The following is a 111,457-nucleotide window of genomic DNA, read 5'->3' as shown; positions in this document are numbered from 1 at the left end:
TCTGCCGAGGCCCCCCGGATCGAAGACCTCGATATCCTCGTCGACGAGCTGGCCCGCATCCCCGGTGTGCTGCGTACCAACACCAGCGTTGTTTTTGGCCGCAGAATCGATCGGAGCTGAGGTGCGCTAACCCTCTGTAAACCGAAGACGGACTAGCTTGGCCGGGATTGATCAGAATCTCGGACCGGCAGAATGCCCCATCGTGAAACCCTGTTTGCGCTAAGTCTGGCGCTTATTGCACTGGCAAAGCCCGGCCATTCTGCGCCGGGTGTTGAGACGGCAGCTTTGTGCGATCAGGCCGCGCAGCGGGCCGCACGGGCGGAGGGTGTGCCGCTGAAGGTGCTTAGGGCCATTGCGCGGGTTGAAACGGGCCGCACGGTCGACGGTGCATTGCACCCCTGGCCCTGGACCGTCAATCGTGAAGGGCAGGGATATTGGTTCGCCTCCGCAACCGAAGCGAAATCCTATGTCTTCAACATCTTCAAATCCGGCGCCCGCAGCTTTGACGTCGGCTGTTTCCAGATCAACTATCGCTGGCATGGCAGCGCCTTCCGCTCGATCGAGGCGATGTTCGACCCGGACGAGAACGCCACCTATGCCGCACGCTTCCTGAACGAGCTATATGCTGAGCTCGGCTCATGGCCCGCTGCTGCCGGGGCCTATCATTCGCGCACTGAACATCTCGCTGCATCCTATTCCAACCGCTTTCAGACGATTCTCGCACAGCTGGAAGGTGCCCGCGTGGACGGCGACCCGTTCACCGCATCGGCATCCCCGTTGATCTCACGCCCATCCTCACCTGTCGCACGCACTACATTGGGGTCCCTCGTGCCTCAATCCACCGGCGCGACGGCGTTCATCCCTTTCAACTAAGAGGTCCCTGTGCCCCGGATCGATATCCGCACCCTGTTCTCTCCGACCGTCCTGCTGGCGCTGGCGCTGATGACCGTCATTGTGATGATGATCCTGCCGATGCCCGCTTGGGTGCTGGACGTTGGCCTTGCAGCTTCATTCGCGCTGGCGATCCTGATCTTTACCCTGACCCTGTTCATTGAACGGCCATTGGATTTCTCTTCCTTCCCGACCATCCTACTGGCCTCGCTGATGCTGCGGCTGTCGCTGAACGTGTCATCGACCAAACTGATCATTGGACAGGGGCATACCGGTACAAACGCCGCTGGCGATGTGATCGAGGGGTTCGCGCAATTCGTCATGAGCGGCAGCATCTTTCTGGGCCTCGTTGTGTTCGGTGTCCTGCTGATCGTGAACTTCATGGTCATCACCAAAGGCGCTGCCCGCATGGCCGAGGTCGGGGCGCGCTTTGCATTAGACGGCATGCCCGGCAAGCAGCTGGCCATCGACAGCGATATGTCCGCCGGTGCCATTGACCACCAACAGGCTAAAGAACGGCGTGAACGCGAGCAACAGGAGACCACTTTTTTCGGCTCGCTCGACGGTGCATCGAAGTTCGTCAAAGGTGATGCCATCGCTGGGCTGCTGATCACTTTGCTGAACCTCGTGATGGGTCTGGTCATGGGCGTGATCGTACATGGGATGCCAGTTTCCTCGGCGTTTGAGACATACGCGATCCTGACTGTTGGCGATGGACTGGTGTCGCAGATTCCAGCGGTGATCATCTCGATTGCTTCGGCCTTGCTGCTGGCACGCGGCGGTACGCAGGGCGCCACTGACAGCGCGATTTTCTCGCAACTCGGGCGACACCCCGCAGCCCTGGCAACCGTTGCGGTTCTGATGGTTCTTTTTGCGCTGGTGCCCGGTCTGCCGTTCCTTCCCTTCATTCTTGGCGCGGCGGCGCTGGGTTATGCCGCCTATTCCGGCCTGAAGAAACGAAAAGCTGAAGAGACCCGAGCCGAGGTTGCAACAACCGAGACCGACACCCCTGTCTCACAAGCCATCGGCGATGTGCTGGACCTGGATGACGTACATCTGGAATTCGCCCCCGATCTGGTCAGCATGGTGCTGAATCCCGGTACCGGGCTGGATGCGAGGATTGCCAATATGCGCACGTATGTGGCGTCAAGCTTCGGCCTGATCTTGCCCGAAATTCGCCTGACCGACCGCGCCGACCTACCCACCGGAACTTATGTCATCAAGGTACAAGGCGTCGAACAGGCGCGCGGTGTCCTGAACTCGGAACTGGTGTTGGCGCTGGTGCAGGAAGGCCAGGATCTGCTGCCCGACGGCACCGATGTGACTGAACCGGTTTATGGAGCACCTGCACGCTGGATCCTGCCCAAAGATCAAGAAGCCGCAGCCATGAACGGGGCCACCATCGTGACCCCGCCCGAGATTTTGGCCACCCACCTGCTTGAGATCATCAAACAGAATTTCTCGCGCCTGCTGACGCTGAAATCCCTGCGCCGCCTGCTGTCCGAGATGACCCGCCTCAGCGATCCCACGCGCGCCGAAGCCAATCGCAAGCTTCTAGACGAATTAATCCCCGACAAGGTGCCGATCGATATCCTGCACGCCGTGTTGCGTCTATTGCTCGACGAGAGGGTCTCGATCCGCAACATGGCGCTTATTCTGGAAAGCGTGGCCGAGGCGCGGATGACCACAACTCAGCCCGAGGGGATTTGCGAACTGGTTCGCCAGCGGCTGGGCTTTCAATTGGTGGCCGACATGAAACGCGAAGATGGCTCAATCCCGCTGATCCAACTGGCACCGGAATGGGAAGACACTTTCGCCAGCTATCAGATCGACGCCCCAAATACCGGCCTGGATGTCGCACTGCCGCCAAACCTGTTCAACAAGCTCGCTGATGGGGTGCATGACAGTGTTGCCAAATCCGCCGATCACGGGCTGTTTCCGGCCGTCGTCACCTCGACCCGGCGTCGGCGATTGCTGCGTACGATCATGCATGCCCGCGGCATTGCCAACCCGGTTCTGTCCTTCGAGGAAATCGGACTGGAAGCGCGCCCAGCGCTGGTTGGAACGGTGCCTGCGTGATCGCTCTGCCACCCGAGCTTTTGCCGTATCTCGGGCAGACTCTTTGGCACCTCTTTGCCATCTTGCTGCGCATCTCGACCATGGTGTCCCTGCTGCCCGCTTTTGGTGAACGCAGTATTCCCGTGCGCGTCAAGCTGGGACTCTCCGTCGCGTTTTCCCTGATTGTGGCACCTGCGGTACCAAGCGCTGACACACCGCCCGGCTTCGGTAACATGATCGGCCTGATCGGGACAGAAATCGCGACTGGTCTGGCACTTGGAATTGGCCTTCGCCTGTTTGTGTTGGCATTGCAAACAGCCGGATCCATCGCAGCACAAGCCACATCGCTGTCACAGCTTCTGGGCGGAGCGGCAGCCGAACCCGTGCCCGCGATGGGATATTTGCTGACGCTGGCGGGACTGACGCTGGCGGCCTTGCTGGGTCTTCATATCCGGGCCGCGCAATTCATGATCCACAGCTATATGCTGTTCCCCATGGGCACCCTGCCACTTGCCCCAGATCTGGCGCAATGGGGCGTAACGCAGATATCATGCAGTTTCAGATTGGCTTTTGCGCTGGCGATGCCCTTCGTCATCGCCTCGCTGATCTACAACCTGGCCCTCGGTGTCATCAATCGCGCCATGCCGCAGCTGATGGTTGCTTTCGTCGGTGCCCCCGCGATCACGTTTGCAGGTCTCTTTCTGCTGTTTGCCGGTACACCGTTGATCCTGTCTGTCTGGTCAGACGCTCTGTTCGCCTTCCTCGAAAACCCGCTCGGAGGGCCAAGATGAGCGCACAGGACGATGACAGCGACAAATCATTTGAGGCGACCCCTCAAAAGCTGGAAAAGGCGCGCAAGAAGGGTGAGGTCGCCAAATCCAATGATCTGTCGGCTGTGGCTGCGTATGCCGGACTACTCATCGCGGTTGTGTTGGCGGGGCAATACACGGCGCAACACCTCGGAACCCTGTTTATGGTTCTGATAGATCAATCTGAACGCTTGGGCGAATTGCTGACAACCGGTCCCGCCACCGCGCCGGTAACTGGGATCCTGCAATCCGCACTCGTGCCGGTGGCAGCCTTGTTCACCGTGCCCGCTGCCGCGGTGATCCTTGGCCTGATTGCACAGCGTGGTTTGGTCTTTGCACCTGAGAAACTGAAACCCAAGCCCTCGCGCGTCTCGCTTGTCACCAATGCGAAAAACAAATTTGGACGCGGCGGTTTGTTTGAGTTTGCAAAGAGCTTTGTGAAGCTACTGATCTATGGCACTTGTTTGACCCTATTTCTGCACGCAAACCTGCCAGAAATCCTGTCATCCAGCGCGGCACCCGCACGATCTTCCGTGGTGTTGATGATGAACCTGCTATTCCGCTTTATGTTCATCGTTATCACCATTGCTCTGGCAATCGGCATTATCGACTACCTCTGGCAGCACGCCGAGCATCTGCGCAAGAACCGGATGTCGCGCAAGGAAATCCAGGATGAGACAAAGGACGCTGAAGGAGACCCGCATGTCAAACAACAGCGCCGCCAGCGCGCGCAAGACATCGCCACCAATCAGATGATGGCGGACGTGCCCAAGGCCGATGTGGTGATCGTCAACCCGACGCATTACGCCGTCGCCCTTAAATGGTCGCGCGCCAGCGGAACCGCCCCGGTCTGCATTGCCAAAGGGGTAGACGAAATCGCCGCCACGATCCGGGCCACGGCAAATCAGGCCAGAGTACCCATCCACTCAGATCCGCCCACCGCGCGCGCACTGCACGCCACGGTCGAAATCGGCCATGAGATCAGCGAAGACTATTACCGTCCGGTCGCGGCCGCCATTCGCTTTGCCGAAACCATGCGCAAACGCGCAAAAGAGCAAGTGACGTGATGCGTAGACGGATGACGGACCTGCTGACAGTCACCGAAGCTGGCTACCAGCGCGAACACCAAAAGCTGCATCCATTGTTGCAGCAGGAGGCTAGAATTCTCGGTCGGCTGTCGCAGCTGGATAAACAGTTGGCAGAGGTGAATATGCAGTGCACGCAAACCGAAGGATACCGTGTCACGGGCACCGATCTACTGTGGCACAGCTGGGAATCTGCCGCACGGCGGGAGCTGAACACAGAGCTAGCACGCCTTAGGTCGCAGAAGCTTTCGGCCATGGATGATCTGCGCCAGGCATTCGGCCGCAAACAGGCCGTGACAGAACTGGCGCAACGCCTGCAACAGGGCAAGCGCCGCGCATAAGAACATTAAAACCAGCTCAGGTATCCTGCCGGCTGACGCTCATGATCAAAACCTGAGACACGTCCTGCCCCAAATCCTTCTGCGCGACCTCAAGCAGTGCTTTCCGCAGGGCAGCCAGGTTATCCGACCGCGTGAACGTCCCATTAAATCCACCGCTATTGGCGTGATCAAATAGCACCTGCAAGAATCTGTCTCTGAGCTTGGGTTCGATCTCGTAAAAGACATCCTCGATACCCGGACTTACCTCAAGGCTGAGCGACATTGTGACCAGCGCAGAAATTTCATCCTCTGCAACAACCGGAACCACAAATTGCTTGGTAAGCTTCAGATATTCCTGTGTCTTCTCGTTATCTTCCTTACTAGACTTGGAGTTCTTCTGTTTCCCTTGGTCAGCTTTGACTGGTTTGGCATCGGTCTTATCCTCGGCTTTTTCCACCTTTCCAGCGGGAGCCAGAATAACGCCAACCCCGACACCCGCTGCGAGGCCCGCCATCAGGCAGATGATTGGCAACAGTTTTCCCATCACATCACCACCTCAGAACGGCAAAACCGTATCAAGAACCTGTTGCCCATATCGCGGCTGTTGTACATCCGTGATCTGGCCGCGGCCTCCATAGGACACGCGCGCCGAGGCAATCTTGTCGTAGGTGATCTCGTTCTGGCGTGAGATGTCTTCGGGGCGAACATATCCCGCAACCAGTAACTCACGCAGTTCGAAATTCACGCGCAACTCCTGCGAACCAGTGATCGACAACACACCATTGGGCAGCACGTCGACAACCGTTGCGGCCACACGTAGTGTCAGTTTCTCTTTGCGCTTGACCGATCCTTTGCCCTTGCTGACAGAGGCCGAGTCGATCGATACAGCCTCATCCAGAGAGGCTCCTTCAGGTAAACGTTCCGCCGCGCGTTGCGGCAACCCGAAGAGGCCGGGTACAGACAGACTTTCCGAACCCGCGCGTGAGCGGTTTGTGTCGTTCGAAATTTCAGCTTTTTCATCCAGCTCAATCACGACTGTCAGAATATCACCCTTCTTCATCGCCCGTTGATCCCCGAGCAACGAATGCTGACCACCGCTCCATAGCGAGGCGCGATCGACTGTGCGCTGCGGCTGACTGTGCAATGGCAAACCAGGCCACAGCATTGCGACATGTTCGGGCGATTCAGTATTGGGTGTCAGGCTTGGAGGTTTACCCAGATGATCCAGCCGTCCACAGGCCGTAATGCCCATCACTGTGCAGAGCATGAGTTTCGATAGATTTGACATCACTTGACCTCGATTTGACCATCGGCGCGGATCACGCCCGTTACCGTTGTGCGCGATGATAAGTTCATCACCCGGATACGCTCACCCACTGCGCCACGCCCCAAGGCACGACCCTCGGCGGTAATCGAAAGCGCGACACGATCGAACACCAACGTCACCAGATCGTTCCGATCCACGATCGCGGGCGGGCCGATATCCGACAAACTGATCGGCCTGCCGGGGTAGAGCGCCACGCGCGCCTCCTGCCCGACAAGGCTGGAAATCTGTTGGGCCGCACCGGCGATCTCGATGGTTTTGATCTCCAGATCCGAGGCGACGATAATCTCTTTCGCGCGGATCGTTCGTGTCGGCACGACAATTTCTGCGAAAACCGCGAAAGGGCACAGCGCTAGGATACAAACCAGAATTCGCATCAGCGGACCTGCGTTGTGGCACCCATCATCTGGTCCACTGCCGAGATGACCTTGGCATTCATCTCATACCCGCGCTGTGCCTCGATCAGCTCGGTCACCTCGCGCACCGCGTCGACCGAGCTGTCCTCAAGATACCCCTGCCGCAACGTGCCCAGACCATCCTCGCCCGGAGTACCGACGACAGGTGCACCCGAGGCTTCAGTCTCTTTGAACAGGTTGCTGCCCACAGCCTCAAGCCCTTTGGCATTGGAGAAACTGGCCAGCGTGAACTCCCCTAATAATTGCCCTTCGGCGGTATCGTCAAAATAGGCATAAACTTCGCCCGCGGCGTTGATCGAGATGGATCTGGCGTCGTCCGGGATGGTGATTTCCGGTGCGACGGCAAAGCCGTCCGAAGTGACGATAAGACCTTCTGCGGACCGCTTCAGGCTGCCGTCTCGCGTGAAGGCAGATTGTCCGTTAGGCAGGGTCACCTCAAGATAACCGTGGCCTTCAATCGCGACGTCCAGGTCACTTCCGGTTGCCGACAATCCGCCCTGTTCCAACTGCACAGTCACGGCGGCCGGACGCACACCCAGACCCAATTGGATACCCGTTGGCAGCACCGTTCCGTCCGAGGCATTCACCGCCCCTGCCCGCGCCATTTGCTGATAGTGAAGATCGGCAAACTCAGCCCGGCGTGCGTTATAGCCTGTGGTATTCATATTCGCGAGGTTGTTCGAGATGGTCTCGACCCGCATCTGCTGCGCGGTCATACCGGTCGCGGCGATTTTCAAAGCCCGCATGTAAGTATCTCCTCTCTCAGATCAGCGCATCAGCGCCTTGAGGGCGCCGCGCACCCGTTCATCCTCGGCATCCATAAAACTCTGGCCCAACTCATAAGCACGCTGGATCTCGATCATCCGCGTGACCTGTCCAATGGCATTCACGTTCGAACTTTCGAGGAACCTGTGCAGCACAACCGGTTCGTCCACCGGATTGATCTGCCCACCGGGACGGAAATAGGTGCTGCCTTCGCGCACAAGGTTTTCCGGCTCAGCGACGGAATAGACACCAATCTGCCCCAGAAGCTGGCCATTGACACTCAACGTACCATCGCTGCCAACATCAATCGTTGCAGCATCAGGTGGGATAAAAACCGGCGCGCCATTGCCGTCCAGAACGCGATGACCTTCCATGGTGACCAGATCGCCCTCGGCACTGGGTGAGAAGCTGCCCGCGCGAGTCAGACGATTGCCTGCCGACGTTTCGATCAGGAAAAAACCGTCGCCTTCAATGGCAAAATCAAACGTCCCACCGGTTTCGGTCAACACGCCTTGCTGTAACGAGGTATTACGCACCTGTGCCCGACTGAGCGACAACGACGGATCGCCTGGCATGTCCCGAACGAACTCTGAAAACACCAATCCCTGCTGGCGGTATCCGGTGGTGTTGGCGTTGGCGATGTTATTGGCGACCAGCCGCATTTCGTTCATAAGACCCGACTGACGAGACAGGGTGACATAAGCAGTGTCCATCAGCGACCTCCTGCGATAAGCGGGATCAGCGTCCCGGTGAAAAAAGTGACGAGGGTCTGGGTCATGAAACCCATCGAGATCCAGAACACGATGACGATGGCGATCAGCTTGGGAACGAAGGTCAGCGTCATCTCTTGTACCGAGGTCAGCGCCTGGAACAGACCGACGGCAAGCCCCGAGACGAGCGCCACCGCCAGGATCGGGACCGAGGTGATGACCGCAACCCACAAAGCCTGACGTACGATGTCATAGAAGAGGCCCTCGCTGAGCATCGCGTCAGACCGGCATCCGCAGGATTTCCTGATAGGCTTCAACCACCTTATTGCGAACGATCACGGCTGTTTCCACCGCCAATTCGGTCTGCGCCAGCGCCTGAACCAACGCATGCGGGTCGGCCTGACCGATCATTGAAGACTGCGCTACCTGCTCGCTGTTCTTCAGTGTTGCCGCAAAATCCCGGAACGTGGATTGCAGCCCCTGGCCAATGCCCTGGTGATCGGGATCAGCCTGTGTAGCCGGGCGCGCGCCTGCATAGTTCTGCGCGGCGGTAAGAGATCGGATATCCATTCTGGCTTTCCTTTATTTTCGAAGTAAATCCATCAGACTCGATGACATCTGCCGAGTCTGATCGAACATTTTGAGATTGGCCTCGTAACTGCGCTGTGCCTCGCGGGCGTCCGCAATCTCGATCATCAGATCGACATTCGAGCCCTGATAATGCCCCGAGTCATCCGCCATCGGATGACCCGGATCATAGATGCGGGTCAGATCACGGCGGTCGAGTTTGACGCGCCCAGCCTGCACCGTCTGCTGACTACCCTTTTCGACGGTTTCAAACGGCACAGTCTTACGCCGATAACCCGGCGTATCCGCGTTCGAAATATTCTCGGACACATGACGTAGCCGCGCTGCCTGCGCACGCAGGGCGCTGGCCGAGGCTGTCAGAGAATGGGAAAAATCGCTCATGCTGCTTCTCCCTTACGATCGGCCAAGAGAGGTACGCAGAATGCCGATCGACGAACGATAAATCGCCAACGCCCGGTCATGCTGCCGTTTGACGTCGACCGCTTTCAACATCTCTTCTTCCAGCGAGACACCGTTGCCGTTGGGGTCACCTGACGGATCGGCCACATATTCCGCCCAGTTCCAAGCACCCGAATCGCCATTCTGATGACCGGCGCGGGTGGTGGTCATCGCAACCTCGCCTCCGGTCTTATCAAACGCTGTCCCGAAGGCCTCGATATCGCGGGGCTGATAGCCGGGCGTATCCGCATTTGCCATATTGCGTGAGATGACAGTCTGCCGTTGCCCGGCATGGGTTGCCATTGCGTACGCTGTTTTAAAGACGTTCAGGTCATAGAACATCGGGGCTTCTCCCTCGATCAATTTCAATCAAGGCTTAACCCCGATTCCTTTAGAAACCGTTTTCGAGAAAGCAATTTGGAGGGCCTGCGATGGCTGATCTCGATCCGGCACGTCTGAAAGCTGTCTTCGACAGAATGTCAGCGACTCGACATATGGGTCGCGTCACCAGCGTTGCGCGCGGAGTAATCGAAATTGACGGTTTGGCCAGACATGCCCGAATCGGAGATCATCTGACGCTGCGCCGTCGCAGCGGACCGAACCTGCGCGGAGAAGTCCTGCATGTGGAATCTGATTTGATCCACATGCTGCCCGGCGCTGCCTCTGATGGTGTTTGCCTGGGGGATCCGGTGGTTCTGGAGAAAACGCCAATTTTTGCACCAGGGCGGCATTGGCTGGGCCGGGTCGTCGATCCGTTTGGAGTGCCTTTAGACGGCAAACCGCTATTGCCCGGCGTGCAGGGGCGGGATCTGATGCACGCCCCGCCAGCCGCCGTTGCCCGTAAGCCGCTGGGAGAACGGATGGAGACGGGGATGGCCATGCTCAACACCCTTCTGCCATTCGTGCAAGGCCAGCGCGTTGGGCTCTTTGCAGGCTCTGGCGTCGGCAAATCGACGCTGCTGGCCACGCTCGCCCGCTCAATGCAGGCTGATGCGGTGGTGGTCGCACTGATCGGTGAACGCGGGCGCGAAGTGAATGAATTTGTCGAAACCGCGCTGGGCGTGGAAGGAATGAAACGATCGGTCGTGGTGACAGCAACTTCGGACCAGTCCGCGGTGGCCCGCAGACGCTGCGCCTGGTCGGCAATGGCGGTGGCCGAATCTATACGCGACGAGGGGCTGAATGTCCTGTTCCTAGCCGATTCGGTTACACGTTTCGCCGAAGCCCACCGCGAGATTGCCGTCGCCATGGGCGAAGCAGCATCACTGCGAGGGTTCCCGCCTTCGGTTACTCCGATGATCGCCAATCTATGTGAACGCGCTGGCCCTGGCACCGCCGACCAAGGCGACATCACCGCCGTGTTCAGCGTGTTGGTCGCAGGTTCTGACATGGATGAGCCGGTTGCAGATATCCTGCGCGGCGTGCTTGACGGCCATATCGTGCTGAGCCGCGAAATCGCCGAGCGCGGGCGCTTTCCCGCCATTGATCTTAGCCGCTCAGTTTCACGCAGCCTGCCCCGCGCGGCAAGCGAAAGGGAAAATCAGTTGATCGCCGAAACCCGCAAACTCGTCGGCAGCTATGAACAATCCGAAGTCATGATCAAAGCAGGGCTCTATGCCGAAGGCTCTGATCCGTTGCTGGATCAGGCCGTTCGCGTGCATGAAGAGCTTGATGCGTTTTTCGGCAAATCTGAGGCTGACAGCATTTCCAACAGCTTCGACCGCCTGCAGTTAATCCTGCGTCGCGCTGGGACCAACCTGCCGCGCTAGGGATTTCGAGACAGTTTTAAGTGTTAAGCCCGCCTTAAGACCTGCCCTGCTACGCCGATAGACGGGTGATACAAAGGTGGTGGAGATGGGTGCGCAAACCAATGCGGCGCCAATCATCATCAAGAAGAAACGTGTGTCGGGTGGCGATGGCCACCACGGCGGCGCGTGGAAGGTCGCGTATGCGGACTTCGTGACGGCCATGATGGCCTTCTTCATGTTGATGTGGCTGCTGAACGCAACGACCGAGAAACAACGCAAGGGTCTGGCGGATTACTTTTCGCCGACGATCCCCGTCAATCCAGTCTCTGGCGGCGGCGACGGAGCCTTTGGCGGCGATAACATGTTCTCGGAAAAAACACTGGTCATGGACGGTTCGGGTGCCAGCAATCGCAACCCGACCCAGTCGAAACAGGCGCGCGGATCGACCGGGGTTGATGCGAAGGGTGGCGGTAAGGGTGCGTTCGACGATTTCTCGTCACTCGAAGCGCAGCTTCTGGGTCGGAGCGGAGAAAGCCTGATTTCGGACGAGATACTCAAACACATTGTGACCCGCGTCACGGATGAAGGGCTGGTGGTGGAATTGTTCGCGACTGATGAACAGCCTCTGTTCGAATCAGGCACGGACAAGCCGACACAAATGATGCGGGCTCTGGCGCTGTTGGTGGCACGCTCATCGGATCTGGTCACGAACCCCATCGCCGTCGAGGGGCATGTCCGATCCTCACCCATCGTTCTGGCCGAGAACCCTGTCTGGGATCTCTCGACTGCAAGGGCGCAGATCACCCGCCAGTTACTGCAGGACAAGGGTGTCAGGCCATTGCGCCTGGATCGGGTGACAGGTCATGCAGATCGGCATCTGGCGGCCGAAAACCCGATGTCGGTGCGCAACAATAGGATCGAGATCATCTTTCTGCGCTCTCCCCGATCTTGAAAGGAAAGTACGCATTTTAGCTGTTAGCGCGCTGTTAAGGGCCGGTACGGTACGTGTTGCATTACGGACCGATGCAACAAAAGGGCGTGCCGATGACCATTTCCTCTTCGCTGAATGCCGGTGTGGCGGCGTTAAAGGCCAACGCCAACAGGCTGGCCACCATCTCGGACAACATCGCCAACTCCTCGACATTTGGTTACAAGCGGGTCGAGACCGATTTTCATTCCATGGTCACATCGGGTCAGGGCGGCAGCTATTCGGCGGGTGGCGTCCGGACCACCAGCCAGCGGATGATCGATCAGCGTGGTTCGCTGGTGACAACCAACAACTCGACCGATCTGGCCGTGCGTGGGCGTGGCATGTTGCCGGTGCGACCCAGCTCTCAGATCGCGTCGGGTTCGAACGAGATGTTGTTAACCACGACCGGTTCATTCCGCACCAATGACGAAGGATATCTGGTCACCGAATCCGGCCTTGTGATGCTGGGCTGGCGTGCCGCGGCGGATGGTTCGATTCCCAGCGTTCCACGGGACACACCCGCCGCATTGGAACCCATCCAATTGAGCGTCAATCAGCTGTCAGGTGCGCCGACCACATCGATGAATCTGCGCATGAATTTGCCTGCTACCGCGACCGATGCTGGCGCTCCGGGTGATACGCAACCCCTTTCGGTCGAGTATTTCGATAATCTGGGCAAATCCGAAAGCGTCGATATCGAACTGATACCCACCGTCCCAGCAACAGGGTCCAGCAATGAATGGACTCTAACGCTGCGTGATTCAGCATCTGGCGGCGCTGTGATCGGGGAATACACACTGACTTTCACCGACAGCCGCGCAGCCGGAGGAACCCTGGCCAGTGTCACAGCAGTGTCTGGCGGGGCTTATGACCCGGCAACCGGCAGCTTCGTTGTCAACGTGGCAGGCGGCCCGATGGAGATCAATATCGGCGAGATCGGTGATGCAGACGGGATTACCCAGTTGTCGGATACGTTTGCCCCGGTGTCCATCACACGCGATGGTTCGGCCGTAGGTACAATGACCAGTGTTCAGGTCGATGAGAACGGATATGTCTACGCGTTCTACGACACCGGCGTCAGCCGCCGCATGTTCCAGATCCCACTGGCTGATGTGCCAAATCCGAATGGTCTTACAGCGTTGGATAGCCAAACCTACGCGCCTTCGCGCGACAGTGGAACGTTCTTCTTGTGGAACGCCGGAGAAGGCCCAACTGGCGATCTTGTGTCTTTCGCGCGCGAGGAATCGACCACCGACGTCGCAACCGAGCTGACCTCGATGATCCAGACCCAACGGGCCTATTCCTCAAGCGCGAAGGTCATTCAGACCGTGGATGAGATGCTGCAGGAAACCACCAACATCAAACGCTGAACCAACATCTAGCCGACCAAAGGGAGTCGTCCGATGAACATGTCGACAGCACTGAACAACGCCCTTGGTGGGCTGAGCGCGGCGAGCCGCGGAGCGGCGGTAATCTCGGGAAACATCGCAAATGCGCTGACACCGGGCTATTCCCGAAGGTCGCTGGAACTGACAACCAGCGCAATCTCAGGCAACGGTGTACGCGTTGCGGGGATTACACGGCATCAGGATCCGGTTCTGCTGGCCAACCGCCGCACGACCGATGCGGAACTTGCCTCTACCAGACCGCTGTCGGCGTTCCATTCAGGCTTCGAAAATCTGGTAGGCACTGCCGACGATGCCATATCGATCGCGGCCAGATTGACGGATTTCGAAAACAGCTTGACCACGGCTGCCAGCCTCCCCGGTTCGACCCAGCGCCTGGATCAGGTGGCCCGCGCCGGGCGCGCGTTGAGCACCGCGCTCAATCAGGCATCTGAAGGGGTTCGGAAGATGCGATCCGATGCAGATCGGACAATTGGCGAACAGGTCGGCACTCTCAACCAGACATTGCAGGACATCGAACAACTGAACGCGCGCATACCCGCCATCCGGAATTCTGGCGGAGATATTGGCGCGCTGTTGGATCAACGTCAGGTGCTGGTTGACCAGATCAATGAACTGGTGCCCGTGCATGTGGTCGCCCGCGACAACGAACAGGTCTCTCTCTATGCCGACGGTGGTTTGATTCTGTTGGAAGGGACCGCCGCCACATTCTCGTTTTCGACAACTGGCGATACCATGCCTCATATGACAGTCGGCAACGGGTTGTTGTCTGGGCTTGAAGTCAACGGTCAGCCCGTTCGCATCACCGGAGATTTCGCGCAGATAAGGGGCGGGGCGCTGATGGCGCAGTTCGAGATCCGCGATAGCCTGGCAATCGAGGCGCAGACCGACCTGGATACTGTTGCCCGAGATCTGATCGAACGGTTCGAGACTGCGGGCCTTGATCCAACCACGACGGCGACCGATCCCGGCCTTTTTACCGATGCAGGCAACCGGTTTGATCCTGCCACGCAGACAGGTCTTGCCTCGCGTATTGCGCTGAACACGATCGTTGATCCCGACTCGGGAGGCGACAGCTGGAGGCTGCGCGCTGGTCTGGGTGCCGTTACACCGGGCGCACCGGGTGAAGCCCGTCAGCTGCAAGCGTTCAGTACAATTCTGACCGAAGCGCGACCAATAGCGACAGGTCTTGGCACAGGCAACATGCGCGCCACCGATTTAGCTGCAGCCCTCATTTCGCAGGCCGGGGCCAGCGCACATGCTGCTGATACACGCAACACCTTTGCCACAAACGCTCAGCAAAGAATGGAGCAACTAGTAGCCGAACAAGGCGTCGACAGCGACACCGAGTTACAAAACCTGATGCAGATCGAACAGGCCTACGCCGCGAATGCCCGCATCGTGTCGGTGGTCGATGAACTGATGGACATCTTGCTGAGGCTCTGAACATGACATTGAATTCTATTGGCGATCTGGCACGCGGCCTGACCCTGCGAACCCGCAGCACTGAGATCAAATCGCAGATCGAAACCCTTTCTTATGAAATGTCATCGGGCAAAGTGCAGGATATCTCGGGCCGACTGGCGGGCGACTATTCGCATCTGCTGGCTCTGGAACGCAACCTCGAACGGTTGCAGGCCTTTTCGGTCGCCACTGCCGAAGCTGGATTGTTCACCGATGCGATGCAACTGAGCCTGAAAACCTTCGGTGAGTCCATGTCTGAAGTCTCTGCGTCGCTGCTGTCGTTCGGGACCGCCAATCAGACGGTGACTCATGAACAGGCCTCCGTTCAGGCACGAAACGAGTTGGACACGATGATGTCGGCCCTAAACAGCCGTGCAGGAGGGCGAAGCCTGTTTTCCGGTACCTCAACCGATGTTTCGCCCCTGCCATCAGCCGATGTGCTGTTGAACGCGTTGCAGACAGAGCTGAGCGGGCTGACCACGGCAAGCGATATCCGACAAGCTGCCGAGGATTGGTTCAATGACCCCGCCGGGTTTGATGCGGTGATCTACCGGGGCAGCGCGACACCGCTTTCGTCAATGCAAATCTCCGAAAACGAACGGATTGATCTGCCGATCACGGCAACTGATCCCGCTTTGAAGGCCGCAGTTCGCGATGTCGCAGTCGCCGCGCTCGCGTCCGAGGATGCATTGAACTGGTCCCCCACGCTGCGTACAGCATTGTTTACCCAAATGGGCGTTGATCTTGCCAACGCACAAGACGCCACGATCAAGATACGCGCCGAAGTTGGTGCGGCCGAGGCGCGCATAGAGCAGGCCGCGATTCGCAACGCTGCGGCAACAACCAGCACCGAAGGTGCAAGAAACAACCTGATTTCTGCTGACCCCTACGAGACTGCAGCCCGGCTGCAAACCGTACAGTTTCAGCTGGAAAGCCTCTATTCCGTCACCGTCCGCAACGCAAACCTGTCGCTGGTGAATTTCCTGAGATGAAGGTTCTTGCCCTGATACTATGTTTGCTGCCCGGCATCGTCACCGCCGGGGCGATCCGCCTCAAGGACCTGGTGGATTTTGACGGCGTGCGTGGCAACGATCTGGTGGGTTACGGCCTGGTTGTCGGATTGAACGGAACAGGCGATGGGTTGCGCAATTCGCCCTTCACTGAAGAAATCATGTCCAACATCCTCGAACGGCTGGGCGTCAACGTGAATGGTGAGGATTTTCGCCCAAAAAACGTGGCCGCCGTACTGGTTACCGCCAGCCTGCCTCCTTTCGCGCGCGTCGGAGGGCAGATTGATATCACGGTCTCCGCCATCGGAGATTCCAAGAGCTTGTTGGGCGGAACGCTGGTGATGACGCCCCTCAACGCAGCGGATGGTCAGATTTACGCAGTAGCACAGGGCACTGTGCTGGCGGGCGGCGCGGTTGTCGAAGGTGAAGCGGCCACCGTTACGCGCGGCGTGCCGACCTCGGGAGTCATTCCCTCTGGCGCTCGGGTTGAGCGCGAGATTGATTTTGAGCTGTCCGAATTAACGCAGCTCAGACTGGCCTTGCGGGAACCGGATTTCACAACAGCGGGTCGCATCGAAGCCGCCATCAATGCTGAATTCAATCGCGCAGTGGCGCTGATGCGGGATTCCGGAACGGTCGAGTTGAGCATCACCGCGACACAGGCGGTCTCAACGGCACACGCGATTGGCCGGATCGAAAACATCCTTGTCGAACCCGAGAGCAAAGCGCGTGTGGTCGTGGATCAGAGGTCAGGGACTATTGTAATGGGTCAGGACGTCAGGATTTCGCGTGTTGCTGTGTCGCAAGGGAACCTGACGCTGACAGTCGAAGAAGCCCCCATTGCAGTGCAACCCAACCCGTTTGCCCGAGGTGAAACGGTTGTCGTCCCCCGTACTTTCGCCGGAATCGAAGAAGAAGAAGGCACCGGCCTGGCCGAAATCCCCGAGGCAACCACACTCTCCGAGGTGGTTGCAGGCCTGAACGCATTGGGGGTTTCGCCACGTGACATGATCGACGTCCTGAAAACGATCAAAGCCGCAGGTGCCCTGCACGCCGAGTTCATCGTCAGATGAGCGGGCGGCCTCGGGCCGCGTCACACACGCGCTACTTTGATTTCCAACTGTCAATCCAGCGACGGAAACCTCTGCGCTTTTCGCCGATCGCATCGCCTGCGGCATAGATACCGTCTTCCATATTCTCCAATACAGGATCAATCCGTTTCTGCCGAAACCGGCGCCACCGGACCCAGATCGCCCAGAGAACGGCTGCGAGCACGGTCAGGAAGATACTGTTGAACCAAGGGATGATCCGCACATCCGGCCCATCAACATGCCGGATGAATACAGCGTTGGGAAAGATCGACATGAATTCATTGCGCCAGCCATAGTGGGTTACAACCACCCAATCCGGATTGTCTTTGGTGGATTTGGCATCGTTCGCCTCAGTATACAGGTTCGCGGTATCGAACTTGAAGTAGGGCGGCCAACCCCAGCCGGTATCCTCGTTGCGATAGACGATTGGTTTGCCATTGGCGCGGACGGCCTGAATGAACTGCACGTCGCGATTGGACAGGCTGGTCGATTGATCCTCGGGCTCGGACCAGAAAATCCGGGTCCAATCATTCAGATCCTGTCGTTCTTCATAGGTATTCACGATCCGCACGATGTCATGCTGCGGCAGCGAGTATTGCAGGATCGCGCCAACGGTGACCCAAAAGATGATAATGAATGCCCATTTCACATAGGCCATGCCGTACCTCTCACATGTAATTCACTATATAGATCAGCGCGCCGATCGCCACCCAAGGCACGATATAGATGCCCAGGATCAGCTTGCGCCGGAACGAGTTATCATAGACATGCAGCCCCCGCGCGACAAAGGCATCCTTGTCGCCGGTCTTACCCTTTGCATCCCACCAGTCCTCAAGCTTGCGGCGACGCACACCGCGCGAATACAAGGACAAAGCGACATAAGCTATCGTCTGGAGGATCAGCAGGATCACTATCAGGCGCATCGCTCCGAACATCTCAACCCTTCCTTATCGCGCCCCAAGGACCAACCCGAGCAATGACTGCATCACTGGCACGATCATTGCCGCTCATGTCCGGCTCATGCCCGAACAGTGCGGCGCGGGCGCCTGATTTGTCCACCTGATACTCGCGCGCGAGGAAGTCGGCAACATAGGCTTTCTTGCTCTCGGGCCAGGATTTGTAGGTGTTGTAGAACAGCTCTTTGTGGCAAATGAACAGCTGCCGAGGATCCAGCGGGGCCAGTTCGGAAAGGAGCATGTTGACCAGATCCCGATGCGGCGTATCGGTTGCACGCAGCGTGTAGAAATAGGCCGGATGATCCGAGGCGATGCGCGGCCATGGCCCCCCATCGGTTGCCCAGCGCAGAAGTTGAGCAAGCCCGTGATACGCCTCAGGCAGGCGATCCGCGTGGTTTCGCGCCAGACGGCGCATATCGCTGCGATCAAGTCCCGCCAAATCGACATCCGCATCCGCAGCGGCGGAAATGGTCAGAAAATCCATTTTTTGCTGAAGGATCGCCGCCGAGTTCACGCCCCGCGCTTCGATGATCGTTTCTACCAGATTATTCAATCCAAGGAACTTGGCGATCTGATTGTGCTGCGTCTTTTGAAACACGTGCTTCAAAGGCAGATCGTCCGGCGTTTCGCCCTTGCAAATCGCCGCCGGGTGATCGAGATCGGGAAACAGATAGAGCCCACCGAAATGCGCGGTCCAGAAATTCCGCTGCTCGAACGCAGTGTGGCGCAGGCGGACGGGGTTGCGGGTGACGTCGCCGGTTTCCTTGGCCGTTTCGATCATCTTGGCGATCAGAACGTCATCGAACCAGGCGTCCTCTTCGGTTTTGAACCGTTCGACCATACCCGCCAGTTGCTCAGCCTTGCGCAGAGTGCCGCCTGCGGTATCAGCCTCGATTTCGATCTTTTTGATATTGAGTAAATCGCCCGGCGTGGTGAGTTTGATGACCGAATTCACCAGCTCTCCGGCCACCGCATCGGTGGCGGTGAGGGCGAACAACTGCGCCTCGTTCATCTCGATGAATTCACGCAGGATATCGCGCGAGGTCGAGAATTTGACGTTCAGCAAAGGCGCGCGTTTCTGCTCGGTCGTCAGCAGGATGAACTGCCGGTTGACCCCATTGGGATTGAGGTAAAGCTCGTCTTCCAGCTCAATCCCCACCTCTGGCGAATAGCCCGAGATATCGACATGGAAATCCGTCAGCGCCGTGGTCTTGCCCGCCAGATGCTGCAGCGCGCGGTTATAACGCTCGACTAAGGCCGGGCTGGAGATGTGGACGAGGTTGCCGAACATCAGGCCTTTTTCGATGAGGCGGATCATGCTTCATCTCCCCAATACCGATCATTCTCTAACACTAACTGTAGGGCTATTCGAGCCGCGCTGAACTGCGTCCCTGCTAGTTCTTCACGTTTTGCTTCTGAAAGTCTTTCTTGAAGCTCCTCGATCCGATCAGCTATTCGTTTTAGCTCAAAAATGCCCTCACTTCTGTTGGGGGTCTTCTCAATTATAAAGCTCTCCCTTTTCTCAAGTCCAAGTTCATAAAACCCATGGAGCAGTTTGCGACAGGAAATTTCAAAAGAAACAATGGGTTCATTATCTGGTAAAGTGTCGAAAAGGCCAATTACCCGCCCACCTTTCTCAGAGTGGTTGAGGGTCCAAAGATGACTTTTAAGTCGTGAGAAATGTCGATTCCAATTTTTGACCAAAGCAAGAAATTCATTTTCTGCTCGAATTTCATCTCTCTGTTTTTGCTCGTCTTTTAGAACCGCAACTTGCTCAGAAAGTGCATCCGCAGTGCGCTTCGACTCCGCCCTTGCCAATCTCAGTTCTTCTCGTTGCGCAGCCAGCTCACGCCCTTGGAGCAGTACGGTTACAATAATCCAGACGAACGCTAATGAACCAAACAAGCCTGCGAAAGTGTCACCTATTTCATTGGTTGGTGCCTTCCAAAACTCACAGAACCGGTTGGCACAAGATCCACTAGTTACGGCATCGGAAAACGCAACCGCAATCCAAAACGCCAAGAAAACGCCGGTCAAGAAGTAGCCAATTATCATCGGAGCAGAGCGCCACGATGTAAGGTCGCTTTGCCTCAATGTTTTACCCCTTCCCCTCCAGATACCGCCGCTTGGCCTCTTCCATCCGGCCCATCTCGCGCACGGCGTTCTCGATAGCGACCTCGTCACTCTTGTCGGCATAGCGGAACTCGCTGTCGGCGTAGCGGTTGATCTCTTGGATCACCATTTCCACGGTGATCGACTGGCGCAGGTCCTCGATCATCGCCTTCTTGGTGTCGTAATCGCGGAACAGGAACAGATCGGGGTTCTCCATCCACTCATCCGGCAGTTCGAAGTCCATCGCGCGGACCTTGACCGCGTCGGTGATGTTCTTGATCGCGCGGCCTGTGAAACGCTCATCCGCCTGCTGGATCGCCTTGAGGTAGGTGCCCAGTTTGGCGATCGTGTCCATCTGCCCGATCTGGTCTGAGACCCGGTCATAGACCTGCAACAAGGCGTCCTCATGCGGGCGGGCATGGCTTTCGAAACTGGCGGCGACGGCCTTTTTGATCTCCTGCGCAGCGTAAGCCTCGTGCTCGCCCAGCGGGATGTCGTGGTTGCGGCCCATCAGCAGGTGCAGGATGTCGATGTAATCCTCGCGCGTCTGCGGGCCGTCCACCAGAAACCGCGCACCCGCCCGTTGGCGCAGGGCGTCATCCACATTCTCGGGGTAGTTCGAGAACATGCCAAAGGTGCAATTGCCGCGCACAACGGTGTTGGCGCCCGCAAAGCTCTCCATCAGTACAGCGGTGATTTCCAGCTGCCCGGCTGACGACTGCCGGTCGCCGCGTTTGCCTGCAAGCTGGTCGATATCGTCGATGGTGCCGAAGCCGATGACCGAGGGATCGATGATCGTGTTGATAAACGCCTTGGCGTTCTGGCCGGATTTGCCCTGATAGCTGTCGATATTGTCGGTGCTCAGGTTCTGGTAGCGGAACGGGTAGCCCGCGTTCTGGCAATAGTCATTGATCAGCCCGGCCATCATCTGGATCAGCGTGGTCTTGCCGGTGCCCGGTTTGCCATCGCCCATGAAGGTAAAGATGAACCCACCCAGTTCAGCAAACGGGTTCAGTCGGCGGTCGAAGTCATAGGCCATGACCATCTTGGCCAGCTTCATCGCCTGATACTTGGCGATGTGGTTGCCGACCACCTCGTTCGGCTTCTTGAACGTCATGGTCAGAGTGGTGGATTTGGCTTTGGAGGCCGGTTCGAACCCCCGGATCGTCAGATCATCCGCCTCGATATGCCAGGCGGCGTTCTGGAACGGGGCCAGATGGCCTGCGGATTGGGCGCGCAAGGCGGCTTTTTCCATCAGCTGTTCGGCATAAGCGCTGGTGGCAGCGATCAGGTGCGCGTCGTCGGGCGCGTATTTGGCGAGGACTTGGTCCAGCTCCCAAAGCGCGCCGTGCAGGGCGAGTTGGCCGTTGTCAGTCAAGACCTCTTCGATTTCGCCAAGATCAACAGTGGTTTCGCCAAGATGCGAGGGTATCAGATAGGCCAATGCGTTGCCGAAGGTGTGTAAAGTGATCAGCGCCTCAGCCGTCAGCAATTCTGAGAACTCTGTCTTTCGGGCGGCTGGCAAATCGCCCGCTAGGTTCGCACGTTTCAGGTCAGCCAGGGGGGTCTGCTCGGCGTACGCCTCGGCTACGGCCAGTGCGATGGCAATAGCACGACGGATGGCCTGTTGCGTGGTCGCCTGCGGCGGAGACACCAGTGTATCGCCATCATCCGAGGCTTCGATCCGTTCGACCAGATGCACTCCGTCCTTCCGCACGGTGCTCCGTGTTACCAGCCCCGGCGTTGTCGACCGAAACCTTCGACCCGTGGTCACGCCCGGAGACCGTTCAACAGCGGTCTCAACTGCCTTTGCAATCCGCGGAGCGTGCTCGAAACCGTTCAGCAAGGCGGTCGCTGCGGGATAATGCTTGCGAATATCGTCTTCGCGCAATTCCATTTGATCTGACGTCAAACTCATTTCAAAATCGCTTTCACTGTCTTCAATATCTCAAGACCTGCCCGGCCTTGCTGACGACGAACTTGCGTACGTCGACAAAACCCGGCGGGTTGCGTTCGGCCAGCACCTGAAACGGTCGCTGGGGCAGGATGATCGAGCGTTGGGTGCGCGTGGCCCCGGTCTCGGCCCCCTGCCCGCCGAACGGGTCCAGCGCAAAGACTTCGCGCTCGACGGTCGAGAACCACCCGGCGCGTTCTTCAATCACCTCTTCGCTTTCCAGTTCTTCAGTGGTCCAGGCCAGTGCCCAGTCCTGACCTTGCGGAGACTGCGCGTCCTCCAGCACTTGCCGCAGAGGGCCGGATTGCTCGGTATAGGCCGAGGAATACATCGGCCCCACATGGATGCGGCGCATGTGTTTGGGGTGCAGGTCGTCGAAATCCTGATCGAACCCTTTGGCTATGGTCACCAGTTTCAACCCGCCCAGAGACTGCGCCATCAGATGCGCCTGCACTTCGGGCCAGCGGCGTTGGTCTTTGGGAAGGGCGGTTTTGCCGCTATCCTCCAGCTGCATCAGATAGATGACCGGCAGGTTGATCTGACTGTCATAGACCGCCCAATGGATCATGAACTTGCGCCGTTCGCCCTCATTCCCGATCCAGTGGCATTCGGGATCGTTGCGGGCCCAGAACAGCTGACCTTTCAGCAATTCCTCGTAATAGAGCCTTTGGGACAGCGCGAATTGCAGTTTGGTCGGGATTTCCTGATCGCCAATGATCGTCCGCACCATGTCGGTTTTCAGGTCGTCTTCCGAGGGCATATTCGCCAGATGCACCTGCGCCTGTTGCGCATCATTGGCCATCGTCAGCAGCTCGGCCGCCACCGGAAACCCGCTGTCGCGCTTGTCCATGGCGAGGCTGCCAAAGAACCGCCCGGTATCGCGCCCGACCAGCAGGTACTTCATGCTGAGCGCTCGGAAGGTGTAGAGCAGCCCTGAGAGGTAGCGCGATACGATTCGCACCTCTTGTTTCGAGATCGCGCCTTCGGCCTCCATCGTCGCGGCCACGCGCAGGAGGTGGACGGTGATCACCTCGAATTTGCGGAAATAGCGGCGCGAGGCAAAGGTGTCGGTCAGACCGACATGGTCTTGGGTGGGGTCAGTCATTATCCACGCGCTCTTTTCTTTGTCGGCGACCGAACAACTTCTCATCAAGCTGTTCAAGCTTGATGAGACCGTTGGCGAACAGAACGCAGAGGCAGAATGTCACCAAAAGAACACCCGCTATCAGCACAAGTTTAGTCACCAAATGGTCTGGCATCCAATTAGCTGTCAGAAGAAGCAAAGTTAGGAACCCGCCAAAGACAACAAAGAGAATCCCTATTCTGAACCTGTCGCGTATACCCTTTGGCTTGCCTTTGGAACGGAACGTCACTGAAGCGCCTCACCCGCCATACAAATTCTTATCATGCTTCTCGACAATCGAGGCGAACCGGCGGGCAAAGCGTTCATCCGCCTTGGCCTTTTTCTCCAGCACGTCGCGGGCAAAGACCATGTGGTCCTCATGCGCCTCGAGCATGTCGGCCATTTTCTGGTTGGTCGCGGTGCCGATAGCGGCCATGGCGGTTTGCGCCTCTTGGTCGGTTTGCACACCGATCTCGTTGATGCGGTGGGCCACGTCCTGCTGCTGTGCAGTTTTCAGCGATTTGGTCAGGGCGTCATACAGCACCACGCGTTGTTGCGTGTCTGTCTGCAGCTTGTTGATCAGCACCATCTGCGTCGCCGCCTGATTTTGGAGTGAATCGACCCAGGTTTTGCCCTTTTCGATATAGCGCTCCAGCGTCTGAGACTTGGCCAGCTTGACCTGCTCTTCCTGAACCTTGGCGTTGTACTGCTTGTTCAACTCGGCCAGTTCAGTTTCCAGCTGGGTCCGCGCAGCGGCGTCCTGTTCGACGCTGATTTTGTTTTCCAGCGTGATGATTGTCGGGTCCATACCCTGAATCTCGGCGCGCAGTGCTTCCAACTCGGCCACCGTCGCCTCACGGTCATCCAGCGTGACAGTTAGGTTGTCTTCGACCTTGACGCGCTGTTCCTCCAGTACCGACAACTGCCCTTCCAGCAACTTTACGATCACATCGGACTTGGCGATCAGGTCCTGCAGCTTGTCATCAATATTGGCGGTGCGCATGCGTTCCTGCCGCATGGACTCGGATTTGGCCTTGGCGAAGATGCCGACGAACGACTCCCACCCGGTTTTCGAACGCATTTCGTCGAAATCCTTGGAAAACGCGTTGGTCACGTCGTCGAGCCCCATGATCAGCTCGGCGATGTTGGCGTTCATCACCTCGGTATGGGCGTGCACATCTTCCAAAGTGGCATTTTCAATGTCGATATCCGCCTCGGCGGTTCCGATCTTGGCACGAGCTGCTTCGATCCGTGAGGTCAAGCCTTCAATCTGCGATTGGCTTTCGCGGACTTTCTGTTGCGTCTCTTGAATCAATGCTTCGAATTGCTGGTTCGACATCTGCTATCCCTATTCTTCTTATCATCCAATGACATAGAGAATGTTATGGCAATTTACATCCCCTTGGGTCTCCAAATCACCAAGACTGTGACAAACTCGACGCCAAAAAGATAGACGCAGAGACAAGGCCGAGACACATTGCCTGCTGGTTTTCAGAAGGGAAAATAGAAGCGCTTGGTTTTCTTAAGTTGATGCTGCCGATGGGCAAGCTCAGTAGTTCGAATACCGGAAATTAACCACAGAATCATCTTGAATAGCGCAATGGGCTTTTATGTGGCTCCGCGCATCATTGCTGTCCTTCGAGCGCGCGACCTCCAAATCAATCAGATCGATGCCATCAGAATTCGTCGTATAGGAAAGCGTCCGCTCAAAATCGACGGCATAGTAGCCTTGATTGCTCATGGCGGTGTGGGTCCGATGCATACAAAGCCCGATCGCATTCTCCTCGGGCGAAATATGCGGGTGCTTCTGGTATTTTGATCCGTGCTTGTGATGGTGTTTGGCGATCGACGCTCCCAGCACACCCAACGCGACCCCAGCGATAAGCGCTCCGGTATCGTTGGCACGGGTTGGTGTCGCGGTCAGTGTGGTCGATGCAACAACGGCACAGACTATAGCGGCAAAAACGGATTTCATTCGCATCTATTTCGTCTCCCTCTGAAGGCAGTGAACAAAATTCAGTTCATTGAAGTGTTCCAGAAGAGACTAGCCTGACGACCTAAACTATTGCCAGATCTTAGTGAGAACGTGCTGCCCGCCATGTCCGGGGTCACGTTGGATACAACTTCGCCCCGCGCCTGGAGGAACGCGGGGCGTGTGTTGCGATAATCCAGAGAGGAAGAGATTACCGCAAGGTGATCAAATGCCTCAGTTCACGGCCTTGGCGTCAACTACGTCCTTTTCGATGGCCTTGGCCGAAGAGATCTCAATCTTGCGCGGTTTCAGGGCCTCAGGCACCTCGCGCTTGAGGTCGATGTTCAGCATGCCGTTTTCGTGGCTCGCGCCGGTGACGCGCACGTGGTCGGCCAGAGCGAAACGGCGCTCGAATGCGCGGGTGGCGATGCCACGGTGCAGATAGCTGCGCTCTTTGTCTTCAGCGGCTTTCTTGCCAGAGACGACCAGCGAGTTCTCTTTCACTTCGACCGACAGATCGTTTTCCGAGAAGCCGGCGACAGCAACAGAAATCCGGTAGGTGTCGACGTCGGTTTTCTCGATATTGTACGGTGGATAGCTGGGCTGAGCCACGTCGTTGGTCAAAACCCGGTCCATCATATCTGCAACGCGGTCAAAACCGATGGTTGCGCGGTGCAGCGGTGCAAAATCAAATGTACGCATGTGTCATATCCTCTTCATTGAGCGATTTGCGAATGTGCCCTCCGTTTTGGACGGGCGGTGATTGCACGGGCCCCTGTTCAGGCGACCCGATACAGCTCAGATGGGAAGAGAATTGGCGCGGTTCAAGACCCGCCTGCGCTGATAAACTTGGCGCCAGAACTTGATTTGTCAGTCCCCGGCTGCAGCCTGCGGATTGTCGCAGTCGGACGCGGCGCATCGCGGCGCATCATAGCCTTCAGTTCCGAGACGATGCCTGAAAGCTCCATGCCGTAGCCGATCTTGCGACGGCCGTCAGACGCACCCGCAGATACAACCGAGAGAATCTGCCAGCGTGGCCCGTTCTTGGCCAGGATCGCGGAACCGGACGATCCGAATGTGATGTCGCAATCAAAACTGATCAACCCCTGCCCGCGCTGCAAAATCTGGCACGATCGCTGACGCGTGATCGCCTCGGCCCGACCGCGCCCGTATGAGGCGACGCTGATCTCGCTGTCGGTGACTCGCCCACTGAACAAGGCGAACGGATCGGCGATGGCATAAGGAATGGGTTCTTCCAAGCGCATTAGAGCCACATCAACGCGGATTCTAGGCACGGAAACCGGGGCGTTGGCGATGAAATCTGGATGCGCGGCGATCTGGATAACCTTGCGCTCTGCAAGAGCTTCACCATCACTTAACCCCGCGCGAAAGGTCACCTCTCCGGGGGCATAAGGTTTACCGGTTGCTTTGTTCAATGCGCAATGCGCAGCCGTCAACACCATGTCCTTCGCAATCAGGGTGCCGGTGCAGAAGCCACTGCTGCCGATATCGAGCCGACCGACGGCCTCCCAACCGTACAGGTCATCGCGATCAGTCAGACGTCGCTTGCCACTGTTCTGAGCGTTCGCGGAAGTGAAAAGAACGGAAAAGATCAATGAAAAAATAAGAAAGGATCGGGTCATGGTTTCAGAAATTTCGCTCCTAGATTCTTGGAACCGTTGACCCGTGATGCGTTCAGGCCGCGCCCTTGCGACAACTCGGCTTGCAGCAGCTCAAGCGACTGATCCAATGCTGTGCCCAGCGCCACGCTTTTGCCGTGCATCTCGGCCTTGGCGGCCACGACAGAAACAATGCGCGGACGCTCACCATCGAATGAGAAGATTGGTGCCCCAGAAGACCCAAAATCGACATCGCAGGACATCACCAGAATACCGGCCTGACGCGCCATGACCGAGCAGACCTCTTGCAGTGACGGCGCCTCGGCCCGGTCATGGGCATAAGATACTACACCTACGTCCTCGCCGTTTGACGGGCGATCTCCCGTTTCAAACGGCATGACAGCGGTATTCCGGATCGGCTGCCGCAGCTCGATCAATGCAATATCGTGACGCACCCGCGTAGCCGAGGACCCGCCATCATATTCGTACTGGGGATGTACGACAGTGCGCTGTGCTGCCCGATAGGCCAACGCGTGACCCAACCGCCAGCCAGCCAGAAACTCGATCCGTGCCGGATCAATCGGTTGCTTTGTAACCTTGTCGAACAGACAATGCGCTGCCGTCAGCACCAACGTGGGCGAGATCAACGCCCCGGTGCAAAATCCGGTTCCGTCGATATCCAGACGCCCCACAGCCATCCACGCACGTCCGGCATGCGAGGTCTCAAGGCGTTCCAGCCCGGTATCCTGTGCCTGCGTGGCCATGGGGAGCAGGCTGAGTGCAAAGGCGGTGATCCAGTTGCGCACGTGGGTCTCCGGTCATTGGGTCCGGCCCCGAGTCGTACGCGCGAGGTGCGGCAAAATTAGGGCAGCACCGCCTCAGGGCTTTGACCCCCAACAATGCCGTGTTGCTCCAATGGGATCAGCGCAGGATAGGAACCTCCGACGATTCTGCGCACATGGCGCGCGGACGTGGGCCTCCGGTTGCCCAATCCAACAGTTCTACCGTATGCACCACGGGCGTCTTGGCGCCAGAACCGATCTGCATCATGCAGCCGATATTCCCTGCCGCGATCACATCCGGTTTCTTTGCCTCAAGCGTGCGCACTTTGCGCTGCTTCAGCTTGGCTGAAATCTCGGGCTGCATCAGGTTATACGTCCCGGCACTGCCACAACACAGATGGCTGTCAACAGGCTCTAACACGGTAAATCCGGCCCGCTTTAACAGATCTTTCGGATGCGATTTGATCTGCTGGCCATGTTGGAGCGAGCATGCCGCGTGATAAGCAACAACCAAATCCTGACCCATCATTTCCGGCAGATCGAGTTGCACAAGCAGCTCGCTGATATCCATGGCAATCTCTGAGACTCGCGCGGCATCCTGCGCCAACGGATCGTTGCGGAACATATGACCATAGTCTTTCACCGTCGTACCACAACCGGATGTGTTTATGACGATGGCGTCCAGCCCATCCGTATCCATCTCACGCGCCCAGGCACGAATATTGGCCGCGGCGGCACGGTGACTTTCGGCAGTCTTTCCCATGTGATGGGTCAACGCACCGCAGCAACCTGCACCTTCGGCCACGACCACCTCACATCCCAAACGCGTCAACAGGCGGATCGTGGCGTCATTGATTTCCGTATTGAGTGCCTTCTGTGCGCAGCCCGTCATCAATGCAACCCGCTTTATCGGCGTGCCTTTGGGTGTGAAACTCTGCGGATCGTCATTGCGGCTGACCGGGGGAATATGTTTCGGCGCCATGTCGAGCATCGCCCGTAATCTGGCATCTGGCATCAGGAACCTGAACGGCCTACCCAGCTTGGCCCCGATCAGCGCCCAGCGAAATCGCATCGGATAGGGCAATATCCGCGACAGAACCCAGCGCAGCATACGATCTGTCAGAGGCCGCTTGTAATTTGCCTCGATATATTCCCGTGCGTGATCAACTAGATGCATATAGTGCACGCCCGAAGGACAGGTCGTCATGCACGCCAGGCATGAGAGGCACCGGTCAATATGTTTGACCGTTTTCTCATCCGGAACACGCTCATTCTCCAGCATGTCCTTGATCAGATAGATACGGCCGCGCGGGCTGTCCAACTCATCGCCCAGTACCTGATAGGTGGGGCAAGTCGCTGTGCAAAACCCGCAATGCACACAGCTCCGCAGAATCTCGTTCGAGCGCTGGATCGCCGGGTCCTGCAGTTGCTTTTCACTAAAGGTCGTCTGCATCGCCTACCCCATTAGCCCCGGATTGAAGATACCGCGTGGGTCAAATTTAGCCTGAATTCCTCGCGTTAGAGCCGAAATAGCCGCATCCTCTGGTTGAAATCTCCCAAGTTTTGCGAAGGTCTCATGATCCGCACGCACCAGAGTCGCATGGCCAGCAAATGCACCCAACCGGGTTCTGAGATTCGTTCCAGCCGGGACGCATACCCAGATTAACCCGCCGCCCCAGTCAAGCAGCAACTGGTCGGCCTTGGCGCGAGCGACGATCTCTGATGCATCGCCGGGTTTGACAGACAAACGCCAGACGTCCCCTTGCTTGCCCTTAAACGCATGAACATCGCGAATGGCCGTCCAGATCGACGCAGGGTCAACCTCTTCTGACACAGAACCTAACTGCCCTAACACCGATGTCAGTCTATCAACCCGATACGCAACTGAATCTGCAAAACCTTCGACCCTAACAAAGGCTTTTTGTGCACCTGGATCATACGCCGCGCCGGTGACCTCAAACGGAGATTTCAACGCCGCCGACAGCGCTTGCACCGCCGTTTCGACATTTGGTACCGCAATCGTTAAGGTCGCGACCTGTTCCGGTTTGGGTAACACTTTCAGCGAGACTTCTGTCAACACACCCAAAGTGCCCCATGACCCGCCCATCAGCTTGACCAGATCATAGCCAGTGACGTTTTTCATTACCCGGCCACCATTCTTAACCACTTGGCCAAGACCATCGACGTAACGCACGCCCAACAGAAAATCCCGACAAGCCCCCGCCTGAATGCGCCGAGGGCCCGATATATTAGCCGCGACAACCCCACCAATGGTCGGTGTGCCTTCGATCCCCAGCAACCCGCGATGATCCATCGGCTCAAAAGCCAGTTGCTGCCCTTCCGCATCCAGCGTCGCTTCAATCTCAGCCAATGGCGTCCCCGCCTGTACCACAAGGGTCAACGCTCCGGGCTCATAAAGTGCAATACCGCTCAACCCTGCTGTGCTCAGCACAGGTTCCGCCCCGGTCACCCCGCGCGTTCCGCCACCGGCAATCCGCACGGGACCATTCAGCCCCGCCACCATCTCGGCCAGTTCCGCTTCTGTCTCTGGTCCCATATCACTTCTTCTGTTCAAAAATAATCAGTAGCCTTGCACCACGTAAGGCACAGATCTGGCCCGCTATTCTGCTGCCATCCGACGCCCCTCAGACGCGTCCAGAGGGAACACCTTTGCCGGGTTCAACAACCACGCTGGATCGAACACATCCTTGACCGCCATCTGCGCCTCAAGATCAGCGGATGCGTATTGATGATGCATCAGATCGCGCTTTTCGATCCCCACGCCATGCTCGCCGGTCAGGCAGCCGCCCTCATCAACGCAGAGCTTTAGGATCTCGGCCCCGAAAGCCTCGCATTTCTCAAGATCGCCAGGCTTGTTGGCATCAAACAGGATCAGAGGGTGCATATTCCCATCCCCCGCATGAAAGACATTGCCGACGGGCAGGCCGTATTCGACGCTCAACTCGCCGATCCGGCGCAACACGGCAGGCAGTGCAGAAACAGGTATTGTTCCATCAAGGCACATATAATCGTTCATCTGCCCCATCGCCCCAAAGGCCGATTTTCGACCCAGCCAGATCTTGGCGCTTTCCTCCGCCGACTGACTCTCACGCAATTCGACCGGGTTGTGCCGTTTGGCGATCTCAACAATCTTCGACAATTGATAGTCGATCTCGGCCTCCGAGCCCTCAACCTCGACAATCAACAACGCTTCGCAATCGGGATATCCAGCCTTGGCGAAATTCTCACAGGCCTGAATACACAAACGGTCCATGAACTCGATCGCGACTGGTAGGATGCCCGATTTGATAATGTCAGAGACACATTGGCCAGCGATCTCGTTGTCATCAAACCCCATCAACACAGGCCGGGCGCCCTCTGGCTTGCGCAGAATGCGCAACGTGGCCTCAGTCACCACGCCCAGCTGCCCTTCGGAGCCGCAGATAACGCCCAGCAAGTCCAGCCCACCCGCGTCCAGATACGCGCCTCCGATCTCGACCACGGTGCCGTCCATCATCACCATGGTCACGCCCATCAGGTTATTCGTGGTCACGCCGTATTTCAGACAATGCGCGCCACCTGAGTTCATCGCGATATTGCCTGCAATCGCGCAGGCCAATTGGGATGACGGATCGGGCGCGTAAAAGAAATCTTCTTCCTCGACCGCGCCGGTGACGCTCAGATTGGTGCGGCCCGACTGAACTCTGATGAAACGGTTGTCATAGTCGACCTCCAGCACATCATTCATCCGCGCCACACCCAGAATGACGCAATCCGCTGTGGGCAAAGCACCTCCGGCCAGCGAGGTGCCCGACCCGCGCGGCACCACCGGCACGCCCTCGTCGTGGCAAATGCGCAGAATATCTGAAACCTCCTGCGTGTTCGACGGCAGAACGGCCAGCATCGGTGGGCATCGGTAAGCGGTCAGCGCATCGCATTCATAAGCACGGGTCTCAGCAGGGTCGTGAATGATCGCGTCTTCAGGCAGAACCTGCGACAATCGCGCGACGACCTGGGATTTGCGGCTGAGGACCGCGGGGCTTGGCGTGGGCATTTCCATGGCTGACCTCCATTTGGTAAAATAATATTACCAATTTATCCGTCTGGCAAGTTCGCACCTGCGGTCCTACTGTCGCAGCATGACCTGGATTGATCGTGCCGCTCTGTTTTCGTCGTTGGACTACATCGCCATCACACTGCTGCTTGGTGCTTGGCTGGGCATCGGCTGGCGCATCGAAAACCCCTCGCCCAAAAAACAATCCGTGGCAATGATGATGGACGACTTTCGTCGCGGTTGGATGCGGGAAATGGTCACCCGGCAACCTCGCATGTTCGACGCACAGGTCGTGGCAGCGATGCGGCAGGGCAGTACGTTTTTTGCATCGACCACGATGATCGCGATTGGTGGCGGCTTGGCGCTGCTGGGAAATACCGAGCGTCTGGCCGGTGTCGCCAATGATTTGGCTATTGGCAGCGCGCCAGCCGTTGTGTGGGAGATCAAGATACTGATCGTGATCCTTTTTCTCGCCAACGCCTTCCTGAAATATGTCTGGGCCCATCGCCTATTCGGCTACTGCGCGATTCTGATGGCCGCGGTGCCCAACGAGCCCGAAGACCCCGCCGCTTATCCACGCGCAGCGCAAGCAGCCGAGATTTGCGTCACCGCTGCCCGCAGCTTTAACCGTGCTTTGCGGGCGACTTATTTTGCACTGGCGTCATTGGCTTGGATCCTCGGCCCCGTGGCCCTGATGGTCGGCGCGGTAATCACCTTTGGCGTGCTCTATCGGCGGGAGTTTGCATCGCAATCCCGTTCCATCCTGATGAAACAGACGGCTAACACAAAGACGTGATCCCATTTGCGGCACCGAAACCGTACATTCACACCATGCGATATGTGATTCTTGCGACCCTTCTGGCCAGCCCCGCCTTTGCCGATGATCCCGTGATTGAAAACGTCACCGCCAAGCAAAGCGGCGATACGTGGCGATTCGACGTAACCGTCTCGCATCCTGAAACCGGCTGGGATGATTATGCCGACGGTTGGCGCGTGCTGGATATGGACGGGACAGAGCTTGGGATGCGCGTACTGCATCACCCGCATGAGAACGAACAGCCCTTTACCCGGTCATTGAGTGGCGTCGCTATCCCGGTCGGTACTGCTCAGGTACAAGTTCAGGCCCGCACCAATGTGGATGGTTGGGCAAAAGATACCTTTGTGGTTCCCCTTAACTAAAACACGCCCAGCGTCAGACCCGCGCCCAGCGCCGCGCCGATTTCGCGGCATTGCTCCAGTTGATCCTGTGGAATGGTCTTTTCGGCCAGAATGGCCTCAGACGTTTGCGCGTGGGTGCAGAGGATCAGCGGTGGCTGCACCTCTTTCAGCCGCCAGCCGGTGGCAATACGGGCGATCTGGCGGGCGGCGTTTTCCCCGTCGGACCCGGCGCAGATCATCTGGGCATAGGGGCGGCCTTCGATCTTGCCCAGCACAGGATAGTAGCTACGGTCGAAGAACTCTTTCATGAGGCCCGAAATCGCCGCCAGATTCTCGGGTGCGCAAAAGATGTAACCATCAGCGGCCAGCAGGTCGTTGGGCCCGGCTTGATCGGCGAATTTCAGCACGACCTCCGCCTCGTCCCGTGCCGCTTCGGCTGCGGCTTCGGCCATTTGCCGGGCACCGCCGGTGCGCGAATGGTAAACGATCAGAAGCTGCGCCATGTCAGACCCGGTGATAGGGACCGCCCGACAAGATGGTTGCGGCCCGATAGAGTTGCTCGGCCAGCATCACACGGACCAGCATATGAGGCCAGACCATCGATCCGAATGAGATGGAAAAATCTGCTTCAGCCCGCAGGTTAGGATCTATTCCGTCCGCTCCACCGATGATCAGCGCCAGATCCTGCCGCCCGGCATCGCGCCAGCCGCCCAGCTTCTGCGCAAAATCCGGCGACGACATCACCCGCCCGCGTTCGTCCAGCGTGCAGATCACAGCGCCTTTGGGCAGCGCCTTGCGCAGCAGGGCAGCCTCGGCCCCCATGCCCGCGTTTTTCTTGTCTTCAACCTCGATCACCCGTGCGGGACCAAGGCCCAGCGCACGGCCGGTCCGGTCAAAACGGGTCAGGTAGTCGTCAAGCAGGGATTTCTCCGGTCCGGCGCGCAATCGCCCAACCGCAACTATGCTGATACGCATATCTCTCTCGCCTCCGGCCCTTCAATACAGGCCGGGATGGCGCCTCAGTTCGCCGAGGCGCTGCCGCCCTGAGGCAGCCACATCTTTTCCAGCTGATAGAATTCACGCACTTCGGGGCGGAAGATATGGACGATCACGTCGCCCGTATCGATCAACACCCAGTCGCCGGCATCCTTGCCTTCGACCTTCGAGGTGAAACCGAACTCCTGCTTGATACGATCCATCAGCTTTTCCGCCATGGCCGAAACCTGACGGGTCGACCGACCCGAGGCAATCACCATGTGATCCGCAACAGAAGACTTACCTTGCAGGTTGATCTGCACGACGTCTTCGGCCTTGTCATCGGAAAGTGAGGAAAGGATACGTTCAAGCAGCTTATCGCTGATTGACTGAGAGCGGGCCATCATGCTGGCCCCATCTTCGGCGGGCAAACCCGCCTGTGTATGTAGAGACAGGACATAGTCCTCCTTTGCAACGCGCCGCCAAATCCCCGGCGCTGGGGTACTAATAAGGTAACAAGGGGATTGCAACATTTCAATAAACGCGCTGTTTCAGTCCGTGACATCCGCTCACTCTTTGGCGAGCTGTTGCGCCTCGGCGTCGTCGGACAGCAGGCGCACTTCGCGCTGCGGGAAAGGCAGCGAGATCTCTTCGGCCTGAAATGCGTCCCACAGCGCAAGATAGACATTGCCCCGGATATTGGTCAGCCCCTTGGTCGGATCGCTGATCCAGAACCGCAGCACATAGTCCACGCTGCTGTCGCCAAAACCGGTGATGTGGCAGACAGGCTCATGTGACCCACCGCTCAGTACCCGACCGACGGTTTTCACGGCCCGGATCGCCGTGGCACGCACCTTGTGCGGGTCATCGCCATAGCTGGTGCCAAACTCAAGATCCAGCCGAACGAACTTGTCGGAATGCGACCAGTTCACAACCTGATTGGTGATCAGGTCTTCATTCGGGATCAGGTACTCCCGTCCGTCCCGCGTCACCACCGAAACATAACGTGCGCCAAGCGCGTTGATCCAACCAAACGTGTCGCCGAGCGAGATCACGTCACCGGGTTTGATCGACCGGTCCATCAGGATGATGATGCCCGAAATCAGGTTCGAGACCACCTTTTGTAATCCGAAACCGATCCCCACACCGATTGCGCCAGATAACAGAGCTATCCCCGTCAGATCGAAGCCCAACGTGCGGATCGCCGCCATGAAAACCGCGCCATACAGCAGCACCTGAATGCCCTTGGCCAGCAGGACCTGCATCGACGGCGTGATGTCATCGTTGCTCTTAAGGCCACGCTCCGCTGCCCGAGTTCCGAGCCGAGCAAGCGTCAACAGCACGCCGATCAGCAGAACCGCTTTGATGATCCCCAAAGCCGAGATGTGCAGATCACCGATAGACAGCGCCACGCCGTCGAGAAACCCTGCGACGTCATCCGTCAGGTTCAGCGCAATCAGCGTTGCATAGACCCACGTGGACCACTTGAATATCTGCCGCAACGTCCGATTGCGCACCAGCCGCGAGACCAGCGCAATCGCAAGCCAAGCTGCAGCCAGTGTCGCAAAAACGCCAATGATATAGCTGCGCGAGGGCCATGTTGCCTGCTGCATGATCCAATACAGGCCCCACGAGAGCACCACGAAATAGACCAGAGTAAGACGGCGCATCAGCTGGATCAAAATACGCAAACGCCATTTCGGCCAACCCGTGCGGGCACGGGCCCAAGTCTCCCATCGGGTCTGGGTCAACAGCTTCAGCAGAAACGCCAGCCCCCAGAGGAACAGGATGATAACCAGTTGGTATTGCCGCCAGCCCGGCGTTACGATCAGCTCGATCAGGTTTTCCAACTGTTCTGAAAAGGCCGCCGTCATGTTGGCATAAAGCTCGGACAGCGTTTCCGGTAGCAAATCCTTATTCATGTCCCCAGCTTGGACAGCGTTGATGCGCGATGCAAGCCCACAGCCGGATTGAACCTTGATTGACGACAAACCCCGTTATATCTGGTGCGCATGAGACTCAATGTGGCCCAAGAACAGAATCTGGAAGACCGCGCGCGCCTGCGTGAACGGTTCTTTGGGGCTGCCCGCACGGTCTTGGCCTGCCTATCGGCGGCCTGAGCCAACTCGCCAGCTATTTCTCATTACATACGGGAGAGGACCGATGTCCCCCAAAACACTCTATGACAAGATCTGGGATGCCCATGTCGCGCATGAAGCCGATGATGGCACCTGCCTGCTTTATATCGATCGCCACTTGGTGCACGAAGTCACTAGTCCGCAGGCCTTTGAAGGTCTGCGCATGGCCGGTCGACCAGTACGCGCACCAGAGAAAACCATCGCTGTGCCGGATCACAACGTCCCAACCACGCCGGATCGGGTGAACGGGATCGAAAACCCCGAATCGCGTATTCAAGTCGAAGCTTTGGATAAGAACGCCAAGGATTTCGGCATCCACTATTATCCAGTGAATGATATTCGTCAGGGTATCGTACACATCGTCGGCCCCGAGCAAGGCTGGACCCTGCCCGGCATGACCGTTGTCTGTGGCGACAGCCACACCGCCACTCACGGTGCATTCGGCGCGCTGGCGCATGGTATCGGCACGTCCGAGGTTGAACACGTACTGGCCACGCAGACCCTGATCCAAAAGAAATCCAAGAACATGAAGGTCGAGATCACCGGCAAACTGCAGCCGGGCGTGACCGCCAAGGACATCACTCTGGCCGTGATCGGGGAAACCGGCACCGCGGGCGGTACCGGCTATGTCATCGAATATAGCGGCGAAGCGATCCGCGATCTATCGATGGAAGGCCGCATGACCGTCTGCAATATGGCCATCGAAGGTGGCGCACGCGCGGGTCTTATTGCACCAGACGAGACCACGTTCGAATATGTCAAAGGTCGCCCTCATGCCCCGAAAGGTGCCCAGTGGGAAGCCGCGATGGACTGGTGGAAAACCCTCTATACCGACGAAGGTGCGCATTTTGACAAGGTCATCACCCTGCGCGGCGAAGACATTGCTCCGGTCGTCACATGGGGCACCAGCCCCGAGGATGTACTGCCGATCACCGCATCCGTACCGCACCCCGAAGATTTCGAAGGCGGTAAAATCGACGCGGCCCGCCGTTCGATCGAGTACATGGGTCTGGAAGCCGGTCAGAAGCTGAGCGATGTCGAAATCGATACCGTTTTCATCGGCTCATGCACCAACGGCCGCATCGAGGACCTGCGCGCCGCGGCTGAGATCCTGAAAGGTAAGAAGATCAAGGACGGGATGCGCGCCATGGTCGTGCCCGGTTCGGGTCTGGTGCGTGCTCAGGCCGAAGAAGAAGGTCTGGCGGACATCTTCAAAGAGGCCGGATTCGAATGGCGTCTGGCCGGATGCTCGATGTGTCTGGCGATGAACCCCGACCAGCTGCAACCGGGCGAGCGCTGCGCTGCGACTTCGAACCGCAACTTCGAAGGCCGTCAGGGTCGAGGTGGACGTACCCATCTGCTGAGCCCGGCGATGGCTGCCGCAGCGGCAATCACAGGACGGCTGACAGACGTCCGCGAACTGATGTAAGGTGCCCTCATATCTAGATATTTGAGGGATTGAAGACATGAGTGACTGGATCAAATGGCTTTTGCTTGGACTGCTGTCCATCGCGTTTGGCGTCTTTGTACTGGGCGCGCCGGTGGTGGCATCCGTGGCCGTAACGGTCGTGACCGGCGTGTTGCTGCTGATTGCGGGCGCATTGCAGATTGTCGGCGGCTTCACCGTTGAAGGCGCTGGCAACAAGATCCTGTCGCTCATCATGGGTGCGGTCATGCTGTTTCTGGGCTGGTCCTTCCTGGATCACCCGCTGCAGGGCACGCTGACGCTGGCGACCGTGATGCTGATCCTGTTCATGGCAGGTGGCATCGCGCGGGTCATCCTGTCGTTCCAGATGAAGGGAACGCAGTTTTTCTGGCCCACGCTGATCTCGGGCATCTTGTCGATCGTTCTGGCCGGTATCATCTGGTCTTATGCGGCGGCGGAACCCGCGGCCCTGCTGAGCTTGCTGGGTATCCTGCTGGGCATCGAGATGCTGTTCAACGGGTTTGGATTGGTCTTCATGGCGTTCTTCGTCAAGAACGCACCCAAGGACGAAACAACAAAAGCCAAAGAGGCTTAAACGCAGGGTACAGGGCGCGGCCCTCTCCTGCAGGAGTGTAGAGATGGAAAAGTTCGAAAAAGTCCACGGGGTGGCCGCCCCAATGCCACTGATCAACATCGACACCGATATGATCATCCCCAAAGTGCATCTGAAAACCATCAAGCGGTCCGGTCTGGGCGTCGTTCTGTTTGACGAGATGCGCTATCACGATGACGGGCAGGAGAATGAAGAGTTCGTTCTGAACAAACCCGCCTATCGACAGACCGAGATTCTGGTTGCTGGCGACAATTTCGGCTGCGGCTCATCGCGCGAACATGCGCCTTGGGCGATCAAGGATTTCGGCATCAAGGTCGTGATCTCGACCAGCTTCGCCGACATCTTTTTTAACAACTGCTTCAAGAACGGCATCCTGCCGATCGTGGTCGAAGAAGAGCACCACGCGATTCTGATGGACGACGCACACAAAGGCGAAAACGCCCGCATGACTGTGCATCTGGAAGATCAGAAGATCACCACATCGGATGGTGTTGAAATTGAATTCGACATCGACCCGCACCGCAAACACTGCCTGCTGAACGGTCTGGATGACATTGGTCTGACCATGGAAAAAGACCATCACATCGACAAATTCGAGGATCACGCAAGCCAGTCCCGCCCTTGGGTATGATTCTGGGGACGAATCTGTTGATACTCAACCTTACGGGGTCGCAAGCGCGGCCCCGTTCGCATTCTTGGGGCTAAAAGTCCGCAAACCACTACATCTAGGTATCATATTGAGATACACGTCGAATTTGCGTCGAAAATGATGCAATCCCGCACCAGTTGCGCCATCATTTTGCCCGAAAGTGCGTGTTTTCTGCACTCCGGCTTGAGCGAAATACCGCTTATCGTCAATCTTGGCGATACTGAGGTAACCGTCACTAAACGAACGGTCCGCACAAGTTGGAAGAGAAGTCGACATAGAATCGGCCACTCCGGTTTGGAAAAAAGGGTTCGGATTTTGATTGCACGCACAACAGGAGCGGCGATACGTGGAATATTGGTGGCGCTTATGGTGCTCACTCCCGCGTTGTACCTGCCAGCTTCGACGTCTAATGGGACAGAGATCGTTGTTTTTCTCGCCATCCTGGCGTTCCTGTTGACGTTCTCCGAATATAACTCCGCCTTTCCCAGCTTTATCGAATTTCGTGATGCCGCACCGGTGAACCGTCTGCGTTTTGTCGGGCTTGTATCGATGGTCATCTTCCTGACGATGATCTGCAAAAACGTTTATGCGCCGACGCATATGACCAGCCTGTTCTATGCGACCGGGCTGGCGGTTTCGAATGTGGCAGATTTCCCTTATTCGCCCGTGCGTCTGGTTGTACTGATGCTGCCTGACAACGCCAGCCAACCTTTGATTGAACTGGTACGCATCTCAGCAAGCATCGCTTATGTCGCCGCGTTGGCCACGATTGGTAGCTTTGCCTACGCGGTCAAGCTGCGGGGCTGGCCCATGGGCAACGGAGCCTTCAATGTCTGGACCAATCTGCCCTTGTTCGACCCTACTAAGGGTGGTGATGTGGTGACCCGGCTGCAACGGGATGGCCGTTTGAACATCGCCATCGGGGTGCTGCTGCCATTCCTGATTCCAGCCGTGGTGAAACTGATGGCTGCCTTTGCGGCTCCAATTGCCCTCAGTAATCCTCAAACCCTGATCTGGACATTGTGCGCCTGGGCTTTCCTGCCTGCCAGCATGATCATGCGGGGTATGGCGACCTTGCGCATCGCGGGACTGATTGTCGAAAAACGCCGCGCCTACTCAACCTCCGAGGCCACTCAGATCGCATGATCCGAGCCCTTATTGTACTGCTGCTGCCCCTTTCGGCGCAGGCAGACATATTGCGAGTCGCCACTTATAACACCGAACTCAGCCGCGAGGGGCCGGGGCTCTTGCTGCGGGATATCAGACGGGGCGACCCACAAGTGAGTGCGGTGGTCGAAGTGCTGACGGAGACACGTCCCGATATCGTGACACTGCAGGGGATCGATTGGGATCTGGATGGGTTGACCCTGACCGCCCTTCAGACGAAGCTGGACGAAGCGGGTCTGACTTATCCTCACAGCTTTTCGGCACAACCCAATTCAGGGCTCGAAACCCCGATAGATCTGGACGGAGACGGCAAAACCGGCGGGCCGGGCGATGCTCAGGGCTGGGGCCGGTTCACAGGGCAAGGCGGTTTGGCCGTTCTATCACGACATCCCATCGCGGAAGATCAGGTGCAGGTCTACTCCACGATGCTATGGCAGGATCTTCCGGGTGCTACGCTGCCTGTCGCTAGGAATGCTCCATTTCCGTCGCCCCAAGCGCAAGCCATTCAACGGCTTTCTTCAACTGCCCATTGGGTCATTCCGATCGATGCGCCCGGGGGTCGTCTTGAGCTGATGACGTTCCACGCCAGCCCACCGGTGTTTGACGGGCCAGAGGACCGCAACGGTCTGCGAAACAGAGATGAGATAAGGTTCTGGTCAGTGCTCATGGAGAAAGAGATTGGCCCTGCTCCATCAAATCGGTTCGTAATAGCGGGGGATGCAAATCTCGACCCGGATGGCGGTGAAGGTCGCAAGGACGCCATCCGGGACCTGCTTGCCCACCCTTTGCTGCAAGACCCAAAACCCACGAATGCGGAAGGTTCCACCGCGACGGTTCTCTGGAAGGGCGTGGGCGAGATGCGGGTCGATTATGTCCTGCCCTCGGCCGATTGGCAGATACAGGATGCAGGTGCGTATTGGCCACCTCAACCGGATCGTGACAACGCCGAGACTGCCAGCCGTCATCGACTGGTCTGGGTCGATCTGCTCGATCAGTGATCGGTGATGCTAACGCGCTTGGGATACCTCCCATGAAGCGGCGTTCAGCATAAGAGAACAGCAATGCGCGTTATGACCAAAGAGGGGCACCGCCCGATTGTCCGCGCGGTTGTACGGCAAAACCCGGAACTGCAGCTGTCAACGCTGCAGAAAGATCAGTCTGCACAAAATCAGGCAGCAGCGCTTCAAACCGCGCACCATCCAAACGATGCGGCGTGTCCCACAGGTACCGCATTTCAAGCAGATGAGGCGCCATACGCCAGAACGGACGGGCCAATTGCAACGGCCACCAAGCCATCTTCCGCAGTTCAACCTCGCGCTCAATCACCCGCGACAACGCCCGCGCAAGGTCGTTGCCGGATAGCGTATAACCTGCAAACAGAATATCGTTGTATCGTGGCAGGTCGGCGCGCATCTCGGCCAAGCGGACAGCAGCGCGGGTCAGATCAGGCAGATATGCCCAGGCATGCGGGATGTCGGGATTACCGGGATATACGAAGCGACCACGACGCAGATGCTTGATCAGCACCTGATCAAACCAGTTCCCCGATGTAGCGGTATCGATGAAATCTCCGGCCCGCAGCAAAATGGTCTGCACGGATGAATCGCGATAGGAAGCCTCCATCTCAATGCGAATACGACCGAGCGGATTGGTGGCCAAATGTGGCGTCTCAGACGACCAAGGGGCACGAGCGTCTGCGCCAAAGACATAGACATTGCCGGGCAAGATAACGGTGGCCCCGCTGCTTTCAGCAGCCGCGATCACTCTGCGATGCAACGTCGGCACATCACGCGCCCAGTCCGGATAGGGCGGGTTCCACGCATTCACGATGACATCCACATCGCAGGCCGCAGCTTTCAGATCATCCGAGGCACGGTTGAAACGGCGCACGGACCAGCCCGCATGAGAAAACGCTGCAGCTGAGTTGCGGCCAAAACGCCCTGAGGCACCAAGGATTAGCGCTGTTTGTTGCATGTATTCCTCCTGATGCTCTCAATTTACTCATTCGCATGCATTGATGAATTGCCAATAACCGCAGATCATGTATTCGTTTTTGAATGGCAAACCCTCTGCAGCTTTCCGACTGGTCCCTGATCCAGAGCTTTCTGGCCGTGGCTGAAACCGGCTCGCTTTCAGCTGCGGCGCGGCGGTTGGGGCGCAGTCAGCCGACACTGGGGCGACAAGTGCATGCGCTTGAGGAAGAACTGGGCGTGCCCCTGTTCGACCGACATGCGCGCGGCCTGACACTCAGCGAAGTTGGGCAACAGGTGTTGCCGATGGCGCAGCAGATGCACGGCGCAGTTAACGCGCTTGGGCTGACGGCGGCGGGGCAGGCTCAACAGCTTGAGGGTTCGGTCCGGATCACCGCCTCGGTCTTTGTCTCGCACCACCTGCTGCCTCCCATCCTTGCCGCGATCCGCCAGGAGGAGCCAGCCATACAGCTTGATCTGGTCGCCTCGGATACCAGCGAGAACCTACTGTATCGAGAGGCCGACATCGCCGTGCGCATGTATCGTCCCGAGCAGGTCGACATCGTGGCCAAACATATCGGAGAGCTTCCGCTCTGCTTTTGTGCTGCGCGATCCTATCTGGAACGCGCCGGGCGTCCGACGACCCCCGAGGAATTGATGCAGCATGATCTGGTGGGGTTCGACGCCAATCAAGATATCATTACCGCCATGCGCAACAAAGGCTGGCCTGCCAGCCGTGACAGCTTTGCCACCCGCTGCGACAACCAGACCGCCTATTGGGAACTGATCCGCGCAGGCTGCGGTGTCGGCTTCAGCCAACTCAGCATCGCACAGGCGGATCCGGCGGTTGAGGTGCTGGATATCGAGGCCGAAATACCCGTTCTGCCGGTCTGGCTGGCCGCCCCGCAGGCCATGCGTCAGACCCCACGCATCCGCAGGGTCTGGGATCTGCTGGCCGAGGGGCTGAAAGCCAGATTGTGATGCAGCCCTACAGCACGCCGCTATAGGTGCCGCGCGCCGGATAATTATTGGCGAGGGTGAATTTCAACCCTCCGACAATATCCGACATCGGAGGCCGAGCGAATGGCGTCGTCTGCTGCCAAACGTAATACAGGGTTTGATCCGGTTTGATATAGAAATGCCCCGGCTCAGCGAACAGCGCAGGCTCAGCACTGCCTTCGCGTGCGACCGAGATATTCAGCCCCCAGGTGTCACGCGCATCGACCATCGACAAACCATACCCCACGCGCAGTCTTGAGACCCCGGCCTTCTCGACCGTTTCAGCAGCGCGTTCGCCTGTATCCGTGGTGATCATGATCACCTCGATACCCAGTTCGGCGAAGTCATCCAGCGCTGCTTCGACCTCGCCCATCTGGCGAATACAGATCGGGCAATGCAGACCGCGATACTGAATCACCAGCGTCCCGTTTTCACCTGTGTCACGCCCAAGATCAAAGGTACCGTGGCTCACAGTTTCGATTTTCAGCGGCGGGGCGGGATTTCCGGGTGTCAGCATGTCTGTTCCTCGTGTTTTGGCGGGTTCGTCTCATTGACCCGATGCGCCGCAAACGCTAGGGCCTGTGCAACGAAACGCAAGGAGATCCTTCATGTCCAACCCCTCGCTCCTCATCCTGCCCGGAGACGGAATTGGCCCCGAAGTCATGGCCGAAGTGCGCAAAGTCATCGATTGGTTCGGCACCAATCGCGGCCTTCACTTTGACGTGAGCGAGGACCTTGTGGGCGGCGCGGCCTATGACGCGCACGGCAAGCCTTTGTCGGATGAGACCATGGCAAAAGCGCAAGAGGTTGACGCGGTGCTGCTGGGTGCCGTGGGTGGCCCGAAATACGACGACCTGGACTTCTCGGTTAAGCCCGAGCGCGGCCTGCTGCGTCTGCGCAAGGAAATGGATCTGTTCTCGAACCTGCGCCCGGCACAGTGTTTTGACGCGCTGGCCGATTTCTCGTCGCTGAAGAAGGACATCGTGGCCGGTCTGGATATCATGATCGTGCGCGAGCTGACCTCGGGTGTGTATTTCGGCGAACCGCGCGGCATTTTTGAGGAAGGCAATGAGCGTGTGGGCATCAACACCCAACGCTACACCGAATCCGAAATCGAACGCGCCGCGCGCTCGGCCTTTGAACTGGCAATGCGTCGGAACAAAAAGCTGTGCTCGATGGAAAAGGCCAACGTCATGGAATCGGGCATCCTGTGGCGCGAAGTCGTGAATCGCGTGGCCGAAGAATATCCCGAAGTCGAAGTGACCCACATGTACGCGGATAACGGTGCCATGCAGCTGGTGCGGGCACCGAAGCAATTCGATGTCATCGTCACCGACAACCTGTTTGGCGATCTGCTGTCCGACTGCGCCGCGATGCTAACCGGCTCACTGGGTATGCTGCCATCTGCATCGCTCGGTGCTCCGATGGCGAATGGTCGCCCCAAGGCGATGTACGAGCCGGTCCACGGTTCAGCCCCGGATATCGCGGGTGAAGGCAAAGCCAACCCGATCGCCTGTATCTTGAGCTTTGCCATGGCGCTGCGGTACAGCTTTGACCAAGGTGCCGAGGCGGATCGTCTGGAAGCCGCCATCGAGAAGGTTCTGGCCGATGGCGTCCGCACTGCCGATCTGCTGGCCGAGGAAGGTGTTCAGCCAGTTTCGACCTCGGAAATGGGCGACGCGATTGTCGCCGCGCTGGACGCGAGCGCCTGAAACGTCAAAGGCGGTGCCTGAAGCACCGCCTTTTTTCTTTGCATTGTTAGTTTCCGAAAATGTTGTTCAGCAGGTTGTTGATCGCATTTTCAAAACCATTGTTCTTGCGGCGCTGCTGTCTGGGTTGTGCCGTACGCACGGGCGGATCGGGCGCCAGCATCGGCAATGGTGTGGGCGTCATGCCTTCGGTGACGCGGACCATGGTCTCTTTCCAGATCTCTGCAGGCAACCCACCGCCTGTGACACCCGCCAAGGGCGTGTTGTCATCATATCCCATCCAAACACCCGCCACATAGTCGGCGGTGAAACCGATAAACCACGCATCCCTGGCGGCCTGCGTTGTGCCGGTCTTGCCCGCCACCTGCCAGCCGGGCAGTTTCGCACGCCCCCCGGTGCCTTCCGAAACGACGCGCTCCATCATCCAGGTCAGCTGTTTCGCAGCCTTGTCATTGATCACGCGCTCACCGATCCCGGTAGTCGTCACCATCACGGGTTCGGTTTCGCCCAACAACTTCAACTCGGTCAGGCCATACGGTTCGACCGACGAACCGCCATTCAGGATACCCGCATAAGCGCCCGTCATCTCGATCAACGTGCTTTCTGATGCGCCCAGCGCCAGCGCCGGACCCTGCGCCAGATCGCTCGTGATGCCAAAACCGCTGGCCACGGTTCGGACATTTTCCAGCCCCGATATCTCAGCCACTTTAACGGCGGGGATGTTCAGCGAGTTTTTCAGGGCATCCGCCAGCGTCACCCGGCCATAGAACTTGTTGGTGTAGTTCTTGGGGCACCACTGACCCGACCCGGGGATGTCGACGCAATAGGGCTCGTCCATCACCGTATCCAGAGGCGAATAGCCCAGTTCCAGCGCGGTGGCGTAAACGAAGGGCTTAAACGACGACCCGGTCTGTCGCAGCGCTTGTGTGGCCCGGTTGAACGCCCCTGATACTCGGGTCTTGCGCCCGCCCACCATGGCGCGGACCGCGCCATCCGCCGACATCACAACAATGGCGGCCTGTGCCTTTGACCCTTCGCGCACCTTTTCCTGAAAGATGAATTGCAACGCCTCTTCCGCCGATTGCTGAATGCGTTGATCCAGCGTGGTACGGATCACAACATCCTCGGTGGTGTTGCGGGTAAAGAATTCTGGTCCGCTCGCCATGACCCAATCCGCAAAATATCCACCGGCACGCGCTGCCGCCGCCTCGGACAGCTCTGCCGGACGGCTGCGGGCCTCGCTGGCCTGCGCCTGGCTCAGATAGCCCTGATCTTCCATCAGACCGACCACCAACCGCGCCCGATCCTGTGAACGCTGCAGGTTATTCGTTGGCGCATAGCGCGTGGGTGCCACCAACAGACCGGCCAGCATGGCAGCCTCTGCCGGGCTGACCTCGGCTGCGGAGATACCGAAATAGCGCTGACTGGCCGCTTCGAACCCGCGTGCGCCCGCCCCAAGGAATGCGCGATTCAGATAGATGGTCAGGATTTCGTCTTTGGAGTATTTCACCTCCATCGCGATGGCATAAACAGCCTCTTTCGCCTTGCGCCACAGCGACCCCTGCCGACAATCCGACTCATAGGCCGCCTCGGACTCCCAATCAGCTGGGTTGTATGGAACACCCAGACACAGCAACTTCGCCGTTTGCTGCGTGATGGTCGAGCCGCCATGGCCCGACAACGGCCCGCGCCCTTCGCTGAGGTTGATCCGCACCGCACTGGCGACACCACGCGGACTGACGCCGAAATGACGGTAGAACCGCTTGTCTTCGGTCGCGATCACCGCGTTCTTGAGATGAGGCGAGACCGTATCCGCCGTGATTACTCCGCCGAACTGATCCCCGCGCCAGGCAAATACCTTGCCATCGCGGTCCAGCAACGTCACCGAACCCTTTGCGCGCCCGTCCAGCAGGGCATCGACCTCGGGCAAAGAAGAGTAGACGACGCCGACCGCCAACGCCAGTAGCAGGCCCGCGACGGCACCCACCCGCCATGTGATTCCCCAGAAAAGACGCCAAATCCAACGGAACAGACGGCGGAAGATACCGCCACCCTTGCCGCCCGAACTGCGGCGCGATTTCCGGCGCGCCGTCTTGCGTGTGGCGGTTTTGCGCGCAGCCGCTTTCTTGCCCGCCGGTTTGGCAGACCGCTTGGTTGCCGCAGGCTTGCGACCCTTCGAGGGGTATCTTTTGTCCGCGACCAATGTAGGCTTGCGGCGCTTGGACTCAGTCATGCTCAAACTCTGCCCGTTTATGCTTTTGCGTCACCATACCTTGGCAAAGCAGCCATGTAGAGGTGTGAATTTCCGGTATTTCCCCTCGTAAAACTGCCTATTTTTTCATCCTGCCTCTCTGTTTGTGCAAAAATTGTGCAACTTTTCATTCTTTTTCCCCGCGTCACCCCTCCGGAATCGTTTCCTAACGCGCGATGTCACGCTCTTTTTCTGCAGGTGCAAAATACCGGTCTGTCCGGGACGATAGAGGGGAAAGACGTGAAACTGATCATTGCGACAATCAAGCCGTTCAAGCTCGAGGAGGTGCGCGAGGCACTGACCAACGCGGGCGTGCGCGGCATGATGGTGACCGAGATCAAGGGCTTCGGCTCGCAATCTGGCCACACGGAAATTTATCGGGGCGCGGAATATGCTGTGAACTTCGTGCCCAAAATCAAACTCGAGATCGTGGTGCCCGCCACCATGGCCGACCAGATCGTCGAGACCATCACCACAACAGCCAAAACCGGCAAGATCGGTGACGGCAAGATATTCGTCCTCGATGTCGAGCAGGCCATGCGCGTGCGGACCGGGGAAACCAACGAGGACGCGCTTTAAGCGCCCCGCTTCCAAAACATTCGAGGACTGACAATGAACCTGATGAAATTCATCATTCCTGCCGCCGCACTTGTTGTGCTGCCGCAGATGGGGCTGGCGCAAGAGGCTGCCGAAGGCGAGGCTGCGCTGCATACCCAATATATCTTCACCACACTGCTGTTCCTGATGGCGGGCTTTCTGGTCTTCTTCATGGCCGCTGGCTTTGCCATGCTGGAAGGCGGTCTGGTGCGTTCGAAAAACGTCGCCATGCAGATGATCAAGAACGTTGCGCTGTTTTCCTTTGCAGCGATCATGTACTGGCTGATCGGCTTTAACCTGATGTATCCCGGCGACGGCTGGACCATCGCTGGCTGGCTGGGGCCCTTCTTCTCGACCACGCAGCTTGACGCCGTTGGCGTTGCGCCCGCTGATGCAGCGCTCGACTACGCATCGATTGGCTCGGATTTCTTCTTCCAGTTGGTGTTTGTGGCTGCAACCGCCTCGATCGTCTCAGGTGCGGTGGCAGAGCGGATCAAGCTGTGGCCCTTCCTGATCTTCGTCATCGTTCTGACTGGTGTTCTGTACCCGATCTCAGGGTCCTGGCAGTGGGGTGGCGGCTGGCTGTCCGAAGCCGGTTTCTCGGACTTTGCCGGCTCGACCGTTGTACACTCGGTTGGTGGCTGGGCCGCTCTGGCAGGCGCCATCATCCTTGGCCCGCGTATCGGCAAGTATAAAGATGGCAAGGTACATCCGATGCCCGGTTCAAACCTGGCGCTGGCCACTTTGGGTACATTCATCCTGTGGCTGGGCTGGTTCGGCTTCAACGGAGGCTCACAGCTGGCAATGGGTACTGTTGGGGACGTGTCCGACGTGTCGCGCATCTTTGCCAACACCAACATGGCCGCAGCCTCTGGCGCCGTCGCCGCTTTGATCATGACACAGGTCATGTACAAAAAGCCCGACCTCACCATGGTTCTGAACGGCGCGCTGGCCGGTCTGGTCTCGATCACGGCGGAGCCGCTGGCCCCGACCCTGTTCGGTTCGCTCTGGATCGGTGCCGTCGGCGGTATCATCGTGGTCTTCGCAGTTCCGATGCTGGACAAGTTCAAGATCGACGATGTCGTGGGTGCCATCCCGGTTCACTTGTTCGCCGGTATCTGGGGCACCATTGCCGTGATCTTCTACGGTGAAGCAAGCCTGATCACTCAGCTGACCGGCATTGTCGCCTACGGTGTGTTCACCTTTGTCAGCGCGCTGATCCTGTGGGTGATCCTGAAATCCACTCTTGGCATCCGCGTCAGCGAAGAGGACGAGATCAACGGCCTCGACATGGCGGAACTGGGTATGGAAGCCTATCCGGAGTTTTCGAAGGGCTAAACTTCCCCATCAAAGCACAATCAAAACCGGGCGTCCGCGCCCGGTTTTTTTATTTATCCCCGAGAATTGTATTTCGTCGAAGTGCCGCTTTTCAAAATGGTGCCCCTATGAAACCGTCTGGGGGGAACAATTGAATGGCGACAGCAATGCACTCTTCTCGCAATCCTCGAATTAATTTACCCCGGCTACGCGACATAGGATGGTCACTTTGGGATCCTATTGGGTTACTAGCCCCCGGAGATTGCTGGCGAGATGAGCAATCCGAACCCTTCGCGGATGAGTACGATACGTATCTTATGTCAGTAGCTGGCCAACTGCGCAACGGTAGCACCCAAACTGATGTTGCCAACTATTTGATATACATTGAGGTTGAGCATATGGGCCTTTCCTATATGCCAGGAGTTGAGCAACGTGCAAAGGCAGTTGTCTCCGCCATCGCTGGTAACAAAGAAATATGGTCATAGCCGAGCGGGTAAGATGACTTTGAGAAAACCCAATACAAATCTCACTGAACGCTGAGCTAGTTTGCGCAGCGTTCAGCAAACCATTTTCGTTGGAATCAGACCCCGACGTCTACAATCGCCTGCGCCAGAATTGGCACGGTGGTCGCGTTCAGACCGGCGATGTTCAGGCGGCTGTCGCCAACCATGTAGATCCCGTGATCGTTGCGCAGTTGCTCGACCAGTTCAGGTGCCGCACCAAGGCGCGAGAACATGCCGCGGTGCTGTGCGACAAAACCGAAACGATCCGACCCGCTGAGACGTTGCAATTCGTCAGCCAGTTGCTGACGCAGACCCAGCATGGACAAGCGGACCTCTTCCAGCTCGGCGGCCCAGTCGGCGCGCAGCGCGTCATCATTCAGGATCGTCGTTACCACGCGCGCACCATGATCTGGCGGAAACGAGTAGTTCTGACGGTTCAGGAAAGCCAGTGTCGATTGGTTCAGAGCCGTTTGCGCCGCATCGTCGCTGATCGCCATCAGCAGACCGGTCCGTTCGCGGTAGACGCCGAAGTTCTTCGAGCAGGACGCCGCGATCAGGCAACGCTTGACCGATGAGGCAACCAGACGGGTCGCCTGCGCATCCTCTTCAAGGCCGTCGCCGAAGCCCTGATAGGCGATATCGATCATCGCTACGAGGCCTCGCTCGTTGATCAGGTTCACGACCTCCTGCCACTGCACCATGTTCAGGTTGGCTCCGGTCGGGTTGTGACAGCAGCCGTGCAGCAGAACCACATCGCCCGCATTGGCGGTTTTCAGGTCCTCGATCATGCCGTCGAAATCGACGCCGCGGGTTTCACCGTCGAAATAACGATACTGGACCGTCTCGATTCCCAGATAATTCAGGATCGACAGATGGTTCGGCCAAGTCGGGTTAGACACAAAAACACGGGCCGACGGATTGGCCATGCGGATCATCTCAAACGCCTGACGGCAAGCACCGGTGCCGCCCGGCGTCGCCACGGCGGCGATGTTGGCGCGCGGGACCGATGTACCCAAAATCAGACCGATCATGGCATCGGCATAGGCTGGGTCACCGGCCAAACCGGTATAGGCCTTGGTCTCCTGCTCTTCCAGAATGCGCTTTTCAGCCGCTTTCACGGCGCGCATGACCGGGGTGATGCCCTCAGCGTTTTTATAAACGCCAACCCCCAGGTCAATTTTCTGATCGCGCGGGTCATCGCGATACATCTGCATCAGCGCCAGAATCTTGTCGGCTGGCTGTGGCTTGAGGTTCTCGAACATCAGTTCTCTCCGGTTGCGACGGGCAGGGTTGGGAAGGCACCCCATTCAGCCCAGGAGCCGTCATAAAGCGAATGATCTTTTTTACCCATGCGCTCAAGCGCAAGGCTGAGGATCGCAGCCGTGACGCCCGAGCCGCAGGATGTGATTGCGGGTTTCGACAGATCTACGCCTGCGGCCTCGAATATGGCGCGGCACTCTTCGGGCGACTTCATGGTGCCATTTGCATTCAGCAGCGTACCAAAGGGCACATTGTGAGAGCCCGGAATATGACCCGAGCGCAAACCTTCGCGTGGTTCTGGCGCTGTTCCGGCAAAGCGGTCAGTTGAGCGCGCATCGATGATCTCATGATCGTTCAGCTTGGCCGCAGCTGAAACCTGCGTCACGTCACGCACCAGATGGTTTTGTACGCGAACGGTCATATGGCGATCGCGAACGACGGGCGGCAGGTCCTCGATCTCGCGACCTTCGGCCTGCCATTTCGGCAGCCCCCCATCCAGAACGGCAATATTGTCCTGACCCATCAAACGGAACAGCCACCAGACGCGTGCGGCAGACATCAGCCCAGCCCCGTCATAGACCACGACCTGATGGCCGTCGCCCACCCCCATCGCCCGCAGGCGGGACATGAATTTCTCGACCGGAGGTGCCATATGCGGCAGGTCCGAACGGTGATCGGCAATGTCATCAATGTCAAAGAACCGCGCACCGGGGATATGGCCTGCATCATACTCGGCCTTCGCATCGCGGTTCTGCGCGGGCAGATACCAGGACCCGTCCAGAATCCGCAGATCCGGGTCCTTGAGATGCGCGGCCAGCCAGTCTGTGGATACGAGAGTTTTCGGATCGTCCTGCATCAAAGCCTCCCCTGAGCGAGCTTGGATTTTCCCTATATGGGCACGGCCAAACGTTCAAGTCACGCCGCAGCTCAGAACCCGCGCGGGGAACGTTTTTTTCCAACCACATGCTTGGCGTGCTTGACAGGCAGCATTCTGTGGCAGAAATCTGTGCGACATGGTTCCCAATGGAGTTTCCCCAGAGGGATGAAAAGGGAATCCGGTGCGACAAATCCTGTCAACTCCGGAACTGCCCCCGCAACTGTAAGCGGAGTATCGCCCCATCAGGGCCACTGACCGAAATGATCGGTTGGGAAGGCCGGGATCGATCCTAATCCGCGAGTCAGGAGACCTGCCATGCACAAACCGGGCATCCGCCCAATTTCAACACGTTTCTACCGTCGGGTGTGACGGTAAGGAGAACAAACTATGCATATCGAACCGGGCGTCGTTAACGGCGCCAAACTTGTCCTGAGCTATGCCACCGCGGCCGGGGCAGGGCTTTATAGTCTGAAGCTGGCGTGGGAGAGCGTCAAAAACAGTGGTGTTGCAAGCCTTGCAGTGCGGTCTGCCCTGACAACCGGCCTTGTTTTCACATTCTTTGAAGTTCTGCCTCATTTCCCGGTGGGAGTGTCAGAGGTGCACTTTATTCTGGGCTCGACACTGTTTCTTTTGTTCGGTGCCGCCCCGGCTGCGATTGGTCTGATCCTGGGCCTCTTTGTTCAAGGGTTTTTCTTGGCACCCTTCGATCTGCCCCAGTTCGGAATGAACATGACGACGTTGCTGGTGCCTCTGTTTGCCCTGCAGGCGTTGGCAAACCGCGTCATTGCGCCGAATACGGCCTATGTTGACCTCAAGTATTCTCAGGCACTTGCGCTGTCGACCGCCTATCAGGGTGGTGTCGTACTATGGGTGGCCTTCTGGGCGTTCTACGGTCAGGGTTTCGGTGCCGAAAACATCGCCGCCGTGGCCAGCTTTGGCGGAGCTTACATGATGGTTATCCTGATTGAGCCCCTGGCCGATCTTGCCGTTCTTGCGGCTGCGAAATCCATGAAGGGTCTGAACAAGCTCGGCCTGTTCACGCCACGTCTTCTCAGCGCAGCCTAAACATCCCGCGCCGCGCACTACTTTGCGCGGCGCAACCTGAAATGCTGAATGATCCCGATCATGCTGATCAGAATCCAGAACCCCTCGATCAGCATCGACGCCAGATTGAAATTCTCGAGCAGCGAATAGACGATCAGAACCGACCCCAAGAGGTTCACCACCGGAAACGCGAGATCGTCAGAGTTCATCATCCGCATCTGTGTCGCAAAATAGGCCGCGACCACGATCAAAGCCCCAAACGAGCCAATAGCGTCGACGATGGTGAGGCTGTCGAGAACTGCAGTCATGAATGGGCCTTGCCGTTTTCAGAATACTCGTTGTGCTGGGCGTAGTGGTGCATGTTCAGGAATGCGGCACCCTCTGCACCCGCGCGGTATCCATGGGGGATATCAGCGGCAAAGCGCAAGCCCTGTCCGGCCTGCAAAGATACCCATTCCCGATCGCGTAGAATCTCGAGCGTACCTGAAAGAACAAACACCTCCTCGGTCACACCAGCGGCATGGGCGGGGGATTCGTGGCTTTGGTTCGGATGCAAGCTGACGTGAAATGTCTCGGCCCCTAGGGCGGGGTCGAAGGGAAAGACGATCTTGACCTCTATGGTCCCGGGGAAGGTCACGGTCTGGAAAACAGACGGGTCGCCCAGCGCCGTATCGATCAGCGCGCTGAGTGGTAGCTGGAAGCCTTTGGCGATTTTCCACAAGGTCGCGATGGTGGGGCTGGATTCGCCGCGCTCTATCTGGCCCAGCATGGCTTTGCTGACCCCGGTCATTTCAGCCACCTTCGACAGGCTCAGCCCGGACGCCGTCCGCACGTCCCGTAATTTCAGCGTTATGTCGTCCGGTGCCATATCATCAACTTCCGAATCCTCTTGTACGTTATAGCGCACATGTGATACGTGCGCTATAACGCACGAACCCCAAGACATGCAACCCGAGGCAAAAGGGAAACAGCATCATGCCATTGTACCGATCCAGAACCTCTACCCATGGCCGCAACATGGCCGGTGCCCGCGGTTTGTGGCGCGCCACCGGTATGGGCGACGATGATTTCGGCAAACCGATCATCGCCATCGTAAACTCGTTCACCCAGTTTGTGCCCGGTCACGTCCACTTGAAGGACCTTGGCCAGATGGTCGCGCGCGAGGTCGAGGCAGCCGGTGGTGTCGCGAAAGAGTTCAACACCATCGCGGTCGATGACGGCATCGCCATGGGCCATGACGGGATGCTGTATTCGCTGCCCTCGCGTGAGGTGATCGCGGATTCGGTGGAATACATGGTCAACGCGCATTGCGCCGACGCGATGGTCTGTATCTCGAACTGCGACAAGATCACCCCCGGTATGCTGATGGCCGCGATGCGTCTGAACATCCCGGCGATCTTTGTCTCGGGTGGCCCGATGGAGGCTGGTAAGATCGATATCGCTGATCTGGATGCCAAAAAGATCGACCTTGTGGATGCGATGGTCGCCGCTGCTGACGACCGCTTCACCGACGAACAGGTTCAGCACATCGAAGAGAATGCCTGTCCCACCTGTGGGTCATGCTCGGGCATGTTCACCGCCAACTCGATGAACTGTCTGGCCGAGGCGCTGGGTCTGGCGCTGCCGGGCAATGGCTCGACCCTTGCCACACACGCGGACCGCAAAGAGCTGTTCCTTGAGGCCGGTCGCCGGATCGTCGAGATCACCAAGCGGCACTATGACCTGGACGAAAAAGGCTTCCTGCCACGCGAGATCGCTACGTTCGAAGCCTTTGAGAACGCCATGAGCCTCGACATCGCCATGGGCGGCTCGACCAACACGGTACTGCACCTGCTGGCCATTGCGCATGAGGGCGAGGTGCATTTCACCATGTCCGATATGGACCACCTCAGCCGCAAAGTGCCTTGTTTGTGTAAGGTCGCACCCAATACCGAGAATGTGCATATGGAAGACGTGCACCGCGCCGGTGGCATCTTCTCAATCCTTGGCGAACTGAGCCGTGCGGGATTGCTGCACGAGGATTGCGCAACCGTTCACTCGGCCACGATGGGTGAAGCGATTGCCAATTGGGACATCAAGATCGCCAACAATCCCAAAGCGCAGGAACTGTTCAAGGCTGCACCAGGCGGAGTGCGCACCACGCAGGCCTTCAGCCAGTCGAACCGGTACAAGGAGCTGGATACCGACCGCCAAGGCGGCGTGATCCGCTCGAAAGAATATGCCTTTAGCCAGGATGGCGGTCTTGCGGTACTGTTCGGAAACATTGCCCGCGACGGCTGCATTGTGAAAACCGCAGGTGTTGACGAGAACATTCTGAAATTCACCGGCTCAGCCTATGTCTGCGAAAGCCAGGACCAGGCGGTGAACGACATCCTGACCGGAAAGGTCAAAGAAGGCGACGTAGTCGTGATCCGTTACGAAGGCCCGCGCGGCGGGCCGGGCATGCAAGAGATGCTCTACCCGACCTCATACCTGAAATCCAAAGGTCTGGGCAAAGCCTGCGCTTTGTTGACCGATGGCCGCTTCTCGGGCGGCACCTCGGGTCTGTCAATCGGCCACGTCTCGCCCGAGGCGGCAGAGGGGGGTGAAATCGGGCTGGTGAAAACCGGCGACACCATCGAAATCGACATCCCGAACCGCAGCATCCATCTCGCGGTGTCCGATGAAGATCTGGCTGCCCGGCGCGAAGAACAGGATGAGAAAGGCTGGCATCCCGCGGCACCGCGCAAACGCAAGGTGTCTACGGCGCTGAAGGCCTATGCCAAGCTGACCACCAGCGCGGCGAAAGGTGCTGTTCGCCAGGTCTAGGGTCTACGAAGATGGGCGCGCTCCCGCGCCCGCTACGTGCTATCGGCAAAGCCGATACCCCTTGCGGACTTGGGCCCGGCGCCGCGCAAAGCGCGGCGCCGGGCCCAACCAGAGGAGATGTCTCATCAGAGACATTAACGATGGGCGGGAGGTCTTGCTCGTTAGTTTAAGTGACTCAGTCACCCAGCTTGGCGTGAATCTCGTCCAGATCGATCTCACCTACCGGCATCTTATTGGCCGGGTTTTCGAAATCGTATTTAAACAGTTCGAAATCTTGTTTGTAGATTTCATAGACCAGGTGCATGGATAGATCGTCAAAATAATCCTCGACCGGATGCGCGCGTTTGGGTCCGTGACCTTCGGATTCATTAAAGCGCGGAATCTCGGACAAGGTCACCGGGTGTGCGGTCTTGAGGTTGTCCAGAACACCCTGCATCCCATCATTGAACTTCTCGGTCCAGAAAATCCGGTCATAGCGCCCGCCATTTGCAATCAGGGTTGAGACATGGCCGGACATGGCGGACCAGTGAATATCCGGGTCCATCGGGCGACGCCAACGGATGGTATCCCGCGCGAAAAGAAGAAATCGACGGAAACTGGCGATCTGATCGAACTCACCCTTACCGTCTTCGCCGCCCACTTCGATCCCGTAATTGTAAATCAGCGTTGGCACCAGATTACCGCGATAGCGTTTACCGTTGCGCTGAATGCCGCAGATCTTGTCGAAGAACGAGCTCAGGATGCGGGTATATGGGTTTCGCACACAGGTAAACGTATAGGATTCATGTGATCGCACGTTGCGCGAGATCGGGTCCTGGCTGGCCCCAAAAGCCCATTTGTGCATCCCGTCCTTGGCGTCATGGATATCACCACCAAAAAACCGACCGTGATCCGAATAATACATGATCTGGCCAATGGTCGAGCAGGCGCATTTCGGCACCACGCGGTACACCATGCTCTGGCTTTCGGTCATCCATGTTCCGGGAAAACCCATCTGCTGCGCCTCCTTGGCCGGATATCGGAGTGATACTTCGGCGGTATTGGCCCAAAGAACCAAAAATATTCTGTTTATTCAATCGCTCATCCTCAGTATCACGGTCGCGAACGGTAGAAACGGGGAATAGCGAAACGCAAATGGCAAAGATTGCCTATATCTTGCTATGTCACAAAGACCCTGACGCGATCATTGATCAGGCCGGGCAGCTGACGGCGGCGGGGGATTGCATGGCGATCCATTTCGACGCCCGCGCCAGTGAGGCAGCCTATACGCGCATCCGCGACGCATTGAGGGACAACCCGAACGTTACCTTCGCCCGCAAACGGATAAAGTGCGGCTGGGGGGAGTGGTCGCTTGTCCAGGCCACGCTGAATGCGCTGCAAGCCGCAGTGGAGGCCTTCCCACGTGCCACCCATTTCTACATGCTTTCGGGCGATTGCATGGCGATCAAGACAGCGGAGTACGCGCATCGCTTTCTCGACGAGCGTGATATGGATTTCATCGAAAGCCATGACTTCTTTGAAAGCAACTGGATCAAGACCGGCATGAAAGAGGACCGGCTGATCTATCGTCATTATTTCAACGAACGCACGCAATCGCGCCTGTTCTACGCGTCATATGAAACCCAAAAGCGGTTTGGCCTGACGCGCGAAATCCCCGCTGACCTGCAGATCATGATCGGCAGCCAATGGTGGTGTCTGCGCCGCCGCACGGTTGAGATGATCCTCGGTTTACTGCGCCAGCGCCGCGATGTGATCCGGTTCTTCTCGACCACCTGGATCCCGGACGAAACCTTTTTTCAAACTCTTGTCCGCCACCTGATCCCAAGGCAAGAGATCGACAATCGGACGCTGACGTTCCTGATGTTTTCGGACTACGGGATGCCCGTGACTTTCTATAACGATCACTATGACATGCTTCTGGGCCAGGATTATCTGTTCGCGCGCAAGATCAGCGCTGAAGCGCATGAGTTGAAACAGCGGCTGGGTCAGCTCTATGCCAGTGAAGGGGTCGCATTCGATATCTCGGGCGAAGGGCGCAACCTCTATCATTTCCTCACGGGGCGTGGGCGGGTTGGGCGGCGTTTTGGCCAACGCTTCTGGGAAGCGGGAAATACGCTAGGTCCAAACCGTCAAGTGCTTCTGATCGTTTGTAAGAAATGGCACGTGGCCAAGCGCCTGGTTGATCAGATCGCGTCTGAGACCGACACGCCCTGTATTGAATACATCTTTGATGAGCAGGAAACAGCACTGCCCGACCTTGGGGGCATCGAGACCACATTGAAGAAACGTGCACGCCATCGGCGTGCGGTGCTGCGGATGTTGTTCGATCATTTTGGAGACAACAGGCTGGTGCTCTGCCTCGATCCGGCCAATCTGGATGCAATTCAGGATTTCTGCTCTGATCAGGCGGACACGCGCATACTGGAAATCGACTGCAACTACTCCGACGCATATCTGAAGGGTCACGCCCATCGTGTCGGTCTGGCCGGGCAGAATAGCTCGGACGACACCTTGGGGCGATTGCTACCAACGCTGCGCAATGCTCTGGCCTTCGAATCCGAACAGATCCGGGGCACGCAAAATAGCGGGCTGTTTTATCTGCGAGAGTCTGCAAATCGCGCCGAAAACGAGGCGGTCATTGCCAAGTTTCTTGACCTTGAACCGGGTCAGGCACATGCGGTGATGCAGTTGGATTATCTGTTTGCAGATTAGGTCCGGCGGCGCACCAAACACCGCCGGAGACCTGGCTCAGATATCGAACTTGACTCCTTGCGCCAGCGGCAGTTCAGCCGAGTAGTTCACCGTGTTGGTCTGACGCCGCATATAGGACTTCCACGCGTCCGAGCCGCTCTCGCGCCCGCCGCCAGTTTCCTTTTCACCGCCAAACGCCCCACCGATCTCGGCCCCCGACGGGCCGATATTGACGTTGGCAATGCCGCAATCCGAACCAGCAGCCGTCAGGAATTGTTCCGCCTCGCGCATATTCAGCGTGAACACGCAGGAGGACAGGCCCTGCGGCACGTCGTTCTGGAGATCGATCGCCTCGGCAAAGTCGTCATAGCCCATGACATAGAGGATCGGTGCAAAGGTTTCGGTCTTCACTGTTGCGGTCTGGCCCGGCATCTCCACGATGGCCGGTTGCATATAGACGCCACCCGGCACGCCTTCGGTCACGCGATTGCCGCCGAACACGCTTCCGCCTTCAGCCCTGGCAGCCTCAAGGGCGGCACTCATGGCATCGCCCGAGGCTTCGTCCACCAGCGGGCCAATCAACGTGCCCTCGGTCAACGGGTTGCCAATCGGCAGATCGGCATAGGCATTCTTCAGACGCGCAACCAGTTCCTCGCGGATTGAGTTGTGCACGATAAGGCGACGCAATGTAGTGCAGCGTTGACCTGCTGTCCCAACGGCCGAGAATACAATCGCACGCACAGCCATTTCCAGATCGGCCGAGGGGCCCACGATCATCGCATTGTTACCGCCCAGCTCAAGGATGCATTTACCAAAGCGCTGCGCCACAATCGGCGCAACCGCGCGACCCATACGGGTCGAACCGGTGGCTGAGATGACCGGAACGTCCTCGCTGGCAACCAGTGCCTCACCCAAATCAGCGCCGCCGATCAGGGTCTGCAGCAGACCCTCGGGTGCATCGCCAAAGCGAGCCAAAGCGCGCTCAAAGATCTTCTGGCAGGCCATAGCGGTCAATGGCGTTTTCTCGGACGGCTTCCAGATCACTGGGTCACCACAGACCAGAGCCAACGCGGCGTTCCACGACCATACGGCAACCGGGAAGTTGAAGGCAGAAATCACACCTACCGGTCCCGCCGGTTGCCATGTTTCCATCATCCGGTGGCCCGGGCGCTCAGATGCAATCGTCAAACCGTAAAGCTGCCGTGACAGACCAACTGCGAAGTCGCAGATGTCAATCATCTCCTGCACTTCGCCCAGACCTTCCGAAGTGATCTTGCCCGCCTCCCAACTGACAAGCGCGCCGAGGTCGTCTTTGGCGGCGCGCAGCTCTTCCCCAAGCAAGCGGATCAGCTCGCCCCGGCGCGGTGCAGGTACCACGCGCCATGCCTTGAACGCTGCTTTCGAACGATCAAAGATGGCCCCCATCTCGGACACCGGTGTTTCATGCACTTCAGCCAGCAGGCTGCCGTCGATCGGAGAGGTTACGCGCAATGCGCCCCCTGTCAGCTCTGCCGCGGTCAAGTCCAGTTTCGCAAGAGTAGCTTCAGCATTCATCACAACATCTTTCATATCTCAGGCCGCCTTGTTCTGTTCGGTGACGTCACCGGCGCGATAGAGCCGGCCAAATTCGGTGCTTAGGAAATCGGCAAGCTTCACCTGCTCTTGCCGGACAAAGCCTTTCGAGGGCAGCACACCCACCCGCATCAGATCGACGACACCCAGCACACCCGCCGCTGTAGTGATCTGGATCGCGCTCCAGACCTGCCCATCGATTGTGCGGGCGAAGGATTTGTTGATCAGGGATTTCTCGCGCAGCGTACCATCAACCATCCCTTTGGCGGTGCAATAGACCAGTACGACATCCTGATCGGTACGCGGTAGGGCCGTTTCGAAAATCTCTTTCAGCAGATCGCGACGACGCCCAAGCCCCAGATCGTTCAGCAAGAGACGCAGAATATCGCGATGCCCCGGATACCGGATCGAGCGATAAGACACTGCGCGCGCCTTACCTTCTAACGTCTCCGGTAATGTGCCCAGGCCACCCGAGGTGTTGAAACATTCATACTCCACACCGTCATGGCCAATCAGTTCATAATCTTCGAGCGGCGCAGTTTTCGTCCGCTCTCCATTCACGATAGCATCGCAGGGGTTGCAGTATTCGTTGATCAACCCGTCCGTTGACCAGGTGAGATTGTATTTAAGAGCATTCGTCGGATAGAGCGGCAATGCACCGACCCGCATGTGCAGGCTGTCGATCTCATCAAACTCAGATGCCAGGGCCGCGCCCGCAATTCCGACAAATCCGGGGGCCAAACCACATTGCGGCATGAATGCAGTTTCGCTGTTACGCGCCAGATCACGCACCGCATTTGTGGCGGCCACGTCCTCGGTCAGGTCGAAGTAATGCGCACCAACTGCCTTGGCCGCACCTGCAATCGCGGGGGTCAGGAAAAACGGAGCCGCTGAAATAACGGCATCAAACCCTGCAAGTGCCCGTTCGAGCGCCACGCTATCCGTTGCATCGATCTGTCGGGTGGGAATGCCGCGCTTCTTGAATGCGGACAAAGCGGACAGATCATGATCTGCGACCGTTACCGAATAATGCGCCGACGATTTCAGCAGGGTGGCGATCATCTGACCGATCTTTCCTGCCCCGACGATACAAACATTCCAGTTCAAAACGCGCCTCCATCTTTTCGTTTGCTTCAAGTATGAGGCACGGTTTGTTCGGGCTGCAGGATGTATCTTGACGAAAAGGTCGTTGATTTCGTCAATTAATCGCCACTTCCGACAATATGTCGTATGTACGAATTGCGCGCGTTTTCTGAACGTGGAAACTACGGTGCAAGCCTTTCGTGCAGCACCGACATCAGGATAGAACAGGCCAACTGCCCTTTTACGGACGCCACATACCCACCATGAGCCGAACACTTCTGGTTACGACCGTAAAGAATGAAGGTCCAAACATACTCGAGTGGGTGGCCTATCATCGTTTGATCGGCTTTACGGATATCCATGTGTATCAGAACGATTCCACTGACGAGACGCAGAAGACCCTGCGTACGTTAAATCGGCTGGGCGTAATCCAGTACTTCAGAAATGCAGCACCGAACCGGCAATGGCAGAACCGTGCTTATAGACGTTCTGCTCTATCGCCTGAATACCAGGAGTGCCAATGGTGTATGGCCCTGGATGGTGACGAATTTCTCAATATCCAGGCAGGCGACGGCACGCTTTCAGCGCTTTTTGATGCGGTCGGGGATGCGTTCGACGAAATGGCAATCAACTGGCGACTTTTTGGTGACTGCGCCGAAACCGAATTGTCGCCAGACCTTGTGATAAGCCGCTTCTTCATGGCCGAGGACGAAAATCTGATCAAAGAGCGGTGGCGTGGGGTCAAGACTCTGTTTCGCACCAGCGCTTTCGAGCGACCCGGCATTCATCGCGCCAAGACCCCTCTCATAGAAGCCCCACGCCGGATCAACGGATCAGGCTTGCAGCAAGGGCAATTCCGCGAATTGGGTTGGCGCGCACTCGACCCTCAGAAACGAGCAGTGGCGCAAGTCAATCATTATGCGGTTCGTGATCTTTCAAGCTTTCTGCTGAAATCCGCCCGCGGCAGCGCCTCGCATCCCGATCGAAAGGTCCAGATGCAATACTGGAAAAGAATGTCGTTTAATGATCAGGAAGATCGCTCTATACAGCGCTGGGTTGGCCCGGTACAGGATGAGATGCAGCGATTGAACCAACTGTCCAATGGCAGGCTGTTCCTCTTGCGAAAGAAATCTCTGAGACTGTGGCGCAGGCAGTTGAAAGAAGTCCTGAAGGCTCCGGGAATCCAGCAGCTACGGCAAGAGCTCCTCGCGCTTGGAACGCGGCAGGCCCAAACATAGAGTGAATTCGATGGTCGCCCCCGTTTCAGGTATCGGACAAAGAGAGGGCTGAAACAAAAAAGGGCCGTTCCTTTTGGAACGACCCCTTTGCTCACTGTCTCTGTATCAGAGGATCAGGCGGCCAGAGCTGCCTGAGCTTTGGCCACGATCGCGCCGAACGCTTCCGGTTCGTGCACGGCAAGGTCGGCCAGAACTTTGCGGTCCACTTCGATACCGGCCAGGTTCAGGCCGTTGATGAAGCGGGAATATGTCAGAGCCTCGTCATGCGAACGGACAGCAGCGTTGATACGCTGAATCCACAGCGCGCGGAAGTTGCGCTTGCGGTTCTTACGGTCGCGGGTTGCATACTGGTTGGCCTTGTCGACGGCCTGACGGGCAACCTTGAAGGTGCTCTTGCGGCGACCATAGTAACCTTTGGCGGCCTTGATGACCTTCTTGTGACGGGCGTGAGTTACGGTTCCACCTTTAACGCGGGACATCTTCTAATCTCCTCTTAGCGGTCGTAGGGCATGTAGCCCTTGACGATCTTGGCGTCGGGGGCGGACAGGGTGGTGTTGCCACGGGCGTCGCGGATGAATTTCTTGGTCCGCTTGATCATGCCGTGCCGTTTGCCGGCCTGGCCAGCAAGGACCTTACCGGTCGCAGTCACCTTAAAGCGCTTCTTGGCGCTCGACTTGGTCTTCATCTTAGGCATTTCCGTCTCCTTTTCCGGGTTCGGTTTCAGACGCGACTCGGCATGCCATCTCGGCCGGTCACGCGATCAGAAGCGCCATTTACGCAAGTTCGGTCATACTGGCAAGGGGGTTTGGCCCAGATTCTGCGCTTTTCGCATCGGGTCAGGCACCGGGGCCGCGCGGGGCCGCCCCGGTGGAATGGTTTAGTGGCCGAATTTGCGGATTTCTCCGGTCTTCAGCCGTTCTGCGTAAGAGGCCAGCTCCTGCCGCACCACTTTCATCAGGAAGTAGAGCGCGAAGACGTTCACAACCGCCATCGCAAAGATCGCCGCATCCGAGAAGTCGATGACCGGGCCAAGGTTGGCCGCCGCACCGATAACAACGAAGATGCAGAAGATGATCTTGAACACCAGTTCCTTGGTGTGGCCTTCGCCGAACAGGTAGGTCCAGGCCTTCAGGCCGTAGTAGGACCAGCTGATCATGGTCGAGAAGGCAAACAGGACCACGGCAATCGCCAGAATGAACGGGAACCAGCTGAATGCGCTGCCGAACGCCGCCGATGTCAGGCTGACACCAGTATTGCCGTCAACGGTTGCAATCGCGTTGCCTGCTTCGTTCAGCATGTAGTTGCCAGTTGCCGGATCGATAATCAGCTGTTGCGTGATGATGATCACCAGCGCGGTCATGGTACAAATCACAACCGTATCGATGAACGGCTCCAGCAGAGACACAAAGCCTTCGGTAATCGGTTCCTTCGTCCGCACTGCCGAGTGTGCGATGGCCGCAGAACCAACGCCCGCTTCGTTCGAGAACGCCGCACGGCGGAAGCCCTGAATCAGCGCGCCGACCATACCGCCGGCGACACCAAGCCCGGTGAAGGCACCTGCGAAGATCTGGCCGAAGGCCCAACCGATCTGGTCTGCATGCATGATAATGATGACCAACGCCGCCGCCACATACATGACACCCATGAACGGCACGACTTTTTCAGTCACCCGTGCGATGGATTTCAGGCCACCAACGATCACGGCAAAGACGATACCTGCAAAGACCAGACCGGTGATCCAGCCCGGATAATCTCCGACAATACCCGCAATCTGCTGATGCGCCTGATTGGCCTGGAACATATTGCCCCCGCCCAGCGCGCCAAGGATACAGAAGATCGAGAACAGAATGGCCAGAATCTTACCGCCCGGCAGGCCCAGTTCGTCGAACCCTTTGGACATGTAATACATCGGACCACCGGAAACGGTGCCGTCCTCGTATTCATTGCGATATTTCACGCCCAACGTACATTCGGTGAATTTCGACGCCATGCCCAGCAGACCCGCGACGATCATCCAGAAAGTCGCACCCGGACCACCAATCCCGACGGCAACCGCCACACCGGCGATATTCCCGAGACCGACCGTACCAGACAGAGCCGTGGCAAGCGCCTGAAAGTGACTAACCTCACCCGCATCATTGGGGTCAGAATAATCGCCTTTCACGAGGCTGATCGCATGCCCGAAAAAGCGCAGCTGAACAAAGGCAAAATACAGCGTGAACACGGTTGCCGCGATCACCAGCCAACCCACAATCCACGGGAACCCGGTGCCCGGGAACGGAGCAAAGATAAAGCTGACGAACGGCCCGGTGAAATCTGCAAAGGCCTGATTGATCTTGTCGTCCAACCCAACCGCTTCCTGAGCGGCGGCAGGACCTGCGGCCAGAGCGGTAAGCGCGGCCAGACCCAGTTTGTTCTGAATTTTCATCATCATCTCTCCCCTCAGTTCACGACCGTGACGGGAACGTCGGCGTGCATGACAAGGTTCTGGGTCGAACTGCCAAACAGGCGCTTCTTGAATCCATCTGCCGAGGCCCGGCCTACAACGATCTGAGTACCGCCGTTTTCAACCGTGATTGCGTTCAACGTTTCCGCCACATCTCCGTGACGGACGATGCCGCGCGCCTCGAACCCTGCAGCCTTCAGCGCTTCGACCGCTGGCTCAATGATCCGCGACGTGGCCAACGCCACCTCTTCTTCACGCCGCTTGTGGCGCAATGCGTTTTCTTCTGGTGTCTGGAATGTGAAAGGAGACCATTCGATGACATAAACCGCCAGAAGCTCGCATGATCCGATGAGCCCTGCCAGATCTTTGGCAAAGGTGATCGCGCGTTCTCCGGTTTCTGTCCCGTCCAGCCCTATGACAATTTTCGTTGTCATGCCGTTCCTCCGTTATTGTTGATTTGGCCGGGACCCTCGCTCCCGGCAGGGCAGCCGGAACCTGGAACTTGTTTGAGTAGACTGCCCTAGGGGCGAGTATCCCTAAAAAACACGGAAAAACAGAGAGATAATTGCCGAGCACAACCCGAAATCAAATATACTATTGATAAATAAGTATATTTTTTGCCTAATAGTTTGACATACACGGAAGTGTCGAACTGAAAGTTAGCCTGCGGACCCGAGCTCAACCCGGGTCCGTATTGTAGATCAGCCGCTCATCGCAAGGCGCAATGCGCAGAATATTGGTGGTGCCGGGCACGTTGAACGGGACACCGGCAGTGACCACGATCTGATCAACTTCTGATGCAAATCCCGCGGCGCGCGCGGCACGAGCAGCGCTGACCACGGCACCTTTGAAGCGCTCCAGTTCGGGCGTCATGACACAGTGGCACCCCCAGCTGAGGCACAGGCGACGCGCCGTTCCAGTGGCCGGGGTCATCGCGATGATCGGCACGCCGGGACGTTCACGCGCGGTCAGCAAGGCGGTCGTGCCGCTTTGGGTGAAACAGCAAATCGCCTTGATATCGGTCTTCTCGGCAATCTCACGTGCGGCGGCAACGATCCCGTCCGCGACCGTCGTGCCCTTCGCCGTGCGCGAGGCGGCGATAATCTGGGTGTAGGTCGGATCGGCCTCAACCTCGATCGCCACCTTGTTCATGGTCTGAACGGCCTCGATCGGATAGGAACCGGCTGCCGATTCCGCGCTGAGCATAATTGCGTCCGTGCCCTCGTAGATCGCGGTGGCGACATCCGAGACCTCGGCTCGCGTGGGCATTGGGCTTTCGATCATGCTCTCCAGCATCTGCGTGGCCACGATCACCGGCTTGGCGGCACTGCGGCATCTGCGGACCAGACGCTTCTGAATTGGCGGCACGGCAGAGACTGGAAGTTCGACCCCCAGGTCACCGCGTGCAACCATGATCCCGTCCGAGGCGTCAAGAATGTCGTCAAACGCCTCGACCGCAGCTGGTTTTTCAATCTTCGACAGGATCGACGCACGGCCATCGGCCAGCGCACGCGCCTCAAAAACGTCCTTGGCGCGTTGCACAAAACTTAGCGCCAGCCAGTCCACACCCAGCTGGCATACAAATTCCAGGTCGTCCCGATCCTTGGCCGACAACGCTGCCAAGGGCAGCACCACGTCCGGGACGTTCACACCCTTACGGTTCGAGATCGTGCCACCGACCTCAACGGTACAATTCGCAAAATTCTGACCACACTCTCGAACGATCAGGCGAATCTTGCCGTCGTTGACCAGCAGCCGCGCGCCAACCTCCAGCGCGGCAAAAATTTCGGGGTGCGGCATACAGACACGACCGGCATCACCAGGTGCCGGATCCAGATCCAGCCGAAAGGTCGCACCCTCTTCTAACTCTTCAGCATCATTGGCGAACACACCAACGCGCAGTTTGGGCCCCTGAAGATCGGCCAGAATTGCGATTGGGCTGTCCAGGTCTTTTTCCACCTGCCGAATGATGCGGTGGCGTTCGCGAATCTCATCGTGGCTGCCATGGCTCATGTTCAGTCGGAACACATCCGCCCCAGCCTCGTGCAGGGCGCGGATCATGTCATAGTCATTGGACGCTGGCCCCAGCGTCGCCACGATCTTCACGTTTCTCAGGCGTCGCATCGATCAAGTTCTCCTCAAACGTCCAAATGTTACCGCAAACAGTTCTCAGGCTGCTTATTGCGCAATTCCCTTTCCGAAGCAACTGTCCTACACCTGCGGCAAACAAGATGACAGGTTCATGACATACTCTCCGTTTTTCGTTCACGGCGCGGATCGCCCGTCGCGCTGGCTGATTACCTGCGATCACGCGACCAACATGGTGCCGCCGGATATCAATGCCGGTGACCTCGGCCTGCCACGTGAAGATATGGAACGCCATATCGCCTATGATGTAGGGGCCTACGAGGTTTCGAAGCATCTGGGGGAGATTCTGAACGCTCCTGTCATTGCAGCCAACTTCTCGCGTCTTGTGATTGACCCAAACCGAGGCGAAGACGACCCGACCCTGCTGATGAAGCTGTATGACGGCTCGATTATCCCGGGAAACCGTCACGCCGATGCGGCTGAGCGCGAACGGCGTTTGAACATGTGTTACCGGCCCTATCACGACGCACTGGCTGAACTGGCAGCCCTGCCGCATGCGGTGATCGTGTCGATGCATTCTTTCACCCGCCAATTGCGCGGCCGAGAACCGCGCCCCTGGCATATCGGCGTTCTGCACACCCCGGATGAACGCTTCTCACGCCCGTTGATCAACCGGCTTGAGGCCGAGGGCGATCTGTGCGTAGGCGTCAACGAGCCCTATACCGGCACGCTGACGGGTGACGCGATCGACAAGCACTGCACCACTTTTGGCCGCCCCAATGCACTGATCGAGTTGCGCAACGACCTGATTGCAGATCACGACGGACAGCGGCACTGGGCCGAACGGCTTGCCGTTGTTCTGCAGGACGCACTATCGGAAAGCGGGCTGTGACATAGGGACGCCTCTGATCGCTTTCACGGCTCACGACATTGTGAGCGTCGACGCCGATACACATATATTGGACGAAAGGAGGCGATCATGACGCAGGAATTCCTGACCACCGTCTTCGGCTGGATGACAGTCCTTAACATCGGCGTGTTGCTGTTCAGCACACTAATGGTTGTGGCCTTGCAGGATTGGATTGCCGGTATACACGGTAGAATGTTCCAAATGGAAAAGCACGACGTGAAGCGCGCCTATTTTCGGTATCTTGCCAATTTCAAGATCCTGACGATCACATTCAGCCTGATGCCGTGGATCGCACTTAAACTGGCGTAATATCCAGAACTATTGTCCCGGTGGGCTCATACGCCTTTCGTTTCATTGTAACATGGCCGCCGGATTGCTAGGTCAGGCTTAGCAAACAAACCTTCGGAGCCAGAACATGGACAAGCAAACCGAAATCGAACTTCAGGCGGCTGCCTTTCGTCGGCTGCAGAAACATCTGATGGAAGACCGCACCGATGTGCAGAACATCGATCTGATGAATCTGGCCGGGTTCTGCCGAAACTGCCTGTCGCGCTGGTATCAGGAAGCAGCCAATGAAAAGGGCATCGAGATCGGCAAGGATGAGGCGCGCGAGATCTTCTATGGCATGACCATGGATGAGTGGAAGGCCAATTATCAGACCGAAGCCAGCGCCGAGAAACAGGCCGCTTTCAAGGTCGCCTTTGAAGAGAATGTGGGGAAACAGGGCTGAGCCCTAACGATCAGCGGCGTAAAGCCCGCCCTGCGCCTTCGCGCCCTACTGTCGAACGAAAAAGGCCTGCCGCATTCCTTGCGGCAGGCCTTTTCCAGAACCGGTTCAAACAGCGGCTTTCAGACTCTCTTCCAGATAAATCTCGCGCAACCGCTTTGCGATGGGACCTGGCGTGCCTTCGCCGAGCGTCTCGCCATCAATTTCGACGACTGGCATCACAAATGTCGAAGCCGAAGTGACAAAGGCCTCTTCCGCCTGTTTCGCCTCATCAATGGTGAACAGACGCTCTTCGACCACCATCTGTGCCTCGGCCGCCATGCGCAAAACCGCTTTACGGGTGATGCCATGCAGAATGTCATTCGACAGCGGGCGCGTAACGATCTTGCCGTCTTTGACGAAGTAGGCGTTGTTCGAGGTGCCCTCGGTCACATAGCCGTCTTCGATCATCCAGGCATCGTCAGCCCCAGCCTTCTTTGCCATCATCTTGCCCAGTGACGGATAGAGCAGCTGGGTTGTTTTGATGTCGCGGCGACCCCAGCGGATATCGTCAATCGAAATGACACGGATCCCTTTCTGCGCCGCCGGGCTGTTGGCCAAGCCAGGCTTGTTCTGCGTAAACAGAACCAGCGTCGGTTTGGTATCATCCGAGGGGAAGACGAAATCCCGGTCACCGTCGCTGCCGCGTGTGACCTGAAGATAGATCAGGCCTTCGTCGATCTCATTGAGTTCGACCAGCTTGCGATGGATGTCCAGCAGCGCGTCTTTGCTGCAGGGCGCTGCCATATCCAGTTCGTCGAGCGAACGCTTCAGGCGCACCGCGTGGCCGTCGAAATCGATCAGCTTGCCGCCCAGAACGCTGGTCACTTCGTAAACAGCGTCAGCCATCAGAAAGCCCCGGTCAAAAATCGAGACCGTGGCCTCGGTCTCGGGCAGGTATTCGCCATTCACGTAAACGGTGCGGGTCATGTCATTTCCTCTTCGTCTCCGGGCTTCGCCCGTTTCCCGGGTGTCCGTCACCCCCAGAGCGCTGCCTTTGGCGGATGCACCCCGGCATCATCGAATGTCAGCGGGTTAGCTCGGTCTTCGGCCAACAGAAGCGGCCCGTCAAGGTCTGTTACCATCGCACCCTGCGCCAACAAGGTCGCAGGCGCCATCGCCAGAGAGCTGCCGACCATGCACCCGACCATCACGCGATACCCCTCGGCCAGCGCAGCCTTGCGCAATTCAAGCGCTTCGGTCAGGCCTCCGGTTTTGTCCAGCTTGATGTTCACGACGTCGTACTTACCCTTCAGCGCGGGCAGGCTGGCGCGGTCATGGCAGGATTCATCCGCACAAACGGGGACCGGGCGTTCCATTCCGATCAGGGCCTCGTCTTCTCCGGCTGGCAAAGGTTGCTCAACCAAGGCCACCCCCAGTCGCACCAGATGCGGCGCAAGATCGGCATAAACTGCAGCCGACCAACCTTCGTTGGCGTCCACAATGATCCGTGCCTTTGGCGCACCCGCACGCACCGCTTCAAGCCGCGGCATGTCATCAGGTGTTCCAAGCTTGATCTTCAACAAAGGACGATGCGCATTCTGCGCGGCCTGCGCCTGCATGGCTTCGGGCGTATCCAGCGACAGAGTATAGGCCGTTATCTCGGGCCCCGGCACCGGTAATCCGGCCAGATCCCATACCCGTTTGCCCGCGCGCTTGGCCTCAAGATCCCACAGCGCACAATCCACCGCATTGCGTGCGGCCCCTGCGGGCAGAAGCTCCATCAGCGCGTGCCGCGAAAACTCACCGGGCAGACCGGCAATCTCGGCCTCAACAGAATCCAAAGTCTCGTCATAACGGGCATAAGGCACGCATTCACCCCACCCTTGATAAGTCCCGTCCGTAATCCGAACGGTCAACACCTGCGCCTCGGTTCGTGAGCCACGCGAAATGGTAAACACCTGCGCCAGCCGAAACACATCGCGAGAGACTTCAACCTGCACGCGCCAGCTCCTTCATCTTTTCCCAAATATGCGACGGTTGCGAACATTGCCCGCCACCCGCGTGTCCTTCAGATCACATCTCGGCCAGTGCGTCGACCAGCTTGCCCGAGCCAAAGCGGAACGGGTCTGTTGCAGGCAGGCCCATATCCGCCTCGATCTGCGCAAGATAGGCCGATGCGTCTTCTTCGCTCATGTGCTGAGTATTCACCGAGACACCAACAACCTGACAGTCGGGGTTGGCAACACGCGCGAGGTTGAGCGCCGTATCACGCAGCGCCTCCAGTGAGGGTTGTTGGTAGCCGGGCAAACCCCGCATATGTTCACGGGTTGGTTCGTGCGATAGAATCAGCGCGTCCGGTTGCCCACCATGGATCAGGGCCATGGTCACACCCGAATAAGAGACGTGGAACAACGATCCCTGCCCCTCGATCAGATCCCAGTGATCTTCGTCATTGTCCGGCGTTAGCCATTCTACCGAACCCGCCATGAAATCAGCAACCACCGCATCCAGAGGCACACCATCGCCGGTAATCAGAATACCGGTCTGCCCCGTCGCGCGGAAGGTTGCCTTCATTCCGCGCTTGCGCATCTCGGCTTCCATCGCCATGGCCGTATACATCTTGCCGACCGAGCAATCGGTGCCCACGGCAAGACAGCGCTTGCCGGTACGTTTGACGCCATTTGCGATCGGATAGTCGACTTCGGGCACCCGCACATCATGCAGCTTGCGCCCGGTGGCCTCGGCCACAGCAACAAGATCGGGCTCATCGCGCAGAAGATTGTGCAGGCCCGAAGCCAGATCGAAACCTTCTTCCAACGCCATGACCAGAACCTTTTTCCAATCCTGGCTGATCACCCCGCCCCGGTTGGCCACACCGATGACCAGGGTCTTGGCCCCCGCTTCGCGCGCTTCAACCAGATCCATGTCTTTGAGACCAAGATCCGCCTTGCAGCCATCCATCCTGTACTGACCTACAGCGTTTTCAGGCCGCCAGTCCTTGATCCCAACGGCAACCTTGGCCGCCAGTTGGTCGGGCGCATCCCCCAAAAACAACAGATATGGTGTCTCGATCATCGCGCAGCACTCCTTTGATTCCGAGCCAAATTAGAGAACCAATTTGGCGAGCGTTTCTCGAATTCTCCTTACAACAGAGATATTCATGCAAAAATTTTGCAGATATGATCTCAACTCAGCGAGATTCTTCGAAGTTTTTAAAGTGATCAAACTTTAAGCACTCATTTCAGCACACTTCGCGACCGTTGCTGCACGCGCATTGCCGCAGATGCACAATCGCGCTTGCGCGCCGTTGCGCAATTTAATATCCCATCATAACGAGAGAACGCAATTTCATTACTCACGCGAGGTCCAGATGAGTTTCCGCATCCAACCCCCCGCCCCGGCGCGGCCCAACCGCTGCCAGCTGTTTGGCCCCGGCTCGAACACCAAACTGTTCCCCAAGATGGCGGCATCGGCTGCGGATGTCATCAATCTCGATCTCGAGGACTCGGTGGCTCCGTCAGATAAGGATACGGCCCGCGCCAATGTCATCGAGGCGCTGAACAGCGTGGACTGGGGCACTAAGTACATGTCCGTCCGTATCAACGGTCTGGACACACCCTATTGGTACCGCGATGTGGTGGATGTGCTGGAACAAGCGGGCGACCGGCTGGATCAAATCATGATCCCAAAGGTGGGCTGCGCCGCCGATGTCTATGCTGTGGACGCGTTGGTCACGGCCATCGAGCACGCCAAAGGCCGAACCAAACCAATCTCATTCGAGGTTATCATCGAATCTGCGGCGGGTCTGGCGCATGTGGAAGAAATCGCCGCATCCTCTCCACGCCTGCAGGCGATGAGCCTTGGCGCTGCGGATTTCGCCGCTTCGATGGGCATGCAAACCACCGGCATCGGTGGCACGCAGGAAAACTACTACATGCTGCGAGAGGGCGAAAAGCACTGGTCCGATCCCTGGCACTGGGCGCAAGCCGCGATCGTCGCCGCCTGCCGTACCCATGGCGTGCTTCCGGTCGATGGACCTTTTGGCGACTTTTCGGACGACGAAGGCTATATCGCTCAGGCAAAACGTTCCGCGACGCTGGGTATGGTCGGCAAATGGGCCATTCATCCCAAACAGATTGCGTTGGCCAATCAGGTGTTCACGCCTTCAGAGGAAGCCGTCACTGAGGCGCGCGAAATCCTTGCGGCCATGGAACAGGCCAAAGCCAACGGTGAAGGCGCAACCGTTTACAAAGGCCGTCTTGTCGACATTGCCTCGATCAAACAGGCCGAAGTAATCGTGGCACAGTCGGACCTGATCACAGCCGGAGGCTGACAAAAAGATCGGCGCCCGAAAGGGCGCCTCATCTGAGTTATGATCGTGGTTCAGCGCCCAAAAACGTCGTTGGGTGTCCAGGTAAAGCGTTCGCCCTGCTTGCCCCACTTCATCATCAGGCACGAGGTGCCATATTTCTGAAAATACTTTATTTTCACGGGATACCAACCTGCCTGCGGTACCTCGACCTCGGTGCGCTGGTTGGCCTCACACCCCTGGCGCCCGTTTACATAGCCGATTTGCTGACCACCGATCCAGGCATCAACACCGTCATTTGACCATGTTTCAAGTTCGTAGACCCCCGCCGCGTCAAACCTGATATAGCCTGTAATGTCCGCTGCTACATTGAAGGCTTCATTGAAGGTCAGCACCGGATCGCCCTCGTTGGTGTCCCGGTAATCAAGGCCTCGCAGCGGCTGACCTGGCTTTGCTTTCTTCAGCAACTGGTCAACTTTGCCAAAATTCTGAATCTTGCGAGGCGGGTTTCCCTCCCACGCATATTTTACGTTTAACCCAGACTTCGGGCTCGGTTGCGGATTGGCTGGCTTCAGCTTCAACGGCGCTGCAAAGCAACCACCGGCGAACACGGCCATGGTAGCGGCAAGCGCCCCGGTCCTGAGAAAGGTCATCTTTATCTCCCTGAATTCGCGCCGATCCCCCTGCCGACGACGTATTTATGATGACTCTATGGTGTGAAATTCGACCCGGCAAGGTGGTTAAACTTCACAAAATAGCCCCTAGGCGCGCCTGTCTTTGGGGGAATCCATAACCACATAAGACGTGATTGAGGTCACATGGGGCAATGTGCCCAGCACCTCGGTATGGAAGGCTTTGTAGGTCGGCAGATCGGCGCACTCCACCCGCAGCAGGTATTCGATCGTACCGGTGATATTGTGACACTCGACCACTTCCGGGGCCCGGTGAAGCGCTTTTTCAAACCCTTCCTGAGCGGCTTTTGTGTGCTCTCCCAACCCCACGCCGATATAGGCGACGAAGCCAACACCCAAGGCCGAAGGGTTGAGCACTGCGCGATAACCAGCGATCACGCCGGTCCGTTCCAGTTCCTGTACGCGTCGCAGGCACGCCGACGGGGACAGGCCGACACGCTCAGCCAGCTCCAGATTGCTGATGCGCCCATCCTCAGAAAGCTCGCGCAATATTCGATGGTTTATTTCATCTATATTCACCATTTATTGCTAAATTTGCACCCAAACGCACAAAAACGCAATTACATTTGCCCACTTTGGCGAGATTATACCAAGCATGACCTACGACATCCTGTTGGCTTTGATTGCATTTGCTTTCGTCTCGTCGATTACGCCGGGGCCTAACAATCTGATGCTTATGGCGTCAGGTGCCAATTTCGGCTTTCGCCGAACCGTCCCGCATATGCTGGGCATTGGGCTGGGCTTTACGTTCATGGTGCTGCTGGTCGGGGCCGGGCTGGTGCAGGTCTTCAATCGGTTCCCCGTCAGCTATACGCTGCTCAAGATCGCATCGGTCCTGTACCTGCTGTATCTCGCATGGAAGATCGCCCACGCCGCCCCGGCGCAAAGAGGGGCTGCTTCGGGTAGGCCGATGACCTTCTTGCAAGCGGCGGCCTTTCAGTGGGTCAATCCCAAAGCCTGGGCGATGGCGCTGACGGCGACCACAGCCTACACGCCCGGCCACACGATCACAGCCATCGTAATCGTCGCGCTCGTGTTTGGCGCGGTCAATCTGCCATCGGTCAGCGTCTGGACAGTGCTCGGCCAACAGATGGCGCGGATTCTGACCAATCCGCGCCGGTTGTTGGTGTTCAACTGGGCGATGGCGGGGCTTCTTGTGGCCTCGCTGTATCCGGTGCTGTGGCCTTGATCTATTTCAGCGGCAGGCAGATCTCGGTCAGCAAGTCCTCGGGTGCAGTTTCGCGCGGATCGTTCAGGTAAATCTCGTAACAGGGCTGATCCGCCGGTTCCTCTCCGGACTCAGGCAGCCAATTACCGAACAAACTATGGTAAGCGGCCTGAAGCCCTGAATATGGACCTTTGAAGGTCAACACTGCCGTGTTCCCGCCAGCAATGGTCAGGCTCTCCATGCCCTCGGGCGTTGTGTCACCCCTGAACTCAGCCCCGGCATAACTGCGCAGGTCCTGCTCGGGAACATCATCTGGACTGTCGAAATACATGCCAATCATCGGGCCAATCTGGGGCCACAGCTGACGGGATTCGCACAAGGCGCTGAACGCTTCAAAGCTTTCGCCGATTTCGGTATAGGCACCCTTATGCGGCAGGGCAACGATGCGACGGGTGGGTTCTATACGTGTACTAATGGGATGCATTGGATAATCTCCGATCTTGAACCGTGGGTTAGCTGGCAAAAACTGACCGGCACTGCGAAAGGCAGCGGGGCTTTTGCCGTAGGCCTCGGAAAAGGCCCGCGCAAAAGAATTCAGGTTGGGATAGCCGATGTCGGACGCGATCTTGCCCAAGGGCTCGTCGGTCTGAACCAGCCAACACGCGGCACGATGCAGCCTGATCCGACGCACCGCCTGCGCACAGGTTTCACCCGTGATGGCACGAAACACCCGGTGCCAGTGGAACCGCGACATGGCGGCCACATCGGCCAGAGTGTCCAGCGACAGATCCCCTGCAGGGTTGCCATGGATATAGGCCAATACGCGCAGAACGCGATCTTCATAGCTGGTGGCCATGGGCTTTCTTCCTACTTCCTCGCCTTCTCGGAAGTCGCATATTATCGATCCACAAATCTTGCTGAGTTGCATCCGGGCCGACCTTTAGTCATATAGCAGGGAACTTCCGCGTTGAGAGGCGTCATGACCCAGTATCTGGATTTCGAAAAACCCCTGGCCGAGATCGAAGGCAAGGCCGAGGAATTGCGCGCGCTGGCCCGTGCCAATGAAGAGATGGATGTGACCGAAGAGGCCGCAGCACTGGATGCCAAGGCCGCCAAGCTGCTGGATGAGCTTTACGCCGATCTGACCCCATGGCGGAAATGCCAGGTGGCGCGCCACCCCGAACGGCCCCATTGTCAGGACTATGTCAAAGAGCTGTTTACCGAGTTCACGCCGCTGGCCGGGGACCGGAACTTCGCCGACGATCTGGCCGTGATCGGCGGTCTGGCCCGGTTCAACGACCAGCCAGTCATGGTGATCGGCCATGAAAAGGGCAGTGACACCAAATCGCGGATCGAACGTAATTTTGGCATGGCCCGCCCCGAAGGTTATCGCAAGGCCGTGCGATTGATGGAAATGGCTGGCCGCTTTGGCCTGCCGGTGATCACTCTGATCGACACAGCCGGGGCCTATCCCGGAAAAGGGGCCGAGGAGCGTGGCCAATCTGAGGCCATCGCGCGCTCGACCGAGATGTGTCTGAAGATCGGGGTGCCTCTGGTCTCGGTCATCATCGGCGAAGGTGGCTCGGGCGGCGCGGTCGCATTCGCCACCGCGAACCGCGTGGCGATGCTGGAGCACTCGGTCTACTCGGTGATTTCACCCGAAGGCTGCGCCTCGATCCTGTGGAAAGACGCCGAGAAGATGCGCGAAGCCGCCGAGGCGCTGCGCCTGACCGCGCAAGACCTCTACAAGCTTGGTGTATGTGACCGGATCATCACCGAACCCAAAGGCGGTGCGCATCGCGATCGCCCCGCGACGGTCGAGTCGGTGCGTTCGGCCATCACCGCAATGCTGAAAGAGCTAGACGGCAAAGATGCGGCGGCCCTGATCAAGGACCGCCGACAGAAATTCCTCGATATCGGCTCTAAAGGCCTAGCGGCGTAAGCCGTCAGCCTCCCAATCGACGCAGCAGATCGACCGATGGCTTGCCGGTGACAGGCAGGCCGTTCGCACGCTGATAGCCACTGATCGCGGCTTCGGAGTTCTTACCGATCACCCCATCCGCGCCCTGCGTATCATACCCGGCGGCAGTCAGACGGCGCTGTAGCTCCTTCCGATCCTCTAACGTCAACCCGTTTTCATCCGGCCCGAACGAGGCCTGAAACGGTGCACCCCCCGCAATCCGGTCCGACAGGTGGCCTACACCAATCGCGTAGCTGTCCGAGTTGTTATAGCGCTTGATGACCTGAAAGTTGCGGAACACAGCGATGCGCGGTCCGGGCGTCTGCGGTTGCAACACCGCAACAGGTGTGCCGGACACCGTGCCGGCCTCACCTCCCCAGGGCTGCCCACGCACCCAACCCGCCCGCGCCAGATAGGCGGCTGTCGAAGCCAGAGAATCCGTGGGATCCTCAGACCAGATATCGCGCCGCCCATCGCCTGTGAAATCCACTGCATAGGCCAGATAAGAGGTCGGGATGAATTGCGTATGCCCCATGGCACCCGCCCAGCTGCCGGTCATATTGGCGGGCGATGTGTCGCCCTCCTGAATAATCCGCAGCGCGGCCACCAGTTGCTTTTCAAAGAATGCCCCGCGCCGCCCGTCATAGGCCAGAGTTGAGGTCGCCGAGATCACCGGCACGTCGCCGCGCCGCGCGCCATATCGGCTCTCCAGCCCCCAAACGGCGACAACCACCTCTTTGTCGACACCATACTTGGCTTCGATCTGTGACAGGGTTCCCGCGTGGCGCACCAACATCTGCTTGCCAGTGCTGATCCGTTCGTCCGAGGCGGCGATAGCCAGATAATCTTCAAGCGAGCGTTTGAATTCGACCTGATTGCGGTCGCGCTCGATAACGTCGGGCAGATAACCCGCGCCCTGAAAGGCACGATTGAGCGTGGTCTGCGAAATACCCTGAGAGGCGGCTCGGCCCTTGAAGCCAGCAACCCAGGCATCCCAACCTGCGTTAGGCACGGCACGCATGCGGCTCGCGGGGGCAGAGCTTGGAGCGCTGCCTCCTGAACAGGCGGCCAGAAGGCTTGCCCCAAGCCCAGCGGAGAATGTTCGACGATTGATCATGATTGAAATCTGCTCTTGTTGTGATTTGCAATCAGGATAACGCAGCCCGACCATCCAGACCAGCAGAGCTATGCCTCAAATGAGCAGGTCAGGGCGATGGGCAACAAGCCGCTCAGGTCACCAGCAGGCGTAGCCCCTGCGTCACATCCGAACGCACTGCCAGCCGAAGCCCGGGTTCATCCCCGGCCTTGAGTGCCGCAATAATCAGGCGGTGATAATGGGGAGGCTCGGTGCGTCTGAGCCGCCCATAGAGGGCGCGCATTGTTGGTCCCAGTTGCAGCCAGACGGTCTCGGCAATCGCCAGCATCGCCGGGGCCTGCGCGCGCAGATACAGGGTACGATGGAACTCGAGATTCGAGCGGATATAGCCCACTGCATCCCGCTTAGTGACCATTTCGGCCACATTCATGTTGATGCTTTGCAACCGGTCAATCAATGCCATATGGGCGCGCGGCAAGGCGCGACTGGCAAGCTCCACCTCAAGCAATGCGCGCAGCGCAGCCAGTTCTTCGATCCGGTCATTGGTCAATTCCGGTGTCGACACCCGGCCGGAGGTGGACAGGAACAGAGCACCTTCCGCCGCCAACCGTCGCACAGCCTCGCGCGCGGGGGTCATTGAGACGCCAAACTCCTTGCCGATACCGCGCAAGGTCAACGCCTGCCCGGGAGCGATTTCGCCATGCATAATGCGCGAGCGCAGGGCGCGATAAACACGATCATGAGTAGCAGTGTGAGAGTCGGCAGTACGTGTGGTCAGCATGGGTTTATGTGATCACAAATCCTTCTCAGGTCAACTGCTGGCCTCGAATCGGTATCGATGCAGATGCGTGCCATGGTCGCGCAACCACCGGCGTGGCGCTTTGTAAGGGCCATAGATCCGCTCGACCTGCGCCCAGAAGGCAGGCGAGTGGTTCATCTCGGCCAGATGCGCCACCTCATGCGCGGCCACATAATGCAGCACTTCGGGTGGCGTAAGGATCAAACGCCACGAGAACATGAGGCCCCCCGCCGATGTGCACGACCCCCAGCGCGAGCGTGTATCGCGCAGCGTGAGGCTGCTATATGGCCGCTCCAGCATCGCGGAATAGTCGTCACACGCCCCGGTCAGCCGATCCCGGGCAAGCTCTTTCAGGAAACGGGCAAGACGCCGGGCCTCGGCGCCCTTGGGAACGGCGATTTCCGTCTCTCGCAGCTGCACCCGGCGGCCCGAGGCGGGAACGATTCGTCGTACAACCCCCTCAATGGGGAGCGATTGCCCGAATTGCACAATGGCAGGCTCCGGCCGATCCTGCAGGTGCCCTCGGATCCAGCCCTCTTTTTGCTGCGCAAAGCTCAACGCCTCATCTTCGGCGACCCCGGTCGGATAGGTCAACGTAACCCGCCCATCCAGTTGGGAAATCCGCAAACTGATCCGCCGCGCACGCGCCGATTTGCGCAATGTCAGCGGTACAGGGGGCGTTCCCGGCAATGCGTGTCGCCCCATGGGCCGATCTCCTTCGCGCAAAGGCTTTGACAGTCCCTGCCGCTTGTGGCAGGTGACCTGAATCATTGATGAGATTCACCTGATATCAAGGGGATTTGATATGCCCAAGGAAGAATGGGGCGTAAAGCGTGTTTGCCCGACCACTGGCAAACGCTTTTATGACCTGAACAAGGACCCGATCGTCAGCCCCTATACAGGCGAGATCGTGGAACTGGATACCGGCAAAAGCCGGATGATCGCTGCGGATGCGGAAGATGCAGCATCGGTCAAGGCGCGCGAAGCGACATCGGATGACGATATCGTTCTGGACGATGACGCCGATGTGGATGTCGAACTGGACGATGATCTGCTGGATGATGAGGACGACGGCGATAACGTTTCGCTGGACGACATCAAGGATATGTCGTCGGACGACGAAAGCTGACAGACCTCGGGGCGGCCTATGCCGCCTCGTCCCAGTCCTAAATACCCAGCGAAACTTTTTCGCCTATTCTGTTATTAGGGCTTGAACTCACTTGCGACGTCTCATAAACGTCCGTCCACCGCCGAGGCGGTACCTGTATGGGGCCTTAGCTCAGTTGGGAGAGCGCTTGCATGGCATGCAAGAGGTCAGGGGTTCGACTCCCCTAGGCTCCACCAAAACCTAACCATACAACTAGATAGCAAGCATCAGAGCGGTGTGACACACAGGTGTGACACAAAATGAAGCTGCATGCGTATCTCTCGCTATCCAGACACGGCATCTATTAATTCCGTTGACCTCAAGCGTGTCAGGTCAGCGTCCCTTCACTCGGTGAGCCCTACTCTTCAAAACGTTACCGCAATCCACATAGCGGAAATGCTAAGTCTCTCCTGAGCCTTCGGGAGACTTTCATGATCAAATCGCTTCTCACGCTTGCAGCCATTCTTCTCGCCGCCAACGTCGCGTCGGCCGAAACGGTGCGGTTCAAGGCCTCCGACGGGATTATCGTAACCGCAGATTTCCAAAAGCCCGAAAAAGCCTATGGTACCATTCTCGTGCTTTATCACATGGCTGGAGCAAGCCGCGGCGAATACTCTGATATCGCCAAGCGGTTGAACGGGCTTGGCTACGCGACGCTTGCAGTCGACCAGCGCTCAGGCGGCAAATTCAACGGGGTGGAAAACGAAACCGCCGCCAAGGCGGGGGGCAATGTTGCCTATGACAGCGCCATCCCCGACATGCAGGCCGCAGCTACATGGGCGCGAAACAACGCTGGTGCACAAAAAGTCGGCGTGCTCGGCTCTTCTTATTCCGCCGGCCTAGTCCTCGTCTTGGCCGCGGATAACGATAATTTTGCCGACGCCGTTATGGCGTTTTCCCCCGGCGAATATTTCGGCAGCAATAATTACGTTTCAAAACGGCTCGAAAAGCTGAAGGCGCCGGTCTTTCTGACCTCGGCTAGCAATGAGACTGGTCAGTGGAGACCTTTCGAAGCAAAAATAACTGGCCCTGTCACAGGGTTTGAACCAAAGGGCCGCGGACGTCATGGTGCGTCGGCGCTCGTGAGTGGTGACGGGGCGGAATACTGGGAGGCCCTAACCGGTTTCCTGGACACGCATTTGCCTCCAGGCTGAGAAAACCCGCCCTTCACGCCGGGGCACCAAGTCGACGGCACCGGAACACAATAAAAGTGTTGTTTCAGTTCTCCTGAGAAAACAACTCCGCTTGGGGGTGCGCATCCACTTCCTTCAACATTTTCAGAACTTCAGCTCTCCAGCCCGCCATTATCTTCAGAGCCAATTGAGACGGGGGGCGATGTTCCGGTTTCAGGATCGCGTACTCATATCTGAGTGGTTTTTCAAAAGGAACGAACACAACTTTTTTGTTGGACAGATTTAGTTCCCGTTCTGTCGCGACAGTCAATGGATCGACGATGCTGCAACACTGGCCAGAACTGACAAAAGGAACAAGCGGAATGAAATACTGGCAAGTCACTGTCGGGTTGTAGTCCACGGAGATATCCTGGAATTCCTGCCGAATCTTTTGTTGAAAGGGATGGGTGGCGTATAGCCCGCCCATCGGAACCCCATCCAAATCCTCGATGGTGATGTATTCGCGCGTCGCCAACGGGTTCTCTCGGTCTACGGCAAAGAAGCAATCTGCCCGGATCAATTCGGCCTTATATTGGGGTTCCTTCCCGGCCGAGTGTTCGAAATCTGCGAACCCGAAATCGATATTCTGTGTTCCTGCAAGTTCCATGATCTGGGGCGAGCTACGAGTGGACAGCGTGATGTGTATCTCGGGGTTTTCCGCGACCGACTGGCTGATGAACCGTGGGAAGAGAAAAGCCGACGGTCCAGGCATGGTGGCAATGTTGAGGCTACCCGAATGGCCCTTGATCAGCCCTTCCATCGTGTTCGAAATCGTTGCGAGGCGGTCAAGGATACCGGTTGTTTCCGCCAAGAGGTAATGTGCTTCGGGTACCGGCACCAATCGGCGCCCGTGCCGTTCGAACAAGGTCAACCCCAATGACTTCTCCAGGTTTTTCAGCGCCAGGCTGATGGCAGGTTGGGTGCGGTTCAGTTTCTTGGCCGTTTGCGAGATGGAGCCGGTTTCCATCACCTCGCGGAACACGGCGAGTTGGGTCAGGTTCATATTCAATATATAAGATAAACTTTAGTATAGTGAAATATAACAAATTTGTATTTATGCGAATTGTCTCTACGCTTTCAGGATCAGAATTCGGGCGAACCGAATCCAACGAACCAACTACGGAGACGATGATGAAACTAGTGAAATGCCTGACTGGCCTGGCTCTGGCTGGCGCACTGGCCGCACCGGCGCTGGCGCAGGACCCGACCTTTTTCCGCATCGGCACAGGTGGTGCCGGTGGAACCTATTTCCCCATTGGCGGCACCATCGCCAACGGTATCTCAGCCCCTCCGGGCTCGCGCCCCTGCGAAGAGGGTGGCCAGTGCGGTGTGCCCGGCCTGATTGCCATCGCGCAATCCACCACGGCCTCGGTCTTCAACAATGCTGCCGTACAAAACGGCGAGCTTGAGGCCGGTCTGGCCGCAGCCGACGTCACCCGCTCGATGTATCTGGGCGAGGGCAAATTCGACGGCAAACCCCATCCCAAGCTGCGCATCGTGGCCAACCTGTTCCCGGAAGATCTGCATCTGGTGCTGCCCGCGGGCGCGACGATTGGTGATCTGGGCGACCTGGAGGGCAAACGCGTCGGCATCGCGCAGGCTGGTTCAGGTACGCAGGTTGCCGTACTGCAGATGCTCGAAGCCTGGGGCGTCAATCGCGACAACATGGATGAAGCCGAACTGAACAATAGCCAAAGCGCCGAGCGTCTGGCCGATGGTCAGCTGGACGCCTATTTCTATGCTGCAGGCTGGCCGGTCGCCGCGATGGTGCAGCTGTCCTCGACCAAGGGCATGAACCTGCACTCGTTCAGCGACGAGGATCTGGCGAAGATCAACGAGATCATTCCGGCCTATATCCCCTCGGCTATTCCGGGTGGCGTCTATGAAGGCATCGATGCCGAAACCAAGACCCCGGCGGTGAGCGCCATGCTGGTTGTCTCCTCGGATCTATCCGAAGATCTGGTCTATCAGCTGACCAAAGCCCTGTGGAACGACAACACCCGCAAGCTGCTGGATAATGGCCATGCCAAGGGTAAGCAGATCACAGCTGATACAGCGCTGGACGGTGTCGAAGCGCTGGGTGTGCCGCTGCATCCGGGGGCGGAGAAGTTCTATAAAGAAGCTGGGCTTCTTCAGTAATCGCATCTCACTGACATCTGTCGTCGGTGCCCCTGCGCGGGGCACCGCACTCTGGACTCATGCGAAATCGGGGGGCCATCATGTCCGACACCCAGAAACTTGATGACCACGAACTGACAGCCGAGGAACTGGCGGCCATCGAAGAGCAGTTCGACGAAGGTGCTGCCGTCCGGCAGGTCACTCCCACGGCGGGCAAGGTGCTGCGCGTCGTTGCCCTGATCTTTGCATTCTACGAATTCTTTACAGCTGGTTTCGGCCTGCCCGCCGACCACTGGCATATGGGTATCTATCTGGCCCTGCTGTTCATTCTGGTCTACGCCACCATCCCGATTATCGGTGCCAAAAGCCTGTATGCCCTAAAGGTCAGTCGCTTCCGCATCGGCAATGTCCCCTTCTACGATCTGGTCTTCATGGGGTTCGGCATTGTAGCAGCCCTGTATGTCGGCTTCGCCTGGCGCGGCATCCCGTTTCTGGGGATTGAGGAGCAGACCTTCCGTATGGGGAACCCAAATGGCTATGACGTGTTCCTTGGCGTGGTCATCATCCTGCTGGTGCTGGACATCGCCCGCCGCACGCTGGGCTGGGTGCTGCCGCTGATCATCTGTGTGTTCATCTCTTACGCTCTGCTCGGGCCGTATTTCCCGGGCTTGCTGCAGCATCCGGGCGTGAACTTCAAAACCTTCGTGTCGTCGATGTATTTCCCGCAGGAAGGCATCTATGGCGTCACGCTTTGGGTGGTTTCCACCATTGTCTTTCACTTTGTCCTGTTCGGCGTCATCGCGCAACGCACCGGGTTGGGGCAGCTGTTCATCGACAATGCCACCATTCTTGCGGGCCGCTATACCGGTGGCCCCGCGAAGGTATCGGTGGTGTCTTCCGCATTCTTCGGCACCATCTCAGGCTCGTCCGTCGCCAATACCGTTTCGACCGGCGCGCTGACCATTCCGAACATGAAACGTCTGGGCTACCCCGGCCATTTCGCAGGCGGGGTCGAGGCCGCGTCTTCGGCAGGCGGGCAGATCACGCCGCCGATCATGGGGGCTGCGGCCTTCATCATGGCCGAGTTCCTTGAGGTGCCATATACCACCATCGTGATCGCGGCGATCTTCCCCGCGATCCTGCACTATGTCGGAGTCTTTGCCGTGGTGCACCTGATGGCGCGCAAGCTCAACCTGCAAGGTCTGGCAAAAGAGCAACTGCCACAGCTCAAATCCGTCTGGGCTGAAGGCTGGGCCAATATCGTACCGTTGATCGGTCTGCTGGTGGTTCTGTTCACGGGCTACACGCCCTTCATGTCGGCCTTCTGCGGTATTTCACTGGCAGTCATCGCCGGTATGTCGCGCATTAAACAGCCACCAACGTTGATCTACGCGGCAGCCTTTCTGGCCTTTGTACTGTGGAAGTTCTCAGACGGCGGGTTTGATCTGACCATGACCGCGATCCTGTGCGGTCTGTCCGTCATCGCCACGCTGAACCCGCAGAAACGTATCGAAGTGCCCGAGATGCTGCAGGCGGTCGAGTTGGGCGTGAAATACTCTCTGGCCGTAGGCGCCGCAGCCGCTGCGGTTGGCATCGTCGTGGGCGTGATCAACACCACCGGCATCGGCTTCCGCATCGGCTTCATGGTGACGCAAGGCGCGGGCAATCTGGCGTCGGATCTTTATAACATGATCTCGTTCGGCAGTTTTCAGCTGTTTGCCATGGAAGACCTGCAACTTTTCATCTCGTTGGTCTTCATCGCCATCGTCTGCATCCTGATGGGGGCGGGTATCCCAACCACGGCTCTCTACATCATGCTGGTTTCGGTCGCACAACCTGCACTGGCACAGCTGGGCGTTCCACCCATCGCCAGCCACCTGTTCGTTCTCTACTATGGAGTGGTGTCCGAGATCACGCCTCCGGTCTGCACATCGGCCTATGCGGCAGCGGCGATTGCCAATTCCAACCCGTTCCGAACCGGTTTGTCCGCCTTCACACTTGGGTTGGGCAAGGTGATTGCACCCATGGCTTTCGTCTATGCTCCGGTTTTGCTGTTCGTGTCTTCGACCGGGTTCAATATGTGGGAATTCACCTACACCGCTACCAGTTGCATCGCTGGTGTCATTGCACTGTCCGCTGCTGTCGTCGGCTACTGGTTAAAACCGCTGAACATTGCGTCGCGGATTCTGATGGCCATCGCCGGTGTGATCTTTGTGGCACCATCACTGATGGCGGACCTGATCGCACTGGCCGTCGCCTCGCCGGTCATTGTCACCCAGTTGATCGGCCGTAACAGAAGCCCTTCGCCGGCCTGATACGATGACAGAACAAGTCACCATCATCGGCGCGGGGATCGTCGGAATTTGCTGCGCCCTGTCACTGCAGGAACGCGGTATCCCGGTTAGGCTCGTCGATCGAGGCGAGCCCGGACAGGAAACGTCATTCGGGAACGCGGGCGTCGTGTCCCCGTGGTCGATCATCCCACAAGCGGTTCCGGGCATCTGGAAGAAACTTCCGCAGATGTTGATGGACCCCAAAAGTGCGCTCTCAGTCCGACCTGCCTTCTGGCCTAAGATGATCCCATGGGGCATGCGGTTTCTGAGCAATTCCGGCGAAAAGACCGTGCGCGAGGTCTCGGACGCGATGGAGCTTTTATGCCGACCGTCCATCGATCTGTATCGCAGGCATCTGCGCGGCACCGGGCACGAAGACCTGATCGCTGACAGCTACTACGTTCACGCATTCCGCCGTCCCGAACAGGCCAATCTGGATGGGCTGGACTATTTGATCCGGCGGGAAAAAGGCGGTGATCTTGAGCGGATAGATGGCATTGAATTGCGAAGGCTCGAACCTGCGCTGACGGATGCGTTCAAAGCCGCGATTGTGATCAAAGGACAGGCGCGGGTGACTTCGCCGGGACGTATGGGGGCGGTTCTGGCCGACAAGGCCCGCAGGCAAGGCGCTGAAATCTTACGAACCGAGGTCACCGGGCTGACGCGCGACATAGACAGCGGCTGGCAGATCGCTACCGGGCAAGGAACATTGTACGCCCGGCATGTCATACTGGCAGCCGGAGTGTGGTCGGTCGATCTGCTGAAACCACTGGGCTTGACCGTCCCTCTCGTCGCCGAGCGCGGCTATCATGTCGAATTTCCGGCCGCCTCAGTCAGTCTGAACAACTCAATCATGGATGTGGATGCAAAAGTGGTCGCCAGTTCGATGCAAGGCGGTCTGCGGGTCGCCGGCACCGCCGAATTCGCAAGCATAGATGCCCCTGCCGATCCGCGCAAAAAGAAGATCCTGACCGATCAGGCCAAATCCATGGTTCCAGACCTTGATACCGGCCAAGCGCAATTCTGGATGGGACGACGCCCCTCCTTTCCCGACAGCTTGCCTGCGCTTGGGCAACTTGACGGCATGGACGGGCTCTTTGCAGCGTTCGGGCATTCTCATTACGGGCTGATGATGGCCCCGAAAACCGGTGAGCTTGTGGCCGATCTCGTGTCTGGTCGTAGCCCGAACGTCGATCTGGCCCCGTTTTCGGCGGCCCGGTTCTAACCTGCGATATCGAAAGGATTCGAACACCATGCCGATTTACAATGGCGGTCAGAATATCTGCGGTGCATCCATTGGTGTATTGTGCCTTGAAAGCTATTTTCCCAAGCCGCCCGGTCATATCAAAAACCCGTCCAGCCTGCCGTTTCCCGTGCTCTACGAGATGATAGACGGTATCACCGTCCCCACCCTGCTGAACAACCCAACGCCCGAGTTGCTGGCCCCACTGATCAAAGGCGTCCAACGGTTGGAGGCCGAAGGAGTGCGCGCGATCACCGGCAGCTGCGGTTTTCTGGCTCTGTTTCAAAAGGAACTCGCCGAAGCCGTTTCCGTGCCGGTCTTTGCCTCAAGTCTGATCCAGGTGCCGCTGGCTTATCATATGACAGGCGCAAGTGCTCCGGTCGGTGTGCTGACTGCAGATGCGTCCGCGCTGACACCACGCCATTTCGAAGGTGTCGGAGCAGCCAGTATCCCGGTCGCTGTGCAGGGCCTGGAGGATACAAGCGAATTCGCCGAAGTAATTCTGCGGAACACCCGCACCCGTATGGACACCGATCTGATCGAGGCCGAGGTTATGGACGCCGCCCGCCGCCTGAAACGTCAGGCACCGGATATTCGGTCTCTGGTGCTGGAATGTACCGACCTGCCCCCCTATGCGGCGCAAATTCAGGAGGAGCTTCAACTGCCTGTCTTCGACCTGACGACGCTTGCTCAGATGGCGCATTCCGTTGCGGTTCGCGGTCGCTTTTCCGGGATTATGCCCTGGTCGTGATGACGCTGCATGACGTTGGCCGATCACTCGCTTCAACAAAACGGCATGGACCATGACCTGAAACTCTGGATACATCAGCAGATGTAAGAAGTGGCTGTGACCATGGGAGTTTGAATTGACCGTAGAGTTGTACCTGCTGATGATCGCCATCTGTCTGGGCGCTATTCTGCAGGTCGGGATCGGTATCGGGTTCAGCATCGTTGCTGGCCCACCGATGATGATCCTTCTGGGTACGTCCACGGCCATTCCGGTTCTGCTGCTATTGAACACAATCGTTTCCGCAGTCGCCACGGATCGGCGCGTACTAACCCTGGAACGGCGGACAATCCTGACCGCGATCATAGGATGCCTTATCGGAATAGTCGTTGGCCTGGCGGTTTATCCGATGTTGAGCGAGGCTTTCGTGCTGGCCCTGACAGCCAGCCTTTTGCTGATCGGATTGGTCACAACGCTGATACCTCTTCACAAGGCAATCGGAACAACTGGCTTCACCTTCGTATCGGGCTTGTCCGGACTTGCGACTGTATGGGCCGCGACGCCTGGCCCTCTGATGGTGTTTGGTTTGATTGCAAAGGGACGATCGGCAAAGGACGTCGCCAAATTGGTTCAACCTATCGCACTGGTGGCTTATGGCGTCGCCTTTCTGCTGCACAGCTTACCCAGCGTGCAAGCCTTTTCAGCAGACACGCAGGTCATGGGCTTTGCCGTGATCACGCTGATTGGCAGCTTATTGGGTCGCGCCATCGGTCCTTACCTGCCACAATCCCTCGTCAAGGCAGCCATTCGCGTGGTTTCGCTGATTGCCTGCTGTGTCCTTTTTCAACGTGCCTATGTGATGGCATAGTTTCGGTGGATGGATCATGAACCATAACGACCTTCTGGCACGATTTCCGCGGGCTGATTTTATGTCCGGACCAACACCTCTGGAACGATTGGACAGGTTATCTGCCGAGCTCGGAATTGACCTCTGGCTCAAACGCGACGACCTGACTGGGCTTGGGTTCGGAGGGAACAAGACACGGCAACTTGAGTTCTATTTCGGCGATGCGCTCCGGCAAGGTGCTGACACCGTTCTGATCACCGGCGCGGTTCAGTCCAACTATGTGCGCTCGGCGGCGGCCGCCGCCGCCCGGCTGGGCATGCAAGCCGTTCTGCAACTGGAAGAACGCGTTCCGGAAATGGGGCCGGATTATTACACGTCAGGTAACGTGATGCTCGCCAAAATCCTCGGGGCGGAGCATATGAGTTACCCTGAAGGAGAGGACGAAGCCGGTGCGGATGCAGCGCTCCATGCACGTGCAGAGGAACTGGCTGCACAGGGACGCAAACCCTATGTCATACATCTGGGGCTTCATCACCCGCCTCTGGGCGCGTTGGGTTACGTTGCTGCCGGTCTGGAATTGTATGAACAGATGCGCGACTTTGATGCGGTCGTAGTCCCCTCGGGCAGCGGAGCAACGCATGGCGGTCTGTTGACAGGAGTCGCACTGACAGGAAGCCCAGCCTCGATCTTTGGCGTATGCGTCCGACGGGACAGCAATCAACAAAGCGCACGGATGGAGATCGTACTGCAAAAACTGGCCGATCTTCTGGCCATAGAGCCGGAACCGTTACTCGAAAGGATACATGTCACCGACACCGCCCTGTCTACGGGTTATGGCAAGATCAGTGACAAAACACGGTTTGCGCTGGAGAAAATGGCCAGAACCGAGGGTATATTCCTCGACCCTGTTTATACTGCAAAGACCTTCTCGGGGTTGCTGGACTTGCTAGCAACGGAACAAATCAAACCCGGCCAGAAAGTTGTCATGCTGCACACCGGCGGGTTACCTGCACTGTTCGGTTATCAAGGCGAGCTGGAATTCTGATGCCGGCCTCTGGATCCGAAGCTTCCGGCTAGTGCGTGAATAGGCTTGTTTCGCACTCTCAAAGCTCAAACCGGGCCCTGTCGTGCTGCGAAAAGATGGGGCAGCAATATAGCCAAAGGCCAAACTTGTTCAAACGCATCTGGCCCAACCAAACAGGCTGGGCCAGACAGGCTCAAGTGAGTGGCGTTTGTCAGTCGTAAAGAACGGCCGCGATCTTGGGATCGTCGATGTTTGATGCATCATAATAGTAGAAGCCCGTGTCGATCAGGTTCGGGACTTCTTCACCGTTCAGCGCAGCAACCGCAGCTTTCACGGTTTCATACCCGATACCCACGGGGTTCTGAGTGATTGCGCCGGCCATCAGGCCGCTCTTGATGGCATCTTTCTGCGCTTTACCGCTGTCATAACCGATGATGACCAACCCTTCAGTGCCCAGTTCCTGCACCCCGTTCACCACGCCGATGGCCGAGCCCTCGTTGGTGCCGAAAATGCCATTCAGATCCGGGTTCGCGGTCAGGATCGCCTTGGTCACCTCTGTGGATTTCAGGTGATCGCCTTGACCATACTGAACCGTGACAACTTCGATATCCGGGTATTTTTCGGCCATCCGATTCACAAAACCATCGCGGCGATCAATACCTGTACGGCTGGTCTGGTCATGTGCCACGACAGCAACCTTACCCTTGCCGCCGATCTTTTCAGCCATCTTGTCCGCCGCCAGTCCGGCAGCAGCCAGGTTGTCGGTGGTCGCGGTCGAAAGGGGGATATCGCTGTCGACACCGCTGTCGAAGGCGATGACCGGAATACCCTTTTCATTGGCCTGCTTCAGAAGCGGGATCGCGGCCTGGCTGTCCAATGCGGCAAAGCCGATAGCCTTGGGATTGTTGGCCAAGGCAGCAGCCAGCATGTCGATCTGGCGGTCGACCATTGTTTCGTTGTCCGGACCTTCGAAGGTGATGGTGACGTTGAATTCGTCCGCCGCCTGTTCAGCCCCGGACTTTACCGCCTGCCAGAACTGGTGCTGGAAACCTTTGGATACCAGCGGGATGTAAATGTCTTCCGCAGCCGCCATCGAGGCGGGGCCTGCCAGGGTTGCCGCACTCAGCGCCCCCAGAATGAAACGACGTGATAACATGATTTTTCCTCCAGTTGGTCGTTTTGGTCTTTCGTTATGCCTTGAGATCAACCCGTTTTCTTGCGCCGCGCCATGTCGGCATAGACGGCCAGAATAATGATCGCACCGGTGACAACGGTCTGCCATTCCTGCGCGACGGACAGCACGCGCAGACCGTTTGTCAGCACGGCCATGATCAGGGCCCCGATCAGAGTTCCCAGAATGGTGCCGCGCCCGCCGGACAGGGACGTGCCCCCGATGACAACAGCAGCGATGGCCTCCAGCTCGTAGCCCAGGCCCAGCGCGGGTTGCGCAGAATTCAGGCGCGAGGCGATGAGGATACCGGCAATGCCACAGATGGCTCCGGCCAGCGCATAGATGCGCATCTTCCACATGTCGGTGTTCACCCCCGACAGGCGCACCGCCTCTTCGTTCGATCCCAGCGCAAAGGTGTACCGCCCCAGCACCGTGCGCCCCAGAATGTACGAGGCCGCGATGGCCACCAGGAACAGGATCAGCACTCCATTGGGGATGGGCAAGGCAGGAAAAACCTCTCCGATCAGCGACCCGCGCGAAATCTGGTCAAAGCCCGGCGTGTCGTTGAAATAGATCGGCCGCGTGCCCGAGATCACCAGCGACATGCCCTTGAGGATTAGCATCATGCCCAAAGTCGCAATGAAGGGCGGGATCTTCATCTTGGCCACAAACGTGCCCGAGCACAGACCGCAAAGCGCCCCCGCCGCGATGGCCGCTGCGACACCCAACAACAAGGGCATCCCCAGATAGGTCAGAACAACGCCCGCGATCACCGCACAGAAGGTCATCAATGTGCCCAGCGACAGGTCGATCCCGCCGGTAATGATGATCAGCGTCGCGGCCACTGCCAGCACCCCATTGACCGAGGTCGCCTGCAAGATCGCAATCATGTTCGAGGTCTGCATGAAATTCGGCGACGCGATCGAGAAGCCGATCAGAAGGGCGATCAAACTCGCGAACGCCAGCAGTTTTTGATAGGCACCGCTTTCCGACAGACCCGCGAGGGGTTTCTTCTTGTCGATATCCGTAGCTGTGGTCATTGGACTGTCCCTGTTACCTGCATCGCCGCCGCGCGCTGCGTGGCCAGATGCATGATGTCTTCTTGAGTGGTGTCTTTTCCGCCGGGTAGAATGCCGGTCAGTCGGCCCTCGCACATCACAGCAATGCGGTGGCTGAGGCGCATGATTTCTGGCAATTCGGATGAGATCACGATGATCGTCTTGCCCTGCTCGGCCAGCTCTTCCAGTAGTTTATAAATCTCGGATTTCGCGCCCACGTCGATGCCGCGAGTGGGTTCATCGAAGATCAGGATGTCGCAATCGCGCAGCAGCCATTTTGCGATGACCACCTTTTGCTGATTGCCCCCGGACAGCAGCCTGACCTCCTGCACATCCGAAGGCGTCCGTATGCCCAGCTGCGCGATATAGCCCTTGGCCGTCGTGCTGACTTCACTGTCATTCAGAACGCCGCCCGTATTTGTGAACAGGTCCATCGAGGCCAGCGCGATGTTGTCCCGAACGTTCATTCCGGTGGCGAGGCCGAAATGCTTGCGATCTTCGGACAGATACCCGATCCCAGCCTTCACCGCGTCGGTCGGCGACTTGATCGAGACTACCTGACCATGCACCCGGATTTCTCCGGCATCTTTTGGATCGGCACCGAAAATCGCTCGTGCAACTTCGGTTCGACCCGCGCCCATCAGCCCGGCAAAGCCCAGTATCTCGCCTTTCTGAACCGAAAAGCTGACATCCTGAATTTCCTTGCTACGGCTCAGGCCTGTGACTTGCAGCGAAACCTCGGCATCACCCAAATCCGGCACGTCCAGAGGTTCCTCATTCACTTCACGACCCACCATCATCGCGATGATCTGGCTGATTGGGGTCTCTGCGGCACCCACCGTGCCCACATATTCCCCATCGCGCATGACGGTTACCCGGTCGGCGATTTGCTTCAGCTCATCCATTTTGTGGCTGATGTAAACGATGCCCACGCCTTCTGCCTTGAGGCGGCGGATGATCACGAACAGCTCGGCGATCTCGGCGTCATTCAACGCCGCTGTAGGTTCATCCATGATCAGCACTTTCGACCGGTAAGATAGTGCCTTGGCGATCTCGACCATCTGCTGTTTCGCGATGGTCAGACTGCCGACCAGTGTTTTGGGGTCTAGCGACAGGTTCATTGAGGCAAAGATTTCGGCGGTCTGCGCGTTCAATGCAGCCTCATCCAGACGACCGAAGCTTTTGCGCGGTTCGCGCCCGATGAAGATATTCTGCGCAACGGTGAGATCGTTCATCAGGCTCAGTTCCTGATGGATGATGCCAATACCCAGATCCTGCGCCTCACGCGGGGTAGTCGGGCTAACCGATTTGCCTTCGATCGCCAGATCACCACCATCTCGCTGATAAATCCCTGAAAGGATTTTCATCAGCGTGCTTTTTCCGGCCCCGTTCTCGCCCATCAGCGCGTGAACCTCGCCCGGAAACAGATCGAACTGCACGGTTTTCAGCGCGTGCACACCGGGGAAGTGTTTATCAATCCCCGTCATGTCGACCAGTTTTGTCATTTCTCCTCCCATAAGCCCCTCTCCCCCAGGGCTGCGCGATTACATCACCGCGCCGATTTGCCAGGGCACGAACTCAACGCCCCCAAAGCCAAGTTCCTCACTTTTGGTTTTCTCGCCCGAGGCGACACGGATGAGCATCTCGAACAGCTCTTCGCCCTTCGCCTCGATACTGACGCCGTCGGTAACGATGTCGCCGCAGTTCAGGTCCATGTCGTCTGCCATGCGGGCATACATTTCCGAGTTGGTGGATAACTTGATACAAGGCGTGGGCTGATAGCCCGAGACCGAGCCGCGCCCGGTGGTAAACACAACCAGGTTCGCGCCCGAGGCCACCTGTCCGGTAACCGAGCACGGATCAAAGCCAGGACTGTCCATGAAAACAAACCCGTGCTTGTCGACCTTCTCACCAAACTTGTAGACATCGCGCAGCGGCGCGGTGCCACCCTTGGCGACAGCGCCCAACGATTTCTCCAGAATGGTGGTCAGCCCGCCGCGTTTGTTACCGGGGCTGGGGTTGTTGTCCATCTCACCGCCGTTGCGGGCTGTGTAATCTTCCCACCAATGGATGCGTTCGATCAACTTCTCTCCAACCTCGACGGTTTCGGCCCGCCGGGTCAGAAGATGTTCAGCCCCGTAGATTTCCGAGGTTTCCGACAGGATCGTCGTACCGCCGTGACGCACCAGCAGATCCGAGGCATATCCCAACGCGGGGTTTGCCGTGATCCCCGAATACCCATCGGAACCACCGCACTGCATACCCACGGTAATGGCGCTCACCGGTGCCGGGGCGCGCTCGGCCTGATCCGCAAGTTCAGCAATGCCCCGCAACTCTTCGAGCCCACGCTCGATTGTACGGCGTGTTCCACCCTCATTCTGAATGGTCATATAGCGCAATACGCCATCAGGACGAATTGGGCGACCACCAACCAGATCGGCCACCTGCATCACCTCACAGCCCAATCCGATCAGAAGGATGCCGCCGAAATTCGGATGTTGAGCATACCCGGCCAGAGTGCGGAACAGGGTGGCGTAACCCTCGTCCTTCCCCGACATCCCACAGCCAGTGCCATGCACGATCGGGACCACGCCATCGACATTTGGAAAGTCGTCCAAAAGCCCCGATTTCTCAGCCGCTTCGGCAATGAAACGTGCCACGGAACCCGAACAATTCACGGTGGTCAGAATTCCGATGTAATTCCGTGTTCCCACTTTGCCGTCGGCACGGTGATAGCCCGCGAATGTCCGCGCCTCAGCAATAGCTGGTAGCGGAGCGTTTGCGCTTGCGTGTGCATAATCCTGCTGATGCGCGCCCATGCCAAGGTTTTGCACATGCACATGCTCGCCGGGGGCAATCCCGGTTTTGGCCTGACCGATAATCTGACCATAGCGGATGATATTCTCACCGGGCTGAATGGGTGTGACGGCAATCTTGTGGCCCCGTGCAACAGGCGCGATCAGGGGAACAGGCACAGACGCGGGGTGCTCACCTGCCTGCAGATCACGCAGCGCAATGACGACGTTGTCATGTGGGTTAAGCTTCACAACGTCGCGTACTGCGCCTTCAAGTATATTTGTGCCGCCTTGTGCTTGCATCACTCCCTCGCTTGCTTGACTCATGTTGCTAAGGTGAACTTCACCTCTTGTCAACTAACATGTTAGAATGCTAAATCACGAGATATGACCAAACTCCAAGATATTGATGCTGCTTTGCTGCCCGAGATCACGACAACCGAAGGGTCATTGACCCAGCGGGTGCATCAGTCCCTGAAACAGGCGATCCTGGCGCTGGATTTTCCGCCCGGCGCGAATCTGCGTAAGGCGCCTGTGTGCGAACGCCTCGGTGTCTCACGCGCCCCTGTCGCAGATGCGATTGCCCGCCTTGCCTCAGAAGGGCTGGTGGATGTGGTGCCGCAATCGGGCACGCGTGTGTCCTATTTCTCGATGGAAGAAATCCGCGAGGGTGTTTTTCTGCGCGAAGCGCTGGAACTTGCAACGGTTGCCAAGGTGGCGCGCGATCTGACGGATGATCAGCGCAAGCGGCTGAGCCGCAACATGCGCCTGCAAGAACTGTTGATCGAGGATGACGACATTCCCGGCTTCTATCAGGCTGATGAAGAGTTCCACGCTCTGCTGATGGAATTCACCGGTTTTCGCCGCCTCGCAGATGTGGCCCAAACCGTCTCGCTGCAGGTCAGCCGGGCCCGGATGCTGTTGCTGCCGACACCGGGGCGGATCGCTGAAACGCTGGCAGAGCATCGGGCAATCTTCGACGCGATCTCTGCCCGCGACGAACAGGGCGCGCAGGATGCGATGCGCTCTCATCTGGGTCAGTTGATGCCGCGCATCGAACAGCTGGAACAACAGCAACCACATCTGTTCAAACCCACCCAACAGCCGAACAGCGAGGCAGGATGACCGTTTCACAGACAGAATTGCTTAATAGCCGTACCGCACGACCCGTTCCCCTGACGCGGATGGGATTTGGCGGAGCGCCGTTGGGGAACCTGTATCGCAAAGTTACCGAAGAAGACGCGCAGGCGGCATTGCAGGCTGCTTTTGACGCAGGCATCCGGTTTTTCGACACCGCGCCGCAATACGGGCTTGGCCGGTCGGAGCACCGGTTCGGCGAGGCGATCACCCGCTTTGGCCGCGAGAACATCCAGCTGTCGACCAAGATCGGTCGTCTTTTGCTGGATTGCGAACCGCATGAGGTGACCCCCGAAGCTTTTGTCGACGTACCGCAGAAACGCATCGTATTTGATTACACCTACGACGGCGTCATGCGGTCATATGAGGCCAGTCGCGAGCGGATCGGCGTCGCCAATGCCGATATCCTGTTGGTTCATGATGTGTGCGTCTTTAGCCAGGGCAGTCAGGAAATGTCGGACGTCAAGGTGCGTGAACTGTTCGATGGCGGCGGTTACAAGGCTCTGGCCGAGCTGCGCCATGCCGGTGAGATTGCGGCCATCGGTGCCGGAGTGAACGAGTGGCAGGTCTGCGAGAAACTGCTGGGACTTGGTGACTTCGACGGCTTCCTGCTAGCGGGTCGCTATACGCTGCTGGAACAAGAGGCATTGGACAGCTTCCTGCCGCTTTGTGAGAAACGGGATGTGGGGATCATTCTGGGCGGGCCCTACAATTCCGGCATTCTGGCCACTGGTGCCGTTCCGGGGGCCAAATACAATTACGCCGATGCCCCCGAGGATATTCTGGACCGGGTGCGCAAAATCGAAGCGGTCTGCGCCGCGCATGACACCCCCCTGATTGCCGCCGCACTACAGTTCGTTTTGGGCCATCCTTGCGTCAAAACCGTGCTCCCCGGGGCCGTGAGCGCTGCTGAAGTGCAGGCCAATGTCGCGCTACTGAATCGTGACATCCCAGCAGCACTTTGGTCCGATCTGCGCACCGAAGGTTTGATCCGCCCCAACGCGCCATTGCCAAAAGAGGCCGCCAATGCTGCGTGACATCAACCCGATCCTGTCGCCAGAGCTGCTTTATGCCCTCAGGGCCATGGGTCATGGCGACGAGATCGTGATTGCAGACGCAAATTTCCCGGGCACGAGCATTGGGCCAGAGTGCATCCGCGCCGATGGGTCCTCGGCCAGCGAGATGCTACAGGCGGTGCTTTCCGTCATGCCACTGGATACGTTCGTGCCTGATCCGGCGCTGACGATGCAGGTGGTTGATGATCCGGAGGCAGTGCCCGCAGCCGTAGCAGATTTTCAGAACATCATCGACCAGACAGCGGACAAGCCCGCCCGAATCCAGGGGTTGGAGAGGTTTGCTTTCTACGATCGCGCCGCCAGCGCCTTCGCCATTGTGCAGACCGGAGAACGCAGGCTCTACGGCAATATTATCCTCAAAAAAGGTGTCATCGGATGAGGATCGATGCGCATCAGCATTTCTGGGCACTGACCCGAGGCGACTATGGCTGGCTGACGCCAGAGTTGAGCGCGATTTACCGGGATTTCACGCCTGAGGATCTACAGCCCTTGCTTGCTGCGGCAGGTATCGAAGGCACCGTGTTGGTCCAGGCTGCGCCGACGGTGTCCGAGACGGAATACATGCTGTCCCTGGCCGATCAGACATCGTTCATCAAAGGTGTCGTCGGATGGGTCGATTTCGAAGCCGCTGATGCGCCCGCGCAGATCGAAAACCTGTCCACGCACCCTGCTCTGGTTGGTTTGCGGCCAATGATTCAAGACATCCCTGATCCAGACTGGATGATGAAGGACGCTCTGACCCCGGCGTTTGAGGTCCTGCAGGGCCATGATCTGACCTTTGACGCCCTGACCCTGCCTCAACATCTTGGTCCGTTGCGGCAGCTTCTGGCACGCCATCCGCAGATGCGTGTCGTAATTGACCACGGATCGAAGCCATTGATCCGGGACAAGATGATTTCTGGCTGGGCCGAGGATATGGCCGCACTTGCCCGCGACACGGATGCCTGGTGCAAGCTGTCGGGCCTGGTCACCGAAGCCGAACCGGATTGGACAATTGACGACCTGCGCCCCTATGTGGATCAACTGCTGGACACGTTTGGCCCGTCACGGTTGATCTGGGGCAGCGATTGGCCGGTCTGCACACTGGCCAGCAGCTATCAACGCTGGCTGGAAACGACGGATGCGCTGCTGAGCGCGCTGAGCAATACCGAACGCAATGCAGTGTTGGGTGGGAACGCCGCCCAGGCCTATAACCTCAGGGACTGAAATGACCTTTCCAAATCTGGATTCTGACGGGCTGTGGCTTGGGCGTGTTGAACGCCCCGGAATCGGCCCTTGTGTCGTGACACTGCGCGGCGGGCAATTGATCGACATCACCGCGAAAACGGCGCCAACCGTCCGGGATATTCTCGAACGTGATGACGCGGCTGCTTATACGCGCACCGCATCGGGTGAGGTTTTGGGCCCTCTGGGTGCGAGTCACCAATGGCTCGCCCCGTGCGATCTGCAGGCGGTCAAGGCCTGTGGGGTTACTTTCGCGGGTTCGATGGTTGAACGGGTGATCGAGGAACAAGCCGCCGGTGATCCGGGTCAAGCCGATGCCATCCGGTCGCGTATCGGCGCGCGGATCGGGGACAGCCTGTCGAATATCACCCCCGGCTCGGCAGAGGCCGCCAAAGTCAAAGAAGCGCTGATCGAGGAAGGCTTGTGGAGCCAGTATCTTGAAGTTGGCATCGGTCCGGATGCCGAAGTCTTTTCCAAGGCGCAGACTCTGTCTTCGGTCGGCTTTGGTGCTGAAATCGGGCTGCATCCGATCTCGACCTGGAACAATCCCGAACCCGAAATTGTGTTGGCCGTGAATTCGCAGGGAAAGATCAAGGGTGCAACGCTTGGCAACGACGTGAACCTGCGCGATGTCGAGGGGCGCTCGGCCCTGTTGCTGAGCAAGGCCAAAGACAACAATGCCTCATGTGCGATTGGGCCGATGATCCGGTTGTTCGATGACAGTTTCACGCTTGATGATGTGCGTCAGGCCGAACTGACGTTGACCGTGGCCGGCCCGGACGGGTTTGTTCTGAACGGTAGTTCCTCAATGTCCCAGATCAGCCGCGATCCGGCAGATCTGGTGCAGCAAACGATCGGAAGACATCACCAATACCCGGACGGGTTCATGCTGTTTCTCGGAACGCTCTTTGCTCCGACACAAGATCGCGATACTCCGGGGGGCGGGTTCACTCATAAGCTGGGTGATATCGTCACGATTTCAAACGACAAGCTGGGTGCGCTGACCAACACCGTGCGCCTGTCGACCGAGTGTCCGGAATGGACGTTCGGAGTTTCACACCTGATGCGCAACCTCGCCCAACGCGGCCTGCTGTAAGAAAGCTATGAACATGCTGAACGGAAAACACCTGATTGCTGGCGAATGGGTTGGCTCGGACGCGAGTTTTACCTCGGAGCCCGCACATGGCCCAAGTCATACCTTTCCTGTGGGTACACCCGCGCAGGTGGATGCTGCTGTTGAGGCGGCAGAAGAAGCCTTCGCTAGCTTCGGCTGGTCCACCCGCGCCGAGCGCGCAGCGCTGCTGCGTAAGATCGCCGATGAGATTGATACGCGTGGCGATGCGATAACCCAGATCGGAACCCAGGAAACCGGCCTGCCCGAGGCGCGCTTGCAGGGTGAACGTGGCCGCACCGTTGGCCAGCTGCGCCTGTTCGCCGATCACATTGAGAACGGTGATTACCTGGACCTGCGCCGAGACCCTGCCCTGCCCGACCGCGCGCCGTTGCCACGCCCGGATTTGCATATGATCCAGCGCCCGCTGGGGCCAGTGGCGGTATTTGGGGCCTCGAATTTCCCGTTGGCTTTCTCGGTCGCGGGCGGGGACACTGCTGCGGCGCTGGCTGCCGGCTGTCCGGTGGTGGTCAAGGGCCATCCAGCGCATCCCGGCACCGGCGAAATCGTGGCACAGGCCATCGATGCTGCGATTAAATCCACGCACACCCATCCCGGCGTGTTTTCATTAATCCAAAGCGACGGGATAGAGGTCGGCACAGCCTTAGCAAATCACCCCATGATCCGAGCCGTTGGGTTTACCGGTTCGCTGCGCGCCGGCCGCGCCTTGTTTGACCTGTGCGCACAACGCGACGAACCCATTCCATTCTTTGGCGAGCTGGGCTCGGTCAACCCGATGTTTATCCTGCCGCAGGCCGCATCGGCACGCGGAGCCGAGATCGGTACAGGCTGGTCCGGCTCGCTGACCATGGGCGTGGGCCAGTTCTGCACCAATCCGGGCATAGCGGTCATCATCGACGGGCCGGACACGGATGTGTTCCAAGCAGCCGCTGAAGTGGGATTGTCTGCAGTAGCGGAGCAGACCATGCTGACCGATGGGATCGCGAGTGCCTATCGTGACGGTGTGGCGCGCGTGGCTTCAGGCACCGGTGTGACGCAAATCATGGGAACAGGCTGTGCGACGCGTGATGCGGCCCCCTATCTGTTCACCGTTTCCGGAGACGACTGGCTGGCCGACCACAAACTTCAGGAAGAGGTGTTTGGTCCGCTCGGCATCGTCGTACGTGCACGCGACACAGAGCAGATGCAACAAATCGCACGGGCCATTGAAGGCCAGTTAACCTGCACGCTGCATCTGGATGAAGGTGACAAGCCGGCTGCACAAGCCTTGCTGCCGTTGCTGGAGCGCAAGGCCGGCCGTCTTCTGGCCAACAGCTTCCCAACCGGCGTCGAGGTTTGCGATAGCATGGTGCATGGCGGCCCCTATCCGGCATCGACGAATTTTGGCGCAACCTCGGTCGGGACCCTGTCGATCCGGCGCTTCCTGAGGCCTGTCTGCTATCAGGATATCCCCACTGAACTGCTACCAGAACAAGTGTGAGAGAGACGATGGCTTCCCATTCCCCTTCCAACCGCCTGCCCGGTAAGACCGTCCTGATAACAGCCGCCGGTCAGGGGATCGGGCGCGCTTCGGCCGAGCTTTTTGCTGCTGAGGGCGCGCGCGTAATTGCCAGTGATATCAATGACGCTTCGCTGGCTGAGTTGGCGCTCATCAACGGGATTGAGACCCTGAAACTGGATGTGACGGATGCCGATGCAGTTCAAGCCGCGACGTCAGCTCTGCCACCTTTGGACGTGCTCTTTAACTGCGCTGGTTTCGTCGCGGCCGGATCGATTCTGGAATGCTCCGACAAAGACTGGGATTTCAGCTTCGACCTGAATGTAAAGGCGATGTACCGGCTCATCCGCCTGATACTGCCTGCGATGATCGAGAACGGAGGCGGTTCCATCATCAACATGTCATCAGTTGCGTCATCTTTGACCGGCGTTCCGAACCGATTTGCCTATTGCGCGTCCAAGGCGGCAGTGATCGGCCTGACCAAATCGGTTGCAGCCGATTTCGTGACTCAAGGCATCCGTTGCAACGCGATCTGCCCGGGAACAGTCGACAGTCCGAGCCTACATGACCGCCTGCGTGCGACGGGTGACTACAACAAGGCAATGACTGACTTTATCGCACGTCAACCTATGGGGCGGATCGGTACGGCCGAGGAAGTGGCGGAACTTGCGTTGTATCTTGCAAGCGACGCCAGCGCCTACACCACAGGCCAGCCCTTTGCCATCGATGGCGGCTGGACCACCTGATCAATAGAGGAGCGAGACATGAAGCTTTTACGCTATGGGCCGGTCGGCGCAGAGAAACCCGGAGTTCTGGACAACAACGGCGCTATCCGTGATCTTACGGGCGTTGTGGACGATATAGCCGGCGATGTCTTGGGCGATGAAGGTATAGCACGTCTCCGCGCACTCGACCCGTCCTCGTTGCCGATTGTCGAAGGCAATCCGCGCATCGGTGCCTGCGTGGGGCACGTTGGCAAGTTCATCTGCATCGGGCTGAACTATGCAGATCACGCCGCCGAAAGCGGAATGGAATTGCCCGCAGAACCAGTGATCTTTTTCAAAGCCACCTCTGCCATTATGGGGCCCTACGATACGGTAGAAATCCCGCGTGGTTCGGTCAAAACGGATTGGGAGGTCGAACTGGGTGTGGTGATCGGAAAGCCCACCAAATACGTATCCGAGGCCGAGGCACTGGATCACGTGGCCGGTTATTGTGTGGTGAACGATTTGTCGGAGCGCGACTTTCAGCTGCATCGCTCTGGCCAGTGGGTCAAAGGCAAATCCGCAGACACATTCGGCCCAATCGGCCCCTGGCTGGTGACACGGGATGAGGTTCCGGATCCTCAGAATTTGTCTATGTATTTGGACGTGAATGGTCGGCGTTATCAGGATGGATCGACCAGAACCATGCACTTTAGTGTGGCGACAGTGGTTTCTCACTTGTCACAATTCATGTCGTTGCAACCGGGAGACGTAATCTCGACCGGGACCCCTCCGGGTGTTGGCATGGGTCAGAATCCGCAGGTTTATCTCAAACCCAACGACCAGATGGAGCTGGGTATTGAAGGGTTAGGTGTGCAGCGGCAATCGGTCGTTCAGGGGTAAGATTGCGGATTCAAACTGGTGTCTTAGGGGATTGACTGGTCTTTATGATCAATCGTTCCGAACCAGAATCTTAGACAAACATCACCACATAATTGGTTAGTGTTTATTGGCTCTTGGTACAAATCAGAACGCCCGCAGCGTTGGTACTACGGGCGGTTCTGCGACGCTGGTTGCGGAACGCAATTGAAATGTCAGATATAGGCGCGAACCCAACATACACAACTCGTCACTAAATTTCTGCTATGCGGGACGAAGCGGGCATTGGAGTTACTCATTTGAATGGTAGCTTTCGAGGCCCGCTCCTTTCTGGAAGCTTAGTCTGCCTCTGCGAAGTACGACAGTTCAGGAACCGTCTGATTCACATCAATTTGGAGAACTTCGGCAGACACAACATTATGTTCTACAAATGAGTCCGCTGCAATGCGTTGGCGCAAGTCTGCGTCGCATTGCGACACCCGTATTTCATCACTAAACTTCGGCTTCGCGGACATCACATCCCTGCCCTGCCTACATCAAAGTTGGCGGAACAGGCTCCCCAAAAAAGGCGCCAATAACGGCTTAGTGGACAAAGTAAACTTTCGCCGCATCAGAACCAATAGCCACTTTCGATCAAAGAGAAGCGTCACTAAAATTGGGCTGGCTATTCAAGACAGATCACAAGATGAGTTGATCAATTGTCTTTGGATGATTGGTCACTGGCTCATGGCCGTCTTGCGTTATGATAAAGCTGTCACCGATCTGGGCACGGAAGGTATCTACTGACACAGATCCATCCACTGCAAAAACCATGCCTGGTTGGAGTATTGTTGTGTCGCCGGTGACCAATTGTGGAGCTTCCAGAAAACTGAAACCTGTCGCACGGCCACAACGAAAAGGATACTCGTATCCTGCACCTTGAATAACTTCTGCATATGCAGCGTGAACGCTTTCTGCTGTCACACCGGGGCGCAACGCATTAAGCGCAGCTTGCTGACTGGCCAGTGCGACCTCATAGACCGCGGCCTGAGACGGGTCATTAATCTCGCCAATCCAAAAGGTTCGGTCAAAGCCCAGCTTGAAGCGGTGAAAATTGGTCATGCCGCAGAAACAGAGGAACACCGGCTCGCCGCGCCGCATGATACGTGTGGTGGCGCGGTGATGGGTCTTTGTGATTGCCTCACCTGAAGCCATGATTTGCAGGAAGTGCGTATTCGGTGACATATCGGCGTCATCGTAATAGGCGCTCAGAAGTTCTGCCGCTTTGCGCGTTCCTGCTTGCGATGTGGCAAGGGCTACTTCGTATTCCGGCACACCATCCCCGATGGCAGCGCGACCGGCGTTCATCATGGCGTTTGCGACCTGACCTGCATGGCGGGCAAGCAGTAGTTCTCGGTCGGATTTGATCATCCGCATCTCGGACAGGATCGGTGTGATCGAGGTGAGATTTTGCGCACCAACCAGTTCATCAACATATGCGCGCACAAGGGCTGGCATGTGATTGCACTCTATTCCAATTCGCCTGGCACCTTTGACGGCGGCAGGCAATTCAGCGCGCCATTCCGCCCCCATTCCGTCATTCCAGGCCGCAATCCTGTCTACACGCGCCGCAGATTGAGCCGTGTTGAGGTCAATCGTGGGTGTGATCAACAGGCTGGAGCCGTCGCGCGGCACCACCAGTATGGTCGGGCGGCCAAATTCCATATGCAAATAGTCGTAGTACCCTGTCAGGTAATAGACATTGTCGTCATCGGTGATGAAAGCGACATCAAGACCTTTTTTGCCCATTTCAACGCGAAGCGTATTCATACGGGAATCGAACATGGTTAATCGCATCCGTTTCCGGCTACCGGCAGGCGGTCACGCACCAGTTGCGCCCAAAACGCGACCCCAATTGGCAACAGATCATCGTTGAAATCATAATCGTCCGAATGGAGGGGCTGGCCACACGGCCCCTCTTGCCCGTTGCCGAGCAGCAAGAAGCACCCTGGAACAGCAGCCGAGAAATGTGCGAAATCCTCCGAGAAACTCATAGGTTCGCGATTGCCTTCAGTCTCCAGCCCCAAGGCGAGAGCCGCGTCTACGACTGCGCGAGTTTGTTCCGGGGCATTGATCGTCTCGATGAATTCTGTGTTGAATGTCATAGATACTTCTACGCCGTGGGCGGCTCCGATACCGTCCACAAGCTGGCGCATAAGGCGCGCGACCTCCTCGCGATCTTCGGGCATCCGTGCGCGCACATCCCCCTTGAGGGTTGCGACACCAGGTAGGACATTGCGCTGACCATCGGTCAGGAATTCCGTCACCGAAACGACAACACCCGCGCCCGGAGCAAGCTTTCGCGAGACGATAGTTTGCAAGGCCTGCACAATCTCTGCCCCGATCGTAATCGCATCCCGCCCAACCTGCGGCATGGAGGCGTGACCTCCTTGTCCTTCGATCAGTATCTCAAACAGGCTTTCGCTCGAACAGATCTGACCGGGCCGCGTTGAAATCTGCCCCACCGGCGCGGCAGGAAGATTGTGAATGGCATAGACTTCCTCAACTGGAAAACGCTCCAACACACCCTCGGCGATCATGGCTTGCGCGCCTAATCCGTGCTCTTCGTTAGGTTGGAAAATGAACAGCACCGTGCCATCGAAATCGGGCTCTTCAGCAAGGGCTGCCGCCGCGCCCAAGAGAATGGTCATATGGCCGTCATGCCCACACGCATGCATCACACCAGCCGTCTGTGAGACATAGTCATGGCTGCTTGCCTCATGTATCGGCAGTGCGTCCATGTCAGCTCTTATACCGATGGCGCGATTGCCTGTCCCACGTTTCAGGACACCAACAACACCCGCGCCGACATGGGTCTCGATTCCGAGATCTTCTAGGATGCCTGCAACCCGTGCTTTCGTGCTTTCTTCAGCAAACCCGAGTTCGGGCATTCTGTGAAATTCATGGCGTAGGGCAATCAGGTCTATTGGTGGCATTCGTTTTTCTCACTGGATGGTCTCCAACGAGGTTAACTTGAAAATTCGGCAATGCAGGCAGGAAAACGACCTATGGCAGGAAATCTAACAAATACCTGAAACACCAGCGTATGATCAAAGCAGACATTCGCGCCGGTCGCAGCATCATCCATTTGGGCTCTTACTTCCAGTCGGAGTACACCGCAGAGAATGATGGCAGCGAGCCCAACCTGTGAGTTCACTTTTTTCGCTGCGCGCGCAAGTAACACAGTTTTTGCTGTATGCGCATCATAGTTGGCTCGGCGACGCGGCGTGAAAACCAGCCATTCGTGCCACACGCAACGAGAGTTTGTCGGGTAAAGTGCAAGGAGTGGACAAAGCGGGCACTAGAGTAGCCTAGGGTTAGGAGCTAGATCATCCAAGCTCAACTGCATAACCACTCGGTTTTTCGCCGCTTTTGGCTGTTAGGCGAGGTCGATCTTGGTGGCTTTTCCAAACGCTCAAGATTTGGTTTTATCTATTATGATAGAAAACGAGCGGCTTGCTGGCGGCTAATATTAGCGTTTGCAACCCTGCAATCAATGACGGAGTTTATCCGCCTTGAACGGTGCCAGGCTCTCTCGAAACTGCTCGATAAACTCAAGCGTCACCAGTGATGGTTGCTTCAAAATCGGGCGCACAAGGGAAAGTGTATGTGACAGGAGCGGTTTGAACGGTCGGTAGCTCAATCCGTTGTCTGCATATTGAACGGCGTCCAGCTCGCTCACCACGGAAACCCCGACACCTTTTACCGCCAATTCACAAGCCGCCGTGAACTGCCTGACTTCGATGTGGGAATTCAGTTTGACGCTGGCGTTTTGAAACGCTTTTGAAAGTTGTCCAAAAAAAACGCTGTCGCGCCGTGTGTGAATAATCTTGGCATTTGCAAGATCCGTAGGTGTCACCTCGGAGAGTTTTTCCAGTTCATGTCCGGTAGGAAACACGCAAACCGTACGGACATCGATGTCTCTGCTTTCGACGGCCGGATGCCCGTTAAAGCTGTCTGTGATTCCGAAATCATATTGCTCACCGATCATCCACTCGAGAATGCGTTCCGGTCTGTCAGGCTCGATCGTCATAGTTACACCTGGCCGATCTTCTAAAAACGTGGCGATGACGTTAGGAAGGTGACTGGTGGCGAACCCAGGCAAACATGCGATGCGGATGTGTCCCGCTTTGCGTTGCGTTATGTCCTGACTGACATCCGAGATCTGCTTCATCAATTCCAAAACACGCTCTACGCTGGGTTGCAGATAACGCACTTCCTGCGAAGGCACTAAGCGACCTTCACGGCGATCGAAAAGTTGAAAGCCAAGCGATTTTTCCAGATCAGAAAGCAGTCTGCTGACCGCAGGCTGGCTTATCCCAAGATCCGTAGCTGCAGCAGTGACCGACCCATTTGTAGAAACTGCCATGAGCGCTTCCAATTGGCGGATCCTCAAAGTTTGACTCATGCTTTGAACCTGGTTCGTTGTTTGCTTTGCAAGTTTATAACGTGATGTTATGTTTTTCTCAAAAATTAAATGCTTGAATTATAAAATTGTGACGTTAACGTCGTGAAATCGTCATGTGTGCCGATTACGCGTTGCGGTCGGTATTCAACGAAGCATCAACACTGATGCATGGGAGGAATCATGAATAAGCAATTTCTCGGCGCTCTCGCCGTAACTACTGCGTTGTCCCCCGTGGCGGCGATGGCGCAAACTGAAGTTCAGTTCTGGCACGCCTTCACCGGCCGACTGGGTGAGCTTGTTAAAGCGCAGGTTGAAGAGTTCAACGCCAGCCAGGACGAGTTCGTCGTGGTCGAAAGCCACAAGGGTAACTACTCGGAAACTCTGAACGCAGGTATTGCGGCTTTCCGTGCCGGTGAGCAGCCCCACATTTTGATGGTCTTCGAGGTGGGCACGGCAACGATGATGTCGGCTGAGGGTGCGATCAAACCCGTTTATGAAGTGATGGCAGAAAGCGGCGCATCCTTTGATCCGGATGCATATATCGGGGCTGTCAAAGGATACTATACGACCACAGACGGTCAGATGCTGTCTCTGCCTTTCAACTCGTCCACGCCTGTTCTGTGGGTCAATCGCGATGCCTTCGAAGCGGCGGGCGTTGATCCGGACACGGATTTGTCGACCTGGGAAAAGGTTGGTGATGTATTAGAGCAGCTGAAGGCCGGCGGCGAGGACTGCCCGCTGGTGACCGCATGGCAGAGCTGGATTCACCTCGAGAACCTGTCGGCCTATCACGACGTTCCGTTCGCATCGCAGGACAACGGTTTTGCCGGTCTGGACACTGAACTGATGCTGAACGGTCCTGCGCAGGTCGCTCATCTGACGGCAATGGGTGACTGGGCCAAGGATGGCAAGTTCATCTACACCGGGCGTAGAAACGAAGGTGGTGCAAACTTCCGGGCTGGAGAATGCGCGTTGTTTACGGAAAGCTCAGCCGGTTACGCCGGTATCAGCTCCGAGGCTGAGTTCAAGTTCGACGTGCGCCCGCTGCCCTATTGGGAAGCCTTGGTGAGTGAGCCGCAGAACACCATTATCGGTGGCGCTTCGCTTTGGGTGATGGAAGGTCACGAGCCCGAAGCATACAAGGGCGTGGGTGAATTCCTCAGCTTCCTGTCGTCGTCAGGCGTGCAGGCTTCGTGGCACCAGAACACTGGCTATCTTCCAATCACGGCGGACGCAGGCGATGTTACGCGCGCTGCAGGTTTCTATGAGCAAAACCCCGGTACGGATATCGCAGTGATCCAGATGACTGCGAAAGAACCAACCGCAAACTCGAAAGGTCTGCGTCTGGGATCGTTCGACCAGATCCGCGGCATCATCGACGAAGAGCTTGAGGCCGTCTGGTCCGGTGAAAAAACCGCTCAGGAAGCGATGGACAGCGCAAAAGAGCGCGGTGATGCACTGCTGCGCCGGTTCGAATCCGCCAATCAATAAGTGTTAATTTGATGCGGGCCTACTAAAGGCCCGCATTTTCTTTCTTCAGTGGATTATCAGGATGGAAAAACGCGTCACCTTCCGCGGCTGGCTTTTGCCATTGGCGCTGATCGCCCCTCAGGTCATCATTTCCGCTGTTTTCTTTTTCTATCCGGCTGGGCAGGCTGTTTGGCAATCTCTGTTCATACCTGACCCTTTTGGGCTGTCGTCCCAATTCGTGGGGCTCGGCAACTTTGAGTTCCTGCTGAGCGATAAGTTTTACCGCGCATCGTTTGTGACAACAGCAGTGTTTTCAACGCTCGTAACGCTGTGCTCAATGATACCGGCTTTGTTTCTGGCGGTCATTGCGGATCGCCTGATCAAGGGGTCGGGCGTTTATCGGACATTACTGATCTGGCCCTACGCCGTTGCCCCCGCCGTGGCAGGTGTGCTGTGGCTGTTCATGTTCAACACGCGCGTTGGTGTCGTGTCGTGGTACCTCGGCCAACTCGGCTATGACTGGAACCACGTCCTGAATGGCACCGAGGCCATGGGACTGGTGGTTGTAGCCTCGGCCTGGGGGCGCATCAGCTATAACTTCCTGTTCTTCTTTGCGGCGTTGCAATCGGTCCCAAGGTCGGTGATCGAGGCTGCCGCGATAGACGGAGCGCGATTCTGGCGCCGGTTCTTTACGATCGTGTTGCCGTTGCTGTCTCCAACGGCGTTTTTCCTGCTGGTGGTAAATGTGGTCTATGCTTTCTTTGAAACCTTCGGCGTAATCCACACTATCACCGGGGGAGGGCCGCAGCAGGCGACAACCATTCTGGTCTACAAAGTTTTCTCAGATGGGTTCGTAGGACAGGATCTTGGGTCGTCCTCGGCACAGTCGGTCATTCTGCTAATCGTGGTCGGCTTGCTAACCGTCATCCAATTCAAATACGTGGAAAAAAGGGTGCACTACTGATGGCAGCCCAACAACACGGAATGGTCGAAAAACGCGGTATGGGGATCTGGTTGACCCATGCCATGATGATCCTCGGAGTGCTGATCATCTTTTTCCCGATCTGGCTGGCCTTTGTCGCTTCGACCGTAACCCAGCCGGAAATCGTTACGCCGCCCATGCCGTTGGTACCGGGTGATCAGTTCTGGGAAAACTACAAGGCCGCGTTGTTTTCCGGCGTGAATGTCCCGGTTGCAACGATGCTGTTCAACAGTTTGGTGATGGCCATCGGGATTGCGGTGGGCAAGATCGTCATTTCACTGCTATCAGCCTTTGCGATTGTCTATTTCCGCTTTCCCGGACGGACGACGTTCTTTTGGCTGATCTTCCTAACGCTCATGTTGCCGGTTGAGGTCCGTATCGTTCCGACGTTCGAAGTTGTCGCTGGGTTCGGTATGCTCAACAGTTATTATGGTTTGATCTTCCCTCTAATTGCGTCGGCCACGGCAACGTTCCTGTTCCGGCAGTTCTTTCTAACGATCCCGGACGAACTGGCCGAAGCGGCTCGAGTCGATGGTGCCCGCCCGATGCGGTTCTTCATTGATATTGTTGTGCCCATGAGCCGGACCAACATCGCGGCGCTGTTCGTGATCCTTTTCATCTATGGATGGAACCAATATCTCTGGCCGCTTTTGATTACCACCGACCCCGAAATGAATACCATCGTGATGGGTATCAAACAGATGTTCCCTTCCGGCGATGATGTGGCCGAATGGCCGGTCATCATGGCCACATCCATTCTGGCGATGATCCCACCGGTCATCGTGGTGGTTTCGATGCAAAAGCTCTTTGTCCGCGGCCTTGTCGATAGCGAGAAGTAAGAAATGGCAACAGTAACCCTAGAGAACGTCAAAAAGAGCTTTGGCCCGACGGACGTCATCCATGGCATCGATATCGATATTGCGGATGGTGAGTTCATCGTGATCGTTGGCCCCTCGGGCTGCGGCAAGTCCACGCTGTTGCGGATGGTTGCGGGGCTTGAAACCGTGACTGCGGGTGAAATCCGAATTGGGGATGAACGAGCCAACGACAAGGAGCCGATGGATCGTGACATCGCGATGGTGTTCCAGAACTATGCACTCTATCCACATATGTCTGTGCGACAGAATATGGGCTACGGCCTTAAGATCGCCGGCCTTCCAAAGAACCAGATCGACCAGAAGGTGACTGAGGCCGCCAAACTGTTGCAACTGGAACCCTTATTGGATCGCAAACCAAGACAACTTTCCGGCGGCCAACGTCAGAGGGTGGCGATGGGTAGGGCAATTGTTCGCGAGCCCGCTGTCTTCTTGTTTGATGAACCGCTGTCGAACCTGGACGCTAAACTGCGTGTTCAGATGCGTCTGGAAATTCGTGAACTTCAGGAGAAGTTGGGCATCACTTCGCTTTACGTAACCCATGATCAGGTCGAAGCGATGACGATGGCAGACAGGATGATCGTCATGAACGGCGGTATCGCAGAGCAGATTGGAACTCCGCTCGAGGTTTACGAAACGCCGAGAACCCTGTTTGCAGCGCAGTTCATTGGCAGCCCTGCGATGAATGTGTTAGATGCCCGACGTGAAAACGGGGCAATCAAGATCGGTGAAATAGAGGTCGGTCCGTCTGCAGGACCGGATACCGAGCTAAAACTGGGGATCCGCCCAGAGCATCTGCTGTTGGCCGACAACGGCCCGCTGGAAGCGGCAATTCAGATGGCAGAACCATTGGGCGCAAACACTCTGTTGCACGGCCAACTCGCGGGGATTGGCGGAGCGATCACAATAAGCCTTCCGGGCGTCCATCCGATCGAGGGCCGACATCCGAATATGCGGTTTTCGGTCGCCTCCGAACACATGCATCTGTTTGACCATTCAACCGGGGAAAGGCTGGAAAGCTAATGGGGTTTCCGCAGGTCGAAGCATTTCGTGGCGGTAACAACCTAATCCGTGTTGTGGGCCATCGGGGTGCGAGGGGCGTTTTACCTGAAAACAGCATGATTGGCTTTGATTTCTCACTGTCCATCGGCGTACCGCTTCTTGAATTTGATGTTGTCCTGACGGCCGATGACGTTCCGGTCATAACCCACAACCATCGTCTGCACGCATCTAACTTTCGCGACACCAATGGCCTGTTTCTTTCCGGAGAAGAGCCAAAAGTCTCTTCTCTGACTTTCGAGCAGATCCAGCAATTCGATATTGGACGGTTAGACGGACACTCTGCCTATGGCCGACGCTTCCCGGATCAGGCGCAACTGGACGGCGTTCGTGTCCCAAGGCTGATAGACTTGCTCGAGTTGGTAACCGAACCAAAATACGGCGATGCGTATCTGATGCTCGAACTGAAGTCGGATCCTGACCTGGCTCACGATGCGCATTATCGAGAGAGCTTTGTTGGGCGAGTTCTTCAGGAAGTTCGCGCCAAAGGTCTATCTTCGCGCGCGGTTTTGCACAGTTTTGACTGGAACCTTTTAGAGGAATGCCAGCGACAGGCTCCGGATATGCCGTCTTCTTACCTTACGCAGCTTCCGGAAAACGAGGACGATGTAGGCGAGGATTCCTCGAAAGCGGTTTGCCCAGACTTTCGCGGTCGCTGCGACGAAATCCCACTTCTGGTCAAGCAAGCCGGTGGTTCGCTTTGGTGCCCATACTATGCGGATGTGACAGCAGAAAACGTGGCCCTCGCAAAAGAGCTAAGCCTATGTGTCGCCGTTTGGACCGTCAATGAGCACGAAGAAATAAGCAGGATGATCGACCTGCGCGTGGATGCAATCGTATCTGATTACCCTGGGCGGGTTCAAAGGCATCTGTCGGATTTAGGCATGGGGTGGTATGTCAGCAACCAGTGAATTCTGCGCCGCATATCCGTGACGTTTCTTGTGCTTCTTCCAGTCACAGTCGGAAAGGATCATTCACATCATAACTTCAACCTGCTGTGTAAGACGTAAAGCATAATGGCTATATCTGGAAAGACCAAGCCTCGATGGAAGCTTTCCTGAATAGTGATCTCTTCAAGGGTATCCCGGCAGCCTACGGCATCGTGGGAGCTCCCAACGTTCAGATCGCACGAGGCCTCTATCCTCTTCGGTAAGACATTGCCTAAAGAGGGAAACCAGTCCAAAAGTCCAAGAGGTCAAACACCGATCTGCGAGACCGGGTCGGCGCTTTAACGCACGCCGATCTATCGCCATACTGACAGGTTAGCTGCCGGATATTGCTGAGGGTTCCAATTAGCCGTTCGCCGCGAAGTGTTCCGCTGATCGCATTGGGCCATATGCATCAGCTCCGTTCGACCCAAATGGTTGCGGGAGTAGGATTTGAACCTACGACCTTCAGGTTATGAGCCTGACGAGCTACCGGGCTGCTCCATCCCGCGACACTTTGCGTTGG

The 111,457-nt window shown here is 57.6% G+C and carries 114 protein-coding genes, 2 tRNA genes and 1 riboswitch (1 of these 117 cut by a window edge); of the genes, 56 read left to right on the top strand and 60 right to left on the bottom strand.

The annotated features are described in order from the left end of the window. The 6 genes from ACR0AZ_RS07925 to ACR0AZ_RS07900 form a co-directional block, all read left to right on the top strand. Positions 1 to 120 carry the end of an Lrp/AsnC family transcriptional regulator gene (locus ACR0AZ_RS07925; protein ID WP_480471118.1) on the top strand. It extends 309 nt beyond the left edge of the window, so the window shows 120 of its 429 coding nt (coding positions 310-429); its start codon lies beyond the left edge, outside the window; its stop codon occupies positions 118 to 120. Positions 121 to 192: 72 nt separating this feature from the next. Beyond that, positions 193 to 873, top strand: coding sequence for a transglycosylase SLT domain-containing protein (locus tag ACR0AZ_RS07920; RefSeq protein ID WP_480471119.1), 681 nt, complete (start codon positions 193 to 195; stop codon positions 871 to 873). 69 nt (positions 874 to 942) lie between these two features. Continuing rightward, the gene (flhA, locus tag ACR0AZ_RS07915; protein WP_480667315.1) at positions 943 to 2,970 is read left to right on the top strand and encodes a flagellar biosynthesis protein FlhA; all 2,028 of its coding nucleotides are present in this window, start codon (positions 943 to 945) and stop codon (positions 2,968 to 2,970) included. Then, the gene (locus tag ACR0AZ_RS07910; protein ID WP_480667187.1) at positions 2,967 to 3,740 is read left to right on the top strand and encodes a flagellar biosynthetic protein FliR; all 774 of its coding nucleotides are present in this window, start codon (positions 2,967 to 2,969) and stop codon (positions 3,738 to 3,740) included. Before flhA ends, ACR0AZ_RS07910 begins: the two co-directional genes overlap by 4 nt. After that, positions 3,737 to 4,825 (top strand): flagellar type III secretion system protein FlhB, encoded by a 1,089-nt coding sequence (gene flhB, locus ACR0AZ_RS07905; RefSeq protein ID WP_480667186.1) that lies wholly within the window; start codon positions 3,737 to 3,739, stop codon positions 4,823 to 4,825. Before ACR0AZ_RS07910 ends, flhB begins: the two co-directional genes overlap by 4 nt. After that, on the top strand, positions 4,825 to 5,184 hold the full coding sequence (locus ACR0AZ_RS07900; protein WP_480667185.1) for a hypothetical protein: 360 nt from the start codon (positions 4,825 to 4,827) through the stop codon (positions 5,182 to 5,184). The genes flhB and ACR0AZ_RS07900 overlap by 1 nt, the downstream gene beginning before the upstream one ends. Before the next feature lie 16 nt (positions 5,185 to 5,200). On the opposite strand, the gene ACR0AZ_RS07895 is transcribed toward ACR0AZ_RS07900, so the two are convergent. Genes ACR0AZ_RS07895 through ACR0AZ_RS07855 form a run of 9 tightly spaced genes read right to left on the bottom strand, consistent with a single transcriptional unit; the run spans position 5,201 to position 9,746 of the window. Next, entirely contained in the window at positions 5,201 to 5,707 is a 507-nt protein-coding gene (locus ACR0AZ_RS07895; RefSeq protein ID WP_480471123.1) for a flagellar basal body-associated FliL family protein, read from the bottom strand. A gap of 12 nt (positions 5,708 to 5,719) precedes the next feature. Beyond that, on the bottom strand, positions 5,720 to 6,451 hold the full coding sequence (flgH, locus tag ACR0AZ_RS07890; protein WP_480471124.1) for a flagellar basal body L-ring protein FlgH: 732 nt from the start codon (positions 6,449 to 6,451) through the stop codon (positions 5,720 to 5,722). Then, the gene (gene flgA, locus ACR0AZ_RS07885; RefSeq protein ID WP_480667184.1) at positions 6,451 to 6,864 is read right to left on the bottom strand and encodes a flagellar basal body P-ring formation chaperone FlgA; all 414 of its coding nucleotides are present in this window, start codon (positions 6,862 to 6,864) and stop codon (positions 6,451 to 6,453) included. Before flgA ends, flgH begins: the two co-directional genes overlap by 1 nt. Continuing rightward, positions 6,864 to 7,649: a flagellar basal-body rod protein FlgG gene (gene flgG, locus ACR0AZ_RS07880; protein WP_480471126.1), complete on the bottom strand. Its 786-nt coding sequence runs from the start codon at positions 7,647 to 7,649 to the stop codon at positions 6,864 to 6,866. The genes flgA and flgG overlap by 1 nt, the downstream gene beginning before the upstream one ends. A 21-nt stretch (positions 7,650 to 7,670) precedes the next feature. Next, the gene (locus ACR0AZ_RS07875) at positions 7,671 to 8,381 is read right to left on the bottom strand and encodes a flagellar hook-basal body complex protein (protein WP_480471127.1); all 711 of its coding nucleotides are present in this window, start codon (positions 8,379 to 8,381) and stop codon (positions 7,671 to 7,673) included. After that, on the bottom strand, positions 8,381 to 8,653 hold the full coding sequence (locus tag ACR0AZ_RS07870) for a flagellar biosynthetic protein FliQ (RefSeq protein ID WP_480471128.1): 273 nt from the start codon (positions 8,651 to 8,653) through the stop codon (positions 8,381 to 8,383). The genes ACR0AZ_RS07875 and ACR0AZ_RS07870 overlap by 1 nt, the downstream gene beginning before the upstream one ends. A 4-nt stretch (positions 8,654 to 8,657) precedes the next feature. Continuing rightward, on the bottom strand, positions 8,658 to 8,948 hold the full coding sequence (gene fliE / locus ACR0AZ_RS07865; protein ID WP_480471129.1) for a flagellar hook-basal body complex protein FliE: 291 nt from the start codon (positions 8,946 to 8,948) through the stop codon (positions 8,658 to 8,660). Between the two features lie 12 nt (positions 8,949 to 8,960). Then, the gene (flgC, locus tag ACR0AZ_RS07860) at positions 8,961 to 9,347 is read right to left on the bottom strand and encodes a flagellar basal body rod protein FlgC (RefSeq protein WP_480660062.1); all 387 of its coding nucleotides are present in this window, start codon (positions 9,345 to 9,347) and stop codon (positions 8,961 to 8,963) included. A 12-nt stretch (positions 9,348 to 9,359) separates the two neighbouring features. Beyond that, positions 9,360 to 9,746, bottom strand: a complete 387-nt coding sequence (locus ACR0AZ_RS07855; protein ID WP_480471131.1) for a FlgB family protein — start codon at positions 9,744 to 9,746, stop codon at positions 9,360 to 9,362. A gap of 89 nt (positions 9,747 to 9,835) precedes the next feature. On the opposite strand from ACR0AZ_RS07855, the gene ACR0AZ_RS07850 reads away from it, so the two are divergent. From ACR0AZ_RS07850 to ACR0AZ_RS07825, 6 genes are all read left to right on the top strand, one after another. After that, complete coding sequence (locus tag ACR0AZ_RS07850; RefSeq protein ID WP_480667183.1) at positions 9,836 to 11,173, top strand: FliI/YscN family ATPase; 1,338 nt, start codon at positions 9,836 to 9,838, stop codon at positions 11,171 to 11,173. An 85-nt stretch (positions 11,174 to 11,258) separates the two neighbouring features. Continuing rightward, complete coding sequence (locus tag ACR0AZ_RS07845; protein WP_480667182.1) at positions 11,259 to 12,104, top strand: flagellar motor protein MotB; 846 nt, start codon at positions 11,259 to 11,261, stop codon at positions 12,102 to 12,104. A 92-nt stretch (positions 12,105 to 12,196) separates the two neighbouring features. Beyond that, on the top strand, positions 12,197 to 13,492 hold the full coding sequence (locus ACR0AZ_RS07840; protein ID WP_480667181.1) for a flagellar hook protein FlgE: 1,296 nt from the start codon (positions 12,197 to 12,199) through the stop codon (positions 13,490 to 13,492). Positions 13,493 to 13,525: 33 nt separating this feature from the next. After that, complete coding sequence (gene flgK, locus ACR0AZ_RS07835; protein WP_480471135.1) at positions 13,526 to 14,974, top strand: flagellar hook-associated protein FlgK; 1,449 nt, start codon at positions 13,526 to 13,528, stop codon at positions 14,972 to 14,974. A gap of 2 nt (positions 14,975 to 14,976) precedes the next feature. Continuing rightward, entirely contained in the window at positions 14,977 to 15,984 is a 1,008-nt protein-coding gene (locus ACR0AZ_RS07830; protein WP_480667180.1) for a flagellin, read from the top strand. After that, on the top strand, positions 15,981 to 17,075 hold the full coding sequence (locus tag ACR0AZ_RS07825; RefSeq protein ID WP_480667179.1) for a flagellar basal body P-ring protein FlgI: 1,095 nt from the start codon (positions 15,981 to 15,983) through the stop codon (positions 17,073 to 17,075). The genes ACR0AZ_RS07830 and ACR0AZ_RS07825 overlap by 4 nt, the downstream gene beginning before the upstream one ends. Positions 17,076 to 17,106: 31 nt before the next feature. On the opposite strand, the gene ACR0AZ_RS07820 is transcribed toward ACR0AZ_RS07825, so the two are convergent. The 14 genes from ACR0AZ_RS07820 to ACR0AZ_RS07755 all read right to left on the bottom strand — a co-directional run bounded on the left by ACR0AZ_RS07820 (position 17,107) and on the right by ACR0AZ_RS07755 (position 31,671). After that, positions 17,107 to 17,751: a DUF1523 family protein gene (locus ACR0AZ_RS07820; protein WP_480667178.1), complete on the bottom strand. Its 645-nt coding sequence runs from the start codon at positions 17,749 to 17,751 to the stop codon at positions 17,107 to 17,109. A gap of 10 nt (positions 17,752 to 17,761) precedes the next feature. Beyond that, positions 17,762 to 18,028, bottom strand: coding sequence for a hypothetical protein (locus ACR0AZ_RS07815; RefSeq protein WP_480471139.1), 267 nt, complete (start codon positions 18,026 to 18,028; stop codon positions 17,762 to 17,764). Position 18,029: 1 nt separating this feature from the next. Next, positions 18,030 to 19,367 (bottom strand): DUF6638 family protein, encoded by a 1,338-nt coding sequence (locus ACR0AZ_RS07810; protein ID WP_480471140.1) that lies wholly within the window; start codon positions 19,365 to 19,367, stop codon positions 18,030 to 18,032. Further along, entirely contained in the window at positions 19,364 to 20,104 is a 741-nt protein-coding gene (locus ACR0AZ_RS07805) for a hypothetical protein (RefSeq protein ID WP_480485039.1), read from the bottom strand. The genes ACR0AZ_RS07810 and ACR0AZ_RS07805 overlap by 4 nt, the downstream gene beginning before the upstream one ends. 43 nt (positions 20,105 to 20,147) lie before the next feature. Next, positions 20,148 to 22,079: an AAA family ATPase gene (locus ACR0AZ_RS07800; protein WP_480667177.1), complete on the bottom strand. Its 1,932-nt coding sequence runs from the start codon at positions 22,077 to 22,079 to the stop codon at positions 20,148 to 20,150. A 22-nt stretch (positions 22,080 to 22,101) separates the two neighbouring features. Next, positions 22,102 to 23,220 carry a hypothetical protein gene (locus ACR0AZ_RS07795; protein ID WP_480471143.1) on the bottom strand — a complete coding sequence of 373 codons (1,119 nt, stop codon included), beginning with the start codon at positions 23,218 to 23,220 and terminating at the stop codon, positions 22,102 to 22,104. 277 nt (positions 23,221 to 23,497) lie between these two features. After that, on the bottom strand, positions 23,498 to 24,577 hold the full coding sequence (locus ACR0AZ_RS07790; RefSeq protein WP_170423295.1) for a coiled-coil domain-containing protein: 1,080 nt from the start codon (positions 24,575 to 24,577) through the stop codon (positions 23,498 to 23,500). 210 nt (positions 24,578 to 24,787) lie between these two features. Next, on the bottom strand, positions 24,788 to 25,219 hold the full coding sequence (locus tag ACR0AZ_RS07785) for a hypothetical protein (protein WP_480471145.1): 432 nt from the start codon (positions 25,217 to 25,219) through the stop codon (positions 24,788 to 24,790). A gap of 225 nt (positions 25,220 to 25,444) precedes the next feature. Beyond that, positions 25,445 to 25,912 carry an Hsp20 family protein gene (locus ACR0AZ_RS07780; protein ID WP_480471146.1) on the bottom strand — a complete coding sequence of 156 codons (468 nt, stop codon included), beginning with the start codon at positions 25,910 to 25,912 and terminating at the stop codon, positions 25,445 to 25,447. 122 nt (positions 25,913 to 26,034) lie between these two features. Next, positions 26,035 to 26,826: a trypsin-like serine peptidase gene (locus ACR0AZ_RS07775; RefSeq protein WP_480667176.1), complete on the bottom strand. Its 792-nt coding sequence runs from the start codon at positions 26,824 to 26,826 to the stop codon at positions 26,035 to 26,037. A gap of 23 nt (positions 26,827 to 26,849) precedes the next feature. Beyond that, a complete protein-coding gene (locus ACR0AZ_RS07770; protein WP_480667175.1) occupies positions 26,850 to 27,635 on the bottom strand; it encodes a trypsin-like serine peptidase in 786 nt (261 codons plus the stop codon). 115 nt (positions 27,636 to 27,750) lie between these two features. Beyond that, positions 27,751 to 29,064 (bottom strand): glycolate oxidase subunit GlcF, encoded by a 1,314-nt coding sequence (glcF, locus tag ACR0AZ_RS07765; protein WP_480667174.1) that lies wholly within the window; start codon positions 29,062 to 29,064, stop codon positions 27,751 to 27,753. 3 nt (positions 29,065 to 29,067) lie between these two features. Beyond that, the gene (locus ACR0AZ_RS07760; RefSeq protein ID WP_480667173.1) at positions 29,068 to 30,168 is read right to left on the bottom strand and encodes an FAD-binding protein; all 1,101 of its coding nucleotides are present in this window, start codon (positions 30,166 to 30,168) and stop codon (positions 29,068 to 29,070) included. 63 nt (positions 30,169 to 30,231) lie between these two features. Next, positions 30,232 to 31,671: an FAD-linked oxidase C-terminal domain-containing protein gene (locus ACR0AZ_RS07755; RefSeq protein WP_480471151.1), complete on the bottom strand. Its 1,440-nt coding sequence runs from the start codon at positions 31,669 to 31,671 to the stop codon at positions 30,232 to 30,234. Positions 31,672 to 31,750: 79 nt separating this feature from the next. Here ACR0AZ_RS07755 and ACR0AZ_RS07750 point away from each other — a divergent pair, with 79 nt between their 5' ends. Together ACR0AZ_RS07750 and ACR0AZ_RS07745 are read left to right on the top strand one after the other, a co-directional pair. Beyond that, the gene (locus ACR0AZ_RS07750; protein WP_480471152.1) at positions 31,751 to 32,461 is read left to right on the top strand and encodes a DUF599 domain-containing protein; all 711 of its coding nucleotides are present in this window, start codon (positions 31,751 to 31,753) and stop codon (positions 32,459 to 32,461) included. Positions 32,462 to 32,496: 35 nt separating this feature from the next. After that, positions 32,497 to 32,844 carry a hypothetical protein gene (locus ACR0AZ_RS07745; protein WP_480667172.1) on the top strand — a complete coding sequence of 116 codons (348 nt, stop codon included), beginning with the start codon at positions 32,497 to 32,499 and terminating at the stop codon, positions 32,842 to 32,844. Here ACR0AZ_RS07745 and ACR0AZ_RS07740 read toward each other — a convergent pair. From ACR0AZ_RS07740 to ACR0AZ_RS07725, 4 genes are all read right to left on the bottom strand, one after another. Continuing rightward, entirely contained in the window at positions 32,841 to 33,326 is a 486-nt protein-coding gene (locus tag ACR0AZ_RS07740; RefSeq protein WP_480471154.1) for a flavodoxin family protein, read from the bottom strand. The two genes, ACR0AZ_RS07745 and ACR0AZ_RS07740, sit on opposite strands and share 4 nt — an antisense overlap. 1 nt (position 33,327) lies before the next feature. After that, complete coding sequence (gene rlmH, locus ACR0AZ_RS07735; protein ID WP_480471155.1) at positions 33,328 to 33,798, bottom strand: 23S rRNA (pseudouridine(1915)-N(3))-methyltransferase RlmH; 471 nt, start codon at positions 33,796 to 33,798, stop codon at positions 33,328 to 33,330. 44 nt (positions 33,799 to 33,842) lie between these two features. Continuing rightward, positions 33,843 to 34,205 (bottom strand): ribosome silencing factor, encoded by a 363-nt coding sequence (gene rsfS, locus ACR0AZ_RS07730; protein ID WP_480471156.1) that lies wholly within the window; start codon positions 34,203 to 34,205, stop codon positions 33,843 to 33,845. A gap of 162 nt (positions 34,206 to 34,367) precedes the next feature. After that, the gene (locus ACR0AZ_RS07725; protein WP_480667171.1) at positions 34,368 to 35,720 is read right to left on the bottom strand and encodes a mechanosensitive ion channel family protein; all 1,353 of its coding nucleotides are present in this window, start codon (positions 35,718 to 35,720) and stop codon (positions 34,368 to 34,370) included. A gap of 90 nt (positions 35,721 to 35,810) precedes the next feature. Between ACR0AZ_RS07725 and ACR0AZ_RS07720 the strand changes: the two genes are divergently transcribed. The 6 genes from ACR0AZ_RS07720 to ACR0AZ_RS07695 all read left to right on the top strand — a co-directional run bounded on the left by ACR0AZ_RS07720 (position 35,811) and on the right by ACR0AZ_RS07695 (position 40,789). Continuing rightward, positions 35,811 to 35,918, top strand: coding sequence for an isopropylmalate isomerase (locus ACR0AZ_RS07720; RefSeq protein WP_170725371.1), 108 nt, complete (start codon positions 35,811 to 35,813; stop codon positions 35,916 to 35,918). Between the two features lie 43 nt (positions 35,919 to 35,961). After that, a complete protein-coding gene (gene leuC / locus ACR0AZ_RS07715; protein ID WP_480667170.1) occupies positions 35,962 to 37,365 on the top strand; it encodes a 3-isopropylmalate dehydratase large subunit in 1,404 nt (467 codons plus the stop codon). A gap of 37 nt (positions 37,366 to 37,402) precedes the next feature. After that, positions 37,403 to 37,957 (top strand): HdeD family acid-resistance protein, encoded by a 555-nt coding sequence (locus ACR0AZ_RS07710; RefSeq protein WP_480660039.1) that lies wholly within the window; start codon positions 37,403 to 37,405, stop codon positions 37,955 to 37,957. A 43-nt stretch (positions 37,958 to 38,000) separates the two neighbouring features. Further along, positions 38,001 to 38,606, top strand: a complete 606-nt coding sequence (gene leuD, locus ACR0AZ_RS07705) for a 3-isopropylmalate dehydratase small subunit (RefSeq protein WP_480485038.1) — start codon at positions 38,001 to 38,003, stop codon at positions 38,604 to 38,606. 333 nt (positions 38,607 to 38,939) lie between these two features. Further along, a complete protein-coding gene (locus ACR0AZ_RS07700) occupies positions 38,940 to 39,770 on the top strand; it encodes a hypothetical protein (RefSeq protein WP_480471162.1) in 831 nt (276 codons plus the stop codon). Further along, complete coding sequence (locus ACR0AZ_RS07695) at positions 39,767 to 40,789, top strand: endonuclease/exonuclease/phosphatase family protein (RefSeq protein ID WP_480471163.1); 1,023 nt, start codon at positions 39,767 to 39,769, stop codon at positions 40,787 to 40,789. The genes ACR0AZ_RS07700 and ACR0AZ_RS07695 overlap by 4 nt, the downstream gene beginning before the upstream one ends. A gap of 70 nt (positions 40,790 to 40,859) precedes the next feature. Here the strand turns inward: ACR0AZ_RS07695 and ACR0AZ_RS07690 are convergent, their stop codons facing one another. Then, positions 40,860 to 41,765, bottom strand: a complete 906-nt coding sequence (locus ACR0AZ_RS07690) for a Rossmann-fold NAD(P)-binding domain-containing protein (RefSeq protein ID WP_480471164.1) — start codon at positions 41,763 to 41,765, stop codon at positions 40,860 to 40,862. An 83-nt stretch (positions 41,766 to 41,848) separates the two neighbouring features. Here ACR0AZ_RS07690 and ACR0AZ_RS07685 point away from each other — a divergent pair, with 83 nt between their 5' ends. Then, positions 41,849 to 42,742, top strand: a complete 894-nt coding sequence (locus ACR0AZ_RS07685) for a LysR family transcriptional regulator (RefSeq protein ID WP_480667169.1) — start codon at positions 41,849 to 41,851, stop codon at positions 42,740 to 42,742. Positions 42,743 to 42,749: 7 nt separating this feature from the next. Here ACR0AZ_RS07685 and ACR0AZ_RS07680 read toward each other — a convergent pair whose 3' ends face one another. Then, positions 42,750 to 43,277, bottom strand: coding sequence for a redoxin domain-containing protein (locus ACR0AZ_RS07680; protein ID WP_480667168.1), 528 nt, complete (start codon positions 43,275 to 43,277; stop codon positions 42,750 to 42,752). A 91-nt stretch (positions 43,278 to 43,368) separates the two neighbouring features. Here ACR0AZ_RS07680 and leuB point away from each other — a divergent pair, with 91 nt between their 5' ends. Then, the gene (leuB, locus tag ACR0AZ_RS07675; protein WP_480471167.1) at positions 43,369 to 44,472 is read left to right on the top strand and encodes a 3-isopropylmalate dehydrogenase; all 1,104 of its coding nucleotides are present in this window, start codon (positions 43,369 to 43,371) and stop codon (positions 44,470 to 44,472) included. Between the two features lie 46 nt (positions 44,473 to 44,518). On the opposite strand, the gene ACR0AZ_RS07670 is transcribed toward leuB, so the two are convergent. Continuing rightward, positions 44,519 to 46,702, bottom strand: coding sequence for a transglycosylase domain-containing protein (locus ACR0AZ_RS07670; RefSeq protein WP_480667167.1), 2,184 nt, complete (start codon positions 46,700 to 46,702; stop codon positions 44,519 to 44,521). A gap of 258 nt (positions 46,703 to 46,960) precedes the next feature. On the opposite strand from ACR0AZ_RS07670, the gene ACR0AZ_RS07665 reads away from it, so the two are divergent. Both ACR0AZ_RS07665 and ACR0AZ_RS07660 read left to right on the top strand, forming a co-directional pair. After that, positions 46,961 to 47,299, top strand: coding sequence for a P-II family nitrogen regulator (locus tag ACR0AZ_RS07665; protein ID WP_480471169.1), 339 nt, complete (start codon positions 46,961 to 46,963; stop codon positions 47,297 to 47,299). A gap of 33 nt (positions 47,300 to 47,332) precedes the next feature. Next, positions 47,333 to 48,655 carry an ammonium transporter gene (locus ACR0AZ_RS07660; protein ID WP_480667166.1) on the top strand — a complete coding sequence of 441 codons (1,323 nt, stop codon included), beginning with the start codon at positions 47,333 to 47,335 and terminating at the stop codon, positions 48,653 to 48,655. Positions 48,656 to 49,214: 559 nt separating this feature from the next. On the opposite strand, the gene ACR0AZ_RS07655 is transcribed toward ACR0AZ_RS07660, so the two are convergent. Both ACR0AZ_RS07655 and sseA read right to left on the bottom strand, forming a co-directional pair. Then, entirely contained in the window at positions 49,215 to 50,399 is a 1,185-nt protein-coding gene (locus ACR0AZ_RS07655; protein ID WP_480667165.1) for an amino acid aminotransferase, read from the bottom strand. After that, positions 50,399 to 51,253, bottom strand: coding sequence for a 3-mercaptopyruvate sulfurtransferase (gene sseA / locus ACR0AZ_RS07650; RefSeq protein ID WP_480667164.1), 855 nt, complete (start codon positions 51,251 to 51,253; stop codon positions 50,399 to 50,401). The genes ACR0AZ_RS07655 and sseA overlap by 1 nt, the downstream gene beginning before the upstream one ends. Before the next feature lie 141 nt (positions 51,254 to 51,394). Then, positions 51,395 to 51,606, top strand: a riboswitch (cobalamin riboswitch). Positions 51,607 to 51,661: 55 nt separating this feature from the next. Between sseA and ACR0AZ_RS07645 the strand changes: the two genes are divergently transcribed. After that, positions 51,662 to 52,339 carry an energy-coupling factor ABC transporter permease gene (locus ACR0AZ_RS07645; RefSeq protein WP_480471173.1) on the top strand — a complete coding sequence of 226 codons (678 nt, stop codon included), beginning with the start codon at positions 51,662 to 51,664 and terminating at the stop codon, positions 52,337 to 52,339. A gap of 17 nt (positions 52,340 to 52,356) precedes the next feature. Here ACR0AZ_RS07645 and ACR0AZ_RS07640 read toward each other — a convergent pair whose 3' ends face one another. Next, positions 52,357 to 52,626 carry a CBU_0592 family membrane protein gene (locus tag ACR0AZ_RS07640; protein ID WP_480471174.1) on the bottom strand — a complete coding sequence of 90 codons (270 nt, stop codon included), beginning with the start codon at positions 52,624 to 52,626 and terminating at the stop codon, positions 52,357 to 52,359. After that, the gene (locus ACR0AZ_RS07635) at positions 52,623 to 53,186 is read right to left on the bottom strand and encodes a helix-turn-helix domain-containing protein (protein ID WP_480471175.1); all 564 of its coding nucleotides are present in this window, start codon (positions 53,184 to 53,186) and stop codon (positions 52,623 to 52,625) included. The genes ACR0AZ_RS07640 and ACR0AZ_RS07635 overlap by 4 nt, the downstream gene beginning before the upstream one ends. Before the next feature lie 107 nt (positions 53,187 to 53,293). Here ACR0AZ_RS07635 and ilvD point away from each other — a divergent pair, with 107 nt between their 5' ends. Beyond that, entirely contained in the window at positions 53,294 to 55,126 is a 1,833-nt protein-coding gene (gene ilvD / locus ACR0AZ_RS07630; protein ID WP_480667163.1) for a dihydroxy-acid dehydratase, read from the top strand. Positions 55,127 to 55,301: 175 nt separating this feature from the next. Here the strand turns inward: ilvD and ACR0AZ_RS07625 are convergent, their stop codons facing one another. Next, a complete protein-coding gene (locus tag ACR0AZ_RS07625) occupies positions 55,302 to 56,120 on the bottom strand; it encodes a sulfotransferase family protein (protein ID WP_480471177.1) in 819 nt (272 codons plus the stop codon). A gap of 140 nt (positions 56,121 to 56,260) precedes the next feature. Between ACR0AZ_RS07625 and ACR0AZ_RS07620 the strand changes: the two genes are divergently transcribed. After that, positions 56,261 to 57,838 (top strand): DUF5928 domain-containing protein, encoded by a 1,578-nt coding sequence (locus ACR0AZ_RS07620; RefSeq protein ID WP_480667162.1) that lies wholly within the window; start codon positions 56,261 to 56,263, stop codon positions 57,836 to 57,838. A 36-nt stretch (positions 57,839 to 57,874) separates the two neighbouring features. Here the strand turns inward: ACR0AZ_RS07620 and amaB are convergent, their stop codons facing one another. Next, positions 57,875 to 59,386: an L-piperidine-6-carboxylate dehydrogenase gene (gene amaB / locus ACR0AZ_RS07615; protein ID WP_480667161.1), complete on the bottom strand. Its 1,512-nt coding sequence runs from the start codon at positions 59,384 to 59,386 to the stop codon at positions 57,875 to 57,877. Positions 59,387 to 59,389: 3 nt separating this feature from the next. Next, positions 59,390 to 60,496, bottom strand: a complete 1,107-nt coding sequence (locus ACR0AZ_RS07610; RefSeq protein WP_480471180.1) for a saccharopine dehydrogenase family protein — start codon at positions 60,494 to 60,496, stop codon at positions 59,390 to 59,392. Positions 60,497 to 60,810: 314 nt separating this feature from the next. Here ACR0AZ_RS07610 and ACR0AZ_RS07605 point away from each other — a divergent pair, with 314 nt between their 5' ends. Beyond that, complete coding sequence (locus ACR0AZ_RS07605) at positions 60,811 to 61,710, top strand: glycosyltransferase family 2 protein (protein ID WP_480485056.1); 900 nt, start codon at positions 60,811 to 60,813, stop codon at positions 61,708 to 61,710. A gap of 113 nt (positions 61,711 to 61,823) precedes the next feature. On the opposite strand, the gene rplT is transcribed toward ACR0AZ_RS07605, so the two are convergent. The 5 genes from rplT to pyk form a co-directional block, all read right to left on the bottom strand. Further along, positions 61,824 to 62,189: a 50S ribosomal protein L20 gene (gene rplT, locus ACR0AZ_RS07600; protein WP_008756009.1), complete on the bottom strand. Its 366-nt coding sequence runs from the start codon at positions 62,187 to 62,189 to the stop codon at positions 61,824 to 61,826. Between the two features lie 14 nt (positions 62,190 to 62,203). Beyond that, a complete protein-coding gene (gene rpmI, locus ACR0AZ_RS07595) occupies positions 62,204 to 62,404 on the bottom strand; it encodes a 50S ribosomal protein L35 (RefSeq protein WP_010443552.1) in 201 nt (66 codons plus the stop codon). A gap of 183 nt (positions 62,405 to 62,587) precedes the next feature. Beyond that, the gene (locus tag ACR0AZ_RS07590; protein ID WP_480471182.1) at positions 62,588 to 64,138 is read right to left on the bottom strand and encodes an alanine/glycine:cation symporter family protein; all 1,551 of its coding nucleotides are present in this window, start codon (positions 64,136 to 64,138) and stop codon (positions 62,588 to 62,590) included. Positions 64,139 to 64,152: 14 nt separating this feature from the next. Beyond that, complete coding sequence (locus ACR0AZ_RS07585; protein ID WP_480471183.1) at positions 64,153 to 64,590, bottom strand: universal stress protein; 438 nt, start codon at positions 64,588 to 64,590, stop codon at positions 64,153 to 64,155. 244 nt (positions 64,591 to 64,834) lie between these two features. After that, positions 64,835 to 66,280 carry a pyruvate kinase gene (gene pyk / locus ACR0AZ_RS07580; protein ID WP_480667160.1) on the bottom strand — a complete coding sequence of 482 codons (1,446 nt, stop codon included), beginning with the start codon at positions 66,278 to 66,280 and terminating at the stop codon, positions 64,835 to 64,837. A gap of 118 nt (positions 66,281 to 66,398) precedes the next feature. Here pyk and ACR0AZ_RS07575 point away from each other — a divergent pair, with 118 nt between their 5' ends. From ACR0AZ_RS07575 to ACR0AZ_RS07565, 3 genes are all read left to right on the top strand, one after another. Further along, the gene (locus ACR0AZ_RS07575) at positions 66,399 to 67,136 is read left to right on the top strand and encodes an N-formylglutamate amidohydrolase (protein ID WP_480667159.1); all 738 of its coding nucleotides are present in this window, start codon (positions 66,399 to 66,401) and stop codon (positions 67,134 to 67,136) included. Positions 67,137 to 67,223: 87 nt separating this feature from the next. Continuing rightward, complete coding sequence (locus ACR0AZ_RS07570; protein WP_480471186.1) at positions 67,224 to 67,463, top strand: DUF6868 family protein; 240 nt, start codon at positions 67,224 to 67,226, stop codon at positions 67,461 to 67,463. Positions 67,464 to 67,569: 106 nt separating this feature from the next. Then, positions 67,570 to 67,884 carry a DUF1244 domain-containing protein gene (locus tag ACR0AZ_RS07565; RefSeq protein ID WP_480471187.1) on the top strand — a complete coding sequence of 105 codons (315 nt, stop codon included), beginning with the start codon at positions 67,570 to 67,572 and terminating at the stop codon, positions 67,882 to 67,884. Between the two features lie 105 nt (positions 67,885 to 67,989). Here ACR0AZ_RS07565 and ACR0AZ_RS07560 read toward each other — a convergent pair whose 3' ends face one another. The 3 genes from ACR0AZ_RS07560 to dgcN all read right to left on the bottom strand — a co-directional run bounded on the left by ACR0AZ_RS07560 (position 67,990) and on the right by dgcN (position 70,938). Continuing rightward, positions 67,990 to 68,850, bottom strand: a complete 861-nt coding sequence (locus ACR0AZ_RS07560; protein WP_480471188.1) for a D-amino-acid transaminase — start codon at positions 68,848 to 68,850, stop codon at positions 67,990 to 67,992. A 47-nt stretch (positions 68,851 to 68,897) separates the two neighbouring features. Continuing rightward, positions 68,898 to 69,863, bottom strand: coding sequence for an N-acetyl-D-Glu racemase DgcA (gene dgcA, locus ACR0AZ_RS07555; protein WP_480471189.1), 966 nt, complete (start codon positions 69,861 to 69,863; stop codon positions 68,898 to 68,900). A 73-nt stretch (positions 69,864 to 69,936) separates the two neighbouring features. Next, positions 69,937 to 70,938 (bottom strand): N-acetyltransferase DgcN, encoded by a 1,002-nt coding sequence (gene dgcN, locus ACR0AZ_RS07550; RefSeq protein ID WP_480471190.1) that lies wholly within the window; start codon positions 70,936 to 70,938, stop codon positions 69,937 to 69,939. A 295-nt stretch (positions 70,939 to 71,233) separates the two neighbouring features. On the opposite strand from dgcN, the gene ACR0AZ_RS07545 reads away from it, so the two are divergent. Further along, the gene (locus tag ACR0AZ_RS07545) at positions 71,234 to 72,196 is read left to right on the top strand and encodes an L-malyl-CoA/beta-methylmalyl-CoA lyase (RefSeq protein WP_480667158.1); all 963 of its coding nucleotides are present in this window, start codon (positions 71,234 to 71,236) and stop codon (positions 72,194 to 72,196) included. A gap of 50 nt (positions 72,197 to 72,246) precedes the next feature. Here ACR0AZ_RS07545 and ACR0AZ_RS07540 read toward each other — a convergent pair whose 3' ends face one another. Both ACR0AZ_RS07540 and ACR0AZ_RS07535 read right to left on the bottom strand, forming a co-directional pair. Continuing rightward, positions 72,247 to 72,825, bottom strand: a complete 579-nt coding sequence (locus ACR0AZ_RS07540) for a PA14 domain-containing protein (protein WP_480485055.1) — start codon at positions 72,823 to 72,825, stop codon at positions 72,247 to 72,249. Positions 72,826 to 72,933: 108 nt separating this feature from the next. Beyond that, positions 72,934 to 73,386, bottom strand: coding sequence for an Lrp/AsnC family transcriptional regulator (locus tag ACR0AZ_RS07535; protein ID WP_480471193.1), 453 nt, complete (start codon positions 73,384 to 73,386; stop codon positions 72,934 to 72,936). Between the two features lie 73 nt (positions 73,387 to 73,459). Here ACR0AZ_RS07535 and ACR0AZ_RS07530 point away from each other — a divergent pair, with 73 nt between their 5' ends. Further along, positions 73,460 to 74,053: a LysE family translocator gene (locus ACR0AZ_RS07530; RefSeq protein WP_480471194.1), complete on the top strand. Its 594-nt coding sequence runs from the start codon at positions 73,460 to 73,462 to the stop codon at positions 74,051 to 74,053. Between the two features lies 1 nt (position 74,054). Here ACR0AZ_RS07530 and ACR0AZ_RS07525 read toward each other — a convergent pair whose 3' ends face one another. Further along, positions 74,055 to 74,888 (bottom strand): AraC family transcriptional regulator, encoded by an 834-nt coding sequence (locus ACR0AZ_RS07525; protein ID WP_480471195.1) that lies wholly within the window; start codon positions 74,886 to 74,888, stop codon positions 74,055 to 74,057. 123 nt (positions 74,889 to 75,011) lie between these two features. Between ACR0AZ_RS07525 and ACR0AZ_RS07520 the strand changes: the two genes are divergently transcribed. Continuing rightward, positions 75,012 to 75,974: an acetyl-CoA carboxylase carboxyltransferase subunit alpha gene (locus tag ACR0AZ_RS07520; RefSeq protein ID WP_480471196.1), complete on the top strand. Its 963-nt coding sequence runs from the start codon at positions 75,012 to 75,014 to the stop codon at positions 75,972 to 75,974. Positions 75,975 to 75,978: 4 nt separating this feature from the next. Here ACR0AZ_RS07520 and ACR0AZ_RS07515 read toward each other — a convergent pair whose 3' ends face one another. From ACR0AZ_RS07515 to ACR0AZ_RS07505, 3 genes are all read right to left on the bottom strand, one after another. Continuing rightward, positions 75,979 to 77,109, bottom strand: coding sequence for a lytic murein transglycosylase (locus ACR0AZ_RS07515; protein WP_480471197.1), 1,131 nt, complete (start codon positions 77,107 to 77,109; stop codon positions 75,979 to 75,981). A 112-nt stretch (positions 77,110 to 77,221) separates the two neighbouring features. Beyond that, the gene (locus tag ACR0AZ_RS07510) at positions 77,222 to 77,869 is read right to left on the bottom strand and encodes a GntR family transcriptional regulator (RefSeq protein WP_480471198.1); all 648 of its coding nucleotides are present in this window, start codon (positions 77,867 to 77,869) and stop codon (positions 77,222 to 77,224) included. Positions 77,870 to 77,899: 30 nt separating this feature from the next. Beyond that, on the bottom strand, positions 77,900 to 78,592 hold the full coding sequence (locus ACR0AZ_RS07505; RefSeq protein ID WP_480471199.1) for a M48 family metallopeptidase: 693 nt from the start codon (positions 78,590 to 78,592) through the stop codon (positions 77,900 to 77,902). 100 nt (positions 78,593 to 78,692) lie between these two features. Here ACR0AZ_RS07505 and ACR0AZ_RS07500 point away from each other — a divergent pair, with 100 nt between their 5' ends. The 3 genes from ACR0AZ_RS07500 (at position 78,693) to ACR0AZ_RS07490 (ending at position 80,188) form a co-directional block, all read left to right on the top strand. Beyond that, the gene (locus tag ACR0AZ_RS07500) at positions 78,693 to 79,016 is read left to right on the top strand and encodes a TIGR02300 family protein (RefSeq protein WP_480471200.1); all 324 of its coding nucleotides are present in this window, start codon (positions 78,693 to 78,695) and stop codon (positions 79,014 to 79,016) included. A 139-nt stretch (positions 79,017 to 79,155) separates the two neighbouring features. Further along, a tRNA-Ala gene (locus tag ACR0AZ_RS07495) sits at positions 79,156 to 79,231 on the top strand. A gap of 234 nt (positions 79,232 to 79,465) precedes the next feature. Continuing rightward, positions 79,466 to 80,188 (top strand): alpha/beta hydrolase, encoded by a 723-nt coding sequence (locus ACR0AZ_RS07490; RefSeq protein ID WP_480471201.1) that lies wholly within the window; start codon positions 79,466 to 79,468, stop codon positions 80,186 to 80,188. A 64-nt stretch (positions 80,189 to 80,252) separates the two neighbouring features. Here ACR0AZ_RS07490 and ACR0AZ_RS07485 read toward each other — a convergent pair whose 3' ends face one another. Continuing rightward, a complete protein-coding gene (locus ACR0AZ_RS07485; RefSeq protein ID WP_480667157.1) occupies positions 80,253 to 81,209 on the bottom strand; it encodes a LysR family transcriptional regulator in 957 nt (318 codons plus the stop codon). A gap of 128 nt (positions 81,210 to 81,337) precedes the next feature. On the opposite strand from ACR0AZ_RS07485, the gene ACR0AZ_RS07480 reads away from it, so the two are divergent. The 6 genes from ACR0AZ_RS07480 to ACR0AZ_RS07455 all read left to right on the top strand — a co-directional run bounded on the left by ACR0AZ_RS07480 (position 81,338) and on the right by ACR0AZ_RS07455 (position 88,519). Continuing rightward, positions 81,338 to 82,345 (top strand): TAXI family TRAP transporter solute-binding subunit, encoded by a 1,008-nt coding sequence (locus tag ACR0AZ_RS07480; protein WP_480471203.1) that lies wholly within the window; start codon positions 81,338 to 81,340, stop codon positions 82,343 to 82,345. A gap of 80 nt (positions 82,346 to 82,425) precedes the next feature. Then, complete coding sequence (locus ACR0AZ_RS07475) at positions 82,426 to 84,639, top strand: TRAP transporter permease (RefSeq protein WP_480667156.1); 2,214 nt, start codon at positions 82,426 to 82,428, stop codon at positions 84,637 to 84,639. 4 nt (positions 84,640 to 84,643) lie between these two features. Beyond that, on the top strand, positions 84,644 to 85,882 hold the full coding sequence (locus tag ACR0AZ_RS07470; RefSeq protein WP_480667155.1) for an NAD(P)/FAD-dependent oxidoreductase: 1,239 nt from the start codon (positions 84,644 to 84,646) through the stop codon (positions 85,880 to 85,882). Between the two features lie 28 nt (positions 85,883 to 85,910). Beyond that, positions 85,911 to 86,651 carry an aspartate/glutamate racemase family protein gene (locus ACR0AZ_RS07465; protein ID WP_480667154.1) on the top strand — a complete coding sequence of 247 codons (741 nt, stop codon included), beginning with the start codon at positions 85,911 to 85,913 and terminating at the stop codon, positions 86,649 to 86,651. 115 nt (positions 86,652 to 86,766) lie between these two features. After that, positions 86,767 to 87,495, top strand: a complete 729-nt coding sequence (locus ACR0AZ_RS07460) for a TSUP family transporter (protein ID WP_480667153.1) — start codon at positions 86,767 to 86,769, stop codon at positions 87,493 to 87,495. 16 nt (positions 87,496 to 87,511) lie between these two features. Further along, the gene (locus ACR0AZ_RS07455) at positions 87,512 to 88,519 is read left to right on the top strand and encodes a D-cysteine desulfhydrase family protein (protein WP_480667152.1); all 1,008 of its coding nucleotides are present in this window, start codon (positions 87,512 to 87,514) and stop codon (positions 88,517 to 88,519) included. A 190-nt stretch (positions 88,520 to 88,709) separates the two neighbouring features. On the opposite strand, the gene ACR0AZ_RS07450 is transcribed toward ACR0AZ_RS07455, so the two are convergent. Genes ACR0AZ_RS07450 through ACR0AZ_RS07435 form a run of 4 tightly spaced genes read right to left on the bottom strand, consistent with a single transcriptional unit; the run spans position 88,710 to position 93,825 of the window. Next, positions 88,710 to 89,654 (bottom strand): substrate-binding domain-containing protein, encoded by a 945-nt coding sequence (locus ACR0AZ_RS07450; protein WP_480471209.1) that lies wholly within the window; start codon positions 89,652 to 89,654, stop codon positions 88,710 to 88,712. A gap of 47 nt (positions 89,655 to 89,701) precedes the next feature. Then, on the bottom strand, positions 89,702 to 90,709 hold the full coding sequence (locus ACR0AZ_RS07445; RefSeq protein ID WP_170713290.1) for an ABC transporter permease: 1,008 nt from the start codon (positions 90,707 to 90,709) through the stop codon (positions 89,702 to 89,704). Next, positions 90,706 to 92,232: a sugar ABC transporter ATP-binding protein gene (locus ACR0AZ_RS07440; RefSeq protein ID WP_480471211.1), complete on the bottom strand. Its 1,527-nt coding sequence runs from the start codon at positions 92,230 to 92,232 to the stop codon at positions 90,706 to 90,708. Before ACR0AZ_RS07440 ends, ACR0AZ_RS07445 begins: the two co-directional genes overlap by 4 nt. Before the next feature lie 39 nt (positions 92,233 to 92,271). After that, positions 92,272 to 93,825 carry a UxaA family hydrolase gene (locus ACR0AZ_RS07435; RefSeq protein ID WP_480667314.1) on the bottom strand — a complete coding sequence of 518 codons (1,554 nt, stop codon included), beginning with the start codon at positions 93,823 to 93,825 and terminating at the stop codon, positions 92,272 to 92,274. 84 nt (positions 93,826 to 93,909) lie between these two features. Between ACR0AZ_RS07435 and ACR0AZ_RS07430 the strand changes: the two genes are divergently transcribed. The 8 genes from ACR0AZ_RS07430 to ACR0AZ_RS07395 are packed head-to-tail and all read left to right on the top strand — an operon-like array spanning position 93,910 to position 101,196. Then, on the top strand, positions 93,910 to 94,647 hold the full coding sequence (locus ACR0AZ_RS07430; RefSeq protein WP_480471212.1) for a GntR family transcriptional regulator: 738 nt from the start codon (positions 93,910 to 93,912) through the stop codon (positions 94,645 to 94,647). Next, on the top strand, positions 94,644 to 95,696 hold the full coding sequence (locus tag ACR0AZ_RS07425) for an aldo/keto reductase (RefSeq protein WP_480667151.1): 1,053 nt from the start codon (positions 94,644 to 94,646) through the stop codon (positions 95,694 to 95,696). The genes ACR0AZ_RS07430 and ACR0AZ_RS07425 overlap by 4 nt, the downstream gene beginning before the upstream one ends. Then, the gene (locus ACR0AZ_RS07420; protein WP_480667150.1) at positions 95,686 to 96,114 is read left to right on the top strand and encodes an RbsD/FucU family protein; all 429 of its coding nucleotides are present in this window, start codon (positions 95,686 to 95,688) and stop codon (positions 96,112 to 96,114) included. The genes ACR0AZ_RS07425 and ACR0AZ_RS07420 overlap by 11 nt, the downstream gene beginning before the upstream one ends. After that, a complete protein-coding gene (locus tag ACR0AZ_RS07415) occupies positions 96,111 to 96,941 on the top strand; it encodes an amidohydrolase family protein (RefSeq protein WP_480667149.1) in 831 nt (276 codons plus the stop codon). Before ACR0AZ_RS07420 ends, ACR0AZ_RS07415 begins: the two co-directional genes overlap by 4 nt. Before the next feature lies 1 nt (position 96,942). After that, the gene (locus ACR0AZ_RS07410; RefSeq protein ID WP_480471216.1) at positions 96,943 to 98,055 is read left to right on the top strand and encodes a fumarylacetoacetate hydrolase family protein; all 1,113 of its coding nucleotides are present in this window, start codon (positions 96,943 to 96,945) and stop codon (positions 98,053 to 98,055) included. Positions 98,056 to 98,068: 13 nt separating this feature from the next. After that, positions 98,069 to 99,571 (top strand): aldehyde dehydrogenase (NADP(+)), encoded by a 1,503-nt coding sequence (locus ACR0AZ_RS07405; protein ID WP_480471217.1) that lies wholly within the window; start codon positions 98,069 to 98,071, stop codon positions 99,569 to 99,571. 8 nt (positions 99,572 to 99,579) lie between these two features. Beyond that, a complete protein-coding gene (locus ACR0AZ_RS07400; RefSeq protein ID WP_480471218.1) occupies positions 99,580 to 100,335 on the top strand; it encodes an SDR family oxidoreductase in 756 nt (251 codons plus the stop codon). An 18-nt stretch (positions 100,336 to 100,353) separates the two neighbouring features. Continuing rightward, complete coding sequence (locus tag ACR0AZ_RS07395; protein WP_480667148.1) at positions 100,354 to 101,196, top strand: fumarylacetoacetate hydrolase family protein; 843 nt, start codon at positions 100,354 to 100,356, stop codon at positions 101,194 to 101,196. 654 nt (positions 101,197 to 101,850) lie between these two features. Here ACR0AZ_RS07395 and ACR0AZ_RS07390 read toward each other — a convergent pair. The 3 genes from ACR0AZ_RS07390 to ACR0AZ_RS07380 form a co-directional block, all read right to left on the bottom strand. Further along, the gene (locus ACR0AZ_RS07390; protein WP_480667147.1) at positions 101,851 to 102,996 is read right to left on the bottom strand and encodes a M24 family metallopeptidase; all 1,146 of its coding nucleotides are present in this window, start codon (positions 102,994 to 102,996) and stop codon (positions 101,851 to 101,853) included. Positions 102,997 to 102,998: 2 nt separating this feature from the next. Continuing rightward, positions 102,999 to 104,147 carry an amidohydrolase gene (locus ACR0AZ_RS07385; RefSeq protein WP_480667146.1) on the bottom strand — a complete coding sequence of 383 codons (1,149 nt, stop codon included), beginning with the start codon at positions 104,145 to 104,147 and terminating at the stop codon, positions 102,999 to 103,001. A 557-nt stretch (positions 104,148 to 104,704) separates the two neighbouring features. Further along, the gene (locus ACR0AZ_RS07380) at positions 104,705 to 105,619 is read right to left on the bottom strand and encodes a LysR substrate-binding domain-containing protein (RefSeq protein WP_480471222.1); all 915 of its coding nucleotides are present in this window, start codon (positions 105,617 to 105,619) and stop codon (positions 104,705 to 104,707) included. Positions 105,620 to 105,799: 180 nt separating this feature from the next. On the opposite strand from ACR0AZ_RS07380, the gene ugpB reads away from it, so the two are divergent. From ugpB to ACR0AZ_RS07355, 5 genes are all read left to right on the top strand, one after another. Next, positions 105,800 to 107,110 carry a sn-glycerol-3-phosphate ABC transporter substrate-binding protein UgpB gene (gene ugpB / locus ACR0AZ_RS07375; protein WP_480667145.1) on the top strand — a complete coding sequence of 437 codons (1,311 nt, stop codon included), beginning with the start codon at positions 105,800 to 105,802 and terminating at the stop codon, positions 107,108 to 107,110. 61 nt (positions 107,111 to 107,171) lie between these two features. Continuing rightward, positions 107,172 to 108,053, top strand: a complete 882-nt coding sequence (gene ugpA / locus ACR0AZ_RS07370) for a sn-glycerol-3-phosphate ABC transporter permease UgpA (RefSeq protein ID WP_155150415.1) — start codon at positions 107,172 to 107,174, stop codon at positions 108,051 to 108,053. Positions 108,054 to 108,073: 20 nt separating this feature from the next. Further along, complete coding sequence (gene ugpE / locus ACR0AZ_RS07365; protein WP_170395270.1) at positions 108,074 to 108,910, top strand: sn-glycerol-3-phosphate ABC transporter permease UgpE; 837 nt, start codon at positions 108,074 to 108,076, stop codon at positions 108,908 to 108,910. A 3-nt stretch (positions 108,911 to 108,913) separates the two neighbouring features. Continuing rightward, positions 108,914 to 109,969: a sn-glycerol-3-phosphate ABC transporter ATP-binding protein UgpC gene (ugpC, locus tag ACR0AZ_RS07360; protein WP_480471225.1), complete on the top strand. Its 1,056-nt coding sequence runs from the start codon at positions 108,914 to 108,916 to the stop codon at positions 109,967 to 109,969. After that, positions 109,969 to 110,916, top strand: a complete 948-nt coding sequence (locus ACR0AZ_RS07355) for a glycerophosphodiester phosphodiesterase family protein (protein WP_480471226.1) — start codon at positions 109,969 to 109,971, stop codon at positions 110,914 to 110,916. Before ugpC ends, ACR0AZ_RS07355 begins: the two co-directional genes overlap by 1 nt. A 450-nt stretch (positions 110,917 to 111,366) precedes the next feature. On the opposite strand, the gene ACR0AZ_RS07350 is transcribed toward ACR0AZ_RS07355, so the two are convergent. After that, a tRNA-Met gene (locus ACR0AZ_RS07350) sits at positions 111,367 to 111,443 on the bottom strand. Positions 111,444 to 111,457: the final 14 nt, after the last annotated feature.

It is taken from the genome of Ruegeria sp. BE3, from assembly GCF_056538865.1.
This window is presented reverse-complemented; position numbering and strand designations above follow the sequence as displayed.

Bases quoted from the DNA above. Each gene is read 5' to 3' on its own strand.
- ACR0AZ_RS07920 (WP_480471119.1), top strand. From the start codon at position 193: ATGCCCCATCGTGAAACCCTGTTTGCGCTAAGTCTGGCGCTTATTGCA.
- flhA (WP_480667315.1), top strand. From the start codon at position 943: ATGACCGTCATTGTGATGATGATCCTGCCGATGCCCGCTTGGGTGCTG.
- flhB (WP_480667186.1), top strand. From the start codon at position 3,737: ATGAGCGCACAGGACGATGACAGCGACAAATCATTTGAGGCGACCCCT.
- ACR0AZ_RS07900 (WP_480667185.1), top strand. From the start codon at position 4,825: ATGCGTAGACGGATGACGGACCTGCTGACAGTCACCGAAGCTGGCTAC.
- ACR0AZ_RS07895 (WP_480471123.1), bottom strand. From the start codon at position 5,707: ATGGGAAAACTGTTGCCAATCATCTGCCTGATGGCGGGCCTCGCAGCG.
- flgH (WP_480471124.1), bottom strand. From the start codon at position 6,451: ATGTCAAATCTATCGAAACTCATGCTCTGCACAGTGATGGGCATTACG.
- flgA (WP_480667184.1), bottom strand. From the start codon at position 6,864: ATGCGAATTCTGGTTTGTATCCTAGCGCTGTGCCCTTTCGCGGTTTTC.
- flgG (WP_480471126.1), bottom strand. From the start codon at position 7,649: ATGCGGGCTTTGAAAATCGCCGCGACCGGTATGACCGCGCAGCAGATG.
- ACR0AZ_RS07875 (WP_480471127.1), bottom strand. From the start codon at position 8,381: ATGGACACTGCTTATGTCACCCTGTCTCGTCAGTCGGGTCTTATGAAC.
- ACR0AZ_RS07870 (WP_480471128.1), bottom strand. From the start codon at position 8,653: ATGCTCAGCGAGGGCCTCTTCTATGACATCGTACGTCAGGCTTTGTGG.
- fliE (WP_480471129.1), bottom strand. From the start codon at position 8,948: ATGGATATCCGATCTCTTACCGCCGCGCAGAACTATGCAGGCGCGCGC.
- flgC (WP_480660062.1), bottom strand. From the start codon at position 9,347: ATGAGCGATTTTTCCCATTCTCTGACAGCCTCGGCCAGCGCCCTGCGT.
- ACR0AZ_RS07855 (WP_480471131.1), bottom strand. From the start codon at position 9,746: ATGTTCTATGACCTGAACGTCTTTAAAACAGCGTACGCAATGGCAACC.
- ACR0AZ_RS07850 (WP_480667183.1), top strand. From the start codon at position 9,836: ATGGCTGATCTCGATCCGGCACGTCTGAAAGCTGTCTTCGACAGAATG.
- ACR0AZ_RS07845 (WP_480667182.1), top strand. From the start codon at position 11,259: ATGGGTGCGCAAACCAATGCGGCGCCAATCATCATCAAGAAGAAACGT.
- ACR0AZ_RS07840 (WP_480667181.1), top strand. From the start codon at position 12,197: ATGACCATTTCCTCTTCGCTGAATGCCGGTGTGGCGGCGTTAAAGGCC.
- flgK (WP_480471135.1), top strand. From the start codon at position 13,526: ATGAACATGTCGACAGCACTGAACAACGCCCTTGGTGGGCTGAGCGCG.
- ACR0AZ_RS07830 (WP_480667180.1), top strand. From the start codon at position 14,977: ATGACATTGAATTCTATTGGCGATCTGGCACGCGGCCTGACCCTGCGA.
- ACR0AZ_RS07825 (WP_480667179.1), top strand. From the start codon at position 15,981: ATGAAGGTTCTTGCCCTGATACTATGTTTGCTGCCCGGCATCGTCACC.
- ACR0AZ_RS07820 (WP_480667178.1), bottom strand. From the start codon at position 17,751: ATGGCCTATGTGAAATGGGCATTCATTATCATCTTTTGGGTCACCGTT.
- ACR0AZ_RS07815 (WP_480471139.1), bottom strand. From the start codon at position 18,028: ATGTTCGGAGCGATGCGCCTGATAGTGATCCTGCTGATCCTCCAGACG.
- ACR0AZ_RS07810 (WP_480471140.1), bottom strand. From the start codon at position 19,367: ATGATCCGCCTCATCGAAAAAGGCCTGATGTTCGGCAACCTCGTCCAC.
- ACR0AZ_RS07805 (WP_480485039.1), bottom strand. From the start codon at position 20,104: ATGATAATTGGCTACTTCTTGACCGGCGTTTTCTTGGCGTTTTGGATT.
- ACR0AZ_RS07800 (WP_480667177.1), bottom strand. From the start codon at position 22,079: ATGAGTTTGACGTCAGATCAAATGGAATTGCGCGAAGACGATATTCGC.
- ACR0AZ_RS07795 (WP_480471143.1), bottom strand. From the start codon at position 23,220: ATGACTGACCCCACCCAAGACCATGTCGGTCTGACCGACACCTTTGCC.
- ACR0AZ_RS07790 (WP_170423295.1), bottom strand. From the start codon at position 24,577: ATGTCGAACCAGCAATTCGAAGCATTGATTCAAGAGACGCAACAGAAA.
- ACR0AZ_RS07785 (WP_480471145.1), bottom strand. From the start codon at position 25,219: ATGCGAATGAAATCCGTTTTTGCCGCTATAGTCTGTGCCGTTGTTGCA.
- ACR0AZ_RS07780 (WP_480471146.1), bottom strand. From the start codon at position 25,912: ATGCGTACATTTGATTTTGCACCGCTGCACCGCGCAACCATCGGTTTT.
- glcF (WP_480667174.1), bottom strand. From the start codon at position 29,064: ATGCAGACGACCTTTAGTGAAAAGCAACTGCAGGACCCGGCGATCCAG.
- ACR0AZ_RS07760 (WP_480667173.1), bottom strand. From the start codon at position 30,168: ATGGGACCAGAGACAGAAGCGGAACTGGCCGAGATGGTGGCGGGGCTG.
- ACR0AZ_RS07755 (WP_480471151.1), bottom strand. From the start codon at position 31,671: ATGGAAATGCCCACGCCAAGCCCCGCGGTCCTCAGCCGCAAATCCCAG.
- ACR0AZ_RS07750 (WP_480471152.1), top strand. From the start codon at position 31,751: ATGACCTGGATTGATCGTGCCGCTCTGTTTTCGTCGTTGGACTACATC.
- ACR0AZ_RS07745 (WP_480667172.1), top strand. From the start codon at position 32,497: ATGCGATATGTGATTCTTGCGACCCTTCTGGCCAGCCCCGCCTTTGCC.
- ACR0AZ_RS07740 (WP_480471154.1), bottom strand. From the start codon at position 33,326: ATGGCGCAGCTTCTGATCGTTTACCATTCGCGCACCGGCGGTGCCCGG.
- rlmH (WP_480471155.1), bottom strand. From the start codon at position 33,798: ATGCGTATCAGCATAGTTGCGGTTGGGCGATTGCGCGCCGGACCGGAG.
- rsfS (WP_480471156.1), bottom strand. From the start codon at position 34,205: ATGATGGCCCGCTCTCAGTCAATCAGCGATAAGCTGCTTGAACGTATC.
- ACR0AZ_RS07725 (WP_480667171.1), bottom strand. From the start codon at position 35,720: ATGAATAAGGATTTGCTACCGGAAACGCTGTCCGAGCTTTATGCCAAC.
- ACR0AZ_RS07720 (WP_170725371.1), top strand. From the start codon at position 35,811: ATGAGACTCAATGTGGCCCAAGAACAGAATCTGGAAGACCGCGCGCGC.
- leuC (WP_480667170.1), top strand. From the start codon at position 35,962: ATGTCCCCCAAAACACTCTATGACAAGATCTGGGATGCCCATGTCGCG.
- ACR0AZ_RS07710 (WP_480660039.1), top strand. From the start codon at position 37,403: ATGAGTGACTGGATCAAATGGCTTTTGCTTGGACTGCTGTCCATCGCG.
- leuD (WP_480485038.1), top strand. From the start codon at position 38,001: ATGGAAAAGTTCGAAAAAGTCCACGGGGTGGCCGCCCCAATGCCACTG.
- ACR0AZ_RS07695 (WP_480471163.1), top strand. From the start codon at position 39,767: ATGATCCGAGCCCTTATTGTACTGCTGCTGCCCCTTTCGGCGCAGGCA.
- ACR0AZ_RS07690 (WP_480471164.1), bottom strand. From the start codon at position 41,765: ATGCAACAAACAGCGCTAATCCTTGGTGCCTCAGGGCGTTTTGGCCGC.
- ACR0AZ_RS07685 (WP_480667169.1), top strand. From the start codon at position 41,849: ATGGCAAACCCTCTGCAGCTTTCCGACTGGTCCCTGATCCAGAGCTTT.
- ACR0AZ_RS07680 (WP_480667168.1), bottom strand. From the start codon at position 43,277: ATGCTGACACCCGGAAATCCCGCCCCGCCGCTGAAAATCGAAACTGTG.
- leuB (WP_480471167.1), top strand. From the start codon at position 43,369: ATGTCCAACCCCTCGCTCCTCATCCTGCCCGGAGACGGAATTGGCCCC.
- ACR0AZ_RS07670 (WP_480667167.1), bottom strand. From the start codon at position 46,702: ATGACTGAGTCCAAGCGCCGCAAGCCTACATTGGTCGCGGACAAAAGA.
- ACR0AZ_RS07660 (WP_480667166.1), top strand. From the start codon at position 47,333: ATGAACCTGATGAAATTCATCATTCCTGCCGCCGCACTTGTTGTGCTG.
- ACR0AZ_RS07655 (WP_480667165.1), bottom strand. From the start codon at position 50,399: ATGTTCGAGAACCTCAAGCCACAGCCAGCCGACAAGATTCTGGCGCTG.
- sseA (WP_480667164.1), bottom strand. From the start codon at position 51,253: ATGCAGGACGATCCGAAAACTCTCGTATCCACAGACTGGCTGGCCGCG.
- ACR0AZ_RS07645 (WP_480471173.1), top strand. From the start codon at position 51,662: ATGCATATCGAACCGGGCGTCGTTAACGGCGCCAAACTTGTCCTGAGC.
- ACR0AZ_RS07640 (WP_480471174.1), bottom strand. From the start codon at position 52,626: ATGACTGCAGTTCTCGACAGCCTCACCATCGTCGACGCTATTGGCTCG.
- ACR0AZ_RS07635 (WP_480471175.1), bottom strand. From the start codon at position 53,186: ATGGCACCGGACGACATAACGCTGAAATTACGGGACGTGCGGACGGCG.
- ilvD (WP_480667163.1), top strand. From the start codon at position 53,294: ATGCCATTGTACCGATCCAGAACCTCTACCCATGGCCGCAACATGGCC.
- ACR0AZ_RS07625 (WP_480471177.1), bottom strand. From the start codon at position 56,120: ATGGGTTTTCCCGGAACATGGATGACCGAAAGCCAGAGCATGGTGTAC.
- ACR0AZ_RS07620 (WP_480667162.1), top strand. From the start codon at position 56,261: ATGGCAAAGATTGCCTATATCTTGCTATGTCACAAAGACCCTGACGCG.
- amaB (WP_480667161.1), bottom strand. From the start codon at position 59,386: ATGAAAGATGTTGTGATGAATGCTGAAGCTACTCTTGCGAAACTGGAC.
- rplT (WP_008756009.1), bottom strand. From the start codon at position 62,189: ATGTCCCGCGTTAAAGGTGGAACCGTAACTCACGCCCGTCACAAGAAG.
- rpmI (WP_010443552.1), bottom strand. From the start codon at position 62,404: ATGCCTAAGATGAAGACCAAGTCGAGCGCCAAGAAGCGCTTTAAGGTG.
- ACR0AZ_RS07590 (WP_480471182.1), bottom strand. From the start codon at position 64,138: ATGAAAATTCAGAACAAACTGGGTCTGGCCGCGCTTACCGCTCTGGCC.
- ACR0AZ_RS07585 (WP_480471183.1), bottom strand. From the start codon at position 64,590: ATGACAACGAAAATTGTCATAGGGCTGGACGGGACAGAAACCGGAGAA.
- pyk (WP_480667160.1), bottom strand. From the start codon at position 66,280: ATGCGACGCCTGAGAAACGTGAAGATCGTGGCGACGCTGGGGCCAGCG.
- ACR0AZ_RS07575 (WP_480667159.1), top strand. From the start codon at position 66,399: ATGACATACTCTCCGTTTTTCGTTCACGGCGCGGATCGCCCGTCGCGC.
- ACR0AZ_RS07570 (WP_480471186.1), top strand. From the start codon at position 67,224: ATGACGCAGGAATTCCTGACCACCGTCTTCGGCTGGATGACAGTCCTT.
- ACR0AZ_RS07565 (WP_480471187.1), top strand. From the start codon at position 67,570: ATGGACAAGCAAACCGAAATCGAACTTCAGGCGGCTGCCTTTCGTCGG.
- ACR0AZ_RS07560 (WP_480471188.1), bottom strand. From the start codon at position 68,850: ATGACCCGCACCGTTTACGTGAATGGCGAATACCTGCCCGAGACCGAG.
- dgcN (WP_480471190.1), bottom strand. From the start codon at position 70,938: ATGATCGAGACACCATATCTGTTGTTTTTGGGGGATGCGCCCGACCAA.
- ACR0AZ_RS07545 (WP_480667158.1), top strand. From the start codon at position 71,234: ATGAGTTTCCGCATCCAACCCCCCGCCCCGGCGCGGCCCAACCGCTGC.
- ACR0AZ_RS07540 (WP_480485055.1), bottom strand. From the start codon at position 72,825: ATGACCTTTCTCAGGACCGGGGCGCTTGCCGCTACCATGGCCGTGTTC.
- ACR0AZ_RS07535 (WP_480471193.1), bottom strand. From the start codon at position 73,386: ATGGTGAATATAGATGAAATAAACCATCGAATATTGCGCGAGCTTTCT.
- ACR0AZ_RS07530 (WP_480471194.1), top strand. From the start codon at position 73,460: ATGACCTACGACATCCTGTTGGCTTTGATTGCATTTGCTTTCGTCTCG.
- ACR0AZ_RS07525 (WP_480471195.1), bottom strand. From the start codon at position 74,888: ATGGCCACCAGCTATGAAGATCGCGTTCTGCGCGTATTGGCCTATATC.
- ACR0AZ_RS07520 (WP_480471196.1), top strand. From the start codon at position 75,012: ATGACCCAGTATCTGGATTTCGAAAAACCCCTGGCCGAGATCGAAGGC.
- ACR0AZ_RS07515 (WP_480471197.1), bottom strand. From the start codon at position 77,109: ATGATCAATCGTCGAACATTCTCCGCTGGGCTTGGGGCAAGCCTTCTG.
- ACR0AZ_RS07510 (WP_480471198.1), bottom strand. From the start codon at position 77,869: ATGCTGACCACACGTACTGCCGACTCTCACACTGCTACTCATGATCGT.
- ACR0AZ_RS07505 (WP_480471199.1), bottom strand. From the start codon at position 78,592: ATGGGGCGACACGCATTGCCGGGAACGCCCCCTGTACCGCTGACATTG.
- ACR0AZ_RS07500 (WP_480471200.1), top strand. From the start codon at position 78,693: ATGCCCAAGGAAGAATGGGGCGTAAAGCGTGTTTGCCCGACCACTGGC.
- ACR0AZ_RS07490 (WP_480471201.1), top strand. From the start codon at position 79,466: ATGATCAAATCGCTTCTCACGCTTGCAGCCATTCTTCTCGCCGCCAAC.
- ACR0AZ_RS07485 (WP_480667157.1), bottom strand. From the start codon at position 81,209: ATGAACCTGACCCAACTCGCCGTGTTCCGCGAGGTGATGGAAACCGGC.
- ACR0AZ_RS07480 (WP_480471203.1), top strand. From the start codon at position 81,338: ATGAAACTAGTGAAATGCCTGACTGGCCTGGCTCTGGCTGGCGCACTG.
- ACR0AZ_RS07475 (WP_480667156.1), top strand. From the start codon at position 82,426: ATGTCCGACACCCAGAAACTTGATGACCACGAACTGACAGCCGAGGAA.
- ACR0AZ_RS07470 (WP_480667155.1), top strand. From the start codon at position 84,644: ATGACAGAACAAGTCACCATCATCGGCGCGGGGATCGTCGGAATTTGC.
- ACR0AZ_RS07465 (WP_480667154.1), top strand. From the start codon at position 85,911: ATGCCGATTTACAATGGCGGTCAGAATATCTGCGGTGCATCCATTGGT.
- ACR0AZ_RS07455 (WP_480667152.1), top strand. From the start codon at position 87,512: ATGAACCATAACGACCTTCTGGCACGATTTCCGCGGGCTGATTTTATG.
- ACR0AZ_RS07450 (WP_480471209.1), bottom strand. From the start codon at position 89,654: ATGTTATCACGTCGTTTCATTCTGGGGGCGCTGAGTGCGGCAACCCTG.
- ACR0AZ_RS07445 (WP_170713290.1), bottom strand. From the start codon at position 90,709: ATGACCACAGCTACGGATATCGACAAGAAGAAACCCCTCGCGGGTCTG.
- ACR0AZ_RS07440 (WP_480471211.1), bottom strand. From the start codon at position 92,232: ATGACAAAACTGGTCGACATGACGGGGATTGATAAACACTTCCCCGGT.
- ACR0AZ_RS07435 (WP_480667314.1), bottom strand. From the start codon at position 93,825: ATGCAAGCACAAGGCGGCACAAATATACTTGAAGGCGCAGTACGCGAC.
- ACR0AZ_RS07430 (WP_480471212.1), top strand. From the start codon at position 93,910: ATGACCAAACTCCAAGATATTGATGCTGCTTTGCTGCCCGAGATCACG.
- ACR0AZ_RS07425 (WP_480667151.1), top strand. From the start codon at position 94,644: ATGACCGTTTCACAGACAGAATTGCTTAATAGCCGTACCGCACGACCC.
- ACR0AZ_RS07420 (WP_480667150.1), top strand. From the start codon at position 95,686: ATGCTGCGTGACATCAACCCGATCCTGTCGCCAGAGCTGCTTTATGCC.
- ACR0AZ_RS07415 (WP_480667149.1), top strand. From the start codon at position 96,111: ATGAGGATCGATGCGCATCAGCATTTCTGGGCACTGACCCGAGGCGAC.
- ACR0AZ_RS07410 (WP_480471216.1), top strand. From the start codon at position 96,943: ATGACCTTTCCAAATCTGGATTCTGACGGGCTGTGGCTTGGGCGTGTT.
- ACR0AZ_RS07405 (WP_480471217.1), top strand. From the start codon at position 98,069: ATGCTGAACGGAAAACACCTGATTGCTGGCGAATGGGTTGGCTCGGAC.
- ACR0AZ_RS07400 (WP_480471218.1), top strand. From the start codon at position 99,580: ATGGCTTCCCATTCCCCTTCCAACCGCCTGCCCGGTAAGACCGTCCTG.
- ACR0AZ_RS07395 (WP_480667148.1), top strand. From the start codon at position 100,354: ATGAAGCTTTTACGCTATGGGCCGGTCGGCGCAGAGAAACCCGGAGTT.
- ACR0AZ_RS07390 (WP_480667147.1), bottom strand. From the start codon at position 102,996: ATGTTCGATTCCCGTATGAATACGCTTCGCGTTGAAATGGGCAAAAAA.
- ACR0AZ_RS07385 (WP_480667146.1), bottom strand. From the start codon at position 104,147: ATGCCACCAATAGACCTGATTGCCCTACGCCATGAATTTCACAGAATG.
- ACR0AZ_RS07380 (WP_480471222.1), bottom strand. From the start codon at position 105,619: ATGAGTCAAACTTTGAGGATCCGCCAATTGGAAGCGCTCATGGCAGTT.
- ugpB (WP_480667145.1), top strand. From the start codon at position 105,800: ATGAATAAGCAATTTCTCGGCGCTCTCGCCGTAACTACTGCGTTGTCC.
- ugpA (WP_155150415.1), top strand. From the start codon at position 107,172: ATGGAAAAACGCGTCACCTTCCGCGGCTGGCTTTTGCCATTGGCGCTG.
- ugpE (WP_170395270.1), top strand. From the start codon at position 108,074: ATGGTCGAAAAACGCGGTATGGGGATCTGGTTGACCCATGCCATGATG.
- ugpC (WP_480471225.1), top strand. From the start codon at position 108,914: ATGGCAACAGTAACCCTAGAGAACGTCAAAAAGAGCTTTGGCCCGACG.
- ACR0AZ_RS07355 (WP_480471226.1), top strand. From the start codon at position 109,969: ATGGGGTTTCCGCAGGTCGAAGCATTTCGTGGCGGTAACAACCTAATC.